Below are 115099 nucleotides of genomic sequence, written 5' to 3'. Positions count from 1 at the left end.
CGATCACGAACGGGATGCCGCGAGACAGGAGCTTCTCGCGGTGCCGCTCCTCGATGTCGCTGAAGACGAGGATGACCCCGACCGGCCGTCGACGCAGCACACCGTCGATCCAGTCCGCGGAGGGCGCGTGACGGTCCCCGCTGACGGTGAGGACGACCGAGAGCCCGGCGCCGTGCGCGACGTCCTCGACCCCCTCGATGACCTCCATCGACCAGCTCGGCTCCAGCTCGTGGAACACCAGCTCGACGAACTCCCGGCGCTGCTTCGCACTGCGCCGGGTGTAGCCGTGGCGGGCCAGGTGCTCCTCCAGCCGCGCGCGTGTCTCGGGCGAGACATCCGTCCGTCCGTTGAGCACTTTCGACATCGTCGCGAGTGACACGCCGGCCTCGGCGGCGATCGCCGCGAGCGTGACACGAGGCTGGTCCGTCATGACTCGATGCTAGCCCTCGAAAGTATCGCGCGGTTGGTGCGGAACTTGCGAGGCTCCGATGCCGATCGGCTGGACGGAGCATCCCTCGTGGTATAGGTTGTCGTAGACAACAATTGGTTCATCGTCGAACAGGAGCGTCATGCCCACCCCCACCCGCGCCGACAAGTTCTCGTTCGGCCTCTGGACCATCGGCTACAACGGCACCGACCCGTTCGGCGGCCCCACCCGTCCCGCGCTCGACGTCGTCCACGCCGTCGAGAAGCTGACCGAGCTCGGCGCCTACGGCCTGACGTTCCACGATGACGACCTGTTCGCGTTCGGATCGACCGACGCCGAGCGTCAGACGCAGATCGACCGTCTCAAGGGGGCGCTCGAGGCCACGGGCCTGGTGGTGCCGATGGTGACCACGAACCTCTTCTCGGCACCGGTCTTCAAAGACGGCGGCTTCACCTCGAACGACCGTCAGGTCCGCCGCTTCGCGCTGCGCAAGGTGTTCCGGCAGCTCGACCTCGGTGCCGAGCTGGGGGCGAAGACCTTCGTGATGTGGGGTGGGCGCGAGGGCGCCGAGTACGACGCGGCCAAGGACGTCCGGGCGGCGCTGGAGCGGTACCGCGAGGCGGTGAACCTGCTGGCGCAGTACGTGATCGACAAGGGCTACGACATCCGCTTCGCGATCGAGCCGAAGCCCAACGAGCCCCGCGGCGACATCCTGCTCCCCACGCTCGGCCACGCGATCGCGTTCATCGACTCCCTCGAGCACCCGGAGCTCGTGGGCCTGAACCCCGAGGTCGGCCACGAGCAGATGGCGGGCCTGAACTTCGCCGCCGGCATCGCGCAGGCGCTGTACCACGGCAAGCTCTTCCACATCGACCTCAACGGTCAGCGCGGCATCAAGTACGACCAGGACCTGGTGTTCGGCCACGGCGACCTGCACAACGCCTTCGCCCTGGTCGACCTGCTCGAGAACGGCGGCCCCGGCGGCGTCCCGGCGTACGACGGCCCCCGCCACTTCGACTACAAGCCCTCACGCACCGAGGACGAGACCGGCGTCTGGGAGTCGGCGGCGGCCAACATGCGCACCTACCTCCTGCTCAAGGAGCGCGCCGCGGCCTTCCGTGCCGATCCCGAGGTGCAGGAGGCGCTCGCCGCCGCGAAGGTGGACGAGCTGTCGACGCCGACGCTGAACCCGGGCGAGACGTACGAGGACTTCCTCGCCGATCGCTCGGCGTACGAGGAGTTCGACGCCGGGGCGTACCTCGGCGGCAAGGGCTTCGGCTTCGTCCGGCTGCAGCAGCTGGCGACCGAGCACCTGCTCGGCGCGCGCGGCTGACCCCACGTCCGGCTGGCGGCACAGCCCCGGTTCCGACCGCGAGACAGCATCGGGGCGCCGAGACAGCACCCTCGCGAACGCGGTCTCGGCGCTCCACTGCAGTCTCGCGAGAATCGACGGTGGCGGAGGGACATGGGGAGAGGCAGATCGAAAGGGGTGGGGATGGTGCTGGTGATGGGGGTCGACTCGTCGACCCAGTCGTGCAAGGTCGTGGTCACGGATGCTTCGACCGGGGCGGTCGTCCGCGAGGGGCGGGCGCCGCACCCCGAGGGCACCGCCGTGGATCCCGAGGCCTGGTGGACGGCCCTTGAGGGCGCGATCGCCGACGCCGGCGGGCTGAGCGGCGTCGAGGCCTGGGCGATCGGCGGGCAGCAGCACGGCATGGTCGTGCTCGACGGGGAGGGGCGCGTGATCCGCGACGCCCTGCTGTGGAACGACACCCGATCCGCCGACGCCGCCGCCGACCTCATCCGCGAGTTCGGCGCGGATGCGCTCGCACAGCGCACCGGACTGGTCCCCGTGGCATCCTTCACCATCACCAAGCTGCGCTGGCTGCGCGACCACGAGCCCGACAACGCCGCTCGCGTCGCAGCCGTCGCCCTGCCGCACGACTGGCTGACCTGGCGCCTGCGCGGTTTCGGCCCGGCGGGGAAGTCCTCCCGGGGACCCGTGCTCGAGGAGCTGGTGACGGACCGATCGGATGCCTCCGGCACGGGCTACTGGAGCCCCGAGACGGGCGATTACGACCGCGAGCTGCTCGTGGCCGCGCTCGGGCGGGATGCGATCCTGCCCCGGGTGCTGGGACCCGCCGACTGGGTGACGGATGCCGACGGCCGGCGTGTCGGCGGCGGCGCGGGCGACAACGCCGGCGCGGCGCTGGGCCTGGGCGCGGGGCCCGGGGACGTCGTGGTCTCGATCGGCACGAGCGGCACGGTGTTCGCGGTGAGCGAGGAGCGCACGATCGACCCGACCGGGACGGTGGCGGGTTTCGCGGACTGCACGGGGCGGTTCCTCCCCCTGGTCGCGACCCTCAACGCGGCGCGGGTCCTGGATGCCGTCGCCCGCGTGCTGGGCGTCGACCATGCCGAGCTGAGCCGGCTCGCCCTCGCCGCTCAGCCCGGTGCGGGCGGGCTGAGGCTGGTGCCGTACTTCGAGGGGGAGCGCACACCGAACCTGCCCGACGCGACCGCGTCGCTGACGGGCATGACGCTGGCCTCCACGACGCGCGAGAACCTCGCGCGCGCCGCGGTGGAGGGCATGCTGTCGGGGCTCGCCGCGGGTCTGGAGGCCCTGCGGGGACTGGGCGTCCCACTCGATCGTGCGCTGCTGGTGGGCGGCGGTGCGCAGTCCGAGGCGGTGCGGACCATCGCGCCGCTGGTGCTCGGCCTTCCCGTCGAGGTGCCTGCGCCGGGGGAGTACGTGGCGCTCGGGGCCGCTCGGCAGGCGGCATCCGTCCTCGCCGCCTGACGACACGCTGCGTCGGCGGCCCGTCGACTCGGCGGATGGTGCGCCCCACGTTCATATCTCAGGCTGTGCGGCCCGAGCCGGCCGGTTCCGGCCGCGACAGCGGCTTTCTGCCTGAGTCATGCGCACTCGCACCGGCCGGGCGCGCTTCGGCCGTGTGACGCGCAAGAATGGGCCCGATGCCGAAGTCCGACTCCGCCGAGCTCGACGCCGTCGCCGCCGAGCTGTACGTGCTGCCGCCGGACCAGTTCACCAAGGCCCGGAACGCCCGCGCCGGCATGGCAGACCGGGCGATCGCTGCGCACATCAAGGCGCTGCGCAAACCGTCCGTCGCCGCGTGGGCGGTCAACCTGCTGGCGCGCGAGGGCCAGCTGGGCGAGGCCCTCGAGCTCTCTGCGGCGCTGCGCGAGGCGCAGGAGGACCTCGACGCGGCGGAGATGTCACGCCTCGGCCGGCAGCGCCGCCAGCTCGTCGCGGCGCTCGCCAAGCAGGCCGTGGACCTGGCCGAGGATGCCGGCGTCACCGTCAGCGCTGCCGCGCGCGAGGACGTGGAGAAGACGATCAATGCGGCGGTGATGGATGCCACCGCCGCGGCGGCCGTGATGACGGGACGGCTCGTGAAGCCGCTGGAGGCCGGCGCGTTCGACGACTCGGACCTGGCCGACGCCGTGGGCGGGTCGCTGCCCGGCGCGACGGTTCTGCCGCCGCGTGACGACCTCGCCCAGCGCCGCGCGCGCAAGGCGGCCGAGAAAGCCGCCCGCGAGGCCGAGCGGCTCGCGAGCGAAGCCGAGCGGGAAGCGGCGCGCATCGACGCCCGGCGGGCGAAGGCGCAGGAGCGCGCTGACCACCTGGCCGAGCGGATGGACGACCTCCGGCGCGATCTCGCCCAGCTCGAGCAGGAGGCGCGGGCCCAGGCCGAGACGCTCGAGGCGATCGAGCAGGACCACGCCGAGGCGCGCCGGCGCGCGAAGGCGGCGGCGAAGGAGGTCGAGCGCGCGCAGCGCGCGCTCGAGGAGATCTGATGCCGAGCCGGTACGGATCGACAGTCGGTGCGCGAGCTGTCGTCGCCGTGTCGATCCATCCACTTCTCACAGGACTCTCGTAGCAGGCATCCCTAGCGTGAGGACATGGCGACCCCCGGGCCCCTTGTGCACTCGACGGCCTCCCAAGACACCGAGATCACGGTCTCCGCGGCAGAGCTGCGCGAGATGCGGGACGGCCTGCAGCGGTTCCTCATGGAGTACCGCTTCGGTCTGCAGGAGGTGGAGACCAAGATCGGCATCCTGCGGGACGAGTTCCTGCTGACGCACGACTACAACCCCATCGAGCACGTCTCCAGCCGGGTCAAGTCGCCCGACAGCCTGGTCGAGAAGGTGCAGCGCAAGGGCGTCGAGGCGGACTTCGCCTCGATCCGCCGGGAGATCACCGACATCGCCGGCATTCGTGTCACGTGCAGCTTCGTCACGGACGTGTACCGCCTGTTCGACCTGCTGACCGCGCAGGACGACGTCCGCCTGATCCAGGTGAAGGACTACATCGCCTCGCCCAAGCCCAACGGCTACAAGAGCCTGCACGCCATCGTGGAGGTGCCGGTGTTCCTGTCGACCGGACGCATCGAGGTTCCCGTCGAGGTGCAGTTCCGCACGATCGCGATGGACTTCTGGGCGAGCCTCGAGCACAAGATCTACTACAAGTACGCCACGCAGGTTCCCGACGATCTCCTGGAGAGCCTGAAGGATGCCGCCCAGACGGCGTCCGAGCTCGACGAGCGCATGGAGCGGCTGCACCGCGAGATCCGCGGGAACGGCAGCGCACGCGCCGTCGTGGGTCGGAGCGTCCACGGCGACATGCGTCCGTACCTCACGATCGCACCGGCGGCGTCCGTGCTGCCGGTCCCGACCGCGACCGCCGACCCGGCGGACGCCTCCGACGCCTCAGGGACGAGCCCGTCGGTGCAGCCGGCGACCACGACCGTGACCGACCAGCCGCTCGAGCCGGCGCCGACGACCGTCACGGAGACGCCCGTCGAGCCGACTTCCACCACCGTGACCGGCCCTCCTGCCGGGCCGGTGACCTCGGTCTGAGCCGCCGCCCGCCGATCCAGCCTGAGTTGTGCGCACCCATCGTCGCGAGGCCCGCGGCCGCCGGAACGGCCGCATCGCTAGGGTGAAGCCGTGGACCTCGAGCCGACGCTGCTGGTGCTTCCGCTGCTCGCGGTGCTCGCTCCGCTGCTCGCACGGGCCCTCGGCCGGTGGGTGCGCATACCGGTGGTCGTCTTCGAGCTCGCTCTCGGCATCCTCGTCGGGCCGGCGGTGCTCGGCTGGGCCGTGCCCAGCGCCTTCGCACAGACCCTGGCCGACTTCGGGCTGGCGATGCTCTTCTTCGTCGCCGGCACGGAGATCGAATTCGCCTCGTTCCGGGGTCGGCTGGGCCGCCGCGCGACGCTGGGGTGGGTCATCAGCCTCGCGGCGGGTGTCGCGGCGGGATTCCTGCTGGCGCCCACCGAGGCCGCGGTCGTCATCGGCGTCGCCCTGTGCTCCACGGCGCTCGGGGCGCTGCTGCCGATCCTGCGGGATGCCGGCGAGCTGCGCACGCCGTTCGGGCAGGCCGTCGCCGCCGTCGGCGCCGTCGGGGAGTTCGGCCCGCTGGTCGCCATCTCGATCTTCCTCGGCGGGCGCGAGCCCGGGATCTCGACCGTCGTGCTGGTCGTGTTCGCGCTCGTCGCGGCCCTGGCCATCTGGCTGGCGTTCCGGGTGCCGCGCGGGGCCATGCACACCGTCGTGAGCGCCACGCTCCACACCTCCGGCCAGTTCGCGATCCGGGTGGTCTTCCTCATCCTCGCCGCCCTCGTGTCGCTGAGCATCGTGCTCGACCTCGACATGCTGCTGGGAGCCTTCACCGCCGGGATCATCTGGCGCCTCCTGATGCGGGATGCCTCGCCGCACGACCGCCATGCCGTCGACAGCAAGATCGAGGGCGTGGCGTTCGGCTTCCTCGTGCCGGTGTTCTTCCTCTACACCGGTGTCACGTTCGACCTGCAGGCGCTGCTGGACCAGCCGATCCTCTTCGCGCTCGTGCCGCTCGGGGCGGTCGCGCTCCTGATCATCCGGGGTCTGCCGTCGGTGCTCGCCGCGCCCGCAGGGGCGACGATGCGCGACCGGCTGGGCATCGCGCTCCTCGGCGCGACCGGGCTGCCCATCATCGTCGCCGTCACTGCGATCGGGGTCGACGAGGGCATCCTGACGAGCGGACAGCAGTCGGTGCTCGTCGCGGCCGGCATGCTGTCGGTGCTGCTGTTCCCATTCCTCGGCATGGCGCTGCGGGGCGAACGCGTCCCGGCGGCTCGCGACGGGACGGGCGACGGATGAGCACGACCGCCGAGATCCTCGAGGCCGCGCGCACCCGGCTGCATCCGGCTCCCCGTGAGGCGCTCGGGGTGTACCGGGAACCGCGCCGGCTGCTCGGCATCGCGCGCGCCCCGCGGATCGAGCGCTCCGGCGCGGCCTGGCATCTGGGCGTCCTGCTTCTCGGCGACAGCGAGGTCTTCGCCACCGGTGACATCATCCGGGCACGCCTGGAGGCGCGACGCGGGTTCACCGCCGAGTCGCAGCGGCGGCGGGCCGAACTCGCCGCGGCGGCCCGACGCGGCGGGTTCGATGAAGGCGAGATCGTCCACATCGGCTGGAGCGCGCTCGATGTGCGAGCGGTCGACGGGGGCGAGGCATCCGGTCCGCTCGCCGTCGTCGAAGGAGTGCCCAGCGTGCGCTGGAGCGCGATGGGCGGGTTCGTCCCCCTGGCGGGCTACCTCGACGAGCGGATCGCGCTGCTGCTGGACCCTCCCGCCGGCGCCTGATCGTCGCGGCCGGAACGGTTGCGCGTGCGGTGTCAAGGCGCTGGCTCGACCGGCCCCCGCGCCTAGCGTGGGGTGATGACATCGAGAGACCTCGTCCGTCAGATCGCGGTGATCAGCGCCTTCTGCTTCATGATCATCGCCGCGATGGTCGGCACGGGACTCGGGGGCGGCACGCCCGTGCAGGACCTCCAGGAGGGCGCCCTCGATGCGGACGCGTCGTACCTCGCGCCCGCACGCCCGGCATTCTCGATCTGGACCGTCATCTACGTCGGCCTCTTCGCCTACACCGTGTGGCAGGCGCTGCCAGCCCAGCGCGGATCGGACCGCCAGCGGGCGCTGGGATGGCTCATCGCGGCGACGATGGTGCTCAACGGGCTCTGGCTCGTCACGGCGCAGTTCCTGACCCTCGGCCTCACCGTCGTCGCGATCGTGCTGCTCCTCGCGGCGCTCGCCGTGACCTTCCGTCAGGCGGTCGTCCTGCCGGGCCGCGGCATCGTCAGCGCGCTCCTGATCGACGGTGTGACCGGTCTGCACCTGGGATGGGTGACGCTCGCGACCGTCGCCGACACGGCGGTCTGGCTGACGCGCACGGCGCCGGCGTCGTGGGCGGATGCGGCCACGACGTGGGGGATCGCGGTCCTCGTCCTCGTCGGACTCCTCGGCCTGGGCATCGCCCTCGCGAGCGGCTGGCGCCTCGCCCCCGTCCTCGCGATGGCGTGGGGAGCGACGTGGATCGCGGTCGGCCGTCTTTCCGGCGATCCCGCGAGCGCCGGCATCGGCGTCACCGCGATCGTGGTCGCGGCGATCCTGGTCCTCGTCCCGGTCGTCGGGCGGGCGTTCCGCCAGCTCGAGGAGTTCCGGAACGCTGATTGATCACGCCGTCCCGGCGAACCGCTGCGCGAAGGCCCGGAGCAGGCGCACAGGCTCGGTGACCGATGCGGCGAGCACCCGGGCGGCGATCTCGTCGTAGGCGGCCGCCTCGAAGTACCCGTCGTCGCGGTACACGGCCATCCGCTCGGTGAAAGCGCGCGTGGTCGGCTCGGGGTGGAACTGCGTCGTGTAGAGCCGGTCCCCGACGCGGTACGCCTGCACGGGGCAGGCGTCGTTGACGGCGAGGAGGACCGCGCCGGGTGGCGCGGCCTCGGTCCCCTCCTTGTGGGCGGTGAGCGCCGTGAACCGGTTCGCGAGGCCGCCGAAGAGCGGATCGGATGCCGTGGCCTCGGTCAGCTCGATCGTCACCGGTCCGGTGTCCTCCGGGAACGCCCGGCTCACGGTGCCGCCGAGCATCCGGGTCACGACGCCGATGCCGAAGCAGGTGAACAGCGCCGCGGGACCGTCCCCGCCCGCCGTGCGCTCGGCGATCCGTCCGAGCTCGGCCTCGACGCGGCGCTGCGCGTCGGTCTTGGTGGACTCGGGGTCGGCGACGTTGAAGGGACTGCCGCCGACGACGAAGCCGCGGAAGCGGTCGAACACATCGTCGGGCAGCGGCTGCCGCACGAGGTCGTGCTGCGCGAGCTGCCCGGGATCGACACGCATCGCCGAGCGGAACGACTCGTACTCGGCCGCCGCGGCGCCCTGCTGCGGGCGCACGCACACATAGAGCAGCGGACCGGTCGTCATGCCGGAATTCTAAGTCGGGCACCTCCCGCGCACCTTCGCGCGGGATGTGTGCGGGGCATGTATCACACGCGCACTACCGGACTCTGTAGCGGTGTGGACACAATAAGCGTCATGACGCATGCCGACGCCGAGCCGTCCGTCGACTCCGTGGAGCCGGCGCGATGGGAGCGCGCCGCGTCGCTGTTCGTGCGCTGGCGGGAGGGAGACAGGCGCGCGATGGACGATCTGGTGCGGCTGATGACGCCGCCGCTGTGGCAGATCGCCCGTGCCTACGGTCTCGACCACGCGCTCGCACAGGACGTGGTGCAGACCACCTGGCTGACGCTGGTGCGCCGCCACGACACGATCGAGGACCCTCGTGCGGTGTCGGGCTGGCTCACGATCTGCGCGCGCCGGGAAGCGTGGCGCGTCGGACGCCAGCAGCGCCGCACCGCCGCCACCGAGGCGGAGACGCTCGAGCCGCACCTGCCGGTCGTGGAGTCGGCCGAGCAGAGGGCGGCCGACGATGACGAGACGATGCGCCTGTGGCGCGCCGTGGCGACGCTCGACGAGCGCTGTCAGCGGCTGCTGCGCGTCGTCGCCTTCGACGACCGTCCCGATTACGCCCGCATCGCGAAGGATCTTTCGATGCCGGTGGGATCGATCGGGCCGACACGCCAGCGGTGTCTCGGGAAGCTCCGCGGAGCGCTCGAGCGTGAGGGGGGACGATGACCGACGTGGGAGGCGAGGACTTCGCCGCGGATGCCGCGCTGTTCGCACGCATGCGCAGCATGTGGGAGCGGGTGGATCCCATGCCGGCCGAGCTGGTCGACCGCATGGTCGCCGCCGTCGCCGTCGAGGACCTGTCTCGCGAGTACGCGCTGCTGACTCTCGTCGAAGGGTCGCTCGCCGCGGTGCGAGGGGAGTCCGACACCGCGACGCTGCAGTTCAGCGACGGCACCACGAGCGTCCTGCTGCACGTGACGGCCACCGAGGGCGGCCGGCGCAGGGTCGACGGCTGGGTGGATGCCTCGGCCCTGGCGATCCGCCTTGTGGAGGGGGAGCGTGAGCGGCAGACGGAGGTCGGCGAGCACGGCCGCTTCGCTTTCGAGGACGTGCCGCCAGGGGTCGTGCGGATCCGGATGGTCGTGCGCGACGCCGCCGGCGAGCTGCGCGACTTCCAGACGCCCCAGTTCGAAGTGTGATCCTACGGACGCCACGGGCGCCACGGCCGCGAGGCCGCGATGTCCGCCGTGCGACCACTCGTTGACCCGTCGTGTGACAAGGAGAAGGAATGGCCGACGTGCCTGAGGACAACGACGCGCCGGAAGGCGAAGCTCGGCCGCTCGACTGGCGTGCGCGCTATGACGCCGCGCGTGCACGCGGCGTGCCCTTGGATCCGCGCAGCGAGCCGGTCACCGGGGTCAACGCGTATCCGACGGCGTACGACCCGGAGCATCTCATCGTCACCGCGACCGACCGGCTGGAGGATGTGCTCCAGCAGCTGCGGGTGGCTGCGGGCGACTTCGGATGGGACATCGACCTCGAGCGCGTCAGCGGCGAGAGCGAGACGATCGAGGCGGCGGTGAACCGCGCCCGCGCCGGTCGCGACCGGTTCGATCTGCCCACGCTCTACCGGGTGCGGATCTTCCGGCAGCCCCGCCCGAATCGCGACGATGAGCCGGTGCCCCCGATCGATGCCTGGCGGCTGCTGCAGCGCGCGCGAGCCCGCTTCGGGCGGGACTTCCCGGGGGCGGCGCTCGACCACGTGCTGACGGTCGACCCCCTCCAGGTGAACCCGTTCGGCAAGACCAATCCGTTCGGGAAGACCAACCCGTTCGGCAAGACCAACCCGTTCGGCAAGACGAACGCGCCGGGCGTCGAGAGCTACGCCGATCCCGGCAGCGGGGGCCGCCAGGTCGTCGGGTATGTCGGTCCGGCGCCGTTGCGGACGGATCTTCCCGCCGGTGGCCGGCGTCCTGTCGTCGCCGTCCTCGACACCGGATGCGGCGCGCACCCGTGGCTGCCCGACGACATCGTCGACCGGCATCCCGTCGTGGAGGGCACACCGATCGGAGTGACCGATGCGGCGACGGACCCCGAGATCCACGGCGACGTCAGCGGTCCCTTCGACGGCGGCATCGACGAGGCCGCCGGTCACGGCACGTTCATCGCGGGCATCGTGCGTCAGGTGTGTCCCGACGCCGACATCATCTCGGTGCGCGTCGCCGACAGTCAGGGGACGGTCCTCGAGAGCGCCTTCATGGTGGCGGTGCGCAGCCTGGTGAAGTGGATGTCGCTGAGTCCGGACGAAGGTGGCCGGGCGATCGATGTGATCAACCTCTCGCTGAGCTACTACCACGAGACTCCCGAGGACGAGCTGTTCGACCGCACGCTCAGCGAGCTGCTCGTCGCGGCGCGACGCCTCGGCTGCGTCGTCGTCTGCTCGGCCGGCAACGAGGCGACCGACCGGCCGACCTTCCCGGCGTCGCTGTGGGCATGGCCGCACGCGGACTTCGTCGTCGAGGATCCCGACGACGCCGCACCGCACGTCTCCGTCGGTGCGCTCAACCCCAACGGCACCATGGCGCTCTTCAGCAACCTCGGGCCCTGGGTGCGCACGTGCGCCCCCGGGGTCGCCGTGCTGAGCACGTCGCCGCCGTTCGAGGGCGGCGTCGAGCCCGGCGCGCGCGACGATCGCTGGGGAATCCGCCGCGAGACGATCGACCCCGACGACTTCAGCGGCGGCTTCGCCCTGTGGAGCGGCACCTCCTTCGCCGCCCCGTACGTCGCGGCGCTGTTCGCCCGCGCCCTCGCCGGGCCGCTGGCGCAGTCGGCGCTGCCCGATGCCGGGGCCCGGGTCGCGGCGGCCAAGGACGCCGAGGGAGCGATCCTCGCCGAGCTCGCCCGGCGCGGTCCCCGCCGGATATCCGCTTCGCGCTGACGCACCCTCGCGCGCGGCGACCTGTGCCGCCAGGATGGGACCGTGCCGCCGTCCGCCGAGAGCCTCCACCGCCGCGCGGTGGAGCTGTCCAATCGCGGGCGCTTCGCCGAAGCCCGACGCCTCCTCGCCCAGGCATCCGAGCTGACCGACGACCCGGATCTGCGCGCACGCATCACGGGGACGCTCGCGTATGCGCTCGCACGCGCCGGCGAGCATGCCGAGGCCACCCGTCTGTGTCGCCAAGCGCTGGAGGACCCGCGCCTGGCGGCGCACACCGTCGCGATCCTCGCCGGCCAGTTGGGAGCCCTCGCCGAGATGGCCGGAGAGCTCGACGAAGCCGAGCGCTGGCTCACGCGCGGAATCGACGGCCTCTCCGACGATCCGCAGGCACGCGCGAATCTTCTGATGAACCGCAGCCTCATCAACATGCGACGGCGGGACCTCGCCGCCGCCGGACGGGACGCCTCCGCAGCGACCCGCACGTTCGCCGCGCTCGGCATGGACGTCGACGAGGCGCAGGCCCGCCACAACGAGGGCTACATCGCGCTGCTGGAGGGCGACCTCGTACGCGCGCATCAGTCGATGCTCGCGGCACGCAGGACGCTGGCGCCGCTGTCGCCGGTCACCGCGGCGATCTCGGATCTCGACCGGGCGGAAGTGCTGCGGGATGCCGGCCTCACGTCCGAGGCCGAGGAGATCCTCCGCCGCATCGCACGGGTCTTCGGCGCCCATCGCATGCCCCAGGCGCGTGCGGAGGCCGAGTTCCAGCTCGCCGCCTCTCTGCTCACGCACGATCCCGCGCAGGCACGCGCGGTCGCCGCGTCGTCGGCCAAGCGCTTCCGCGCCCTCGGGAACGAGACGTGGGCCAGCCGGGCCGACGGTGTGCGGCTGCGCGCCCAGCTCGCCGGAGGACGCGTCACGCGCCGTGGGGACCGCCTGCGGGCGCGCTGGCGTCCGCCCGCGCCCGGAGAGGTCACCGCGACGGCATCCGCGCTGCACGCCCGCGGATTCCGCAGTGAGGCCGCGGCCCTGCGCATGTCGGATGTCCTGGCTCGGGCGCGGCACGCCGGCGCCGGTGACGGCGCCGCCATCCGCGTCCCGCCTCGGGCATCGATGGAGGTGCGCCTGCTCGCCCACGAGGCCCGGGCCGCGCGCGCCGCCGGCGCGGGACGGCACGCCGAGGCGCGCGCCCACGCAGCGGCGGGCCTGGACCTGCTCGCCCGATGGCAGGAGTCGTTCGGCAGCCTGGACCTGCAGACCGCGGTCGCGATGCACGGCAGCGGGCTGATCTTCGCGGGACTCGATTCCGCCGTGCGATCACAGCGGCCCGAGCACGTCTTCGAGTGGTCGGAGCGGGCGCGTCACCTGAGTCAGCAGGTGGTGCCGCTGCGGCCCCCGCCTGATGCGCGCCTGGCCGCCGAGCTCGCGGAGATCCGGATGCTGCGCGCCGACGACCCCGCGTGGACATCCAATGACCGCGTCGCCGAACTGCGCGACCGTGCGCGCGAACGGCAGTGGTCGGCCACGGGTGCCGCCGCGATCGAGCGACGGGCGACGCTCGGTCAGGTGCAGGAGGCGCTGGACGACGAGACCGCCCTCCTGTCCTATGTCTTCTCCGGCGACGCCCTCCACGCGCTGGTGGTCACGCGCGAAGCGACGCACCTGCGGAACCTCGAGCAGTGGCCGCTGGTCCGCCGGTCCTTCGCGGGACTTCGTGCGGACCTCGACATGGCGGCCACCGTGCGCGACCGCATGGGCGACATCGTCCGACGCTCCCTCGGCGAGAGACTCCGCGTGCTCTCCGACGCGCTCCTGGAGGAGCCGCTGGCGCCGGTCGGCGCGCGACGGCTGGTGATCACCGTGCCGGGTGTGCTCAGCGGGATGCCGTGGGCGATGCTTCCCGCCATGACCGGTCGGGTCTTCACGCTGGCGCCATCGGCGACGCGATGGCTGCGGCACCGGGATGAGCCTGCCGCCGGCGGAGCAGCCACCGCGGCCTTCGCGGCCGGCCCGCGGGTCGCGCGCGCGGACGAGGAGATCGACGCCGCCGCGGCGGCGTGGTCGGACGCACACACGCTGCGCGGCACGGAGGCGACGGTGGCGGCGGTGACGGCGCTGGCGGGGCGGGCGGACGTGCTGCATGTCGCCGCTCACGGCCGCCACGCGGCCGACAACCCGCTGTTCTCAGGGCTCGAGCTCGCCGACGGCACGCTCTTCGGCTACGACGTGGACCTCATCCCGGATGTCCCCCGCACCGTGGTCCTCTCGGCCTGCGAGGTCGGTCGCTCGTCCGTCCGGTGGGGCGAAGAGGCGATCGGCATGGCCCGCGTGTGGCTGCACGCGGGAGCGCGCTCGGTCATCGCCGCGCCGGTGGTGGTCGCCGACGACGACGCCTGCGAGCTGCTCAGCGCCATGCACGAGAGTCTGGCCGCCGGCGCGGCTCCGTCCGAGGCGCTGACGGCTGCAGGCGAGCGCACCGGGATCGTCGCACCCTTCCAGGTGCACGGGGCGGGTTTCTGACGGATCGGGCGGATCCGATGTATCACCGGGCGGGGCGGGCGCTCATCACTTCGAACGGCCCATCGCCGTCCGACGTGGGGGCGTCGGACGCGGAGGGGGGCAAAGACCGACTGGGGCGCGTGCGGGGGACGCGGCGGTCATCCGGGGCCGCTTCCCGGGGGATGTCGTGGAGAGCTCATCTCCATGACATCCCCCTCCTTCTGCCTGCTGGCGGATGCGACCGCGAGGGTCAGCCGCGGGACGAGTTGGCGGTGCGTCCCCGGACGATGCCGACGAACACCTCCACGGCGGGCGTCGTCCGCTCGGCCACCCACGCGAGAGCGACGCTCGAGGACGGCCCGTCCCGCAGGGGACGGTGGTCGACGTCCCGTCGGTGGTGCGCGCGCGCGAGCGACATGGGCACGATGACGACGCCCACGCCGGCGGCGACCGTCGCGATCGCGTCGGCGGTGTCGGCGGGTGCCGGGAACACCGGCGCGACGGCACCCGGCACGTCGACGTCGAGCACGGCGTCTGCGGGAACGATCAGCACTTCACCCGCCAGATCGCCGAGCTCGAGCTCGTCGGCCGCGGTCAGGTGGGACTCTCGACTGCAGACGACCACCGGCACCTCGTCGTACAGCGGTACGACGTGCAGACCGTCCCTGTCGATCGGAAGACGCACGATCGCGGCGTCGGCCTCCCCGTCGAGCAGGGCGCGGCGCTGGTCGGCGACGGCCACCGGCACGAGGTCCAGCCGCGTGAGCGGCATCCGCTCGTTCCAGATGTCGATCCACCTGCCCGGGGTCGCTCCCGGGATCGCGCCGAGCCGGAACACGCTCGGCGGAGCCGGCACGGGGGACGGCCCGGGCGATGGCTGAGGACGCCGTGGTCGCGGCTTCGGCGTGGAACGGGACGGACGCCGAGCGGAGGCATCCCGCCCGGAACCGCCTTTGCGCGCTCTGCCGCCGGCCATACGGATCAGCGTATCGGCAGCGCTCCGTGCCGCCCGGGCAGCGTCACGCCGCGAGCCGGAGGCCTCGGCGGTCGGTGGCCACCTTCTCGCCGTCGGCGATGGTCTCGTCGTCACCGATGAGCGAGCCGCCGGCGACACGGGCATCCGTGCCGACCTGCGTGCGGACGCCGATCTTGGCGCGTGCGCCGATCGCTGCCCGCGGTCCGATGTGAGCGTGCGGCGCGATCTCGGCATCTGCACCGATCACGGCGTCGCTCTCCACCCACACGCCACGGCCGACGTGTGCGCCCGCGGCGATCTGCACGCCCGGCTCGACGTACGCACCGGCTTCCACGATGGCGCTCGGGTGCACCTTGGCGCCGTGCGCGATCAATCCCCGACCGTTCGCGTGCTTGCGGTAGCGCAGCGTCTCGCCGTGGTCGTTCTCGATGTCGACGTAGTTCTTACCCACTGTCCCCTCCTGCAGCACCGTTCGGTGCCGAGTACAGGAATAACCTCGAATTGCAGGGTTTCATTCCCTCGCATCGGTCCGGATTCACGAAGCGGGTTGCTTCTGGAACGCGGCTGGAGTATGGGATGTTCCGCGAGGGATGCCCCGAGCGCCCGGACGCCGTGCGCGCGACGGGCAGCCGTCGAACGCGTCAGCCTGCCGGACAGAACGACCGGGGTTGTCCTAGGCTGAGGGAGACCTCTCCCGACTCAGCAGAAGGGGCGGCCCCGTTGCCCGACCGCCGCGCGGGTCGCACGATCCAGACGGATCGTCCGACCGACCGATCCGCCTACGAGACGCTTCCCACCGTCCGCGAGGTGATCGCCCTCGACGCCGTCGCCAACGGCGTGCCGGAGGTGCTCGTCGGCGACGAGGCGCTCGACGCCCGCGTGCGGTGGCTGCACGTCTCGGACAGCGCCGGCGTCGCACGCCTCCTCGACGGCGGCGAGCTGCTCCTGTCGACCGGCTCGTCGTGGCCGTCCGACCCTTCCGACCTGCGTCGCTTCGTCGATGAGCTGGCCGACGCGGGGCTTGCCGGTCTCGTCCTCGAACTCGGCACCCAGTATCGCCAGGCGCCCGCCGCCGTGGTCTCGGCCGCCGCCGCACGCGGGCTGGCGGTGGTGGTCCTTCACCGTGAAGTGAAGTTCGTCACGCTCACCGAAGCGGTGCACAGCCGGATCATCGCGGGGCAGACCGACGCCCTGCGTGCGCGGGACGAGGTGCGCGAGCGCTTCACAGCGCTGGTGCTGCGCGGGTCTCCGGCGGACTTCATCGTGCAGCAGGTGGCCCAGACCCTGGGCGCACCCGTGGTGCTGGAGAATCTCGCGCACGAGGTCGTCGCCACCGAGGTGCCGCTGGCGATGGAAGAGGAGCTCTTCACCGACTGGGAGCTGCGCTCGCGGTCGGCGCACCGCCGGGCGGAGCAGCGGCGCGAACGCGACGCCGCAGCGAGCGCAGACGACTGGCTCATCGTGCCCGTGGAGGCGCGAGGCATCCGCTGGGGGAATCTGCTGGCGCTCCCGGGACCCGAGCACCCCGCGGGGCGCACCGCGGTGCTCGAGCAGGGCGCCATCGCGCTCGCGGTGGGACGGCTGGCAGACGGGGACAGCGACGAGTGGGCGCGGGTCGCGCGCCGCCGGCTCGTCGACGGGCTGCTCGCCGGACGCTTCGCCGGTGCCGGCGGCGCCGCCGCCCGGCTCGAGGCCGCCGGCCTTCCGGTGCGAGGCGCCAAGCTGTACGGGATGGTGCTCTCCGGCGCGGCCGTGGCGTCGGAGCGGGCGGACGCGGCGGTCCGCGGCATCCGCGGGCGGGCGCTGGCCGGATCGGCCCCCGACGGCGTCGCGGCACCGGCGGCCGCCCTGCTGGTCTCGCTGCCCGCGGACGCGCGCTTCGACGACGATGCGGTGCTGTCGTTCGCGCGGGCGGTCGTCGACCCGGGGGACGTCGATCGCATCACGGTGTCGGTGGGCCGTGTCGCCGGCGACATCGAGACGGCCCTCGCCTCACTGCACGAGGCGGTCGATCTCGCGCGCAGTCGTCGTCGGCGCAACGACCGGGGACCGCAGCTGCGGCGCGCCGAGAACCGGCCCCTCGTTCAGCTGGTCACCGCGCTGCGGGACGACCACCGCGTGCTCGAGCACGGTGAGCGGATGCTCGCCCCGCTGATCGCCTACGACCTGAACCGCTCGGGCGACCTGCTGGACGTGCTGGAGGCGATGCTCGCGCATCCGGGCAACCGCACGGCGGCGGCATCCGCGTCGCACCTGTCGCGCTCGGTGTTCTACCAGCGGATCGCCCTCATCGAGGAGCTGCTGGGCGTGGACCTCGACGACGGCGAGACCCAGACGGCGCTGCACCTGGCGCTGCTGGTGCGGCGCAGCGCCGGCCGCTGAGACGTCTCGCCCCGCGCGGCTCGCTCGACGATCACCGAGCGAGGAGTCCGGCGGCGAGACGAAGCGTCAAGGCGCGAGATAGACCTTCCGCAGCGTCTCGTGCACGGTCCACACCGTCCGCATCCCGGCGGTGAGGCGCACGATCGAGCCGGGACGCAGTTCGATCCCCGGGAGCGGCGGCTCCTCGAACGCCACGGTCGCCCGGCCGGCGATCACGACGAAGACCTCGTCCGCTTCGACGTCGCGCATCGCGCCCGGCGTCATCTCCCACACGCCGACCTGCACCGCGGTCTCGGGGGTCACCGCGCCGAGCTCGACGACGCCGGTCGCCGGGGTTCCTGCGACGATCTGATCCGGCGGCACCGGCGTCGGCGGAAGGGCGAGGGCGGCGGCATCCGTCACGGTGCCCGCCGGCAGGTCGGAAGGGCGCCCGGTCACGAGTCGAACCCCAAGCCCAGGGCGTCGAGCGTCTTCAGCAGCAGGTTGCGCCGGCCGCGATTGTGGTCGGCGCGGTCGAGCGACCAGCGCGTGGCGTTGATGCCGATCGCGGCGGCCGGCTCGGGCGGGAACGGCAGCGGGCGCCGCCGCACCATCTCCAGCTGCGTGCGTTCGGTGTCGGCGCCATCGAGCAGGTCCAGCATGACCTCGCCCGCGAAGCGGGTCGACCCGACGCCCAGTCCGGTGAAGCCCGCTGCGTAGGCGACACGGCGGTCCCGTGCGGTGCCGAAGAACGCGGTGAACTGCGTGGAGGTGTCGATCGCGCCCGCCCACTGATGACTGAAGCGCAATCCCTCCAGCTGTGGGAATGTCGTGAAGAAGTGACTCGCGAGCCTCTCCCACGTGGCGGGGCGATGCTCGTACTCGGGGCGCACCTTGCGGCCATAGTGGTAGATCGCGTCGTAACCGCCGAAGAGGATGCGGTCGTCGCGGGTGAGCCGGTAGTAGTGGAACTGGTTCGCCAGATCGCCGATCCCCTGCCGGTCGTGCCATCCGATCGACGCGCGCTGCTCGGGCGACAGCGGCTCGGTCATGAGGACGTAGTCGTACACCGGCACCGTCATGAGCCGGTTGCGTGCCAGCAGCGACGGGAACACGTTCGTCGCGAGAACGGCGCGCGATGCCTGCACGCGTCCCTGATCGGTGACGACCACGACGCCCGCCCCCGCGGTATCCAGCCCGGTCGCCCGTGACCGCTCGTAGATGCGCACGCCGCGCTCCTCGCACACGCGTGCGAGCTCCGCTGCCATGCGGGCGGGGTGCACCAGCGCGCACGTGCGCTGCTCCCACACCGCGGCGAGGTAGGTGGGGGAGGCGACGGCCGCCTGCACCTGATCCTGATCGAGGAAGACGACCCCCTCTTCGCCTTCGGTCGCCCACTCCCTGAGCCACTCGACCTGGTGCGGCTCGACCGCGGGGGCGAGCTGTCCGGTGCGCTCGAACTGGAAGTCGACGCCATAGCGGGCCTCGGCCCGTTCGATGGCGTCGAGGTTCGCCATGCCGAGCCGCTCGAGAGTGGGCATCTCGTCGGGCCAGCGCGCCATCCCGTTCTCGGTGCCGTGCGTGAGGCTCGCCTCGCAGAAACCGCCGTTGCGGCTCGAGGCCGCCCAGCCCACCCGCTGTGCATCCAACACGACGATGCTCGCGCCGGGGTGGCGCTCGGTCGCGAGCAGCGCCGTCCACAGCCCGGTGTAGCCCGCCCCGACGATCACGAGGTCGGCGCGCTGCGTGCCGACGAGCGGTGGCCGGTCGGGCAGCAGGTGATCGGGGAGGTCCTCACGCCAGAACACCGCGTGCCGGGTGCCCTCGAGGGCGTGCCGGACGACGGATGCTGCCGGCCGCTGCCGTTCGAAGACGGTCGTGCCCACGGATATCAGCCCTCTCGGATGGTGCGTTCGCGCTCAGGCGTCGCCGGCGGCATAGACCCGCTCGCCCTCGACGAACGTCTGCAGCACGCGCGTGGCGCCGATCTCGTCGGTCGGACCGGCGAACGGGTCGCGGTCGAGCACGACCAGGTCGGCGAGCTTGCCGACCTCGATGGTGCCGGTGCTCTCATCGAGGTGGTTCACCCACGCCGAGCCGGCGGTGTAGGCGGTGAGCGAGGTCGCGAGGTCGATCGCCTGTTCGGGCAGGAAGGCGTCGTACTCGCCCTCTTCGTGACCGGGCGCCGCCGTGCGGTTCACCGCGACATGGATCGCGGCCATGGGGTCGGGGGTCGACACACTCCAGTCGCTGCCCGCGGCCAGCACCGCGCCGGCGCGCAACAGGTCGCCGAACGGGTACTGCCAGGCGCTGCGGGGTTCGCCGAGGAAGGGCAGCGTCAGCTCGACCATCTGCGGCTCGAACGTCGCCCACAGCGACTGCATGTTGGCCGCGACGCCGAGCTCGCGGAAGCGCGGGATGTCCTCGGGATGCACGACCTGGATGTGCGCGATGTGGTGCCGGTTGTCGCCGCGCCCGTTGCGGGCGATGGCCCGCGCCACGGCATCCAGGCACTCGCGCACCGCGCGGTCGCCGATCGCGTGGAAATGCACCTGGAAGCCCTCGGCATCCAGGAGCGGCACCGCCTCGTTGAGGATCTCGGGCGGGACGAACGAGATGCCGGAGTTGTCGGTGAAGTGGCCGTGTCCGTCGCAGTACGGCTCGAGCATCGACGCGGTGAAGTTCTCGGCGACGCCGTCCTGCATGACCTTGACCGATGTCGCCGCGAAGCGCCCGCCGCGGTAGCGCCGACGTCGCTCCAGGATCGACGGGATCTGTTCGAGGCCGGCCGTGCGGTCCCACCAGATCGCCCCGACCACGCGCGCGGTGAGGGTGCCGTCCGCCGCCGCGCGGAGGTAGGCGGGCCCGGGGTCGCCCGCGTCGCCGTAGGACCCGACGATCGCGTCCTGCCACGCGGTGACGCCGAACGAGTGGAGGTAGCGCTGGCCCACGAGCAGCGCCTCGGTCAGCCGCTCGAGCGGCTCCTCGGGGAGGAGCCGGTTGACCAGTGACATCGCGCCCTCGTGCAGCGTGCCCGACGGCTCACCGGCGCCGTCGCGCTCGATGCGGCCGTCCGCAGGATCGGCGGTCCCGCGGTCGATGCCGGCGCGCCGCAGCGCCGCGGAGTTCACCCAGGCGCCGTGCCCGTCCCGGTTGGGGAAGAAGGCGGGCCGGTCGCCCGTCACGGCATCGAGCGCCTCCGCGGTCGGGGTGCCGCCGGGGAAGGCGGACATCTGCCAGCCGCCGCCGAGGATCCACTCGTCGTCCGGGCGGGCGGCGACGTAGCGGGAGATCGCGTCGAGGTACTCCTCGGCGGTGTCGTACTCCGAGAGGTCGCAGCGCAGCATGTCGAGCCCGCCCCACACGGGGTGCACGTGGGCGTCCTGGAAGCCGGGCAGCAGCATCCGGCCCCTCAGGTCCACGATCTCGGTCGAGGGCCCGACGAGCTCGCGCAGGTCGCCGGGCGAGACGGCGATGATGCGCCCATCCCGGACGGCGACCGACCCGGCGCGTGAGCGCACCGTGTTCGCCGTGAAGACCGGTCCTCCGGTGAACACGAGGTCGGCGTAGGTCATGCGCTCCTGCTCCTTTCGCGAGACAGCATCGGGGCGCCGAGACAGCGGTCGCGCGACTGCCGTCTCGGCGCTCGGTTGCAGTCTCGCGGGAAGGGGGGTGGTAAGGGGACGGGGTCAGCCGCCGGTCATCGTGCGGGCGATCTGCGTCGCCGAGTCGCCCGCGCGCTTGAGGACGAGGGCGACCAGAGCGAGAGCGACGAGCGTGAGCAGCAGCATGACCGTCGACACCGCGGCGACCTCGGGGCGCAGGCCCGAGCGCACGGCGCTCAGGACGTACACGGGCCACGGTGTCGTGCCCGACACCTGCACGAACGCCGCGACGATCGTGTTGTCGAGGCTCAGTGTGAACGCCAGCAGGAACCCGGCGAGCACCGCCGGCATCGCCAGGGCGAGGGTCACGCGGCGGAACGTCGTGAACGGGGTGGCGTAGAGATCGCTGGATGCCTCCTCGAGGTTGGCGTCCTGGCCGACGAGGCGTGCGCGCACGATGTACGACACCACGGCGGTGGCGAACAGGGACGAGCCGACCGACAGGCGCACGATGCCGTCGTTGAACATCCCGATGCCGAGGTCCTGACCGAGCACGACCATCCACGGCAGCAGCGCGATCGCGTCGACGATCTCGGGCGTCACCGAGACCAGCAGCAGAAGACTCAGGAACCACCACACCCACTTGCCCGGGTAGCGGGCCATCGCGATGCCGGCGAGCGTTCCGAGCACGGTGGAGATCACCGCCGAGATCAGCGCGGTGATGAGCGACACGCGGACCGCGTTCTGGATGGCGGGCTTGTCGAGGATCGTGCGGAAGGCGTCCAGTCCGAAGCCCTCCCACGACACCAGCAGCCGGCCGGTGTTGAACGAGTAGATGACGATCACGATGATCGGCAGGAACAGGAACAGCAGCACCAGCGCGCCCCAGACGCCGAACGCGACGTCCGACCAGGAGCGTCGTGCACGGCGCACGGGCCGTCGGGTGGCGCCGGAGGGGGAGCCGTCTGTTTCCCGAGCGCGCAGGATGGTCTCGGTCTGGGTCTGCGTCATGTCGTCACCTCCACGCGGGCCGGCGCGACGGCATCCGTGTGCCTGTCGTCACCGTCGCCTCCGAGCACGAGTCGATTGCGCATCCGGAACGGCAGCGAGACGAGCCAGATGCCCACGGCCGCGACGCCGATGGTCAGCATGATGACGAGCATCAGGAGCACCGCCATCGCCGATCCGAGCGCCCAGTTCTGCGCGGTCTGGAACTGGCTGGCCACCAGCTGGCCCACCATGTTGCCGCGCGCCCCGCCGAGCACGGTGGCGGTGATGTAGTCGCCCATCAGGGGGATGAACACCAGCAGGACGCCCGCGACGATGCCGGGGCGCGACAGCGGCAGCGTGACGCGGAAGAACGTCGCGAGCTTGCCGGCGCCGAGATCCTTCGACGCTTCCCGCAGCGCCGGGCCGACGCGATCGAAGGCGACGAACAGCGGCAGGATCATCAGCGGCAGGTAGTTGTACACGACGCCGAGGACCACCGCCGCGCGCGTGTACAGCAGGGAGAGGGGGCCGTCGAGCACGCCGATCGCCTGCAGCAGCGTGGACAGCCACCCTTCCGGCGCAATGATGACCTGCCAGCCGATGGTCCGCACGAGGAAGTTCGTCCAGAACGGCACGAGCACGAGAGCCAACAGCAGGCCTCGCCGCTGCGGCTTGACTTTGAACGCCATCCAGTACGCCACCGGAGCACCGATCAGGAAGCACAGGACGGTACCGACGACGCCGACCCCGAGGGTGTTCTGGAACGTCGAGAAGAATGTCGGCGACATCGCCTCGACGTAGCGGTCGAACGACAGGATGTCGTTGGCGTGGGTGCCGAAGATGCCGGGTTTGTACCCGAAGCTGAACCACACCACCATCGCGACCGGTGCGACGAAGAACAGGAGAAGCCACGCCCAGGCGGGGACCGCCAGCGCGGCTCCGGCCGAGCGACTACGCACCAGCGGCGGCCTTCATCTCGTTCCAGATCTCCACACGCACGGTCTGGGAGTCATTCAGCGTCTGCTCGTGCATCGTCTCGAGCTGCTCGGGGGTGAAGAAGATGAGCTCGGTCAGCTCCAGGCCCGCGTCGACGGCCTCCTGCTCCATGTCCTTGCCGCCGACGTGGTAGCCGATGTAGTCGAGGTTGAGGAAGAGGTTCTCCGGAGTCATGGAGAAGTCGATGAACGCATGGGCCGCCTCGGGATGCGGCGCCCCCTCGGCGATCGCCCAGTTGTCCATCCACAGCTCGGTCTGCGGCCCGGGCAGCACCCACTGCCAGCGGTCGGGATCCCCGGACTCCATGATCCCCAGTCGCGCGTCGCCGTTCCACGCCTGCATGAGCACCTGCGTGCCCTGCGGGATGGCGTTGGTCCCCGGGTAGGAGTCGAAGGCGGAGATGTGCGGCGCGATCGTCTCGACGAGGAACTGACGGCACGCCTCGAGCTCGGCCTCGTCCTCGGTGTTCCAGTCCATGTCGTTGGCCCAGAAGTACGCGCCGATGATCCCGGCCGGGTCGTCGGACATGGAGGTCCGCCCGCTCGCCTCGTTCTGCGCGGCGTCGAAGAAGTCGCCCCAGGTCGTCAGCTCCCGGGTGATGGCGGTCTTGTCGTACACGAAGCCGGTGGTGCCCCAGGCCTTGCACACGGAGTAGTCGTTGTTCGGGTCCCACGCGCGACCCAGGTAGGCCGGGTTCATGTTGGACAGGTTCGGCAGCAGGTCCTTGTTGAGCTTGGTCAGCAGGCCGTTCTCGATCATCTGCGGGATGAACACGCCGGTGGGGACGACGATGTCGTAGCCGGAGGTGCCCTTGGCTGCGATCAGCTTGGCGATGAGCTCCTCGTTCGACGAGTACGAATCCAGGGTCACCTTGGGTCCGAGGTCCGCGGTGAAGCCCGACACCACGTCCGGGGAGTCGTAGTCGCCCCACGTGTACACCGACAGGCTGCCCTCGAGGTCGCCGCCGGTCGCCTGCGGGGCGGGTGCCCCGCCTCCGCCGGGCGAGCACGCGGCGAGCATCGTCGCTCCGCCGGCCAGGGCCGCCAGGCTCAGGAAGCGGCGACGCGAGATCTCGCGGGCGATGACCGCCGTCGAGGCGGTCGGGGCGAGGATGCGGAGGGGGGTGCGGGACTCGGTCATCGGTGTCTCCTGGTTCGGGTCGGGGAGCCGGTGAGGCGGATGCTGTGCGTGCGGCCTCGGCTGCAAGGGGTCGGGGCTGTCACTCGGTGGGCGGTGCGATGTAGCCGCCCTCCTGCGCGGCGTCGTCGGCGGGGAAGAGCAGGACGTGACGCGCCGCCCACGAGCACACGACGGCGTCGCCGACGGCGAGCGTCGGTGCGTCGGGCGTCGGGCGGCGGACGATGAGGCTCTGGTCGTCGCCGAGGCGCACCAGGTACTGCATCGTGTCGCCGAGGTGGGAGATGCCGATCAGCTCTCCTCGGGCGACGTTGGCGTCCGCGACCGGCTCCGACAGCCTGTCCTGCTGGATGCGGATGTGCTCGGGCCGCACGGCCGCCTCGCCCTGGTGGGTGGAGCCGAGCACCGCGGTCTCGGCGCGCACGAGCGCGTGGGGCGACGTGACGGCGGTGCCTGCCTCGCCGACGGGGCCGCGGAAGAAGTTCTGTTGCCCCACGAACGCGGCGACGTAGGCCGACGCCGGCCGCGCGTAGACGGTGTCGGCGTCTGCGAGCTGCTCGATGCGTCCGGCCCGCATGATCGCGATGCGGTCGCTCATCGACAGCGCCTCTCCCTGGTCGTGCGTGACGAAGACGAACGTGATGCCCAGGCGCGACTGCAGCAGCTTCAGCTCGAGCTGCATCTCCTCGCGCAGCTGCCGGTCCAGCGCCCCCAGCGGCTCGTCGAGCAGCAGCACGGCAGGGCGGTTGACGAGCGCGCGTGCCAGGGCGACGCGCTGCTGCTGACCGCCGGACAGCTGCGTGGGCCTGCGGTCTCCGAACCGGCGCATCTGCACCATGTCGAGGGCCTGCGTGACGCGCTCCCGCACTTCGGCCTTCGGCGTGCGCCGCTGCTGCAGCCCGTATGCGACGTTCTCGGCGACCGAGAGGTGCGGGAACAGGGCATACGCCTGGAAGACGGTGTTGACGTCGCGCCGGTAGGGCGGCACACCCCGGACGGACCTGCCCGAGATGAGGATGTCGCCGGCATCCGGGCTCTCGAATCCGGCGATCATGCGCAGTGTCGTGGTCTTGCCGCAGCCGGACGGGCCGAGCAGCGACAGGAACTCGCCGGGTTGGATGGTCAGTGACAGGTCGTCGACCGCGACCTGCTCTCCGTAGAGCTTGCTCACGCCGGAGAGCACCACGGCTCCGCGACGATCGTCTGCCTCGCTCGCGGGGCGCGGTGTCGCCGAAGTCGTGTCCGCGTCGGTTGCTGTGGTCACCTCGTGGGGTCCTCCTGATCGCGGGCCGCGCGGCGGTGCGCGGTCGGGTCGAATTGTGTCAGGTATTCAATAGCGCCGCGTGCCCGCCCGCAATGCGCGGGGATTCGAACCGGACGATCCGCGGTGTCGGTCCGTCCGCCCCGACAGATCGTCCGGCGCTGTGTAACGGTCAGGAAACCGCGCGGTTTCGGTTGCGGCACGCGGCAGAGGCAACGGATGCCTGCTTCGAAGCGACAGATCGTCCGTCGGGGTGTCGTCAGGTCTGACAGACGGGGCACCAGAAGACGATGCGCTCCCGAGTGGGATCGGCGCCCAGCGATCCGCCCCGGATGACGGCGCCGCAGCGGCGGCACTCGCGGCCCTCCCGGCGGTACACCCACGTGCTGCGACCGGGACGACTGTCGCCGGTGAAGGTCCGTCCGCTGCGGTCGCGGTTCGCGCGGATCATGCGGGCTCCCACGTCGATGACCGCAGCGGCATCCGTCTCGGTCGCCGGGCGCGTGGGGAGGATGCCGCGCACGAAGAGGATCTCGTTCGCGTACTCGTTGCCGAAGCCGGCGACGTTGCGCTGGTCCTGGATCGCGACGTGGGCGGCGCGCGGGTCGGAGCCGAACCGCCGCGCCGCCTCCTCCGGGTCCCAGTCCTCAGACAGCGGGTCGGGTCCCAGGTAGCCGACGAGTCGGTCCTCGTCGGCGGTGGGCACCACGGTGATGTCGGCGAGGTCGAAGCCGACGGTCTCCCACTCCGTGCCGTCGGGCGCCGTCGCGCCGATGACCGCTCGCGCCCGGAAACCGGCGGCGCGCCACCGGTCACCGCGCCGGTAGACGTGCCATTCGCCCTCCATCTTCAGGTGCGTGTGCACGGTCCACTCCCCGATGCGGTGCAGCAGGTGCTTGCCGCGGGCGACGACATCGTGCACGACGAGGCCGCGGAGGTCGACGGTGGCCGCCTGCGGTACTCGCAGCTCGAACCGTGTGACCGTGGCGCCTGCGAGGACGGCGTTCAGCTTCCGGGCGGCGCGGAAGACGGTGTCGCCCTCAGGCACGCCCGCTCCCCGGGCCCGCCGCCGGTCGTGCGTGGCGGTCGGGCGCCTCCCGGAGCGTGTCCCCCGCGGTGAGCCGTCGGAGCGTCAGTCCGCGCGGCGACTCGACGAAGCCCGCATCGCGCAGCGCCTGCCCCACGGCGGTCCCATACACGAACACGCCGTTGACCTGTTCGATGGTGAGGGTGTCCAGACGCCGCGAGCGGGCGGTCGTGACGAGGTCGGCCGCGGCTGCAGCGAGCGTCGCGGCGTCCTCGGTGAACGCGAGAGCCGATTTGCCACCCCGCTCGAGGTAGAGCGCGAGCGCTCCGTCGACGAGCACGACCAGTGCGCCGGCCTTGCGCCCGGGCCGGTGCCCGACCCCTTCCAGCGCCGGCCACGCCAGTGCGGCGCCGTAGGGGTTCGCCGGATCGGTCGCCGCGAGGGTGACCGCCCGCCGCGGTGGCGGATCGGGCATGGCCGCGAACTCGCGGATACGGTCGACCGTCGTCGAGGCTGCGAATTGGGCGGCGCCGAGCTTCTCGATGACATAGCCGCGGCGGCAGTGCCCTGCTTCTTCGAAGCCGGCCAGCACCCGGTAGGCCTGCGCGAAACCTCCGGGCAACCCCTCGGACTGCACTGCGCCGCGCGTGACCACCCCGTACCGGTCCAGCAGCAGGCTCGCCGTCGCCGTCGCGCGTAGCGTCGGGTCGGGCTCGGGCGCCGGCAGAAGGGACCAGCGACCGCCGACGGCTGCCGGTCGCGGCGGAACCGAGGAGGCGACCGCGCGCACCGCGGCGCCGCGGTACATCCGCGCTCGCGGTGCCCGGCGCGCGACGCGGTGGGTCTGCGAGCCGCCCGCCACGAGGGCGCGCACGGGAGCGAAGGTGTCGTTCGTGACCCGGCCCGCCCAGGTGAGCCGCCACAGCGCCTCCACGACGGACTGCTCGTTCTCGGCCTCCGTCGCCTGGCGCAGCTGCGCGGCGAAGTACGCACCGCCGGACTCCAGCGCCGCCAGGAGCCGCGCGTCCAGCGAGTCGGCCGGCGGATCCTCAGCCTCGTCCGGCGGCGCGAGCGTCAGCGGCACGGCATCCGACGGATGCAGCGCGATCCAGCCGTCCCGTCCGGGGAGGCTGCCGTGCCCGGACCACACGACCTCGCCGGTCGCCGTCAGCTCGTCGAGCATCGCCGGGGTGTAGTCGCGGACGCGAGCGGGCAGGATCAGCGATTCCCACGCGCTCGCCGGGATGGGCACGCCGGCGAGCTGCTCGACGACCGCGGCCACACCGTCGATGCCCTCGAGCGGGCGGGTGACGTGCTGCCACACCGGCAGGAACCTGGCGTAGGCGTCCTGCGGAACCGGCTCGACGCTTCCCCGGATCGCCGCGAGCGAGCGCATCCGCAGACGCCGGAGCACCTCGGCGTCGCACCACTCGGTATCGTCCGACGCGGCGGCCTGACCGGCGGCGCCGGGGTCGGGGAGGAAGAAGCCGCTCGCGATCCGGCCTTGGGATTCCAGGCGCTGGAGGGTGTGGCGGGCCACGGCGACACCGACGCCGAGGCGCTCGGCGAGGGCATCCGCGGTGAACGGCGCGTGCGTGCGGGCGTATCGCGCCACCAGATCGCCGAGCGGGTCGGCGACCGGTTCGAGGAAGGCGTTCGGGATGCCGACCGGCAGCGCGACCCCGAGCGCGTCCCGCAGGCGTCCGGCGTCCTCGATCGCCGCGACGCGCGGTGTGCCGGCGATGGTGACGGGGATCGCGCGACGCGCGGCGATCAGCTCGTCGAGGAACCGCGAGGCCTCCGCCTCGGTCGCGTGGTCGGTGCCGTTGCGACTCGGATCGGGCGCCGCCGGGGCGGGCGGCTCGAGTCGCACGGCGACCTCGCCGGCGTCGAGGGGTCCGAGCAGTCGCAGCAGGTCGGCGACCCCCTCGAGACCGCGGGCGCGGCGCTCGGGATCGAGCCGCTGCGCCTCCCGCTCGAACTGCGCGATGATCTCGGGGTCGAGCAGCTCCCGCATCTCGACCTTGCCCAGAAGCTCCGACAGCAGCGCCGGATCCACCGACAGCGCCGCGGCGCGGCGCTCGGCGAGGGGCGAGTCGCCCTCGTACATGAAGGCGCCGACGTAGCCGAAGAGCAGGTCGCGCGCGAAGGGCGACGGCTGGGCGGGCTCGGTCTCGATGAGGCGGATGCGGCGCTCGCCGATGCCGCGCATGATGCGCAGGAGCGAGGGCACGTCGTAGACGTCCTGCAGCACCTCGCGCAGCGTCTCGAGGATGATCGGGAAGGTGGGGTAGCGCCGCGCGACCTCGAGCAGCTGCGCCGATCGCTGCCGCTGCTGCCACAGCGGCGTGCGTCGTCCGGGGTTGCGGCGCGGCATGAGCAGGGCGCGGGCGGCGCACTCGCGGAACCGCGAGGCGAACAGCGCCGACCCGCCGACCTCCTCCGTCACCATCTGCTCGAGCTCGTCGGGATCGAACACGAACAGCTCGGCCCCCGGGGGCTCGGCCGTGGCATCCGGGATCCGGGCGATGATGCCGTCGTCGCTCGCCACGGCCGATCCCTCGACGCCCAGACGCTCCCGGATGCGCGCGTTGACCGCGAGCGCCCACGGTGCATGCACCTGCATGCCGTACGGGGAATGAAGGATGACCCGCCAGTCGCCGACCTCGTCGCGTCCGCGCTCCACGGTCAGCTGACGGTCGGTGGGAAGCGTGCCGGTCGCCTCGCGCTGCTCGGCGAGGTAGGCGAGGAGGTTGTCGCGTGCGAACTCGTCGAGCCCCGCCTCGCGCAGCCGCTCCTCGGTCTTCTCCGGCGAGCCCGCCGACACCTCGCGCGAGAATCGACCGAGCGCCTCGCCGAGCTCGGCGGGCCTGCCGATGCCGTCGCCATGCCAGAACGGGACCTTGCCCGGCTGACCGAACGCGGGGACGACGTTCACCCGGTCGTGCGTGATCTCGACGATGCGCCAGCTCGTCGTGCCGAGGGTGAACACGTCGTTGACGCGGGACTCGTAGACCATCTCCTCGTCGAGCTCGCCGACGCGCGCGTTCTGGGACTCACCGGCGATGAAGACGCCGAAGAGCCCCCGGTCGGGGATCGTTCCGCCGCTCGTGACGGCGATGCGCTGGGCGCCGGGACGACCGGTGAGCACACCGAGGTCGCGGTCCCACACGACCCGCGGCCGCAGCTCGGCGAACTCGTCGGACGGGAAGCGCCCGGCGATGAGGTCGAGCGTCGCCTCGTACGCCGAGCGCGGCAGCGATCGGAACGGCGCGCTGCGCTTGAGGGTCTCGTACCAGCCCTCGACGTCGAGCGGTCCGGTGGCCGCGGCCGCGACGGTCTGCTGCGCGAGGATGTCGAGCGGGTTCTGCGGGATCGCGATCGCTTCGATCTGACCGGCGAGCATCCGTTCGGTCACGATCGCGGTGTGGAGCACGTCGCCGCGGTGCTTCGGGAACAGCGCCGCCCGGCTCACCTCGCCGACCTGGTGGCCGGCGCGGCCGATGCGCTGCAGACCGGATGCCGCGCTCGGCGGCGCCTCGACCTGGATGACGAGGTCGACGGCGCCCATGTCGATGCCCAGCTCGAGACTGCTCGTGGCCACGACGCACCGCAGCGCGCCGGATTTCAGCTCGTCCTCGACCTGCGCCCGCTGCTCCTTGGACACCGACCCGTGATGCGCCTTGGCGAGCACCGGGTCCGCGCCCGTCGTGGCTCCGGCCTGTGCCGCCCCGATCGCCTCTCCACGCGTCGCATTCGCGCCGCGCGGAGCCTCTGATCCGTGGGCACTCAGCGCGGCGGGCACGGTCGGATCCGGAAGATCCCGTCCCAGCCGCTCGGAGTAGATCTCGTTGAGGCGTGCGGTGAGCCGCTCGGCGAGGCGCCGGGAGTTGCAGAACACGATCGTCGAGCGGTGCTGCAGGATGCGGTCGACGATCGCCTCTTCGACGTGCGGCCAGACCGAGCCGGTGATCTCGGTCTCGCCTGCGCCGGAGGCGCGCGGGCGGGACGACCCGTCGAGGAACCAGTCCTCATCGATCGACTCGTCCGCGGCATCCGTCGGCTCCGAAGCCCCGGAGGGCGGAGAGGCGCCGGCCGCGGGCGGCGGGTTGAGCATGTCGCCGATCGGAACGACGACCTGCATGTCGAACGCCTTCGTCGCCTTCGGGGCGACGATCTCGACCGGCGCCGCGCCGCCGAGGAAGCGGGCGACCTCGTCGATCGGCCGCACCGTCGCCGACAGGCCGATGCGCTGCGCCGGCGGGACCTCGGGCCGGAACGACTGGCGCAGCATGTCGAGGCGCTCCAGGCTCACGGCCAGATGCGCGCCGCGCTTGGTGGCGGCGACCGCGTGGACCTCGTCGACGATCACCGTGTCGACATCCTTCAGCGTCTGTCCCGCCTGGCTCGTCAGCATCAGGTAGAGCGACTCCGGCGTCGTGATGAGGATGTCGGGCGGGTCGGCCACGAGCTTGCGTCGATCGCTCGAGGTGGTGTCACCGGAGCGGACGCCGACCGTGACGTCGGGGACCGACAGGCCCAGGCGCCGCGCCGACTGGCCGATGCCCACGAGCGGCGAGCGCAGGTTGCGCTCCACGTCGACGCCGAGCGCCTTGAGCGGCGAGATGTACAGCACGCGCGTCGCCGTCGCCGAGGCATCCCGCCCCCTGCGCCCGCGTGCGGGAGCATGCTCCGGTTCGGCGGCCTTCTCGTGGAAGACCCGGTCGATCGCCCACAGGAACGCCGACAGCGTCTTGCCCGATCCTGTCGGCGCGACCACGAGGGCGTGCTTGCCGGCTGAGATCGCCGCCCACGCGCCCACCTGCGCGTTCGTCGGCTTCGCGAACGCGCCACGGAACCAGTCCCGCGTGGCGGGACCGAACCGTTCGAGCACGTCGCGCGCGGAGCCGGCCGAGGTGTCGCCCATCCCTCCATCTTCGTGCGTGTCACCGACATGAGGGCGGGCTTGCGATTCACCGCTCGGTCGGAATCACGATCCACAGCAGGATGTACGCCCACAGCGACAGGCCGAAGAAGACGACCGCGACGATCGCCAGAATGCGCACCGCCGCGACGCTCCAGCCGAACCGGCTTGCGACGGCGAGGCATACGCCGGCGAGCCAGCGTCCGCGTCGCGGTCTCACGAGTGTGTCCATGCCGCCATCCTCTGCGACCGCGCACGCGACCGCCATGGGGCCAGCCCCCATACCCTGACCCGGGCTTCCCGGCATCCGGCCGCCGTCGGCGACCGGATGCCGGGAGCGACGGGTCACCGCTCGGTGAGGACGCCGTCTCTGAGTTCGAGGACGAGATCGACGCCGATGCGGTCCAGGAACGCATCGTCGTGGCTCACGACCAGCACCGCACCGCGGTACGCGGCGAGGCCGTCGACCAGCTGATCCACCGTGTCCAGGTCGAGATTGTTCGTCGGCTCGTCGAAGACCAGCAGCTGGGGCGGCGGGTCGGCCAGGAGCAGCCGCGCGAGCGCCACACGGAACCGCTCCCCGCCCGACAGCGTCGCGACCGGCCGCTCGACGGCGGCGCCGCGGATGAGGAATCGCGCCAGCCGGTTCCGCAGCTCGACGGTTCCCACACCCGGTGCCGACGCCGCGACGTTCTCGAGGACGGAGGCGCTCTCATCGAGCCCGTCGACCCGCTGCGGAAGGTAGCCCACGCGGTCGGTGTGCAGCGCGAGATGCCCGCGGTCCGACGCTGAGGTGTGCGCCGTCCCGCCCAGCAGTCGCTCCAACAGCGTGGTCTTGCCGGCACCGTTGGGACCGATCAGCGCCACCCGCTCGGGCCCCTGGACGATCCAGGAGCGTGCGCCGTCACCGAGGGTCGCGATGCGGCGACCCGCGGGCACGCCCGGGTCGGGCAGGTCGATCCGCACGCCGTCATCGTCGCGGACGCGGCGCTCGGCGGCGTCGAGGGCCTCGCGCGCCGCCGCTTCCCGGTCGGCCTTCTCGCCGCGAAGTCTGCCGGCCGAGACCTGGGCGGCCATCTTGCGGCCTCCCGCGACGATCTTCGGGACCCGCTTCTCGATCTGCGCCTTGCGGCCCATCTGCTGCCGGCGGGCGATGGTCGTCTCGGCCTCGATGCGCTGGCGCTTCTCGCGGCTGACCGCCTGCCGTGCCGCGCGCTCGGCGTCGCGGGCGGCATCCTGTTCGGCATCCAGCCACGCGCGCCACTGCGAGTACGGGCCGCCGAACACCGACAGCACGCTGCCGTACAGCTCGGCGGTGTCGTCCATGAGCTCCAGCAGCGCGACGTCGTGACTGACCACGACGAGCGCGCCCCGCCACGAGCGCACCATGTCGTACAGGCGCTCCCGCGCGTCACGGTCCAGGTTGTTGGTGGGCTCGTCCAGCAGCGCGATGGGCGCACCGCGGAGGCGGATGCCGGCGATCGCGGTGAGCACCGCCTCGCCACCGGAGAGCTGCCCCACGCTGCGGTCCAGCATGTCGGGCGCGAGGCCGGCTTCCGCCAGCGCCGCATGCGAGCGCGCCTCGACGTCCCAGTCGTCTCCGACGGCGTCGAAGTGCCGCGGATCCGGGTCGCCCGCTTCGATGGCGCGCAGCGCGCGCAGGGCGTCGCCCACGCCGAGCAGGTCGGCGACGGGCCGGTCGACGTCGAGCGTCAGGCGCTGCGGCAGGTACGCGGCATCGGATGTCCGCGTGATGTGACCGGACGTCGGTGCGAGCTCAGCGGCGATCAGGCGCAGCAGCGTCGACTTGCCGGCGCCGTTGCGACCGACCAGCCCCGTGCGGCCGGCGCCGAACGAACCCGAGAGGTCAGCGAGGGCGACCGTGCCGTCGGGCCACGCGAACGAGACGCGATCGAGGATGATCGTCGGAGTGAGGGTGTGTACAGCCATGGAGGCCTCCTGTGTCAGTCATGCGCTGACACCGGGGCCGCGGATGCCCGGACGTCCTGCCCTGCGAGGGGCTCGGGAACCAGGAGGAGCGGCGGTTCGACGGTCAGCGCGGATGCGGATGCGCTGGCGTCGGGACGACGGTCAGCGCGAGAACAGCGCGGTCGCGTCGATCAGCTCCACTGGTCTTCCTCACGTCGGGGACAAGGCCGTCAGACACCATAGTGCATGGGCCGGCCCGCGTGAAGGGCTCCGGCGGCTACCGGCCCCGGCTTCTACCGAGCGATGGCGTCCTCGAGACGCTTGCGCAGGAAGGCGTCGACGTCGGCGAGCTCCTGCTCGGAGACGCTGTGCGTGAGCCCGGGATAGACCCGGCCGCTGAGCTCGACCCGGCCGGGCAGCCACTGCGTGGTGTGCTCGATGAGGAACGGCGGGATGACGTCGTCATGCGTGCCCCGGCCCCAGAACACCGGCGGCTTGATCTCGGCCAGGTCGCCGTCGCGGGGCAGCTCGCCGGGTGTGGCATAGCCGGAGAGGTTCACCGCGAACGCGAAGCGCTCCGGATCCAGGCGGAGCGCCTGGATCGCCACGGCGCCGCCCTGCGAGAAGCCGAGGAGCCCCACGGATGCCGCCGCCTCGGCGTGCGCGCCGGTCCAGGCGACGACCGCCTCGGCGGCCCGGGTCACGTGCGCGGCATCCCGGCTCTCGAGGCCCTCGATCGGGTACCAGGAGCGGCCTGGCGCCGGCCACGGCGGTGCGAGCGGTGCCGCGAGGCTCGCGACCGCGAACTGGTCGGGGAGGAACGGACGCAGCGCATACAGATCGTGCTCGTCGGCGCCATAGCCGTGCAGGAGCAGCAGCAGCGGGCGTCCGGCGATCGCGGCACGGTCGACGGACCACAGGACGGCGTCGGCATCGAGGATCAGCGGCTCCGACATGCCCTCATCCTCCCACCGGCCGGTGACGTGCCGGGGGCCGGCGTACCCGGCGTCGCGCAGGCCGAAGGGGTATACAGGAGTCATGTCCGTGCGCACTCCTGACCCCGAACCGGCGGGCGACGAGCCGTTCGGCCCACCGACGGGGAACGTCTCCAACCCCGCGTGGCTGAGCGACATCGAGCTGGAGGAGGCCCGACGGCGCCTGCCGATGCTCTATGTCGAGGGCGTGCCCGTCCGCACCGACGGCCTGGGGCAGGTGACAGAGGTCGGCATCCTGCTGCGGGCGACGCCCGTCGGCGAGATCACCCGGACCATCGTGTCCGGACGCGTGCGGTACGGCGAGACGGTGCGCGACGCGCTGTTCCGCCATCTCGAGAACGACCTCGGCCCGATGGCGTTCCCGCTGCTGCCGCCGCAGCCGGTGCCCTTCACGGTCGCCGAGTACTTCCCCCTCCCGGGCGTCAGCGCCTTCCACGACGACCGGCAGCACGCCGTCTCGCTGGCGTTCGTGGTGCCCGTCACCGGCACATGCGAGCCGCGGCAGGATGCGCTCGAGGTGACGTGGCTGACGCCGCAGGAGGCGTCCTCCGATGCCCTCGCGGCCGAGATGGAGGGCGGGCGCGGCACGCTCATCCGACTCGCGCTGGCCAGCGTCGGCGCCCTGCGCTGAGACGCGTCACGGTCGTCCGGCCCGTGCGCTGGGAGCGGGCCCGGCAATAGGCTCGCAGGGTGACCGAGCCCATCGCCTTCCCCACCGACGCCGCGGGCTGGACCGCGTTCGCGACCGAGCGTCCCGCCGAGCGCATCGCCGCGGTGCACGCCATCGACGCACGGCTGCGATCGGAGCCGGCGCTGACGACGGCGGAGCGACTGGAGCTGTGGAACGACGCCGACATCGCGCTGCGGGAGGCGCTGAGCGAGGCGTACGTCGTCAGCGAGGCGCATCCCGACCCGGCGGTGCGGAAGCTCGCCGAGAACCAGGTGCAGTCCCTGGAGTCGCTCTCGACGGCGCGCCTGCTCGACCGTGACCTGTGGCACGCGTTCGCCGGCGCCGGCACGGACGGTCTCGCCGAGGATGAGACGCGCCTGCTGGACCACCTGCTGCGCGACTTCCGTCGCGGGGGCGTGGAGCTGGAGGACGCGGCGCGCGAGCGCGTGCGATCGCTGACCGAACGCGACACCGAGCTGTCGCTGACGTTCTCGCGCAACATCCGCGAGGGGCGGCGCCAGGTGACCGTCCCGCTGGCCGGACTCGCCGGCCTGCCGCAGGACTTCCTCGACGCGCACCCGGCGGACGAGCAGGGTTTCGTGACCCTGTCGACGGACTACCCCGATCTCATGCCGGTCCGCGAATACGCCACCGACCGTGCGACGCGCGTCGCGCTCGTGAGCGCGTACAACGACCTGGCGTGGCCCGACAACGAGGAGGTGCTCCGAGAGCTCCTCGAGGTGCGAGCCGAGCGAGCTCGCCTGCTGGGCTACTCCGACTGGGCCGACTACGAGACCGAGACGCGCATGATCGGCGCCGGAGCGGAGATCCCGTCGTTCCTCGCGCGATTGGACGAGGCATCCCGCGAGGCGGCCGAGGCCGAGTACGCCGAGCTGCTCGAACGCCTGCGCCGCGACATCCCGGGTATCGACGCGGTGACGATCGCCGACTTCTGGTACCTGCTGAGCGCGCTCAAGCGGGAACAGCACGACGTCGACGCGCAGCTCGTGCGGTCGTACTTCCCGTTCGAGCGGGTGCTCGACGGCGTGCTCGATGTGACCGCGCGGCTGCTGGACGTGCGGTACGTCGCGGCCGACGACCCCGCATGGCACGAGGACGTGCGCACCTACGACGTGCTCCGCGGCGGCGAGCGGATCGGCCGCATCCACCTCGACCTCCACCCACGGGAGGGCAAGTACAGCCACGCGGCGTGCTTCCCCCTCGCCCCCGGCATCCCGGGGCGGGTCCTCGCCGAGGCGACGCTGCTGTGCAACTTCTCGCGCGGCCTGCTCGAGCACGACGAGGTCGTGACGTTCTTCCACGAGTTCGGCCACCTCGTGCATGAGATCCTCGGCGGTCGCCAGCGGTTCGCGCGGTTCACCGGCTTCGAGACCGAATGGGACTTCGTCGAGGCGCCCAGCCAGCTGCTGGAGGAATGGGCGTGGGATGCCGACGTCCTCGCGTCGTTCAGCGCCGATGCCGAGGGCGCCCCGATCCCGGCGGACCTGGTCGCCCGCATGCGCACCGCGGACGCGTTCGGGCGCGCCCTCGAAGTGCGTCGTCAGCTCGGGCACGCGAACGTGTCGTATCACCTGCACGTCGACCGTCCCGAGGACCTGCAGGCCGAGACGGAGCGCATCTACGCGTCCACCAGTCCCGTGCAGCCGCTCCCGGGTATGCACCCCTACGCCGGATTCGGGCACCTCACCGGCTACGGGGCCTGCTACTACACGTACCAGTGGAGCCTCGTGATCGCGCGCGACCTGCTCACCGGCTTCTCCGCCGGGCTGATGGATCCGGATGCCGCACTGCGGTACCGCACCGCGATCCTCGAGCGCGGCGGGTCGCGCAATGCCGGCGACCTCGTCGAGGCTTTCCTCGGGCGCCCGTTCACCTTCGACGCGTACCGGGAATGGCTGTCCGGGGCGTGAGTCCGAGCTCCCGGCCCGCTTCGACGGCATCCGCGGGCTTCCCCGCCTTCAGCAGGCCTTCAGCAGGAGATGCGGCCCTGCGCAGGAGATCTCCGGGCGGAAGCTCCTGCGGAAGCGGGGAAGTCCCTGCAGTCGGTGCGGTCGCGGGGGTCTAGCCCGCGGTGGTCTCGCGGGCGATCGCGGCGATGAACGCGTCGATGTCGTTCTCGGCCGTGTCGAAGCTGCACATCCAGCGGACTTCGTTCTTCGCGGCATCCCAGTCGTAGAACCGGAACGAGGCCCGCAGCCGGTCGGCGACGCCGACGGGGAGCGTGGCGAAGACGCCGTTGGCCTGCGTCGGCTGCGTGAAGCTCACACCCCGGATCGAGCCGTCCGCCAGCCCCGCCTCGATGCCGGCGCGCAGGCGCTGGGCCATCGCGTTCGAGTGCGACGCGTTGCGCAGCCACAGGTCGCCTTCGAGCAGCGCCAGCAGCTGCGCCGACACGAACCGCATCTTCGAGGCGAGCTGCATGTCGAGCTTGCGCAGGAACTTCATGCCGCGCGACGCCTCGGGGTTGAGGACGACGACCGCCTCGCCCAGCATCGCGCCGTTCTTGGTGCCGCCGAAGCTGAGGACGTCCACACCGGCATCGCGGGTGAACTCGCGGAAGGGCACGCCGAGCGCCGCGGCGGCGTTGGAGATGCGGGAGCCGTCCATGTGCACGTTCATCCCGAGGCCGTGGGCATGCTCCGCGATGGCCCGCACCTCGTCCACCGTGTAGAGCGTGCCCAGCTCCGTCGACTGCGTGATCGAGACCGCGAGCGGCTGCGCCCTGTGCTCGTCGCCCCAGCCCCACGCCTCGCGGTCGATGAGCTCGGGAGTGAGCTTGCCGTCGTCGGTCGGCACGGTGAGCAGCTTGATGCCCGCGACGCGCTCGGGCGCGCCTCCCTCGTCGACGTTGATGTGCGCGGTGCCCGCCGTGATGACGGCGCCCCAGCGCGGCAGCATCGACTGCAGCCCCACGACGTTCGCGCCCGTGCCGTTGAAGACCGGGAACGCCTCGACGCCCTCGCCGAAGTGCCGGACGAACACCTCCTGCAGGCGCTCGGTGTACACGTCGTCGCCGTACGACACCTGATGCCCGTCGTTCGCCGCGGCGATGGCCGCGAGCACCTCCGGGTGGATGCCGGAGTAGTTGTCCGATGCGAAGCCGCGGAGGTTCGGGTCGTGGATCGTGGTCACGAGCATCCAATCTATGTCGTCGTGCGAGGGCGAGCGGACGCTGCGCCCCCGCTGTGGTGCGCACAATTCAGGCGAAACGGCTGCGACGCGGAGTCAGGCGCCCGCCGGGGGCGGATCTGCCTGAGTTGCGAACGAAGAGGCGGGCGTACGCTCCGGTGAGTGGGTGGACCCGCCGGGGCTCGGCGGGCCCTCGGCCGCCCGACGGTCAGAGCGACGGGTCGGTCAGCTCGACGATGGTGTCGTTGAGTTCGCCGGCCTCGCTCATCCACAGGTCGGCGAACCGCTGCGCGAGCGCCTCCTCGAGGCCCGACAAGCTCTTGACCCGGAAGATGACGGATGCCGCCGCCAGCGGGCGGCCCGAATCCCGGGCCGCCTTCGCGAACCCCTGTGCGACGGCGCGCGCCCACGCCTCGCTCGCGGCCTTGACCGCCGCGTAGTTCGCGCCGCCGGCGAGGGGGCGGGCGACGGCCGTGGACGACACGATCGCGGTGCGGGCGGCCTCAGAGGCGCGCAGGTCGTCGTCGAACGCGCGGCTGACGTGCCGCAGGGCGGTCAGCGACCCTTCCAGGATGCGGTAGTCGGCGTCCGTCTGCCCCGCGAGCCCGCCGCCGCCGCGCCAGCCGCCGACGAGATGCAGGACGCCGTCCACGGCGCCCTCCTTCTCGTGGACGCGGTCGGCGAGCTCCGCGACCGCGTCCTCGTCGGTGAGGTCGCACACCTCGACCCCCGCGCCCGGCACCTCCGCGCCCAGGGCGTCGAGCCGGTTCCGATTCCGGCCGACCGCGACCACGCGCGCCCCGGCCCCGCTCAGAGCCCGGGCGGCGGCGAGGCCGGAGGCGCTGGTGGCACCGGCGATCAGGACAACTCGCTCAGCGACGCTCATGCCTCGATACTCCCACCTCGTCGAGACCGTGCGGTCTCGCCGAGACACCACGCTGTCGACGCGCGCAGCGTGCGTCCTCGGCGAGGATGTGCGGTCTCGACGGATGCCTGAAGCCAGGCGAGCCCGGGATCAGGCACTGGCGCCGGTGATGCCCGCCGTCGATGCGATGACCGGGCGCATCTTCTTCTCGAGCGCCTCGTAGAACATCGACAGCGGGAACTCATCGTCCAGGACCGCGTCGGTGTAGCCCTTCGGGGCTCCGGCGAGGATCTCATCGGGCAGGCCGCGTGCCCACTGCGAGGCCGGGTTCGGCGTCAGCGTGCCGCGCACCAGCTCGTAGGCCGCGAGCCAGTGCGCCGTCTTCGGCCGATCGATCGACCGCCAGTACAGCTCGTCGATGGCCTCGCCGAGCGCCACGACGGCTGCGGGCACCTCGTCCCAGTCGAACGCGAGAGCCGTGTCGGTCCAGTGTAGCACGCCGCGCTGATGCAGCCACGCGAACAGCAGCTGGCCCCCGAGGCCGTCGTAGTTGCGCACCCGCGTGCCGGTGATCGCGAACCGGAAGATGCGGTCGAAGATCACGGCGTACTGCACGAGCCGCGCGTGCTCGAGCATCTCCGCCTCGGCGGCGTCGAGGCTCTCACCGGATTCCACCCGCGCGGTCAGCCGCTTCTGGATCGCGACGCACTCGCGGAATGCCGTCAGGTCGCACCGCAGCTCCTCGAGCGAGTACAGGAAGTACGGCATCCGCTGCTTGATCATGAACGGGTCGAAAGGCAGGTCGCCGCGCATGTGCGTGCGGTCGTGGATGATGTCCCACATCACGAAGGTCTTCTCCGTGAGCGTCTGGTCATCCAGCATGCGCGCCGCGTCGTGCGGGAGGTCCAGCTTCGTGATCTCGGCGGCGGCACGCACCACCCGGCGGTACCGCGCCGCTTCGCGGTCCTGGAAGATCGCGCCCCACATGAACGCGGGGATCTCGCGCATGGCAACGGTCTCGGGGAAGAGCACGGCGGAGTTGGTGTCGTAGCCGGGTGTGAAGTCGATGAACCGCAGCGACACGAAGAGCGCGTTCGAGTAGTCGCCGGCCTCCAGCCGCGCGATGAACTCAGGCCAGATCACCTCGACGAGCACCGCCTCGACGTGACGATCCGGCGACCCGTTCTGGGTGTACATCGGGAAGACGACCAGGTGACGGATGCCGTCGACCCGGTGCCGCTGGGGCTGGAAGGCGACGAGCGAGTCGAGGAAGTCCGGCACGCCGAACCCCGCGTCCGCCCACCGGCGGAAGTCGGCGATCGACGCGGCCAGGTACTCGTCGTCGTGCGGGAACCGGGGGCGCAGCTCCTCGATGGCCTCGGTGATCGCGTCGACGTGGCGCCGTGCAGCAGCGTGGGCGTCGGGTGCGGCATCCGCGGGGATGGACCCGTCCTTCACCTGCAGGGCCTGCAATGCCGTCGCGGCGTCCTTGAGCGCGAGCCATGCGGACGTGCGCTCCACCGGGAGCTCACCGTCGCCGATGACGGCCTTCGTGCGGGCAAGGCTGGTGGACACGTCGAACCTCCGATCTTCAAGCAAGCGATACTGCTCGCGGAACAGTGTACGGGATCTGTTCCGGTAAACTGTAGTCGGCACCGTAAATCTTCCTGCCGGCGCCGGTGTGACGGTACTCTTGACGCATGCCCACCCCCGAGGACGCGGCCGTCCCCGGACGACTCGACGATGACATCGACGCGAGCATCGTCCGCGAGGTGTCGCACAACGCGCGGGCGACCCTCGCCGAGCTCTCGGCGGCCGCGGGCCTGTCGGTCTCGGCGGTGCAGTCGCGGCTGCGCAAGCTCGAAGCGCGCGGTGTCATCACCGGGTATCGCGCGAGCGTGGACCCCGAGGCGGTGGGCAAGCCGCTCTCGGCGTTCATCGAGATCACGCCGCTGGACCCCGCGCAGCCCGACAACGCGCCCGAACTGCTCGAGCACCTGGCCGAGATCGAGGCGTGTCACTCCATCGCGGGGGAGGCGAGCTACATGCTGTTCGTCCGGGTCGCCAGCCCTCGCCACCTCGAGTCTCTGATCCGCGACATCCGTTCGGCCGCCTCGGTCAACACGCGCACGACCGTCGTGCTGCAGACCTTCTACGAGAACCGGCCCATCCTGCCGGCCTGATGCCCGGTAGCCTCATGGCATGACCGACGCGCCGCACCCGACCGACGCGGCTCCCGGCCACGGCGTCCTCATCGTCCGCAACGCGCAGTCGGGGTCGGCGGTGATCCGGTCGGATCCGGCTCAGATCCTCGCCGATCGGCTCCCCGCGGCGGTCGTGCGCGAGCTGACCGAGGGTGAGGACATCGAGACGGTCGTCGCCGAGGCGATGACCTCGGATGCGCCGCCGCGCATCCTCGGCGTCTACGGCGGGGACGGCTCCGTCTCGCGCATGGCCGATCTCGCCCGGCGCTACGACCGGCCGCTGCTCGTCCTGCCCGGCGGCACGTTCAACCACTTCGCGCGGTCGGCCGGTCTCACGGTCGATTCGGCGATCGACGCGCTCGAGGCGGGCCTCACCCGCCAGGCCAGCGCGATCGCGTTCTCGGCGGACGAGGGTCCGGAGCACCTCGCGCTCAACGCCGTCTCGGTCGGCACGTATCCCGAGCTCATCGAGGAGCGCGACCGCCGCCGCGAAAGCCTCGGCAAGTGGCTGGGCGGCGTCGTCGCCGCGTGGCGAACGATGCGCGGCGCGGAGCCGATCACGATCCTGCGGAACGGCCGGCGCGCCCGCGTGTGGTCCGTGTTCGTCGGCGTGGGCCGCAACGACCCGGACAGGGTCGCCACGATGCAGCGCTCCGAGCTCGAGGATCCGGTGCTCGACGTGCGCATCCACCACGCGCGCGGCACACGCCTGCGCGCGGTGGCCTCCCTCGCCTTCGGCCGACGGACCGCCGCGGTGCTGCGTGCGCTCGGACTCATGCCCTCGCGCACCGACGTCGAGCGCCTGGTCGTCCGAGAGTTCGAGATGACCGTGCGACCGGGGCCCGGGCGTCCGTCGGTGTTCGTCCACGACGGCGAGCTCGAGGAGCAGCCGGAGAACGGCTTCGCCCTCCGGTGCGTCGCCGTCGCGGACGCCGTGACGGTCTTCGCGCCGCAGCCCAGCTCCTGAGCGCGCCTCGTCTCGCTTCGCTCGCTCAGCGACCGAGGGCGCCGCAGCCCAGCCCGTGAGTGCGTTCCGTCTCGTCGTCGAGCGGGGTAGCGCGGCGACGAGACGGAACGCGGCGTCAGCTGTGCTGCGGGAAGCCAAGGTTGAGCCCGCCGTGCGACGGGTCGAGCCAGCGGGAGGTGACCGCCTTCTCGGCCGTGAAGAACTCGAATCCGTGCGGTCCGTAAGCCTTCGCGTCGCCGAACAGCGACGCCTTCCATCCGCCGAACGAGTGGTACGCGACGGGCACGGGAATCGGCACGTTGATGCCGATCATGCCGACGTTGACCTCGTGCTGGAAGCGCCGGGCGGCGCCGCCGTCGTTGGTGAAGATCGCGGTGCCGTTGCCGAAGTCGCTCGCGTTGATGAGCCCCAGGCCCTCCTCGTAGCCGGTCACGCGCACGACCGACAGCACGGGTCCGAAGATCTCGTCTCGATAGGCCGCCGACGACGTCGGGACGTTGTCGAGCAGGGTCGGCCCCACCCAGAACCCGTTGGGGTCGCCGTCGACCTCGATGCCGCGTCCGTCGACCACGACCTCGGCACCGTCCCCGGCGGCGATGTCGACGTACGAGGCGACCTTGTCTCGGTGGGCGCCGGTGATGAGCGGGCCCATGTCGCAGCCGCGGGTGCCGTCGCCGGTGCGCAGCCGGCCCATGCGCTCGGCGATCTTCTCGACGAGCTCGTCCGCGACGGTGTCGACGGCGAGGACGACCGAGATGGCCATGCACCTCTCGCCGGCCGAGCCGAACCCGGCGTTGACGGCCGCGTCCGCGGCGAGGTCGAGGTCGGCATCCGGCAGAACCAGCATGTGGTTCTTGGCGCCGCCGAGCGCCTGCACGCGCTTGCCGTTGCGGGTGCCGGTCTCGTAGACGTACCGCGCGATCGGCGTCGAGCCGACGAAGGAGATCGCCGCGACGTCCGGATGCCCGAGCAGCGTGTCGACGGCGACCTTGTCGCCGTGCACCACGTTGAAGACGCCGTCGGGCAGTCCCGCCTCGGTGAGTGCCGCGGCCATCCAGTTCGCCGCGCTCGGGTCCTTCTCCGACGGCTTCAGCACGACGGCGTTGCCGGCCGCGAGCGCGACCGAGAAGAACCACATCGGCACCATCGCGGGGAAGTTGAACGGGCTGATGATGCCCACGACGCCGAGAGGCTGCCGGAGCGTGTAGACGTCGATGCCGGACGAGGCGTTCTCGCTGTAGGCGCCCTTGGTGAGGTGGCCCAGGCCGCACGCGAACTCCACGACCTCCAGGCCGCGGGCGATCTCGCCCAGCGCGTCGGAGAGGACCTTGCCGTGCTCGGCGGTGAGGATGCGGGCGAGCTCGTCCTTGCGCGCATTGACGATCTCGCGGAACGCGAACATGATCTGCTGCCGCTTGGCGATGCTCACGTTGCGCCATGACGCGGCCGCCTCGGCGGCGACCGAGATCGCGTGGGCGGTGTCCTCGGCGGTCGCGAAGCGCACTTCGCGCTGCACGGTTCCCAGCGCAGGGTTGTAGACCTCGCCGGTGCGGTCGGATTCGCCCTGCCACGGGCGTCCGCCCACCCAGTGATCGACGATCGTCGTCGCGGAGGGGGTGGTCCGCTCGAGTGTCGTGGTGTCGGTCATCGTGTTCCTCTCCTTCGAGTGCCCCTTCTGAGAGCTTGTTCCCAGTCTGCGCCGCGAGCGGGCCTGCGCAACCCTCCGTGGTCCGCGGCGTCCACGCGACGGCTCACCTCGTCACGGCGGCGACGGCCGCCAGCGCGCCGTCGTACGCCTCCACGGCCCGCGCCACCTCGTCGGCGGTCACGACGCACGGCGGCACGACATGGATGCGGTTGTCGGCCAGAAGGGGCAGCACGCCGCGGTCGACGATCTCCTTCTTCACCGCGCCGACGACGGCAGCCGGCAGCGGCTCGCGCGTGTCCCGGTCGGCGACCAGCTCTATGGCCCAGAACACCCCTTCGCCGCGCACCTCGCCGATGAGCAGATGCCTCTCGGCGAGTTCGCGAAGAGCGGGGCCGATCGCCTCTTCGCCGATGCGGCGGGCGTGCTCGACGATCCCTTCGCCGTCCATCGCGTCGATCGCGGCGACGATCGATGCGGCCGCGAGAGGATGCCCCGAGTAGGTCAGTCCTCCGGGGAACACCCGGTCGTCGAAGGTCCGGGCGATGGCCTCGGAGATGATGACGCCGCCCACCGGCACGTAGCCGGAGTTGACGCCCTTGGCGAAGGTGATCAGATCCGGGACGACGTCGTAGCCCTGGAAGGCGAACCAGCGGCCCGTCCGGCCGAACCCGGCCATCACCTCGTCGAGGATCAGCACGATGCCGTACTCGTCCGCGAGAGCGCGCACGCCGGCGAGGTATCCGGGAGGCGGAACGAGGATGCCGGCGGTGCCCGGCACGGATTCGAGCAGGATGGCGGCGATGGTGTCCGGGCCCTCGGCCTGGATGACGCGGCGGAGATGCTGCAGCGCGCGCTCCGACTCCTGTTCGGGCGTGGTGGCCCAGAACTCGCTGCGGTACAGGTACGGCCCGAAGAAGTGGACGTGGCCGCGGGCGTACTGGTTGGGCATCCGTCGCCAGTCGCCGGTCGCCACGATCGCCGCGCCGGTGTTGCCGTGATAGGACCGGTACGTCGAGAGCACGGTGTCACGTCCGGTGTGGAGCCGGGCCATGCGGATGGCGTTCTCGACCGCGTCGGCCCCGCCGTTGGTGAAGAAGACCCGCGAGAACCCGTCCGGCGCCTTGGCGAGGATGCGGGCGGCCGCCTCGCCGCGCTGCAGGTTCGCCGTGGCGGGACCCACGGTCGCCAGGCGCGCCGCCTGCTCCTGGATGGCGGCGACGACGGCCGGATGCTGATGCCCGATGTTGACGTTGACCAGCTGGCTGGCGAAGTCCAGCATCTGATTGCCCGCGTGGTCCCACACGGTCGTGCCGGAGCCTCCCGCGATGACGGGCAGGTCGAGCGCCGCCTGCGCCGACCACGAGTGGAACACGTGCGCGCGGTCCAGCTGCTTGGCGCGGGCGTCGAGGTTCTCGGGCATCCGGGGGCTCCTGGAGATCGGGGCGGTTCGCCCTCGGGCGATTCGTCTGTGGCTACGCTCGTCGCTCGACGAGCGGGCGTCAACCGACGATCCCGGTCGTTGAGCGAGGCGGTCAGACGAATCGTCCGGAGCGCCGATGTACATCTCGGGACGGATGCCGTGGCATCCGGCCTCGCGTACCGTGAAACGGTGTTCCGCCGCCTGAAGCCCTACCAAATCGTGGTCGACGTCGTGCTGGCGGGAGTGTTCTTCGTGGTGGCCGCTCCCGTCGAGCTGGCGATGACCGCGTCGACGCCGTCGGAGCTGATCCTGGGGAACGGCCCGGCGCTGCTGTTCGGCGTGGTCGTCGCGATGATCTTCAGCGGGGCACTCGCGATCGCGCGGCTCGCGCCGGGCCTGGCCCTCGCCTCGGCCTGGGCGGGCGCGCTGCTGCAGGTGGGACTCGGACGACCGCCGAGCTTCTCGGATCTCGCGATCTTCGTCGTCCTCTACGCCACCGCGGCGCACGGCACGCCGCGGGTGTACCGCGCCGGGCTGGTCTCCGCCCTGGTCGGCGCGCTGGTGATCGCGGTGTATCTGACCGCGAGTCCGCTGTACGCCGGTGGCGGGCTCACCTGGGGCACGCTGCCGCTGGCGCTGATGATGCTCGTGGCGGCCGCGTTCGCGCTGGGGCTGTCGTGGACCGTCGGCGCGCTCGTGCGCAGCGCTGTCCGCGCCCGGCGCACTCGCGAAGCGCAGCAGCGCGCGGAGGCCGATGCGATCGCCGAGCAGGAGCGGGTCCGCATCGCCCGCGACATGCACGATGTCGTCGCGCACTCGCTCGCGGTGGTCATCGCGCAGGCTGACGGCGCGCGCTACGCGGCCGCAGCGGATCCGGCGGCGGCGGCCACCGCGCTCGGCACGATCTCGGGCACGGCGCGCGCGGCTCTCGCCGACGTCCGGCTCCTGCTGACGCAGCTGCGCCACAGCCAGGCGGACGGCCCCCAGCCGACGCTCGCCGACCTCGAGACCCTGTACGCCCAGGTGCGAGCGGCCGGCGTCGCGCTGCGGGTCGATGTCGACCCGGCGCCGCCGGGCACCCCACCGGCATCGGTCCAGCTCGCGGTGTACCGCATCCTGCAGGAGGCGCTCACCAACGCGCTGCGTCACGGTGCACCCGGTGGGCCGGTGGATGTGCGGCTGTCCTGGCTGCCCGACCGGGTCGAGCTGCTCGTGCGCAATCCCCTCACGCCGGCGCCGGTGCCGGCCGTCGCCGCGCCGGGGCCGGAATCGCCGATCGGACACGGCATGATCGGCATGCGGGAACGGGCCCAGCTCGTGGGCGGCCGGCTCGATGCAGGAGCGGAGGACGACTCCTTCGTCGTGCGCGCCGAGATCCCGATCGGCGGTGCGGCGTGAGCGTGTCCCACAAACGCGGTCCAGCAGCGCCAGGGAGCCGGAATTCTGGGACATGCGCCCGAGCAACCGGGACACGAAGAGCAGGGAGCGGGGACCGATGACGCCGATCAGGGTCGTGCTCGTGGACGACCAGGCGCTCTTCCGCGCCGGCATCCGCATGCTGGTGGGCTCGCAGCCCGACCTCGAGGTCGTGGGGGAGGCAGCCGATGGGCGCGAGGCGCTCGATGTCGTGCGGCAGACCCGGCCCGATGTGGTCCTGATGGACATCCGCATGCCCGTGATGGACGGGCTCGCTGCGACGGCCGAGCTGCTGCGCGATCCCGACGCGCCGCGGATCGTGATGCTCACCACCTTCGACCTGGACGAGGCGGCCGCGCGCGCCATCCGGCAGGGGGCGAGCGGCTTCCTGCTCAAGGATGCCGATCCGGAGTTCCTGCTCGCCGCGATCAGGACCGTGCACGCCGGGTCGGCCGTGATCGCGGCATCGGCCACCCGCGACCTCTTCGCCCACCTGACAGCGGACGCCGCGCCGGCGCCGGTGCCGCCGTCCTACGCCGAGCTGACCGAGCGGGAGCGGGAGATCTTCGCGCTCGCCGCGCGTGGTCTGTCCAACGCCGAGATCGCCGCACGGGAGTTCCTGTCCGAGGCGACGGTGAAGACGCACATCAGCCGCATCCTCACCAAGCTCGGCCTCCGCGACCGTGTGCAGCTCGTGGTCTTCGCGTTCGAGCACGGGCTGGCCTGAACCGCGGCGGGATCATCCTTCCGATGTAGGCGGATGCCCCTTCCGGCCGACGCGCGCGACCGGGGTCCGTTCCTAGCGTCGTAGGCATGGAGATCACATCGACCGACCTCGGCCTGGCTGCCCGGGTCCAGCAGCTCACGAAGACCTACGGCGCCGGCGAGAGCACCGTGCGCGCCCTCGACGGCGTGAGCGTCGGCATCCGTCGCGGCGAGTTCACCGCGATCATGGGCCCCTCGGGCTCGGGCAAGTCCACCCTCATGCACATCATGGCGGGACTGGACGCGCCCACGGCGGGTCGGGCATGGATCGGCGACACCGACATCACGGGCCTGTCCGACCTCGAGCTGACGATCCTGCGCCGCCGTCGCGTCGGCTTCGTCTTCCAGTCCTTCAACCTCGTGCCGACGCTCGACGCGATCGGGAACATCCTGCTGCCGTTCGACCTCGACGGCCGCCGCCCCACCGCGCTCGAGAAGGCGCGCATCGACGGCCTCGTCGAGACGCTCGGGCTGACGACGCGCCTGGGCCACCGCCCGCATCAGCTGTCGGGCGGACAGCAGCAGCGCGTCGCGATCGCCCGGGCGCTCGCGACCGCGCCGGACCTGGTCTTCGCCGACGAGCCGACGGGAAACCTGGACTCGCGCAGCGGTCGCGAGGTGCTCGCCCTCCTCGCGGCGGCCAGCCGCGAGCACGGCCAGTCGATCGCGATGGTCACCCACGACCCGGTCGCCGCCTCGCACGCCGACCGCGTGCTGTTCCTCGGCGACGGCCGGATCGTCGCCGACAAGCCGCGGCAGAGCCCCGAGGAGATCTCGGCGTACATGCTCGCGTCCGAGCTCGGCGCGACGCACGCGGGCGCCGCCACGCCGGCGGTGACCCGATGACCGCGCTCGCCGACAGCACCCGGGAGCGGACGCCCCGACCGGTCGCTTCCGGCCCGCGCGCCACCGGCACCTCGTCGCGGATCGCGTGGCTGCGCGAACGAGGGATGGGCGCGAGCGTCCTCGTCGCGGGCATCTCCAGCGCGTTCGGCGTCGTGCTGCTCTCGGCCACCGGCTACATCGCCGAGGTGCTGCGCGCGGACCCGTACATCGGCGACAGCGGAACCCTCGCGGTCGTCCTGGCGATCCTCACCGTGCTGCTGGTCGGCGTCGCCGTGTACGTGGCATCCATCGTGACGGCCAACACCTTCGCCACCGTGATCGCCGGTCGCACCCGCCGCATCGCGCTGCTGCGGCTCATCGGCGCGTCGGCGCGGTCGCAGCGCACCGAGGTCGCCCGGCAGGGTCTGGCGGTCGGCATCATCGGCGCCGTCGCGGGCCTCCTCGGCGGCACACTGGTGTCGGCGGGAGGCATCCTGCTCGCGGAGCGGCTCCTGGGAGTCGAGGGCGTGGACTATCTCGTCGTCCAGCCGATGCTCCTCATCCCCGCCGCCGTCGTCGCGCTCACGACGTGGGCCGCCGCATGGGTCGGGTCACGTCGCGTGCTGACGGTGACACCGCTGCAGGCGCTCGGGGGCTCGGTCGAGGCATCCCACGATGCGTATCGTCGCCGCGCGGGGCGCAACGGTGCCGCCGCCGCCCTGTTCGCGATCGGCGGGGCGCTGCTCGCAGGCGGCATCGCGCTGGGCCTGATCACGCCGCTCGGGGTCGTGGTCGCCTTCCTGGGAGGCATCCTCTCGTTCACCGGGCTCGCCCTGGGCGCGGGCGTCGTCATGCCGCCCGTGCTGCGGCTGGTCGGCCGGCTGTTCGGGGGATCGGCGACCGCGCGGCTGGCGGCCGAGAACGCGCTGCGCTATCCGGAGCGCTCCAGCCGCATGGCGATCGGCGTGGTGATGGGTGTGACGCTCGTGACGATGTTCGCCGTCGCCCTCGAGACGGTGAAGGTGGTGATCCGCACCTCCGCGGGCGGCGAGGTCGACGACGCCTTCGAGGCCGTGATCGACACGTTCTCGGGGATCATGATGGGTCTGGTCGCCGTCTCGGCCGTCATCGCGGCCGTGGGCCTGGTCAACCTTCTGACGATCGGCGTCGTGCAGCGGCGACGCGAGCTGGGGCTGCTGCGGGCGCTCGGGGTCTCGAACGACCAGGTGCGCCGCATGGTGCTGCTGGAGGCCGCGCACATCACGATCGCGGCGACGGTCACCGGGCTCGCGCTCGGCGTCGCGTACGGCTGGGCGGGAGCGCAGTCGCTGCTCGGCTCGGTTCCGATGCCGCCCGCCTTCTCCGCCCCGAACCTCGTCGCCCCGGCGGTGCCGTGGGCGCCGGTCGCCGTGATCGTGGCGGCGACCGCGGTGCTCACCCTCGTCGCGGCCGTCGTTCCCACGCGGCTGGCCACGCGCGTCGCGCCGGTGGAGGCGCTGGCCGACTGACGCGAGGAAGGCATGCCCCGGCGCAGGCTTCGCGCCGGGGCATCCGCATCGTCGCCCGGGGGGTCCTACAACGGTGCGGCGGCCGTGTCCAGGGGGCTGTCGGAGCGCCGTCGCGACCGCACCCTGGGCGCATGGACATCCAGATCATCGAACACGAGCCGCCGTACCGCGTGGGGGTCATCGTCGGGAGCCTGTCCCGGGAATCCATCAACCGGCGGCTGGCCATGGCGCTGCAGCGGGTCGCGCCGCGGGAGCTCGAGTTCTTCGAGATCCCGTACGGCGACCTTCCGCTGTACAACCGGGACCTCGACGCGGACTACCCGCAGGTGGCGCTGGACTTCAAAGAAGCGGTGCGCTCCGCGGACGCGGTGCTGTTCGTGACGCCGGAGTACAACCGCTCCCTGCCGGGCGCGCTCAAGAACGCGATCGACTGGGGGAGCAGGCCGTGGGGCCAGAACGCCTGGTCCGACAAGCCGACCGGGGTCATCGGCGCTTCCGCCGGGCAGATCGGCACCGCCGTCGGCCAGCAGTCCCTTCGTGCCACCTTGAGCTTCCTCAACGCGCGGCAGATGACCACGCCCGAGGCGTACATCCACTTCACGCCGGGGCTGATCGAAGCGGACGGCGAGGTGACGGTGCCCGAGACCGAGGAGTTCCTCCGCATGTTCATGGAGAAGTTCCTCGAGTACGTCGCGCGCGTCCTCACCGTCATCCCGCGATCCTGACGACCGGCCGGCTCAGCGCTCGCCGCGCACCATCCGGATCTCGCGCGCACCGCCGAGCCGGTCGTCGTCCTTGCACGTCCCGTCGGCGACGAAGCCGTTGCGCTCGTAGAAGCGGCGGGCCCGCGGGTTGTCCTCCAGCATCCACAGCGACGCGTCGGCCGAGCCGATCGCCGCTTCCAGCAGTCCTTGCCCCGCGCCCGTGCCCTGGTGCGCCCTCAGCACGTAGATCGTGAACAGCTCGAGCCGGCCGGCCCGGTCGGCATCCCGCGACGGACCGGCCCAGGCGAAGCCCACGACGTCCCCGGTGATCTCGGCCACCCACACCGGCTGGATGCCTCGGGACGTCTCACCGGCGATCAGCCGTCGCAGCGCTGCGGCCCGGGCGGCGAGTGGGCGGCCGCGGACGACGGCATCCGGAAGCTTCCCGGTGTAGGTCTCGCGCCAGGACTGCCGTTGCACTCTCGCGATGGCGCGGGCGTCGTCGACGGTCGCGCGCCGGATGACCAGCTCACCCACCGGAGTGCTCGGGCGGGGCGGCATCGACGGGATCTCCCGCCGTCGTGTCGGGTGCCGTCGGCTCGGGGTCGTGCGCCCAGGTCGGGGCGAGGGCCCGGATGCGCGCGCCTCGCCACTGCCACACCGCCCACAGCCCCGGCCACAGCGCGAGCGCCGTCGGGCCGCCGATGACGAGGCGGTCGCGCCACAGTGTCTTCTCCGGCGCACCCGGCGCCGGCGAGATCGCCATCTGGTGATCCCACACGTCGAGGCTCGCGAGCGGGCCCGTGAGCGGGATGCCGCTGTCGCGGAATGTGCTCCTGAAGCAGGCGCATCCAGTGCTCGGTCATGGGTCTCCTCGTCGAGTCAGGCGGGTCGGCTTGCGGAGGCGTCAGGGAAGGCGCTGGAACGTGCCCGCCGCAAGCTCCGCCGAGCGCGCCTGGCCATCCGGCATCACGACGGACACGGACCGCGGGACGCGGTCGAGGTTCGCGGCCAGCACGATGTCGCCGTCGTCGGTGCGGGCGCCGACGGCCCACACCAGGCCGTCCGGCGAGCCGCCGCGGAGCCCCGGCTTGCCGCTCAGTTCGGCCACAGCCGCGACCGCCTCGCGCACCGGGTACGCCTCGCCCGCGGCATCCACCAGTCCGCGCGCACCCCACTCCTCGAACATCGTGAGCGTCGCCACGCCGGGGACCGCGAGGGCTGCCGCGCTCGCGACCGCCCACGCCGCCAGCTGCGGTGCCGTCTGGCGGGCGTCGGCGGTGTCGATCAGAGCCGACCCGTAGCCCTCGCGCAGATCGTCGTGTGCGGGCATCGGCGGCGGCGTGGTCGCGACGTCGTTGAAATGCGGTCGCAGCGACACCGGCCCGATATGCACGGGACGGCCCCCGGCGATCTCGGTCGCCTGCGTGGCGACCAGGCGCTGCATCGCAACGGACTCCACCAGCTGCGCCGTGCCAAGGCTGTGGAACAGCGGCGTGACGCTGAACACGATCCCGTCGAGGTCCGCCGGCAGCCGATGGTGCTCCCGGTTCAGCTCCGTGAAATGCGACCGGGCGCCGCCGACCACGGGTGCGTGGACACCGGCGTCCGTCAGCGCGGTGCGCAGCAGTGCCGTCGCCGCGACGTCGGAGACATGTCGGGCGGGACCGGTGGGCCAGTACGCGCTCACCCGCGCGACCGGCCGGTCCCGAAGGGCGACCACCCCGTCGTAGATCGCGCCGGGCTCGCTGTCGGACAGGACGAACCGCACATCCAGCGGCAGACCGGATGCCGCGGCGCGGTCGAGTGCGGCTCGCCAGTTGCGGGTCGCCAGATCCAGCTCGACGAGGACGGCGGCCCCGACCGGCTGAAGGGGCGGCGCCGGGTCAGGCGCCGTAGCCGCGCTCACCGCGATCGCCGGCAGCGGCTCGCCGAGTCCCAGACGGATCGTCGACCCGTCCGACGCGTCCTTCTCGGCGGGTTCGCCGCTCACGGTCAGCTCGATCGACTGCACCACGCGGTCACCCGCGGCGAGCCGGTAGGGGAAGGGAAGCGCGAGGGGACGGCTGTACGTCTTGTACGAGGCATCCGTCCAGTTGCGCTGGTCCTCCATCTCGAACACGTCGCCCGAGAACCGCAGCTCCACGTCGAGTCCCGCCGCGGTCCAGGCGAGACCGGCGATGTCGAAGGCGGGCTGGTGCGGGCTGATCGCCGTGGGGAAGGCGGTCTCCTCGACCGCGCCGTCGCCGTGGGTGATCCGCAGCGCGGCGCCGGCGAGTACGGGCGGGTGGAGGACCACGAGCCCGGTCCGGTTGGTCCAGAACTCGTTCTGCGACTCCAGGTCGGTGAGCACGACGAGCCGGTCCCCCCGCACTTCGGCGCGCACGACGCCGCGCAGGTCGGAGCCGCGCCCCTCGGACCGCACGTGCAGCGTGATCGCCAGCTCGCTCTCATCGATGCGGTCGACCACGAGCGGCGGGGTGTCCCAGTTGCGGTCACGCACCACCGCCCGCACCGATCGCAGCACGACCTGCCCGTGGAACGCGAGGTCGGCGAGCTCATCGTCGCGCACCTCGAGCGACCACGGGCCGCCGCGCCAGATCCGCGGCTCGTCGCCGACCCACACGTCCGTCATCAGAGCGTCGTCATCCCTCCGTCGACCGAGAACAGCGCGCCGGTCGCGAACGCGCCGTCGTCGCTGGCCAGGTACACCATGATGCCCGCCACGTCGTCGGGCGTGCCCGCCCGGCCGAGCGGGATCCGGCCGATGATCGCGGCGCGCGACTCGGGGTCCTCCGTGATGGCGCTGACGAGCGGCGTCTCGGTGTACGCCGGCTGCACCGTGTTGACGCGGATGCCCTTCGCCGCGTACGCCGCTGCCACCGTGCGGCCGAGACCGTGGATGCCGGCCTTCGAGGCGCTGTACGCCGTGAAGTCCTTGCCCTCGCCGTTGACCCCCGTCGGGCTTCCGGTCAGGATGATCGACCCGCCGCCTCGCGGCAGCATCGACCGCACGGCGTGCTTGACGGTCAGGAACGTCCCGGTCAGGTTGATGTCGATCGTCCGCCGCCAGACGTCCAGCTCGAGATCCGCCGCCGGCGCGTCCTGCCCGAACAGCTGCACGCCCGCGTTGGCGACCACCACATCAGGTGCCCAGCCGGCCGCTTCGACCTCGGCGAAGCCCCCGGCCACCGCGTCCTCGTCCGAGATGTCCATCGTCACCGCGCGGGCGCTCTCGCCGATCTCGGCCGCGGCGCGCGCGGCACCCTCGCCGTTGCGATCGGCCAGCACGACGCGCGCGCCCTCGCGGGCGAAGCGGTTCGCGACCGCCAGCCCGATGCCCAGCGCCGCACCGGTGATCAGCGCGGTCTTGCCCTCCAGCTGCCCCATGTCAGCGCTCGATCTTGTCGAGGTGCAGCATCCGGGCGAGGTTCTTGTCGAGCTCGTCGTCGCGGAAGATCTTCTTCCAGTCCTCCTTGATGATGCTCTCGCGGCCGTAGTCCATCGCGATGAGGCATGCGTCCGAGAAGGGGTTGTCGCCGCGGAGGCCGTTGGCGAGCGCGACCTGCGTGTGGCCGTACAGGATGCTGCGGGCCGCCGCCTCGGGCACGCCCATGGTGTGGATCGCCTCGTCGAGGGCTTCGTTCAGGAGCGCCCCGATCATGCAGGCGACGGTCTCGACCAGCGTCGGCTCCAGCTGCGCGAGCTGCTTGATCGTCACCCAGTGCACGTCGATGACCGGCGCGTAGATCGCGCGGACGGTCGCCTCGACGATCGCCTTCTTAGCCGGGTCGTCGGACTCGATCGCGGCGATGGCATCCTGCGGCGCGGCGATGCCGCCGAACGTGTCGGCCCACTCCTCCTTCGTGGTGCGCTCGAGGAAGACCGACGGGTGGCAGGGGTGGGCGACGGCCTGGATGACGTCCTCACGCGTGGTGAGCAGGCCGGCATACGCGGCGGCGGGGTCCAGGGTGAGGACGATCGCGCCCGACTTCAGCTGCGGCACGAGCTCGGCCGTGACCGATGCGAGGGCGAGGTCGGGCACCGCGAGGACGACGATGTCGGCGTCGGCGACGGCGGTCGGCGCGTCGGTGATCTCACGGCCGGCCTCGATGGTGCGCTGCTGACCGGCGGGGGAGTTCTCGACGTACCAGACCGTGTGGTCGGTCTTGACGAGGTTGTTCGAGACCCGCATCCCCATCTTGCCGCCCGCTCCGATGACGGCGATCTTGTGCGTGTTCGTGGTGGTGGTCATGTCGTGCTCCTCAGATACTCGACGGTGGTGCGGGTCCACTCCCGCTCGATTCGAATGGTGGTCTGTGCGTCTTCCTGCCACGGCAGCCAGTGCTCGACGATCTCGTTGATCCCGCGCTCGCGTGGGCGGACGGTGCGCAGCAGGTGCGGATAGTCGTGGAGGCCTGAACCCATGGGGGCGCCGCTGTAGGTGAAGCCCACCCACCCGGGCTGCCGGGCGAAGGCGAAGTCCTTCACGTGGACGTTCTTCACCAGCGGCGCGGTCAGTTCGACGCAGTCGCGCGGGCGCTCCAGACGTGCCACGACGTTGCCCGGGTCCAGGCAGATGCCGAGGTGCTCGCTCCCGACGCGCTCGACCAGCCCCACGAGGTCGCTCGTCGCCAGCTGCTCGTACGTCTCCAGCGCCAGGGTCACACCGGATGCCTCGTACGCGGGCAGGGCGGCGCGCAGCCACGCCTCGGCCTCGTCGAGGGTGGGTCGGCTCTCGGGGGAGTAGAGCATGCTGCGCACCAGTCGCGCGTCGAAGATGCCCGCGATCTCCAGGAAGCGGGCCAGCCGCTCCGGCTCGAGGCCCTTGGTGCCGAGCTCGATGGTGAGCCCCAGATCGCGCGCCGCGGCGGCGGCATCCGTCAGCTCTGCGTCGGGCATCCGCACCAGCGGGTCGTAGTCGCAGATCTGGAAGAGGTCGACGCCGAGCTCCCGTGTCGCCTCGAAGGCGCCGGTGAGCGACAGCGGCTGGGGCGCACGCTCGGAGTGCTGCCAGAAGAACGCGTAGGTCCCGAGCCCGATCATGCCGCCTCCCGCCTCGTGCAGAGACCGGATGCCTCGTCGAGGACGGCGACGAAGGCGTCCGGATCGTGCGCGAACCGGCCGAGGAAGAGCCCGTCGACGTCGTCTCCGAGCTGGGTGAGCAGACCCGGTCCCGCCGATCCACCGTAGATGACGACGCTGCCGGTGCGGGCGGTCGACGCCGTCAGCGCCGTGCGCAGCGCGCGGGTCACCGTGGCGATGTGCGCGGCAGGTGCGGGTTCCGGGGCGCCGATGGCCCAGATGGGCTCGTAAGCGACCACCACCCGACCCTCGGGCGCGCCGTGGAGGTTCGCGCGCAGCTGGGCCACGGTCGCCTCGGCGGCGGCCGAGGCGACCATCCGCTCGGTCTCGCCGACGCAGATGACGGGGGTGACGCCGGCGGCGAGGCTGGCGGTCACCTTGGCGGCGACGTCCTCATCGGTCTCCCCGAAGAGGCGTCGTCGTTCGGCGTGGCCCACCTCGGCATACGTCACGCCGGTCTGGGCGAGCTCGGACGCCGTGACCTCGCCGGTGTACGCGCCTGCGGGGTAGGCCGAGACGTCCTGCGCCCCGATGGCGACGCCCGTGCCGGCGAAACCGGCGACCGCGTCGTCGATCTGCAGGTAGGTGGGGATGACGAACACGTCCACGCGCGCACCGCTCAGTGCCTCGTGGTCGCGCACGCGGTCGGCCACCTGGCGGAACCAGGCCCGCGCCTGCTCGCGCCCGAAGTAGGCCTTCAGGCTCATCCCCACCGTGACCCGGGTCATCGCTGCGCGTCCTCCCCGGCGCCCACCCGCTGCGCCTCCACGTGCGCGTCGTCGTCGCGGCGCGCCTCGTCGCCGCGCTGACGGCGGGCGATGAGCACCATGAGCACCGCCGACAGCAGCATGAAGAAGCCGACGATGAACATCGGGATCTCGTAGCCGCCGGTCCAGTCGCGCACGGCGCCGGTGATGTACGGCGCCGAGAAGCCGGCGAGGTTGCCGATGGTGTTGATGAGGGCGACACCGGCCGCCGCGGCGGCTCCGGTGAGGAAGCGCGTGGGCAGCGTCCAGAAGTTCGGCAGCGCCGCGAAGATCGCGCACGCCGTGACCGTGATCACCGCGATGGTCGCGGCCGGGGAGCCGGCGAAGAGCGCCAGCGGGATGCTGATCGCGCCGGCGATCGCCGGGATCGCGATGTGCCACGTCTTCAAGCCCCGCCGGGAGGCATCCCGCGACCAGAAGTACATGGCGATGGCCGCCGGCAGGTACGGGATCGCCGTGATGAGGCCCTTCTGCAGCACGTCGAACGTGACGCCCGCCTGCTCCTGGAAGCCCTCGATGATCGTGGGCAGGAAGAACGCCAGCGCGTACAGACCGTAGATGAAGCCGAAGTAGATGAACGACAGCACCCACACGCGCCCGCTCTTGAAGGCGAAGCGCGCCGAGACGTGCCCTTCCTCGTTCTGCGTGGCCGACGTCTCCTTCTCGAGCGCGTCGGTGAGCCACGCCTGCTCCTCACGGGTGAGCCATGTCGCGTCGGCGGGCTTGTCCTTGAGGTAGAACCACGCGATGACCCCGACGACGATCGCGGGGATCGCGACGCCGAAGAACATGAAGCGCCAGCCCTCGAGGCCGAAGAAGACCTCGTGCTGCTGGATGAGCCAGCCGGCCAGCGGGGCGCCGATCACGGTGGTGAGGGGCTGCGCCAGGTAGAAGAGCATGAGGATCCGGCCCCGGTACTGCGCGGGCACCCAGAGGCTCAGGAAGAGGATCGCGCCCGGGAAGAAGCCGGCCTCGGCAACACCGAGGAGGAACCGCAGCACGACCAGCTGCTCGAAGTTCTGCACCCACGTGAACAGCAGCGCCACGATGCCCCAGGTGACCATGATGCGGGCCAGCCATCGACGTGCGCCGAACCTGTGCAGCGCCAGGTTCGAAGGCACCTCGAGAAGGATGTAGCCGATGAAGAACACGCCGGATGCGAAACCGAACTGCGCGGCGCTGAGGGCGAGGTCCTCGTTCATGCCGTTCGGGGCGGCGAAGCCGATCGCGGTGCGGTCGAGGTAGTTGATGAAGAACATCAGCGCCACGAACGGCACGAGGCGGATGGACACCTTGCGGATCGCTGATCGGGCGACGGGCGCTTCGGTGGGGGTTCGCGTGTTGTCCACGATGACTCCTGCTCATCGACGGTGATTCGAGCGCCGCACGAGCGGCCGTCTCAGTGTGTCAAACCGGTTGACCAATTGCAAGATCGGTCAGCCCGGCGTACCGCCCTTCGCCGGCGCATCGACGATCTCGAAGAACAGCCGCTGTCCGTCGGCGCTCGCCGGATGGATGCGGATCTCGACGTCGCCGAACCGCTGCGTCCAGCGGTCGGCGGGCCCGAGGTGCGGCTCGATCGCCTCCTGCACGTGCGGCTCGTCGAAGCGGTCGAAGACGATCCAGCGGCCGTCGCCCACGCGGCCGCTCACGCGCTGGCCGGTGCCGGTCAGCCACGACGCGATGAGCACCGTGGCGCCCGCATCCGCTCGTCGACGCAGGCGCTCGTGCGTCTGCCGGGGGAGGCGGCTGCCCACCACGACGATGAGGCGTGCGCCGGCGAGGTGCCGCTCGGTGACGTGCTCGTCGAAGGCCAGGACGTTGGGCATCGGCTGGAAGAGCCCGTGCAGCGCCGTTGCCTCGGATGCCGCCGTCTCGAGGGGGAACCGTCCGCGGGGGACCGGGTTCAGGCGGTGGCGGGGGAAGTCGTAGCCGGGGATGTGCAGGCAGCTGCCGTGGGCGGGGATCGCTCCTCGACTGAGGTGATGCCACGCCTCGAACACGCTCCGCGAGGTCTCGGGCGCCGTCGCCTGCCGATTGCCGAACGGCCGATGTCCACGACCGAAGTCGCTGTCGTCGGCGTGGACCACGGCGATGTCGGGCGTGGCATCCGAGTGGCGCCACCGCAGGGGATGCGCAGGGACGAACTCCCGGAGGAACTCCTGCCACACCTCGCCATACGCCGTGGCGGCGAAGCCCCTGTCGCCGGTGTGGCGCACCAGCACGTCGATGGTCTCGACGAACAGGTGCGTCGGCGAGAACAGATACGCCATCCGGAGAGCGGAGCCGAACTCCTCCGGCGGGTGGCCGGGGAAGCCCGGCGCGCGCGTGAGCCAGGGGCCGATGTCGGGCCCCCACAGGTCCGCGCAGATCCAGAGGTCGCGGTCGTACTGCACCGCAGCGCCCAGCGCCGTCGCGAGCTGGAGCGGCTGGAACGACTCCTTCATGACCTTCGGGCACGGCGTCATGCCGGCACGCGCGAGCGTGTGGAACATCACGGGGAACACCTGCTCCGCGAGGACGGGCACGTCCCGCGTCGCGGCGCCCGTCGCGGCGGCGACCTCGGCGACGACGTTCCGCACCGTCGCGTCGATCGTGGCGATCGCGGCATCCGTCGTCAGTCCGTCGGTCCGGCCGAAATGCGGCAGATGGTCGTCTCGACGGTACTGATCCGCGTGGATCTGCAGGTGCTCCGGTTCGTCGTAGAGCACCCCGGCCAGCCGGCCCGACGCGGCCGCTTCGGCGAGCAGCTGCGGCGGGAGATCGAAGCGGTTGGTGCCGTCGACGTACGGTCCGTTGATGTTGCCGTACTCGTTGCCGAGCACGACGTCGATGTCGGCGGCGTCGAGGTCCCGCAGCAGGTCGCCATGATCCTGCACCGTCGGCACCACATGATGCACGTAGAAGTCGGCGCCGAGCTCGCTGAGCTGCGCCACGAAGGCGGCAGGTGCCGGTGCCGGGTCCTGTGCCGGGATCGGGACGCCGGTGCCGGTTCTCATGATCGCGTCGGACTCCTCCGCGGCCCACGGGTCCCAGAAGGCGACGACGGGGCCCTGGATGCCGAACTTCGGACGACGATGCCCGCCGGTGCTGGTCACAGATGCTCCTGGGTCGGGCCCGGAGGCCGCGGGCGCCCGGTCGTGGACCAGGCGCCCGCGGCGCTTCGGGACGTTCGGCGGCTACTGGGCGAGGACGACGTCCATCTCGGCGAAGAACTCGTCCACGGCCTGGTCCACCGTCATGGTCCCGTAGTTGAGCTCCTCTCCGAGCTGGCGGAACTTCTCGTGCAGCGAGCCGTACCCGACGATCGGCACAGGCGGAGCGTCGCCCAGACGGTCGGCGATCGACGCCTCGTAGTCGGCGATCTGCTGGCTCATCTCGTCCAGGTCCGCGGCCTCGCGCGCGGTCTCCGAGGCGGGCAGGCCTCGGTTGGTGCCGAAGATCTCGCCCGATTCCGGCGAGTTGATCAGGAAGTCGATCAGCGTCGCTGCGGCTGCCGGCTGCTTGGAGTTGGACGCGATGGAGTACATCTGCGACGCCTTGAGATAGAGGTCCTTGCCGCCGTCGACGGACAGGGGCGGTGCCAGCAGCTCGATCTCGTAGCCTTCCCCGAGGTTGCCGAGGAATCCCGACCCGGAGTTGTCCCAGGTCGTGTCGCTCGCACTGATCGCGCTGTCGAAGGCCGTGAGCGGCTGCACCTCGGCGATCCGCTGCTGAGGCACGAGCGCGCCGGCCTCGCGCAGGTGGGCGTTGGACTCCCAGAACTCCGCAAGGCGCTCCTTGTCGAAGCCCGGCTCCCCGTCCTCGTCGAAGAGATCCTTCCCTTCCGCTCGCAGCTGCAGCTCGAAGTTCGTGAAGCGAGTGTTGGGGTCCACCCCGCCCCACACCTCCACGCCGGCCGCCTTCGCGGCCTCGCTCACCTCGGCGATCCAGTCGTAGTAGTCGTCCCAGGATCCGTCCTCGAAGGGCTCCACGCCCAACTGCTCGAGCAGCGTCGTGTTGAGGAACATGCCCCAGGAGTTGGTCGAGATCGGCACCGCGGTGGTCACGCCGTCGACCACGCCCGCCTGCAGGACCTGGTCGTCGATCGGATCGGTCTGGATGATCGAGCCCAGGTACGGCTCCAGGTCCATGAGCGTTCCGCTCTGGGAGTACTGGCGCAGGTATGCCAGGTCCATCGTCACGACGTCGGGCAGCCCGCCTCCGGATGCCTCGACCTGCCGCTTCTCCCAGTACTCCGTGGGCGCGAGGAACAGCACGTCGACGTCGATGTGGGGATGCTGCTCCTCGAACTCCGCGATCGCCTCGTCGTAGAGCTCTGCGCGGACGTCGTTGCCCCAGAAAGAGAACGTGATCGAGACGTCCTCGTTCGGGTCCACCGTCGCCTGCGGTCCGTCGGGCGCCGCGGAGCCGCACCCTGTCAGTCCGGCCGCGGCAAGGCCTGCGGCAAGTCCCAGTGCAACCGCCCGCCGATTCTTCACGGTCATCGTTGATCCTCTTCGTCGAGTCAGGAAACGTTTCCTCGCATCGCCGCGAGAAAGGCGACCTGCGTCGCCTTGGCTCAGTGTGGCAAACCGGTTGACCGAATGCAATACCCCTGCGCGCGGCACTGCCGTATGTTGTTCGCATGCCCGCCTACCCCGATGACCGGTCCGCCGAGATCGCGGCCGCGCTGGGCGCGCTGCCGACGGGCACGCCGGTGTCGGAGGTGGCCCGGCGCCTGATGGATCTGTTCACGGGCGGCTCGCTCGCGCCGGGCACCCGGCTGCCTCCCGAGCGGCAGCTCGCCGCGACGCTGGGCGTCGGCCGATCCGCGGTCCGCGAGGCGCTCGCGGCGCTCGAGATCCTGGGCATCGTGGACGTGCGCCCCGGCTCGGGGACCTATCTGCGCGGCACCGCCAGCGAGCTGCTCCCGCAGACGCTGCGCTGGGGGCTCCTCATCGGCGAGCGCAACACCGCCCAGCTGCTCGAACTGCGCTCGGGTCTGGAGATCTACGTCGCTCGGCTCGCCGCCGCACGCGGCCACGAGACGTCCATCGCCGAGCTCGGCGCGCAGCTCGATCGCATGCGGGGGTCGATCGACGACCTGGCGGTCTTCGCGCGGGCGGACCTGGAGTTCCATCACGCGCTTGCCGCCGCGGCCGGCAACGACATGCTGGTCGACCTTCTGCACGTGGCACGGTCGCTGCTGCAGGTGTACGCGGACCGCGCCGTCCAGGATGCCGAAGAGGCCCAGCGCGCCATCGTCGAGCACGATGCGGTCTATCGCGCGGTGCGCGCCGGCGACGAGGACGGCGCGGCCTCGGCGATGGCGGTGCACATGGCGACGGCATCCGCACGCCTCGCGGCCGATGCCGCCGAGCGGACGCCCGCGACGTCGCACTGAACCCTCTCAGCGTGGATCGGCAGGCGCCACCTCGAAGAGGGCGTCGGCGTCGTGCGCGGCGATCGCGTACTCGACGCCGGTCCATCGGGTCGGCGAGGGGGTGAACCAGCCGCCGACAGGCTGACCGTCGACGTGGAAGCGGGCTGCGGCACCGTCCGTCTCGAACCCCAGCCGCACCGGCGCAGCGGCGCGGACCAGCACCTCGTGCCCGTCCTCGGGGGTGATCGGCTCGCGGCCCTCGCCCGGCACGACGCGCACCCGGTGCTGCTCCTCGCCGACCACGGCGAGCGACCCGCTGCCCTCCAGCAGCGTCACCTGTGCGCCGCGGGAGCGATCGAGCGGGCGCGCCAGCACGCCGTCCGCCCGCAGCCGGATGCACCGCTCGTCCGCGGCCACGATGACATCCCTCGGCGCCGAGCCGCGGCCGTGCCACCCGTCGGCGGCGGATGCGGCGGCCACGGGCGCGGCCGCGGGCCGCGGCGTCGGCCACGGCCACTCCGCGACCGGCTCGGGCGGGCCGCCCGCCACCGCGGCGCCGACGCGAGGCCAGCCGTCATCGCCCCACGCGAGGGGCTGGAGGTGGAGGATGCGCCCGTGCTGAGGCGTGTGCTGGAAGTGGAGGAACCACTCCTCGCCGCCGGCGCCGACGACCCATGCGCCCTGGTGGGGTCCGTTGACGGCGGTGGACCCCTGCTCCAGCACGATGCGCGCCTCCCAGGGCCCGGCGAGATCGCGTGAGCGGAAGACGTACTGCCAGCCGGTCTCGACGCCCCCGGCGGGGGCGAAGATGAGGTAGTCGTCGCCCCGTCGGTGGAGCTTCGGTCCCTCCAGGACCGAGCAGCCCTCGATCGCGTCGCCGTCGATCGCCGTGCGCGCAGGGCCGACAGCACGCGTGAGGGTGGGGTCGACCTCGACGATGTCGAGCCGGTTGGCGAACCCTGCCCGCGAGCGCGCCCAGCCGTGGATGAGCCAGGCACGGCCGTCGTCGTCCCAGAAGGGACACGGATCGATCGGGCCGGGGCCCGGGAGAACCAGCCGGGGCGCGGACCACGGACCCTCCAGCTGCGGTGCGTCGACGACGAACACCCCGCGATCCGGGTCGGCCCAGGTGATGAACAATCGCCCGTCGTGCTCGCGGATGGCCGGCGCCCACACGCCGCCGCTGGGCTGCACGAGGGGCATATGACCGCCGGCGAACCCCGCCGGATGCCACCTCACGAGGTCGTCCGAGCGCCACAGTGGCAGCCCGGGCTGCCGATCGAAGCTCGACGCCACCAGCGCGTAGCCGCCTCCGGTGAGGGCGATCGCATCGGGATCCGGCACGTCGGACGACACGATCGGATTGCTGTACCGGGCTGGTTGGTTCACGCTCGCTCCGCACTGAGAAGGCCGGCTTGGGTAACCGGTTGACCTCTGCTACTGTACCGGGGAACCGGTTTCTGAGCGAGTCCTCCGACGCGCCGAGGCCGCGGCACCAAGGGACATCACCCGACTCAAAGAGGAGCAAGACATGGCACAGGCAGCAAGGCGACCCGGGCGACGGGCGCTGGGCGCGGGTCTGATCGCCGCGGGACTCGTGGTCTCGGCCACGGCGTGCGCCGCGGGCGACGACGCCGGAGGCGGGGAAGCCTCCGACGGTCCCGTGACGATCTCATTCCAGTGGTGGGGCAACGACGAGCGAGCCGTCGTCACCGAGGAGGCGCTGGACCTGTTCGAGGAGCAGAACCCCGGCGTCACGGTCGAGACCTCGTTCTCGGCGATCGACGCGTACATCCCCAAGCTCGCCACCCAGATCGCCAGCGGCTCGCAGCCGGACCTCTTCCTCATCCCGATGGAGTCGGTCAAGGAGTACACCGAGAAGGGCGCGACGACCGACCTCAGCGAGTACATCGGCGAGGTGATCTCGGTCGAGGACATCCCCGAGGCGACGCAGAAGATCGGCCAGATCGACGGCACGTTCTACGGCTTCACCTTGGGCACCGCGACCTACGCCTGGGCGTACGACCCGATCGCGTTCGAGGAGGCCGGCGTCGAGGCCCCCGGCCCCGGGTTCACCTGGGACGACCTGATCGAGGCGGGCGAGAAGATCCGCGCCGCCAGCGGCGGCGCGAAGGCCGCCATCAGCGACCCGGGCGGGTACATCGCCCACTTCGCCACGTGGCTGCTCCAGAGCGACAAGCTGCTGTTCACCGAGGAGGGTGAGCTGGGCTTCGAGGAGAGCGACCTCGAGGAGTGGTTCGACCTGATGGAGCGGCTGCGTGAGTCGGGAGCGTCGACCGATCCGCAGACCACCTCGACGCTGGATCAGAGCATGCAGAACTCCGGCTTCGCGCTGGGCAAGTCCGCCGGCGAGTTCATCGCGGCCTCCATCACCGGCGCCTTCGTCGACACGATCGGCGAGGAGCACGTGGCGCTGGCGCCCCTGCCGTCCGACACCGGAACGCTCGGCATCAACATGGCCGGCACCAACGTCGCGGCCGTCTCGCCCAAGTCGGAGCACCCCGAGATCGCGGCCAAGCTGCTCGACTTCCTCATCAACGACCCCGAGGCGGCTGAGATCCTGGGCCTCACGCGCGGCATCCCGTTGAACACGGAGAACTACGAGGCGCTCGCACCGACGCTGTCGGGCGGCGACAAGATCGTGAACGACTTCGTCCTGGAGCACCAGTCCGAGTTCAGCGACCCGTCGCCCCTCGCGCCTCCCGGGGTCAGCACCCTTCCCGCGGACTTCACACTGGCCTACGAGAACATCATCTTCGGGCAGCAGTCCAATGCGGATGCCGCGAAGGCGCTGTACGCGACGTTCGAGGCAGCCATCTCCTGACGGCTCCGGCCGGGCCGTCGCCTTCGGCGGCCCGGCCGACCGTTCCCGCATCACCAGCCACAACGAGGAGTGCCGATGACGGTCACACTTCCCGAGGCGGCGGCTCCGGCATCTGCTCCGCCCGCCGCCGCGCCGCGCGCCAAGCGCCGCCGGTCACGCCAGGACGGCGCCGCGTGGGTGTTCCTCTCTCCGTGGCTGATCGGCGCGGCCCTGCTCACGGTGGGCCCGATGGTCGCGTCGCTCGTGCTGTCGTTCACCGACTACGACCTGTTCACCGATCCGCAGTTCGTCGGGACGGCGAACTACGAGCGCATGTTCTTCGAGGACCCGCGCTTCTGGAAGGCCGTCGGGGTCACCCTGAACTACGTCCTCGTCGCGGTGCCGCTCAAACTGGCGGCAGCGCTGGGCATCGCCCTGCTGCTCAACCGGCCCCGCAAGGGGCAGGGCTTCTACCGCTCGGCGTTCTACGCGCCCTCGCTTCTCGGCACGAGCGTGGCGGTCGCGATCGTGTGGCGCACGCTGTACGCGCAGGAGGGAGTCGTCGACAACACGCTCGGGGCAGTCGGCCTGGATCTCGGCGGCTGGATCTCGAACCCGGCGCTGGCCCTCTACGTGCTCGTGACCCTCGCCGTATGGCAGTTCGGCGCGCCGATGGTCATCTTCCTCGCCGGCCTCAAGCAGGTGCCCGCAGAGCTCTACGACGCCGCGGCGGTCGATGGCGCGGGACGGTGGCGCACCTTCTGGTCCGTGACCTGGCCGCTGCTGTCACCGGTGCTGTTCTTCAACCTCGTCCTCGAGATGATCGGCGCCTTCCAGTCCTTCACCTCTGCCTACGTCGTCAGCGGCGGCCGCGGGGGCCCGATCGACTCGACCCTCTTCTACACGCTGTACCTCTACGACCGCGCCTTCACCGCCTTCGACATGGGATACGCCTCCGCGATGGCGTGGTTCCTCCTCGTCGTGATCGCGATCGTGACCGCCCTGATCTTCCGCAGCTCGCGCAGCTGGGTGCACTACGCCGGAGACGACCGATGACCTCCACCTCCGCCGACGCGACGGCGACGCTCATCACAGGACGTCCCACCGAGCGCCGCCGCCGCCCCCGCCGCTCGCTCGTCGGGTCCATCGTGTGGCACGCGTTCTGCCTCGCTCTGCTGCTGCTCCTGCTGTACCCGGTCGCCTGGCTTCTCGGGTCCTCGTTCAAGCCCGGCACCGAGATCCTCACGAACGCCACGCCGTTCCCGCACGCGTTCACGATCGAGAACTACGAGATCGCCGTCCAGGGTGTGGCGGGCCTGAGCCTGTGGCAGCTGCTCGGGAACTCGCTGACGATCTCGGTGCTCACGGTCGTCGGCAACGTCCTCAGCTGCGCGTTGGCCGCCTACGCGTTCGCGCGCCTGCGGTTCCGATTCCGAACCGTGCTGTTCGCCTTCATGATCTCGACGATCATGCTGCCGATGCACGTGGTGCTCATCCCGCAGTTCATCATCTTCAACGAGCTGGGGATGGTCGGCACCTTCCTGCCTCTGGTGCTGCCGAAGTTCCTCGCCACCGAGGCGTTCTTCGTCTTCCTCATGGTCCAATTCATCCGCGGCATCCCTCGCGACCTCGACGAGGCGGCGCTCATCGACGGGGCAGGCTCCTACCGCACGTTCTGGTCGATCATCCTGCCGCTCATGCGTCCGGCGCTCATCACCACGACGATCTTCTCGTTCATCTGGAGCTGGGACGACTTCTTCCCGCAGCTGATCTACCTGAACGACCCCAAGAACTTCACGCTGCAGCTGGGGCTGCGTCTCTTCGTGGATCAGACCAGCGCCTCGGCGTTCGGTCCCATGTTCGCGATGAGCGTCCTGGCGATCCTCCCGGTGATCATCTTCTTCGCCGTCTTCCAGCGGTATCTCGTCGACGGGGTCGCGACATCGGGGCTGAAGGGATGACCGCCGTGCCGGCACGCCGCGGCGCACGGCGGCGCGGACCGAGCGTCCTCGACCCGCATTCGTCGACCTTCGCGGCGTTCTCCGACATGCTGTACGTCGGAGTGCTGGTGTTCGGCCTGTGCGTCCTCGCCGTGACGTGGTTCGCCGCTCTCAGCGCCGGTGTGGAGGAGCTGCGCACCGCGCGCGCCGAGGATCGTCACGTGCGCGCTCGCGGCGTGTGGTCCGCGTTCGTCGACCGGGTGGTGCGGCATCCGCTGTCCCACCTCGTCGTGCCGACGGCCGTCACCGCGCTGCTCGTCGTCGACGTGGTGCTCCTGCCGTACGTCGCTCGGGACGACCTGTGGGCGACGATGCTGCCCATCGTCCTGGCCGCCGGTCTCGGTGCCATCGCGCTGCGCATCGCCGGCACGTGGCGACGCGGGGTCGCGCCCCGCCGCATCCTGCTGATCGCGTGGCGACGGATGTCGGAGGATGCCCCCGGCTCGGCGCTGCTCGTGCTCGCGGTGGTCGCGGCCGGCGCCATCGTGACGGTCGCGCCGATGCTCGCGATCGTCATGCCCGGACCCCTCGTCCTCGCCGCGGTCGCCATGGACCGGGATCACCCTCAGGAGCGCGCATGATCATCGACGACCCGCGTACGCGCCGCGTCATCATCGACTCGGACGTCAAGAACGAGGCCGACGACCAGTTCGCCGTCGTGCATGCGCTCCTGTCGCCGTCGCTCGACATCCGCGGCATCATCCCCGCGCACTTCGGCTCCGAGCGCTCGGACCGGTCGATGCTCGACTCGCGGGACGAGCTCGACAGGCTTCTCGGGCTCCTCGGCGACCCGGATGCGGTGCGCATCGAGAACGGCGCGCCGCGCCGTCTTGCCGACGAGCAGACGCCCGTCGACAGTGCCGGCGCGCGGCTGATCATCGAGGAGGCGCGGCGGGCGGACGCCGGGCCGCTGTTCATCGGGTTCCTCGGGCCGCTGACCGACATGGCCAGCGCGCTGCTCCTGGCGCCCGAGATCGCCGACACCGATACGACGGTGATCTGGATCGGCGGACCCCCGTACGGCGATCGCGAGTGGCGCGGCACGTGGCCGGAGTTCAACCTCCGCAACGACATCCACGCCGCCAATGTCGTCTTCGGCTCCGGCATCGACATCTGGCAGGTGCCCTCGAACGTCTACCGGCTCGCGAGCGTCGGCTACGCCGAGCTGCGGCGTCGCGTCGAACCGTGCGGGGAGCTCGGCCGGTACCTGGCGCAGACCGTCGTCGACTTCAACACGCGCCATCATCGCGTGCCGGTCGAGTCGCGCTCGCTCGGCGACTCGCCCGCCATCGCGCTCATGCTGGATCCGTGGTGCGCCTCGTTCCGGCGCCAGTCGCCGGTGCGCTTCACCGAGACAGGCCACTGCATGCCGTCCGATCGCGGTGGCGACGTGCTCGTGGTCGACCAGATCGACGTGCGCTTCTTCCTCGAGGACATGTTCGCCAAGCTGGCCGACTTCGGCGAGACCGGCGTGCTCCCGCGTCAGGCCGGCGCCGGTCCCGTGCTCTGACGCTCGATCAGCGTTCCCTGGATCCACGCCGGCTCGCCCGCCGGCTGTCCCGCCATGGCGTCCTTCAGCTGCGCCCAGGCCATCTCGCCGAGGGAGTCCTGCGGCACCGAGACGGTCGTCAGGCGTGGCCGGCTGTACCGCGCGAAGGGGATGTCGTCGACGCCCACGACCGAGAGCCGGCCCGGGACGGGAACGCCGAGCTCGTCCAGGCGCGACAGCAGGCCGATCGCGACGAGGTCGTTGAACGCGATGACCGCCGTCGCATCGCAGCGGAGCACCGCATCGGCGACCTCCCATCCGGCATCGAGGGAGGCTCCGACCTCGCGCCGCTCCACCACCAGGCCGGGATGCCGCCGCTCGGCGTCGGCGATGCCCTCGAGGCGCAGCCGGTTCGACGCGCTCGAGAGCGGTCCGCCGAGGTAGAGCAGCCGTCGATGGCCGAGCCCGGCGAGATGGTCGGCCACGAGTCCGATCGCGTGGCGGTAGTCCATGGCGAGCTGCGGCACGGCGTCCTTCACCGTCCGGTTGATGAGGGCGACCGGCTGGGCCTGCGCGAGCACGGCGGCGAGGTCGTCGTCCGACATGCGCGGCGCGCACAGCAGCAGCGCGTCGCAGCGCCGGCGGGCATCCAGCGCGGCACGGCGCTCGAGCTCGGGGCGCTCCTGCGTGTCGCCCACGAGGACCTGGAACCCGTCCTCGGCGGCGCGCAGCGTCGCCCCGTGCAGGATCGCCTGGAACATGGGGTTGCCGAGGTCCGGAACCAGCAGCGCGATGGTGTTGGTGCGGCCGAGCGAGAGGTTGCGCGCGGTCTCGCTCGGGCGGTAGTCGAGCTCGGCGATCGCGGCCTCGACCCGGTCCACGAGCGAGCGGTCGACGGTCGCGCGGCCGTTGAGCACGCGCGAGACCGTCGCACGCGAGACCCCGGCTCTCCGCGCCACGTCGCCGATCGTCGCAGCGCGTCCGCCGTGCGTGCGCGTCATCTCGTCCACTCCCGTAGCCCGGCGTCGGGCCCGTGCCGATCGCTCACACGATCATACGAAGGGGACCGGTTTCCCCGCACGGCCATCACCAAAGCATCCGCCCGTTCCCCCTGGGATGCGAGCCGGCACGCGTCGAGCCGTGTGCGCCGCTTCGAGCGCCGTGCGCCGGATCTCGTCGGCGTCGCTCCGGTCAGCCGGCGCGGCGCTCCCGCGGGTCCTTCTCGGACGGCACGCGGATGGGCGTCGTGCCGGCGATCTGATCGCTGAACTCCTCCGGCGGCACGACGACCGTGAGCGGTCGCGTCTCGTCGATGGTGAGACGGAAGCGCTTCTGCTCGTGGCGATGGAGCCGGCCCGAGACGATGAGCCAGGTGGCGCCGATCGCGAAGGCGACGAGGGCCGCGATCGCCCCGAGCATGATCGCGGTGCGGGGGCCGTACTCCGCGGCCACCCACCCGACGATCGGCGCGCCGACCGGCGTGCCGCCCATGAGGATCGCCATGTAGAGCGCGAGCACGCGGCCGCGCAGGGCGGGGTCGGTGGTCGTCTGGACGTACCCGTTGGCCGTGGTGAGCATCGTGACCACGGCGAACCCGGTGAACATGAGGGTGAGGGCGTACAGCCAGTACGTCGGCATGAAGGCCGAGACGGCGCTCGCTGCGACGAACAGCGCCGTGCCGCCGATGACGACGCGCAGGCGGGCGCGGTCGCGCCGTGCCGCCAGCAGGGCTCCGGCGAGCGAGCCGATCGCGAGGATCGAGCTGAGCAGCCCGTAGCCGTCTGCCTCCTGGCCGAACTCGAGGGCCATCGTCGACGCGAAGATCGGGAAGTTCATGCCGAACGCGCCGATGAGGAACACCATCGCGAACGTGACCAGCAGGTCCGGTCGCTTGGCGACGTAGCGGAAGCCGTCCGCCAGACGCGACGCCCCGGATGCCCGCACGCGGGGGATCAGCTGGTCGGTGCGGATGAGCATCAGCGCGACGATCATGGCGAGGAAGGTCACGCCGTTGACGAGGAACACCCACCCGGTGCCGATCGCCACGATCATCACACCGGCGATGGCCGGTCCGATCATGCGGGCGCCGTTGAAGGATGCCGCGTTGAGGGCGACGGCGTTGGACGCGATCTCCCGCGAGACCAGGTCGGAGACGAACGCCTGGCGTGCGGGGTTGTCGAACGCGGCCACGAGCCCGAGCCCGAGAGCGAACGCGTACATGATCGGCAGCGTCATCACGCCCATCAGCAGCAGGATGCCGATGGCGACGCCGAGCAGCAGCAGCAGGCCCTGGGTCACCACGAGCAGCCGGCGGCGCTCGAACCTGTCGGCGACCCAGCCCGTGATGCCGACCAGAAGGAGAGGAGGCGCGAACTGGAGGGCCATCGTGACGCCCATGGCGCCGGCGTCGTTGTCGGTGAGCTCGGTGAGCACGACCCAGCTGAGCGCGGTGGCCTGCATCCAGGCGCCGACATTGGACACCAGGGCGCCGATGAACCAGACGCGGTAGTTGAAGACCGAGAACGAGCGGAACATGGCCGTGCTCCCGCGCCCGGATGCCTTGCCGGACGTGCCGGCCGAGATCGACGGCGTGCGGCTCATCGGGCGACCATCCGTTCCATCAGCTCGGCGGCCCTGGCGATCGTCTCGCGCTCCTCGGGCGTGAGGTCCGCGAGCGCGGCCTCCACCCAGGCATCCCGCCGGCGTGCCGTCTCGTCGACGACCGCGCGACCCTCGTCGGTGAGGGAGATGACGACCTTGCGGCCGTCGGTCTCGTCGGCCGAGCGGACGATGTAGCCCGACTCCTGCAGGCAGTTGACCGTGCGGTTCATGGACGGCGCCGAGACGCGCTCGCGGTCGGCGAGCTCGCCGAGGGTATGAGGCCCGTGCGTCCACAGCGCCGCGAGCACGGCGAACTGCCCGTCGCTCATGGAGTCGATGGCGCGCTGGGTGCGCATCCGGCGGGCGAGCCGGAAGGTGGCGATCCGCAACTGGGAGGCGGCCGCCGAGAGGTCGTGATCGGGTGTGGTTTCGATGTCTGTCGTCGAGGTTCCGTATGTGCTCATGCGAATACTTAGCATAGCTCATTAGTTTGGCTAAGCAAAGTCCTGCGCCGGCCGGCAGGGGTGGATGGATGCTCCCGCATAGACTGCTCCGCATGCCCGAGTACACCGACGCGCACGGCATCACGATCGTCTACGACGTCCATCCCGCCAAGACGCGGCCCCGGGCGGTGGTGCAGCTGCTGCACGGCGTGGGGGAACACGCCGGCCGGTACGGGGCACTGATCGACGCGCTCACCGCCGACGGCTACACGGTGTACGCCGACGATCACCGCGGGCACGGCCGCACCGGCATGCGCCAGTACGACGGCGACGCCACCAAGCTGGGCAGGCTCGGACCCGGCGGCCTTCGGGCGGCGATCGCGGCGGTGTGGGATCTGACGCAGCGCATCCGCTCCGAGAATCCCGACCTGCCGCTCGTGCTCCTGGGCCACTCGTGGGGGTCCTTCCTCGCGCAGGTCCTCGTGAACGACCACCCCGACGCCTACGACGCGCTCGTGCTGAGCGGTTCCGCACTCCGATGGCCCGGGTCCCTGAACGCCGGCGATCTGAACGGGCCGTGGAAGACCACCGGGGCCCAGGGCATCGAGTGGCTCTCGTCCGACCCGGCGGTCGGGCAGTCGTTCCTCGACGACCCGCTCACCACGACCGTGCCGCTGCTGAAGCTGTTCGGTCCCGTCGACGCGCTGCGGCTGTACGGGAAGCCGCGCAAGAGCCTCGGTCGCGACATCCCGACGCTGCTCATGGTCGGTCGCGACGACACCGTCGGAGGACCTCGCAGCGTGCACCGGCTCGCGGATGCCTACCGCGCGCGCTCCGGCTTCACCGATGTGACGACCCTCGTCTACCCCGGCGCCCGCCACGAGATCTTCAACGAGGTCATGCAGGAGGACGTCCGGGGCGATCTCCTCGCCTGGCTCGGCCGCCGCTTCGCGATCCGCGACTGACCCGCAGCATCCCGTTCCCGCGGACGCGAGCTCCGACCGCGAGACAGCATCCGGACGGCGAGACAGCGCCCCCGCGACTGCAGTCTCGGCGCCCCGCTGCTGTCTCGCGGGCCAGGCGGTCCGGCCGCGCACGAGGCCGGCTCGCGCGGTCGTAGGCTGAAGTCCATGCACGGCGAATACAAGGTGCCCGGCGGGAAGCTCGTCGTCGTCGACCTGGAGGAGCGGGACGGCCGCATCGCGGACTTCCACCTCGCGGGCGACTTCTTCCTCGAGCCCGACGATGCCCTGGCCGACATCGACGCAGCCGTGAACGGTCTGCCCGTCGAGGCGGATGTCGCCACCATCGCCGCCGCCGTGCGCGCAGCTCTTCCCGAGGGGGCGCAGCTTCTCGGCTTCACGCCCGAGGCCGTGGGCACCGCGGTCCGTCGCGCCCTCGTGACCGCGCCCGGCTGGCGCGACTTCGACTGGGAGATCGTCCACGAGCCGCCGGTCTCGCCGCGGATGAACCTCGCTCTCGACGAGGTCCTCACCGGTCGCGTCGGCGACGGGCGCCGGCGCCCCACCCTGCGGCTGTGGGAGTGGAACGAGAGCGCCGTGGTCATCGGCTCGTTCCAGTCGCTGCGCAACGAGGTCGATCCCGAGGGGGCCGCCAGGCACGGTTTCGACGTGGTGCGCCGGATCTCCGGCGGCGGCGCGATGCTCATGGGCGCGAACTCGATCGTCACGTACTCGCTGTACGTGCCGGCATCCCTCGTGGCGGGACTGACGTTCGCGGACTCGTACGCGTTCCTCGACGACTGGGTGCTGCAGGCGCTGCGCGCGCTCGGCGTCGAGGCGACCTACCAGCCGCTCAACGACATCTCCTCGCCGCAGGGCAAGATCGGCGGCGCGGCGCAGAAGCGCCTGGCCAACGGGGGTGTGCTGCACCATGCGACCCTCAGCTACGACATGGACGGTCAGGTCATGACGGAGGTCCTTCGGATCGGACGCGAGAAGCTGAGCGACAAGGGCACCACCTCCGCCGCGAAGCGCGTCGATCCTCTGCGCCGCCAGACGGGGCTGCCGCGCGAGGCGATCATCGAGAAGCTCAAGGAGACGTTCGCCAACCTGTACGGCGCTGTGCCGGGTCGCATCACCGAGGACGAGTACGCCGAGGCCGAGGCGCTCGTGGCGTCTAAATTCGCCACCGATGCGTGGCTGCGGCGCGTGCCGTGACCGTCGCGGAGGCCGGGAAGGCCGAACCGGGCACGGTCGAGATCCACCACGGCGACAACCTCGAGGTGATCCGGACCTTCCCGGACGCCTCGTTCACGCTGATCTACCTCGATCCCCCCTTCAACACCGGCCGGGTGCAGGAGCGGGCGCTCGAGACCGCCCGCTCGTGGCATCCCACCGACCCTTCGGCGGCGAAACTGCATGCGGACGCCGAGACGGCAGTCGGCGACGGCGGTCTCGGCGCCCCGTTGCCGTCTCGCGATGGAAGGGGGACCGGCGGCGTCGTGCGGCGCGGGTTCCACGGGCGCGAGTACGAGCGCATCCGGGGGGACCTCCGCGCGTACGACGACAGCTTCGACGACTACTGGGGCTTCCTCGAGCCGCGCCTGCTCGAGGCATGGCGCCTGCTCGCCGACGACGGGACGCTGTACCTGCACCTGGACTATCGCGAGGCGCACTACGCCAAGGTGCTCCTGGACGCACTGGTGGGGCGCGAGCGGTTCCTCAACGAACTCATCTGGGCCTACGACTACGGCGCCAAGACCCGCAGGCGCTGGCCCACCAAGCACGACACGATCCTCGTCTACGTCAAGGATCCGCAGCGGTACTGGTTCGACTCGGATGCCGTGGACCGGGAGCCGTACATGGCGCCCGGCCTTGTCACGCCCGAGAAGGCCGAGCGGGGCAAGCTCCCCACCGATGTGTGGTGGCACACGATCGTGCCGACCACGGGACGCGAGAAGACCGGCTACCCGACGCAGAAGCCCGAAGGCATCCTGCGGCGCATCGTCCAAGCATCCAGCCGCCCGGGCGACCGCGTGCTCGACTTCTTCGCCGGCAGCGGCACCACGGGGGCGGTGGCATCGGCCCTCGGCCGCCACGCCGTCCTGGTGGACCACAGCCCCGACGCGATCGCGGTGATGCGAGGACGGATGCCGCACGCGGCCGTCTCCGAGATGGAGTCGGAGCAAGCGCTTCCCTAGGCTGGTCCCATGCGCTTCGGAACCTTCATCCCCCAGGGCTGGCGATTCGACCTCGTGGACATCGACCCGGCCGATCACTGGCGGGTGATGGCGACGCTCGCTCAGCGCGCCGATGAGGGTCCGTGGGAGTCGCTGTGGGTGTACGACCACTTCCACACCACGCCGGTGCACAGCGACGAGGCCACGCACGAGGCGTGGACGCTGATGGCGGCCTTCGCGGCTGCGACCTCCCGGATCCGGCTCGGGCAGATGTGCACCTGCATGGGCTACCGCAACCCCGCCTACCTCGCGAAGGTCGCCGCGACGGTCGACATCGTCTCGGGCGGACGCACCGAGATGGGCATCGGCGGCGGCTGGTACGAGCACGAGTGGCGCGCCTACGGCTACGGGTTCCCGGAGGTGCCGCAGCGCCTCGCGATGCTGCGCGAAGGCGTCGAGATCATGCGGCAGGCGTGGACCACCGGGTCGGCGACGCTCGCGGGCAAGCACTACCAGGTCGATGGCGCGATCGTGCGTCCCCTCCCGCTGCAGGACGGCGGCATCCCGATGTGGGTCGCCGGCGGCGGTGAGAAGGTCACGCTGAAGATCGCGGCGAAGTACGCCGCGTACACGAACTACAGCGGGTCGCTGGAGGTCATCGACCACAAGAGCGAGGTGCTGCGCGGCCACTGCGAGGCGATCGGCCGCGACTTCGATTCGATCACGCGCACCTCGAACTTCAACACGATCGTCGGCGCCACCGAGGCGGAGGCCCGCGACCGGCTCGCGGCCGTCAAGGCACGCCTGCTCCCGCATGTCGGCCAGGAGCGCGCCGACCACATCGAGAACGACTACCTGGCCTCGCCGGCGTTCGGCTCGGTCGCGCAGGTCGCCGAGCGCCTCGCCGAGCGGGAGCGTCACGGCATCGCCTACGCGATCCACTACTTCCCCGAGGCCGCCTACGACCGCTCCGGCGTCGAGCTGTTCGAGCGAGAGGTGATCCCCGCGCTCAGCTGAGCCGGTCGCCGTCCGGCGGCGGCTGCTCGGGTGCCGGCCCCCCGGGAGCCGCGAGCAGCTCGAACACCGCATCCATCGTCGCGGCCATGTCGAAGTCGCGCTCCATCAGCCACTGCAGCTGGAGCCCGTCGCTGACCGCCTGCAGGATGCGAGCGAGGGTCTCCGGCGGTAGGCGATCGGTGATCCCGCCCGCTGCCTGCTGCTTCTCCAGCAGCCTGGCGAACAGCGTCCGCACCGCCCAGCCGCGCTCGAGGAAGAAGGGGCGCGCCGGATGCTGCGGGTCGGTCGCGGCGACCGCCAGCCGGACGAAGAGCTCGACGAGCCCCGGAACCTCGGCGTTGTGCTGCGCGACCGTGATGCAGGCGCCGCGCAGATCCTCGATCGGAGCGAGATCCGCACCCAGTGCGGCGAGGGCGAGCTCGTCGCGTTTTCGCAGAATCTGGGCGAAGAGCTCTTCCTTCGTCTCGAAGTAGTGCAGCAGCCCCGCCTGGCTGAGGCCGACGGCCTCGGCCAGCTCCTTCACGGATGCCTTGCGATATCCCTCGCGCGCGATCACGTCCAGCGCGCGCTCCAGGATCTCCTCCCGCTTCGCGATCCCCTTCGCGTACGGGCCCCGTGGCTTGGACGCCCCATGTCCCATATCGAAGGATAAGCCCGTACGAGAAGGAGCGGAACCGTCCGCGCGGATCTCGCCGGTGCGGGTCCGTGGGCCCGGACGAGGGGACGCGCGTCGCCGTCAGTCGGCGAGCCTGCCGCCTCCCTCGCCCGCGGCGCCCTCGGTGGCACCGGAGGCCCGGTCGGCCTCGGCCTCGTTCTCGCTCAGCTCCTCGGTGAACTCTCCGCCGGCGAGCACGTCGCCGTCTTCGGGATCCGAGCTGTTCCCCGTCTGGTCCGTCTCGCGGTCCATCGCATTCCTTCCGTTCAGCGGCGCAGGAACGCAAGCAGCGCCTCGTTGACCTCGTCGCCGTGCGTCCACAGCAGCCCGTGCGGTGCGCCCTCCAGCTCGACGTAGGTGGCGTCCGGCAGCAGCTCCTTGAACCGGCGCGCCGTGGCGTCGATGGGCAGGATGTTGTCGGCCGTGCCGTGGAGGATCATCGCCGGCACGTCGACGGCCGGGATGTCGGCGCGGAAGTCCGTCGGCCAGGTCAGCGGTGCTGCCGCGATCGCGGTGTTGCCGGCATGGTTGGCCGTCTGGATGCTCGCGTCGACGGCCTCCTGCGAGATGCGCGTGCCGAGGTTGTCGTCGAGGTTGTAGAAGTCCTGGAAGAACCCGGTGACGAAGGCGAAGCGATCCTGACGCACGGACTGCGCGATGCCGTCGAAGAACTCCTGCGGGCCGGCGCCGTCGGGGTTGTCGTCGCTCTGCAGCAGGAACGGCTCGAGCGACCCGAGGAACGCCGCCTTCGCCACTCGACCGCTGCCGTATCGCGACAGGTAGCGGGCGATCTCCCCGGTGCCCATGGAGAAGCCCACCAGCACCGCGTCGTGGAGGTCGAGGTCCTCCATGAGCGCGTGCAGGTCGGCCGCGAACGTGTCGTAGTCGTACCCCGAGCCGGCTTTGGTCGACGAACCGAAGCCGCGCCGGTCGTACGCGATCACCCGGAAGCCGGCATCCAGCAGAGCGGCCTGCTGCTTGCCCCACGATTCGCCGTCGAGCGGGAAGCCGTGGATCAGCACGACCGGCTGGCCGGAGCCCTGATCGGTGTAGTAGAGGTCGACGTCGACCGAGTTCTCGGTCCCCACGGTGATGTACGCCACGATCGCTCCTTCCGGCCGGGGACGGATGCCACGGCCACGGGTTCGACGCTAGGCAAAGGCGCCCGTCCCCGCCAGGGGTTGCGCCCCCGCCTCGGAGCCCTTCCCGAGGTCAGGTGTCGCGGCCGGCGCCGGCGGACGGGACGACCGTGAAGATCGTCGGCGCGGCGAAACCGGATGCCGCGAACGCGGCGAGCGTGGCATCCGTCACCTGCTGCACGCGATCGTGCGCGACGAGGGCGATCGCCGCGCCACCGAACCCGCCGCCGGTCATGCGGGCGCCGACGGCGCCTGCGCCGAGCGCCGCCTCGACGGCGGTGTCGAGCTCGGGGACGGAGATCTCGAAGTCGTCCCGCATCGAGGCGTGCGAGGCGACGAGGAGCTCGCCGATCGCGGTGGGGCCCTGCTCACGAAGTGTGCGCACGGTGTCGAGCACGCGCTGGTTCTCGGTGACGACGTGCCGCACCCGCCGGAACGTCACGTCGTCGACGCGGTCGCGCACCTGCTCGAGGTCGTCGATCCCGACGTCACGAAGCGCCGGCACGCCCATCGCGGCCGCGCCCCGCTCGCACGCCGCGCGGCGCTCGCCGTAGCCGCCCGTCGCGTGCGAGTGCTTCACCCCGGTGTCGATCACCACGAGCTCGAGCCCGGCGCGCGCGAATCCGAGGTCGACGACGTTCGCATCCAGCGTGCGGCAGTCGAGGAAGATCGCGGCATCCGGCTGTCCGAGCATCGCCGCCATCTGGTCCATGATCCCCGTGGGAGCGCCGACGGCGTCGTTCTCCGCCGTCCGTCCCGCTCGCGCGAGCGCGATCCGGTCGAGGTCGAGCGCCCACAGGTCGGCGAGGGCGGTCGCCGTCGCGCCCTCGATGGCCGCTGACGACGACAGGCCGGCGCCCACCGGGACGTCCGAGGCGAAGGCCAGGTCCACCCCGGTGACTCCGCCGCGCACGTCCTGCCCCGACCCCGACGGCGAGAACGCATCCGAGGGCCGAGACTCCGGATGCACCCCAGCGTCTCGGCCGTCCAGTGGATCCTCGCGGTCATCGCCCGCCGCGAGGAGCGCCCAGGCGACACCGAGCGGATACCGGGCCCACTCCACGATCTCGTCGCGGCGGCCGGGGAAGAGGTCGTCGAGGTCGTCGAGGGCGACCTCGACGGTGGCGCCGTCGAACGTCGACGCCACCCGGATGCGCCCGTCGTCGCGCGTCCGGGCCGCGACGTGCGTGCGGTGCTGGATCGCGAAAGGCAGCACGAAGCCGTCGTTGTAGTCGGTGTGCTCGCCGATGAGGTTCACGCGGCCGGGGGCGGACCACGTGTCGACCGGCTCACCGCCGAAGCGCTCGGCGAACAGGCGGCGGGCGTTCTCGGCCGTGGTCGTCTCGGCGGTCACAGGGTCTCCTCGGGGATGGAAGCGACGGCGGCGCGCAGGCGCTCGGCGGCGGCCTCGGGCGGGATGTCGCCGATCCAGGCGCCCATGGCGGCCTCGGATCCGGCGAGGTACTTGAGCTTGTCGGCGGCGCGCCGCGGGGACGTCAGCTGCAGGTGCAGGCGCACGGTGTCGCGTCCCCGGTGCACCGGCGCCTGGTGCCACGCGGCGATGTACGGCGTCGGGGTGTCGTACAGCGCGTCGACGCCGCGCAGGAGCCGCAGGTACAGCGGCGCGAGCTCGTCGCGCTCGGCATCCGTGGTGTGTGCGAAGTCGGGGACGTGGCGGTGAGGCAGCAGGTGCACCTCGATGGGCCAGCGGGCGGCGAACGGGACGAAGGCCGTCCAGTGCTCCCCGGCGAGGATGACGCGCTCGCCGGCGCGCTCGAACTCGAGGATCCGCTCGAACAGGTCCGGCCCCTCGCGATCGATCGAGGCGAGCAGGCTCGTCGTGCGGGGAGTGATGTAGGGGTATGCGTAGATCTGACCGTGCGGGTGAGGGAGGGTCACCCCGATCGCCTCGCCCCGGTTCTCGAAGGGGAACACCTGCTCGATCCCCGGGAGTGCCGACAGCTCGGCGGTGCGATCCGCCCACGCTTCGATGACCGTCCGGGCGCGCGTCGCCGTCTGCGTGCCGAAGGATCCGGAGTGCTCGTGGCTGAAGCACACGACCTCGCAGCGGCCGACGCTGGTCCGGGTGCGGCCCAGGCCCGGGGCATCCAGGTCGTCGAGCCCGTGAGGAGCGTCGGCGCCGGCCGGCGCGTCGCCGTGCGCCTGGGCGAGGGCCGGTCCGAACGACGGCGACTTGTTCTCGAAGACGGCGACGTCGTACAGCGACGGGATCTCAGACGGGTTCGTCGGCGTCTGCGGCGCGAGCGGGTCGAGCTCGGCCGGCGGCAGGAACGCGCGGTTCTGCCGGGCCGCCGCGATGGAGACCCAGTCGCCGGTGAGCACATCCCGCCGCATCGTCGCCGTCTCGGGGCGCACGACCGGCTCACGCCTGTCGAGCGCGCGGTCGGGATCGAGCGTCGTGCCGGGGTCGTCGTAGTAGATCAGCTCGCGCCCGTCGGCCAGCCGCGTGGACCGCTTGACGACGCCGGCGCCGAGGGTGACGGCATCCGTCGCCGTGCGGAACTCAGGAGTGTTCACCTCAACACGGTACGTGCACGAGCGTGTTATCGTCAACACAACGGCGACAGCCTGGATTGTGGACGGCGGGCACGCGGAGGACGCATGGGAACCGGCTTCGACGAGCTGGCGGAGCTCGACGCCCTCCTCCAGCCTCGCGCTCGCACCCGTCGCGTTCCGCGCGAGGCCGACACGGCTCGCCGGGTGTCGATGGCGGACGTCGCCGCACGGGCCGGCGTGTCGGGGCAGACGGTCTCGCGTGTGGTCAACGCCAGTCCCCGCGTGGACCCCGAGACGCGCGCGCGGGTCGAGGCCGCGATGGCCGCGCTCGGGTACCGCCCGCACCGCGCCGCCCGCGCGCTGCGGACCGGCCGCACCCACACGATCGGCCTGGTGGTCTCCACGCTCGCCACGGTCGGCAACTCCCGCATGCTGCAGGCGGTGGCGGATGCCGCGGCCGGGCGCGGCTACGCGCTCACGGTCGTCACCCTTGCAGGTGCGGGCGGGGTGCCGGAGGCCTTCGAGCGGCTGCGCGACCAGGGCGTCGACGGCGTCATCGTGCTCAACGAGGCGACCGCTCTCGCCCTCGACGTCCCGGCCCCCGCGGGGCTGTCCCTGGTCGTCGTGGATGCCGCGCGCACGGACCGAGGAGGAGCGGCGCCGGCCGCGCCGCCTCCGCGGGGCGACCGGCACGAGCCGGACGGCGACGCGCGGGCGCAGGACGAGCACGGGCCCGATTCGCCGGCGGGCGCGCCGCGTGCCGGCGGTCGCAGCGCCGTGCAGTCCGACCATGCGGGCGGCGCCCGTGCGGCTGTGACCCACCTGCTGGAGCTCGGGCACCGGACGGTCCACCACCTCGCCGGCCCGGCCGACTCGTTCGCGGCCGCCGAACGCGAGCGAGGCTGGCGCTCGGCCCTGCAGCACGCCGGTCGGCCGGTGCCCGAGCCCGCCCGGGGCGACTGGACGGCGGCATCCGGTCATCGCGAAGGCGGCGTGCTCGCGCGGGATCCGGCTGTCACCGCCGTGTTCGCGGCCAACGACCAGATGGCGCTCGGACTCATCCGCGCGCTGAAGGGCGCGGGGCGCGAGGTCCCGGGTGACGTGAGCGTCGTGGGCTTCGACGACATCGCGGATGCCGCCGACTATCTGCCGCCGCTGACCACGGTCCGACAGGACTTCGACCGGCTCGGAGAGCTGGCTGTCGCCCATCTCGTCGCGGGCATCGAGGGCGGCGCGCCCGGGATCGACGTGCTGCCGACGCGGCTCGTCGTGCGCGAGAGCACCGCGGCGCCGCGCTGAGCCTCGACCGCGCCCGCGCGTCATGCGTGGGGGTGGCGGGCTTCAGTCGTCCAGTCGAGCGGCCCAGCGCGCGGCGCGGACGAGGAGCGTCCGGTGCCCGTCGGACGCGTAGGAGCGCGCGTCGTGCCCGAGCGAGCTCGCGACGGCGCGAGTGCCGCCGCCCTCGCTGGTCCAGACCGCGGGGTGGGACACCCCGTCTACGTCGTGCACGGCCAGCACCCGGACGCCGTCGTCCACCTCCAGGTCGGCGTACCGCTCGTCGAACACCTCGAGGTCGCCGGGCACGATGCCGTGGGCGCCGTCGACGGACCGCAGCGTCGTGGCGCCGATCTCGGGATGCCACGATGCGCCTGCGACCCACTCCCCGCCGATCGCGCGACGCCAGAGGGGATAGTCGCGGAGGCTCGACAGGCCGCTGTGCGTCGCGATGACGCCGATCCCGCGCTCGACCGCGGCCGTCAGTCCCGCGTCGGCGGCCGGGTCGGCGCCGCGAGCCGCGTCTTCGCCGCGCCATGGATCGCCGGCGTTCACGACCAGCAGGGCGGCGTCGCCCAGGGCGGCGAGTGCGCGGTCCGCGTCCTCGATCACCTCGACCCGCCACCCCGCACCGCGCAGGATCTCCGCGATCGCGGCCGAGGTCTCGGGGTACGGATGCCAGGGATCGGCGTAGCGTCCGGCGCCGCTGGCCACGATGGCGAGCGGGGTGGTCTCGTCGGAGCCGGGCGTGGGAGGAGCGGTCGGTACCATGGGCTCAAGATAGCGCTTTCCCGCGGAGCGGGGCACGGAAGAATGGCTGACATGGTGCACACCGTCGTGATCGCTCCCGACTCCTTCAAAGGCACGATCGGAGCAGCCGCGGCCGCGGCGGCGCTCGCGGACGGCTGGCGCCGCATCCGCGCGCACGACGCGGTGCGCCTGCTCCCGATGGCCGACGGCGGCGAGGGCACGGTGGACGCCTTCGGGGCGGCGGTGCCCGGTGCACGTCGCGTGCCGGTGACCGTGACCGGTCCCGAGGGCACGCCGGTCGAGGCATCCTGGGTGCTGCTGCCGGGTGACGGCGAGGCGCCGCACGGCACTGGCGTCGTGGAGCTGGCCAACACGAGCGGCATCGAGCTCCTCGGCGCGCCGCCGCGGCTTCGCCCGCTGGATGCGCACACCCGGGGCTTCGGCGAGGCGATCCGAGCCGCGCTCGCGCACGGGGTGTCGCGTCTGGTGCTGGGCATCGGGTCGAGCGCGTCGACGGACGGCGGCACCGGCATGCTGGCCGCTCTGGGCGCCTCCTTCACGGATGCCGCCGGGCACCCCATCCCGGACGGGGGAGGGGGCCTGGCCGAGCTCGCAGCCGCCGATCTGACCGGTCTGCCCGCGCTTCCCCCGGGAGGCGTGACGGTGCTCTCGGACGTGACGAATCCGCTGCTCGGGGAGCGCGGCGCCGCCGCGGTGTTCGGTCCTCAGAAGGGCGCGACACCCGCCGATGTCGCCGCCCTCGACGCCGGCCTGGCACGGCTGGCCCGACTGCTGCCCGCCGATCCGCATGCCGCCGGCGCCGGCGCTGCGGGCGGGACGGGCTTCGCGCTGCTGGCGTGGGGCGCCCGTCTGGTCCCCGGCTCTCGAGCCGTGGCGGAACTGGTGGGGCTCCCGCAGGCGGTCGCCGAGGCGTCCGTCATCGTCACCGGCGAGGGGGCGTTCGACGGGCAGTCCGCCGCCGGCAAGGTGCCCGCGCACGTGGCTGCCCTCGCCGAAGGCGCGGGCGTCCCGGTCGCGCTCGTCGCGGGCCGGATCGCCGGCGACGCCGACGTGTCGGACTTCGCCGCCAGCGCCTCGCTGACCGAACTGGCCGGCTCACCTGCGGCGGCGATGTCGCATCCGGCGCACTGGCTCACGGAGGCAGGCGCCGCCCTGGCCCGCGCGCTGGGCTGATCCACGTCGCCGGGCGGCGGTGGCGAGCCCAGACACGCCGGCCGAGCCGACGCAGGTCCGTCCGACCGACACGCGGATCGGGCGCGGACGTGCCCGTCCGCGCGCCGCGCGTCGACCCGCAGCCGGTCGCGTCGGCTCAGGGAACCCGCAGCACGCCGTTGCGGCGGTGGGGCAGCGACGCGAGGGCGTCGTCGCGCAGCACCGCGGGCAGCAGCTCGGCCGGTGCATCCTGGAACACGACCGGCCGCAGGAACCGGCGGATGGCCGTCGCGCCGACCGAGGTGTGCAGCGACGTGGTCGCCGGCCACGGGCCGCCGTGGTGCTGCGACCATGTCACGGCCACGCCCGTCGGCCACCCCGCGAACAGCACGCGGCCCACCCGGCGCTCCAGCACCTCGAGCACGTCGGCGACGTCGTCGCCGGGCTCGGAGTGCAGCGTCCCCGTCAGCGACCCCGGGACGGCGCGCAGCGCCGCCAGCAGCTGATCGGGCGAGGCGTACCGCACGAGCACGGTCACCGGGCCGAAGCACTCCTCGAGGAGCGTGTCCGGGCGGTCGACCACGGCCGCGGCATCCGTCGCCAGCACCACCGGCTGAGCGCCGTCGGTGGGACGGCCCTCGGCGACGACCGCGACCGACGGGTCGGCCTCGAGGTGGGCGACGCCGAGGGGGAACGCGTCGGTGATCCGCTCGGTCAGCAGCGGACCGCCCTCAGCGTCCACGGCGAATCGCGCGACCAGGTCCTCGAAGCCGACGCCCTCGGGCACGAACACGACACCGGGCTTCGTGCAGAACTGGCCGACGCCGAGCGTGAAGGACCCGACGAGCCCCTTCGCGAGCTCCTCGCCGCGCGCGCCGGCGGCCGCAGGAGTGATCACGACGGGGTTCACCGAGCCCAGCTCGCCGTAGAAGGGGATGGGGTCCGGGCGCCCGGACGCCAGGTCGAACAGCGCGCGCCCGCCGCTGACGGAGCCCGTGAAGCCCGCGGCCTGGATCACCGGATGCTGCACGAGGGCGTTGCCGGCCTCGCGGCCTTCGATGAGCGCGAGCGACCCGCGCGGGGCGCCGGCGCCCTCCAGCGCCTGCGCCATGATCTCCGCGGTACGCCGGGACAGGCGCGGGTGCCCGGAGTGCGCCTTGACGATGACCGGGTTGCCGGCGGCGAGGGCGGATGCGGTGTCACCGCCTGCGACCGAGAACGCGAAGGGGAAGTTCGATGCCGAGAACACCGCGACCGGGCCCACGCCGGTGAGCATGCGCCGCAGCTCGGGCCGGGGCGGCGTCGCCGAGGCGTCGGCGTCGTCGACGGTCAGCTCGAGGTAGGAGCCCTCCTCGAGGGCCGACGCGAAAAGGCGCAGCTGCCCGGTGGTGCGGCCGACTTCGCCGGTCAGGCGCGCCTCGGCGAGGCGGGTCTCCTCGTGCGCGATCGCGACGAGCTCCTCGCCGTGCGCGTCGAGCGCATCGGCGGCGGCGCGGAGCCAGCTCGCCCGTGTCGCGGCATCCGATCGGCGCCACACCGGCGCGGCGGCGGCTGCCGCCTGGGTCAGCTGCTCGAGCTGTTCTGTCGTCGTGGTCATCGGGAAGTCCTTTCGTCGGGGCATCCGCCGTCGGATCGGTGACGAGAACGCCCGGACCCGCCGGAATCATCCGGACGGGCGGGGCGGGCTGGGTTCTCGCGGCAGGGCATGGAAGGAGTCGGGGTCAGGTGAAGCGGAGGCCGAGGCCCAGGTGAGGCACCTCGGTGAGCGTGCCGTCGGCGATCCGCACGGGCGAGTCGTCCAGGAGCGCCCCGAGGCTGCCGAAACCGGCGTCCTCGACGTCCTCGGCCATCGGCTCGGGCGCGCCGGGCGTCGCCCGCAGCGCGAGCGCCAGCTGGCCCGACAGCTCGGGCAGCAGGTGCGGGTGGAGAGCGGCGCCGTACTCCGCGGCGATCGCGGCGACGCCGAGGAACGGCGTGATCCCGCCGACCCGAACGATGTTCGGCTGCACGATCTGGGCCGCGCCCAGCCGCAGGAAGTCGTCGAAGCGGTAGACGTTGTGCAGGTTCTCGCCCACCGCGACCGGGATGCCGCTGGACGATGCCAGTCGACGGGACAGCTCGATGTGCCCGTACAGGTCGTCGGCGCGCAGCGGCTCCTCGATCCACGCCGGCGAGACCTCCGCGAGCAGCTCGAGCGCATCGGTGGCGCGGGCGAGGTCCCAGCGCTGGTTGGCGTCGATCATGAGCTGCCGGTCCGGGCCGAGCACCTCGCGGACGGCGCGCATCCGGTCGAGGTCCTCCGCGGCATCGGGCTTGCCGACCTTCACCTTGACCGCATCGAACCCGGCGTCGACCCACCGCCGCACCTGGGCGACGAGCTCGTCGAGGGGGTAGTGCAGGTTCACGCCGCTGCCGTAGGTGCGGACCCGGTCACGCTGCCTGCCGAGGAAGCCGGAGACCGAGGTTCCGGCGGCGCGGGCCGCGGCATCCCACAGGGCGAGATCGAGTCCCGCGAGCGCGATCGTGGTGATGCCGCCGCCTCCCGCCTCGTGCAGGTGCTGCCACAGCGCGCGCCACTGCTCTCCCGGCTCGCCCGAGCCGCCCACCGCGGCAGGCGCGATGTCGTGCTGCAGCAGGGCGAGCACCGCCTCCGCCCCGATCTGCGGCGTCCACGAGAATCCCCAGCCCTCACTGCCGTCCGAGCGCATCACGTGCGTCGCGACGACGCCGACCGAGGTGACGTCGGCCGCCCACGGGCGCGTGAGCGGCACGCGCACGAGGCGCGCGTCGAGCCCGGTGAGGGCCGTGAGGGTGTGCGCGCCGGACGAGGCCGAGGTCGCCGTGGGCAGTGTCACAGCAGCGCCCGTCCCGCGGCGAGGATCTCGGCCAGGCGCTCCTCCTGCGCGGGGGTCGGGTCCACCAGCGGCGGTCGCACCGAACCGACGGGCAGGCCCGACAGGCGCAGGCCGGTCTTGATGAGCGAGACGCCGAAGCCCGGGGTCTCATCGCGCAGCCGCACCAGAGGCGCGTAGAACCCGTCGAGCAGTTCCGCCCGGCGCGCCTCGTCGCCCTCGGCGTAGGCGCGGTAATAGGCGTTGGCCACCTCCGGGATCATTGCGAACGCGGCCGACGAGTACAGCGGGATGCCGATGCCGCGGTACGCGCCCTGCGTGAGCTCGGCGGTGAGGAGGCCGTTGAAGAACGCGAAGTCCTCGCGGCCCTCGGCCGCGACCGCACGCACGATCTGCTGGGCGAGGCCGACGTCGCCGACGCCGTCCTTGAACCCGACGATCTTGGGATTTCGCGCGAGGCGTCGCATCGTGTCGACGGAGTACTGGGCGTTCGCCCGGTGGTAGATGACCACCGGAAGGTCGGATGCGGCCGCCACGGCCTCGACGTACGCGGCCAGACCCGCCTGCGGGCCGCCCACGAGGTAGGGCGGGAGCACGAGGAGGGCATCGGCTCCCGCATCCGCCGCCGCGCGCGCGAGGGCGACCGCGTGGCCGAGAGGCCCGCCGGTCCCCGCGACCACGGGCACGCGGCCGGCGACCGTCTCGGTCGTGACCTGCACGACGCGGACGACCTCTTCGGTCGAGAGGGCGTGGAACTCGCCGGTGCCGCATGCGGGGAAGACGCCGCCGGGGGAGTGCTCGAGCGTCGTGGCGACGTGGCGGCGGAGGAGATCCTCGTCGACACGGCCGTCCGGATCGAACGGGGTGACGGGGAAGAAGAGGATGCCGTCGAACTTCACGCCAGCACGTCCTTTCGTGAGATGTCGGGGAGGGCGGCGTCCTGGCGGTCTGTCTCACCGAGCTCGACCCGCCAGGAGTGGGTCGGGCGCCAGCCGAGGACTTCGCGGGCCTTGGCATTCGAGAACGCCGGCGCCGTGCCGGTGAGACCGGCCGCCAGCCGCTCGCTGCCCGGCACGAATCGCGGCAGCAGCTCGGCCAGCGGGCGCCGTGCCAGGGCGTCGTCTGCGCCGACGAAGAAGACCTCGGCGTTCGGGATGTCCGGCAGCGCGGCCAGGAGCACGTCGACGAAGCCGGCGACATCCCGTGCGTCGACGTAGTTGAACAGGGCGGGCGCGGAGAGGGCCGGATCGTCCAGGCGGTCGCGGACCGTGTGGCCCTGCTGCGTCGGCGCGCCGGCCCACTCCTCGGGCGCGATCACGAAGCACGGCCGGAACGCGGCGAACCGGGTGGCGTCGCCGGTCTGCCGCGCGAGCATCTGGATCGTCTGCTCGGCGAGGAGCTTGGACAGCCCGTAGGCGTTCCACGGCTTCGGCGGCGTGGTCTCATCGAGCGGGAACCGCTCGGGCAGCCAGCCCGCGGGGGCGTGGTAGCCGAGCACCGTCGGGCTCGACGCGGTGACCATCTTCGACACGCCCGCCGCGACGCCCGCCGACAGCACGTTGAGGGCGAGCGTCGCGTTCGTGCGGAGGATGACGTCTTCCGGTGCGCTGAACGGCACGGCGATCGCGGCGAGATGGACGAGGGCGTCGGCCCGGGACTCCACGACGGCACGGGCTGCGGCATCCGCGTCGGTCAGGTCGACGGCGATCTGCGTGACGCCGGCGAGCTCGGCGGCGTCCGAGACGGCGCGGTCGAGCGACACGAGCTCGTGGCCGGCCGCGGCGAGACCGGCGACGAGGGAGCGGCCCAGCCGCCCGGCGCCACCCGTGACGACGATGCGACTCACGAGTGCGCTCCCGCCCGGGCGTCGGCGGCGAGGAACCGGATGCCGAGATCGGCGACGCGCACCGGCAGGCCGGTCTCCAGCGACTGGTTCCCGGCGATGCCGACCGCGATCGAGCGGACGCCGTCGCGCCAGTCGGCGGGCCGCGCCAGCGGGTCGTCGCCGGGCCCCTCGAAGACGTCGGCGAGCAGGAGCGCGTCGCCGCCGCCGTGTCCGCCGTCGCCGCTGATGATCGGCACCTCGTAGGCCGCCTCCCAGTGCTTCTGCACGAGAAGGCGCTCGCCCTCGGGACGCAGTGAGGCCGAGGCGCCCGCGTCGGTGGCCGAGGGGTCGAGCACCGGGTGGAGGCCCTCGTCGACGAGCACCGCGCCGCGCTCGACGACCTCGAGCTCGGCGCGCCCGCGCGTGCCGTTCACCGCGACGCGGTAGCCCTCCCACGGGGAGTGCGCGTTGAGGGAGTAGCTCAGTGTCGCGCCGGAGTCGTAGTCGACCACGAGGGCGAGGTTGTCCTCGATCGTGATGCCCTCGTCGAACACGTCGCGGTCGCGGATGTACCCGTCGTGCTGCTCGGCGTCGAGGTACAGCGCCTTCAGCCGCTCGTCCTGCCGCAGGTCCAGCTCGAACGCGTCCGCGCCGTCGTGCGTGCCGCGCGCGGGACGGTTGCGGATGCCGCGCGCCGCGGCGTTCTCGGCGCCGTAGAAGCGCAGCCCGCCCGAGGCGAACACACGCGTGGGCGAGGAGCGGATCCACCAGTTCACCAGGTCGAAGTGGTGACTGGCCTTGTGCACCAGGAGTCCGCCGGAGTGCACCTTCTCGCGGTGCCAGCGGCGGAAGTAGTCGGCCCCGTGCTTGGTGTCGAGCACCCACGAGAAGTCGATGCTCGTGACCTCGCCGATGGTGCCGTTCTGGATCACCTGGCGCAGCGCGCTGTTGCGCGGCGAATAGCGGTAGTTGAAGGTGATCACGACCTCGCGCCCGGTCCGGTCGATGGCATCCTCGATGGCCGCCGCGCTGGCCGCATCGATGGTGAGCGGCTTCTCGACGACGACATCGGCGCCGGCATCCAGGGCGCGCACGATCAGCGGCGCATGCAGGTCGTCGCGGGCGCACACGATGACGCGGTCGATCCTCTCGGTGCGGATCATGTCCTCGAGATCATCCGGCCCGTACACCGCGGGGGCGGGATGCCCGGCGGCCACCACGCGGTCGACGTAGTACCGGGCCCGGACGGGGTTGGGCTCGCAGATCGCGACCAGCGAGGCGTCGTCGGCGTACGTGGTCGTGATCGCGTCGACGTACATCTGCGAACGGTGGCCCGCTCCGACGACGGCGTACCGGCGGTGGCTCATCTCACTCCTTCAGGAAACGTTTTCTCAGGCTACCATGCCGGCTCGCGGCGCGGGCCGGCTGCGGCATCCCCTGAAGCGGCAGGGGCGGTCAGGCGGGTGCGGGGCCCGTCGTGCCCCGCACGGTGAGCTCCGGCTGCAGCGTGAGCGGATCCCCCGGCTCGGCGCCGTGCAGCAGATCCCGCATCCGCGACCACGCGTGGGTCCCCAGCTCCTCGGCCGGGACGGCCGCCGTCGTCAGCGGCGGAGTCGTGTAGCGCGCGAAGGGGATGTCGTCGAACCCGACGATCGAGAGGTCGTCGGGCACCCGGCGCCCCTGCGCCTGGACGGCGCTCAGCAGCCCCATCGCGACGAGATCGTTGAAGGCGAGCGCAGCGGTCGCTCCCGAGGCGAGCACCGCCTGGGCGGCGCCGGCGCCCGCCTCGAAGTCGACGCCGCAGGGGATCTCGGCGACCTCGGTGCCCGGGTGTGCGTCCACGAACTCCGCGATCGCCTCGAGTCGGGCGGCGTTGGCCACACTGAGCTCCACGCCTGCGAGGTACACGATGCGCCGGTGGCCCAGCTCGTGGAGATGGGCCAGCTCCGCGCCGAGCGCGCGACGGTAGTCGGCGCCGACGGCCGGCACGGCGCCGGAGGTGCGGTTGACGAGCACCACCGGGCGCAGGCCCCCGACGAGGCTGTCGAGCTCCGCCTGCGGCAGGCGCGGCGCACACAGGATGACCCCGTCGGTGCGCCGGCGCGTGGCGCCCGCCAGCACGCGCTCCTCGTCCACCGATTCCGCGGAGTCGGCGACGAGCACGTGATAGTCGTCGGCCGCCGCCGCGCGGCTGAGACCCCGCAGGATCGCCTGGAAGGTGGGGTTGCCGAGGTCCGGCACGATCACCGCGACCGTCTGCGTGCGGCCGAGCACCAGACTGCGCGCGACGGGACTGGCGGTGTAGTCGAGGGCGGCGGCGGCATCCCGCACCCGCTCGACGAGCGCGGGATCCACCGTCGGATTGCCGTTGAGCGCGCGCGAGACCGTCGAGAGCGAGACACCTGCGCGCGCGGCGACATCGGCGATCGTGACGCCTTTCGGTGAGCGTGGCATCCCAGGGCCTCCTTCCCGCCCAGCTTAGCGGTCCCAGAAAACGCTTCCTCGCGGTTCCGTCGCGGGGCGTCGGAGCCGCGACCTCTCCGCCCGCAGTCGTCGTCAGACGCGGGGCGGGGTGCTGCCGCGCACGATGACCTCGAGCGGCAGCGGAGGCTCGGAGTCGTCCCACTCCAGGTCGATCGCGGCGTGCAGCGCCCGATAACCCAGGTCCTCGAGGGGCACGCGCACCGTCGTCAGCCCCGGACGGATGTCGCGGCCGGTCGCGATGTCGTCGAAGCCGGCGACGGCGATGTCGGGTCCGACCCGGCGTCCGGCGTCGCGTACCGCGGACATGACGCCGATCGCGACGACGTCGCTGACGCCGAAGATGAGGGTCCCCTCCGGCACGTCGCCCTCGAGCAGCTCCTGTGCGGCGGCGTACCCGGCGTCGCGGGTGAAGCCGGCGCGGCGCACGTCGCGGACCGCGCCGCCGCCGCTTGCGAAGCCCTCGGTGAATCCGGCCACGCGATCGTCGGACGTGCGGATGCCTCCCTCGGCGGCGATGACGATGGCGTCGCGATACCCCAGCTGCGCCAGCTCGCGGCCGAGCGCCGCGGCGCCGTTGCGGTTGTCGACGGCCACGGAGCGGGTGTCGCCGGTTCCCGGTCCGAGCATGACGACGCGGCCGCCCATCGAGACGAAACCGTCCAGCTCGGTCTGCAGTCCCGCGGCATCGGGGCCTTCGGTGCGCGACGCCGCCAGGATCAGCCCGCGCGGGCGCTGTCCGCGCAGAGCGCGCACCAGCCGCACCTCGCGCTGCGGGTCGCGCTCGGTGATCGCGATGGTCACGACGAGACCGGCTTCATCGGCGCCGCGCGCGACACCGGCTGCGAGCTGCCCGAAGTACGGGTCGGCGATGTCGGCGACCAGGAGCGCGACGATCGCGGCGGTGCCTCGGGCCGTGGCCTGGGCGGAGAGATTCGCGGTGTAGCCGAGCTTGATCGCGGCCGCCTCGACGCGCTCGCGGTAGCTCTCGGCCACCTTGCGGGTCGAGCCGTTGAGCACGCGGGATGCCGTGGCCAGGGATACGCCGGCCTCCCGTGCCACATCGTGCAGGGTGGCGGCGGTTCGGATCGGGGCGTGCGTCGTGCTCACGAGGCCGAGTCTAGGCCGTGTGCCACGCCCGCCGCAGGGAGGGGGAAGCGGTTTCCACGCGCCGAGCCCAGGGCCTCGTCGAGGAAAGCCTGTGCCTCGTCCTGCATCGCCGCGCTGAACTCGTGAGCGGCGTCGTGGAACGACCCGCGGTAGGCATCCGAATCGTGCATCGCGCGCAGGGCCGCGTCGGCATCCCTCATGCCGGCCGCGGGGAACAGCGGGTCGCGCTCGCCGTACTGCACGAGCGTCCGCCGTGCCGCGCCGACCGCCGTGATCGCCGGCCAGTCGAACCGCCGCGCCAGGCCGGGACTGTGCAGCAGCCACGAGTGCGTGTCCAGATGATCCGGGATCAGAGAGGCGGAGGTCGCCATCATGCAGGCGATCACCGTGGCGCGCACGCGGTCGTCCAGTGCCGCGGTGAGCAGCGCGCGCCCGCCGCCGCCCGACATCCCGATCGTCGCGAGCCGCGTCCCGTCGACACCCGGCCAGGTCGCGAGCACCTCCAGCGCAGCGAGGTCGTCGGTGACCACCGCGCCGGCGAAGGTCGTGCCGAGGACCCCGGCCGCCTTCGCGAGCGTCTCCTCGTGCCACGCCGAGACCTCGTCGAAGCGCGCGTCGGCGTCGAGGTCCTCGCCGCGGACGGCGTGCAGCGCGTCGAGCGCCTCGGCGATCCGAGCCAGCTTCGGCGTCGGCGACGACAGGTCGAAGGCGCGACTGCCCCACGAGAACGTATCGTGTGCGAGCACCGCGAAGCCCGCGCGGGCGAGATCGCTCGCGAGCGCGCGACCCGCGTAGACCGAGGCTCGCAGGCGTGCAGCGGAGGGGTGCGGTGGCTCCGCCGACGGATCGCCGATGTCCACGAGCTGGTCGGCGCCGGTGGAGCGCACGCCGCCATGGCAGTGGAGGGCCAGAACGCCCGGCAGGTCGCCGTCCTCCCCTTCGGGGCGCAGCAGGAACGCGCGGGTGCGCGGCCCGAAGCCGACCCACCAGGACAGTTCGCGGCCATGGACGCCGCCGGCGACCCACTCCCGCTCGACCGTGATGTCGACGGCTCTCGCGCGGTGCACGCCGAGCACGTCGGCAAGAGCGCGCTGATCGGGGGCGTCCGGGGTGAGCGCCGGCGCGCTCGCGAGGAAGGCCGGCCAGTCGGCGTACCCCGCGAGCGCTCCGGTCGTCACGCGCGCGCGGCTCCCGCGGCGATGCCGCTGCGCAGGTGCGGAGAGACGGATGCCGCGAATCCGGCCGCCGTCCGGCGCACCGCCTCGAAGGGATCGGTCGCCCAGATGTCCTCGTTGAAGATCTCGACCTCGATGTCGCGAGCGTACCCGGTGGCCTCGACGGCTGCGGTCAGTGACGCGAAGTCGATGACCCCGTCGCCCGGGTAGTGGCGGCTCAGCAGCACGTCCGCGGCCAGCGGGGTCTTCCAGTCGCACACCTGGTACGTCGCGATCCTGCCTTCGTCGCCCGCGCGCGCGATGGATGCCAGCACGTCGGGATCCCACCAGATGTGGAAGGTGTCCACGGTGACGCCCACGACGGCCGGATCGAAGTCCGCGGCGATGTCGAGTGCCTGGCCGAGGGTCGAGATCACGCAGCGGTCCGACGCGTACATCGGGTGCAGCGGCTCGATGGCCAGCGTCACGCCGGCGGCGGAGGCATCCGGAACGAGCTCGCCGATCGCGTCGCGCACGCGCTCGCGGGCGCCGATCAGGTCGCGCGATCCCTCCGGCAGTCCGCCCGCGACGAGCACGAGCACGGCGGTCGATCCCGGCGCGCCGGCTGCGGCCAGCGTCGCCGCCTCCTCGATCGCGACGCGGTTGTCATCGATCGAGGCGCGGCGGGCGGGTCCCTCGGGCATCGTGAAGAAGCCCGACCGGCAGTGCGTCGTGAAGCGGAGCCCCGAGTCGGCCAGCATGCTCGCCGCCGTGGCGAGGCCCACCTCCTGCACGGGTTCGCGCCACAGGCCGATCGCCTGCACCCCGGCGTCGGCTGTCACGCGCAGTGCGGTGGCGAGGTCGGCGTGCTTGATGGTCGCCTGGTTGATCGACAGGCGCGCATCCACGGTCGTCACGGGCATCCTCCTTCGAGCGTGTCCCACAATCCCGGCCCGGAAGCAGCATCCAGTCGAGGTTTCGGGACACGGAGCCGCAGAACCGGGACACGGATGCCGGAGGCCGCGGTCATGCGATCACCCCGGGGACGTCGATGCCGTTGTGGCGCAGCATGCCGTGCCAGCGGATCGCCGCCAGCTCGGGATGCTCCAGCGCGAGCGATGCGTTCGCGAGCTCGATGATGCGCGAGAGATGGGGAAGGCTGCGCGCGGAGTGCAGGCCCCCGACCATCTGGAACGCCGACTGGTGGCCGTTCAGCCACGACAGGAAGGCGACACCGGTCTTGTAGTAGAACGTCGGCGCGGCGAACACCTGGCGGCTCAGCTCCTCGGTGGGGCCGAGGATCTCCAGGTAGCGGGCCGGATCGCCGGCGTCGAGCGCCTGGATCGCGGCGGAGGCGACCGGAGTGATCGCGGCGAACGCGCCGAGCAGCGCGTCGGAGTAGCCCTTCCCGGTGGTCGAGCCTGCCGAAACGTCGGCGTCGCGGTCGGGCTGCCGGGCATCGGGCACGTCCTGGCCGCCGATGAGGCCGACGTAGTTGAAGTCGTCGCCGGTGAACATGCGCACGCCCTCGGGGAGTCGCTCGCGCACCGACACCTCGGACGCGGCATCCAGCAGGCTCATCTTGACGCCCGCGACCTTGCCGGGGTTCTCGCCGATGATCTCCAGGAGCACGTCGGATGCCTCGCGCCAGTCGCTCGAGCCGAAGTAGCCCTCGAGCACCGGGTCGAACGCCGTGCCGAGCCAGTGCAGCACGACCGGTGTCGTGGCGGCGGCGAGCACCTCGCGGTACACGCGACGGTAGTCCTCGGCCGATTCGGCGACGCGGGCCAGGTGGCGGGAGGCCATGAGCACCGGCCCGGCGCCCTGCTCCTCGGTGAAGTGCAGCTGCTCCTTGTAGGCGTCGATCACCTGATCGATCGAGATCCGCTCCTGGTCGACATGGTCGGTGTTGACCCCGACGACGACCGAGCCGCCCTCTTCCCGTGCCACCGCCGCCGAGCGGGCGATGAGCTCGCGCGTCGCGGCGGCATCCAGCCCCATGTTCCGCTGGGCGGTGTCCATGGCGTCGGCCACGCCCAGGCCCCACGAGTACACCGCGCGGCGGAAGTCCAGCGTGGCGTCCCAGTCCACATCGGCGGGCTGTCCGGGGGTGTTGTCCGCCCAGGCCTTGGGCACCACGTGCGCCGCCGCGTACGCGACGCGGCTGCGCAGGGCGCTTTCGGGTCTGCGGTGACCGGGTGACTCGTTGAGGTCGACCGACGACACGTCGCCGGCGTCGGAGAGGAGGGTGAGCTGCGGCATCCGGGTCACTCCAGCGTCAGCGTGGGCAGCTCGACCTTGCGGCCCTCGCGGCTGGACTGCAGGCCGGCCTCGGCCAGCAGCACGCCGCGGGCGCCCGAGAGCAGGTCGAACTCGTAGTCGGTGCCCTCGGCGTACGAGACGAGGAACTCCTCCCACTGCTGACGGAAGCCGTTCTGGAACACGTCGTTCGTCGGCACCTGGGCCCAGTCGGCGCTGTAGTCGTGGTCGTCGGCGAGGTCGGGGTTCCAGACGGGCTTCGGCGTGGCGTTGCGGTGCTGGATCTTCGCGCCGAACAGGCCCACTACGGCCGAGCCGTGCGTGCCGTCGACGTGGAACTCCACCAGCTCGTCGCGGTTCACGCGCACGGTCCACGAGGAGTTGATCTGCGCGACGATGTCGCCCTCGAGCTCGAAGATGCCGTAGGCGGCGTCCTCGGCGGTGGCGGTGTAGTGCTCGCCCTTCTCGTCCCAGCGGTCCTGGATGTGCACGGCGGCCTGCGCGTACACCGACTTCACCTCGCCGAACAGGTTCTCCAGCACGTAGTTCCAGTGCGGGAACATGTCGACGATGATCCCGCCGCCGTCCTCGGCGCGGTAGTTCCAGCTGGGGCGCTGGGCCGGCTGCCAGTCGCCCTCGAACACCCAGTAGCCGAACTCGCCGCGCACCGAGAGGATGCGCCCGAAGAAGCCGGAGTCGATGAGGCGCTTGAGCTTCTGCATGCCGGGCAGGTACAGCTTGTCGTGCACGACGCCGGTCTTCACGCCGGCCTCCTTGGCCAGCTGCGCGAGCTCGACCGCTTCGGCGACCGTCTCGGCCGTGGGCTTCTCGGTGTAGATGGTCTTCCCGGCGGCGATGGCCTTGCGCAGCGCGGCGGCACGGGCCTTCGTCACGAGGAAGTCGGCGTAGATCTCCCAGCGGGGGTCGGCGAGCGCCTCGTCGAGATCGGTCGTGTAGTCCTCGATGCCGTGCTGCGCGGCGATCTCGGCGAGCTTCGCCTCGCTGCGGCCGACGAGCAGGGGCTTGACGGTGAGCTTCGTGCCGTCGGCCAGCTCGATGCCGCCCTGATCGCGGATGGCGAGGATCGAGCGCACGAGGTGCTGGCGGTATCCCATGCGGCCCGAGACGCCGTTCATGATGATGCCGACCTCGCGCACCTGCGGGCGAGCGTCGGATGCCTCGGCAGCGGCCGGGGCGAATGTGGTGTCCGTCACGGTGATCCTTCTTCCTTCTGAACCGGTCGACGTCGCGGTCGATCCGGGAGTCGTGGGAGCCACCCGCCTAGCGGGTAAACGCTTTCCGATAGTGTGCCACGCGGCGCGGTGACGCGCAAGCGCACGTTCCGTTCCTCACCGCGGCGCCTCCTGCCAGAGCGAGCGCTGGCCCACGCTCACCGCGTCGATCGCGCACAGCGCCTCGGTCGATGAGGACAGACGGGCCGCGGCGCCGGCGGGGAGATGCACGGCGCTGTCCGTGCGCAGCGGAAGGATGCGAACCTCCACTTCGGCGCCCGGCGCGGCTCCCAGATCGCGAAGGTTCACCACGAGGTCGGAGCCGTCCCAGAACCGGTCGGTCACGGTGACGCCGTCGACTCGCACCTGTGCGACGTCGCCGCCCCACGCCATCTGGAACACCGCATCCTCGTCGCACCAGTCCGGCACGCCCACCCGGTACACGGCCGCGTGATCGTCCAGCACGGCGTCGCCGGGCGCCGACTGCCGGCCGTCGACCGTCCCGTAGTCGCCCGGCGGGATCGACCAGGCGCGAACCGGCTGCGGGGTGACGGATGCCGCGGCCGACGTCCCGGACACGTGCGTCCATGCCGGGGCGCGCCATGATCCGTCCACGTACTCCCGCACAGCCGGCACGTCGCCACGCGCCCGCGCCGACACGAGACCCGCCCGGTCCCAGGTGATCTCGTCCTCCGTCACGAAGAGGCGCCGCCCGGCCCTCGTCTCGGAGACCCACACGCGCTCGGCGTCGGGCGCGGACAGCACGAGCACGTCGAGGGTCGAGCCGTCGGCATCCGCGAGATGCAGGTGAGGGTGGTCGTCCACGTCGATCCGGTGGACGGCGTCACCGTGTGCGACCTCGACGGGGATGCCGGCATCCTCCAGGAGGACGAGCGTCGGCACCGGACCGGGGAGCACGGTCAGCGCGGAGGCGGTCGCCCACGCGATGCGCACCCCTCCCACCCGGAGCCCGACGGGCCAGCGCGCGAGGGTTCCCGGCGCGATGTCCACCGGCGCGCTCGGCATGACGACGGGCCCCGCCGGCGACTCGATCCGGAAGCGCGCACCTCGGCAGGCGGCGACGGGCACGTGGGGCTGGTGCCAGCCGATGAAGAGAAAGCCCTGGTCCCCGTCGCCGCGCACCGCCCAGCGCAGGGTCGAGGAGTCGTCGACTCCCGCCGGCTGGATCTCGGGCAGATGAGCGGGCTGCGGCGCGATGAGATCCCCGAACGCCTCGATGAAAGCGTGCTGCCGCCGCAGAGCCGCGTGCGCGGGCGCCGCACGACCCGCCTCGCCGATCGGCGCGTGGAAGTCGTAGCTGAGTCGCGTCATGTCGTTCGGATACCCGGTCGCGTGCGACTCCGCGAGGTCGGCGCCGGGATTCGTGCCGCCCGCGTACATGTAGTACCCCTGCCAGGCCGACCCGCTGCCGAGCTTCGCGTGCGCGATCGCAGCGATGTCGAGCGCCTCCGGCCGGGGCCGACGATGATAGGCCGTCGCCATGCCGCCGCCCAGTTCGCACGTGGCTGGTGGGAACCACACCGACAGGTCGGAGCGCCCAGTCGCGTCGTCGCCGCGGACGTCCGCGCCGATGCCGGGGTCGTCCCACGTGTCGGAGAAGAAGTAGTGCGCACGGAACGTGGGGTCCCACGGAGCGTCGGCATCCACCCAGAAGCCGTCGCCGTACCCGCCCCACAGGGGCAGCACGTCGGGGTCGGGCAGCTGGGCGCCGCCCCAGGCCGTCGCCGTCCACAGCGGGGCCGACATCCCGGCCTCGCGCGCAAGGCGCTTCAAGGTGACGAGATGCCCGGGCTGGTCGTACAGCTCGTTGTCGAGCTGGATCGCGAGCACCCTGTCGGGAGCGGCGCGGCCGTCGAGGGCGCGCGCGACCTCGCCGAACCAGCCGCGCACGAGAGCGAGGTAGGCCGGGTCGTCGGTGCGGTGGCGCACCGGTGCCTCCTGCACCCAGTCGGGGAAGCCGCCGTTGCGGACCTCGCCGTGGATCCACGGCCCGATCCGCAGCACGACCTCGAGCCCTTCCGCCCGCGCGGCATCGATGAAGGCCCCGACGTCGAAGCGCCCGTCGAAGCGCGCGCTGCCGCGCACCGGCTCATGATGGATCCACGGCACGTAGGTGGAGACGACGGAGATCCCGCCGGCCCGCATGAGCCTCAGGCGGTGCGTCCACCGCTCGCGCGGAGTACGGGTGTAATGCATCTCGCCCGAGACCGGCAGCCACGGACGGCCGTCGCGCATCAGGGCGCGGCTGGTGAGCTCGAGACCCGGGCGCCGATCCTCGATGTTGGCCATGCGCGGCCGGCGCTCGTTCCGGGCGCGCGAAGCGCTGATCCGCACGCGCAGCGGTTCGGCCATGGCGTTCCTTCGTGAGGTGGGAAAGGCGGGACGCCGCGGCCGAGGAAGGCCGCGGCGTCCCTGGTCGCGTTCAGCCGAGGATGACGTCGGCTTCGGCGAAGAACTGCGTCACGGCGTCGTCGACCGAGATCGCCCCGAGGCCCAGCGACTTGCCGAGGTCCCAGAAGGTCTGCTCGAGCGAGCCGTAGCCCACGACGGGCACGGGCGGCGCATCGCCGATGCGGTCCGCGGCCGACTCGATGTAGTCGGCCACCTGCTTGTCCGGGCCCTCCAGCGTCGCGCCTTCGAGCTTCGACGAGGACGCCGGGAACCCGAGCGTGGTGCCGAAGATCTCACCGGCCTCCTGGCTGTTCACCACGAAGTCGAGGAACAGGGCGGCGGCTTCAGGGTGCTCGGTGTTCGCGGCGATCGCCATCTGCAGACCGGCCTGCCGGTAGAGGTCCTTCGAGCCCTCCTTCGCGGTGGGCGGTGCGATGAGCGAGATCGACGATGCGCCGGAGTCGGCGAGGTAGCCGCCGAGGAAGTTGCTCCAGCTCGTCTCGCTGGCCGTCAGCGACGAACCGAAGCCGGACTTCGGGGTGAGCTCCTCGAGCTTCTGCTGCGGGATGGTGATGCCGTCGCGCAGTGCAGCACCCGACTCCCAGAACTCGCGCAGCTCATCCTCGGTGAACCCGAGTTCGCCGTCCTCGGTGAACAGGTTCCCGCCGTCGGCGCGCAGCGCGAGCTCGAACGTCTGGATGCGCTGCGTGTAGTCGGTGCCGCCGAAGACGGCGCCGCCCGTGGCCTCGGTGACCTCGGCCATCCAGTCCGCGAACTCGTCGAAGGTCGTGCCTCCCTCCGGTGCCGCGAGGCCGTGCTGCTGGAGCAGGTCGTCGTTGACGAAGTTCGCCCACAGGCTGTAGCCGGTCGGCAGCGAGTACTGGGTGCCGTTCAGCGCTCCGGTGCCCAGCAGCGACTCCTCGAAGGTGTCGAAGTCGATGTGGTCCGAGACCTCGGCGAGGTCGAGCAGGTGACCGGCTTCGCCGTACTGGCGCAGGTAGCTGTCGGAGAACTGGAACACGTCGGGCAGTCCGCCGCCGGCGGCCTCGGTCTGTCGCTTCTCCCAGAAGCTGGGGAAGTCCGAGAAGGAGGCGTTGACGGTGATGTTGGGGTGCTCCTCGTTGAATGCCTCGATCAGCCGGTTGTAGCGGTCGGCGCGGTCGTCGTTGCCCCAGAACGCGAAGTCGAGGGTGACCTTCTCGTCGGGGTCGTAGGCGTTGTCGGAGCCGGCTCCTGAGCCGGCGCAGCCGGCCAGCAGGAGGGCCGCGGCCGCCGTGGCCGCGATGGCGAGGGGTGTGCGTCGTGTCATGTGCTTCCTTCGTCGGGTGTGGGAGGGAGGGTCAGAGGGCGCTCGCGTCGACCCGGGCGCTCACGCGGCGCGAGGCGGGGCCGGCCGGAGCGAGGATGAAGCGGACTTCCTGCGAAGCGAGGGACAGTCGGTCGACGGCGCGGCCGGACTCGGCATCCGTGCCCTCGATGCTCACCTCGGCGTCGACGTCGCCGTGATTGATGAGCGTGACGAGGTCGCCGCGCCGGGCGACTTCGACGTCCGCCGGGAGGTCGTCCACGACGGGGCGCACACCGGATGCCTCGATGACGGCTGCGACGACGGCGTCGAGGCCGTCCGCCACCGGCTGCGTCGCGACGTACCAGGCCTCGCCCTCGCCGTACGGATGACGTGTGAGGGCGGGTCGGCCCACCGCGAGGCCGTCGGCGAAGGCGGCGACGACCTCCGCCCCCATCGGGTGCACCGTCTCGGCGACGAGCCTGCCCGAGAACGACGAGCCCTCGAGGGTGAAGGCCACGGCCCCCGCCGACGCGGAGGCGGCGATGTGGGCGCCTTGCGCGCCGACGCCCGTGCCGCCGGTCGTCGCGCCGGCGAGCGCCCCGAAGTCCTCGAAGCGCAGGCCGAGCACGGGGCCGAGCTGCGTGAGGAAGCCGCCGTCGCGGAACTGGTCGTGCTCGTCGACGATGTCTGAGAACGGGCCGGTCAGCAGCGTTCCGCCCGCTGCCACGAAGCGGGTCAGCGCCGCCGCGCCGGCGTCGCGGAGCAGGTACAGCGCGGGGGCGAGAACGAGGTCGTAGCCGTCGTCGACGTCTTCCGGAGCGACGATGTCCACCAGGAGTCCCCGCGCGTGCAGGGCGCCGTACCACTCGAGCGACAGCGCGAGGTAGTCCACGCGCGTGGGATGATCGCGCTCTTCGACCGCCCACCAGCTCTCCCAGTCGAACACCAGCGCGACGCGCGCATCGCGGCCGGGCGCCGGCAGCTCGGGCAGGGCCGCGAGGCGCGCGCCCAGCTCGGTGACCGCGTTCCACACACGCGTGCCGGTGCCGGCGTGAGGAAGCATCGCGGAGTGGAACTTCTCGCTGCCCGCGCGGGACTGCCGCCACTGGAAGAACATGATGCCGTCGGCCCCGCGGGCGATGGACTGGGCGGACTCGGCCATGAGGGCGCCCGGGCGCTTGCCGGGATTGGACGGGCGCCAGTTGACGGCATCGGTCGCCTGCTCCCACAGCAGCCAGGGCACGCCGGGCTTGAGCGAGCGGATCAGGTCTCGCTGGAACGCGGCGTCACGCACGCGATGCGGGTTGGCCGGGTCGGGGTAGCAGTCGTCGGCGATGACGTCCATGAACGGCGCCCAGCGACGGTAGTCGGCCGGCTTGAAGGGGCCCATGAAGTTGGTCGTGATGGGCTGGGTGGCACCGGCTTCGAGCAGGATCTCGCGCTCCAGCAGGTAGCACTCGAGCAGCATGTCCGAGGTGAAGCGGCGGTAGTCCAGCATGGACGACGGGTTGTGGCTGTACGGGGCCAGACGAGGCGGGAAGACCTCCTCGAACGACCCGTAGCGCTGCGACCAAAAGCTTGTGCCCCACGCATCGTTGAGCGCCGCGATGTCGTCGTCGTACTTGCGGCGCAGCCACACGCGGTACGCGTCGCGGGCGGCGTCGGAGAAGTCCATCGGGAGGTGGCATCCGAACTCGTTGCCCACGTGCCACATCACCACTGCCGGGTGGCGGGCGTACCGCTCGGCGATGCGCCGCACCAGCTCGCCCGCGAGCCGCCGGTACACGGGGGAGGACGGCGCGAAGTGCTGACGGCTGCCCGGCCAGTACGAGGCGCCGTTCTCGTCGGTCGGTAGCGTCTCGGGGTAGCGGGCGCTCACCCAGGGCGGCGGGGACGCCGTGGCCGTCGCGAGGTTCACGGCGATGCCGCCGGCATGGAGCTTCTCGATGACCGTGTCGAGCCAGGCGAAGTCCCACACGTCCTCGGCCGGCTGGATCCGCGACCAGGCGAAGATGCCGAGGCTCACGATGTTGACGCCGGCCTCCTGCATAAGGCGGACGTCCTCGTCCCAGACCTCTTCGGGCCATTGATCGGGGTTGTAGTCGGCGCCGTACAGCACGTCGAGCAGCTCCTGTTCGGGGTGGTGGGCGAGGGTGAGCGGAGGCTGGTCAGCGCCGGCGGCGCCGGGCGGGGATCGCGACGGCGGCCAGCGCCGCGCAGCCGAGCGCCGGGATGACGACGGGGACGAGCATCCACGTCGCGACGCCGACGAAGACGGCGGTGGCGGCGAGGTAGAGGGCGCCGGCGATGTCCGCCGTGAGCGTCGACGGGATGCCGCGGACCGCGGGGCGCCAGCCTCGCTCAGGCTTCCACGCGGCGGCGGCGGCCAGCAGCGCCACCGCGAGGGCCACGAGGCCTGCCCAGCCGATGAGCCCGACGACCGTTCCGCCGGGCAGTGCGCCGGACGCCGCCAGGTCGATGTCGAGCGCGAGCACAGCTGCGACGACGACGCCGACGACACCGACGACGAGGCCGCCCGGCAGGGCGCGGCGATAGTCGTCCCAGACCATGCGCGGGTGCGAGGCCTCGGCATTCAGGTACCGACGCAGGTGCCGGATGCCGGCGGCCAGTGCGGCGGGCAGGGTCACCAGCGCGATTCCTCCCAGCACGATGACGAGACCCGTCAGGAGCACCTCGCCGAACAGGGCGAAGGCTCCGGCCGCCCCGGGATACCGGGCCGGCGGGCGCTCCTGGAGCGTGGGCCCGCTGCCGGAGGCATCCGCGCGCCGGGCCTCGCGCAGTGCGCGCCGGTGGCTGGTCATCCCTTGAGTCCCTGCGTGGCGACGCCGTCGACGAGGAAGCGCTGGAAGACGAGGAAGAACAGCAGGACCGGGACCAGCGCGATGAAGCTGGCGGTGACGGTGGCGCCGTAGTCGCTGGTGGAGGTCTGGTCGTTGTACAGACGCAGGGCAATGGGGAGGGGGTAGTTCTCGGGGCTGGTGAGGTACAGCAGCGGTCCGAGGAAGTCGTTCCATGCCCAGATGAAGGCGAAGATCGCGCAGGTGATCAGGGCGGGCTTGATCAGCGGCAGGATGATCGACCAGAAGATGCGAACGTGCCCGGCGCCGTCGATCCGGGCGGCCTCATCCATGTCGCGGGGCATCTGGCGGATGAACTGGACGAGCAGGAACACGAAGAACGCCTCGGTGGCGAGGAACTTCGGCAGCAGCAGCGGCCAGAAGGTGTCGACCATGTCGAGCCGGTTGAAGATGATGTACTGCGGGATGATCACGACGTGGAACGGCAGCAGCAGGGTGCCGATCATCGCGGCGAAGAAGACGCCGAGGCCCTTGAACTGGATGCGGGCGAACGCGTACGCGGCGAGGGCCGAGCTGAGCACGGTGCCGATGACGGACCCGGCCGCGATGAGCAGGCTGTTGGCGAAGAATCGCCACATCGGCACCCCGGCGATGCCTTCCATCACCTTGGCGTAGTTGTCCAGGGTGGGCGCGTTCGGAATGAGCGACTGGTTCTGACCGAACTCGGCGTTCGGCTTGAAGGTGGACATCAGCAGCCACACCAGCGGGTACAGCACGACCGCGGTCAGCGCCAGCAGCACCACGAACCAGATGACGGTCTGCCAGGTCTTGCGCTTGACGCGGCGGCGCGGGCCGGTCTTGGCGTCGGGGTCGACCTGGTTCTCGGTGTGCTGGAGCGCGTTGGTGGTGGTCGCGGTGGTGGTGCTCATCGGTTGTCTCCGGCGTAGTGGACCCAGGAGCGCTGGGTGCGGAACAGGATGAAGGCGATGATGGCGACGACGACCAGCAGCACCCACGCGATCGCGGCGGCGTAGCCCATCTGCCCGTCGGCGAAGCCGCGCTTGTACAGGTAGACGGTGATGAAGTTCGTCATCCCGGCGGGCCCGCCGGTGCCGTTGGAGATGATGTACGCGGACGCGAACACCTGGAACGCGCCGATCAGGCCCAGCAGCAGGTTGAAGAAGATCACCGGCGACAGCATGGGCAGGGTCACCGCGCGGAAACGGTGCCAGGCGCCGGCGCCGTCCATCTCAGCCGCCTCGTAGAGCTCCTTGGGGATCTGCTTGAGGCCTGCCAGGAAGATCACCATCGTGGCGCCGAACTGCCACACGGCCAGCAGGATCATCATCGGGAGCACCAGCGCCGGCTCGCCGACCCAGCCGCCGATGTCGATGCCGAACAGGGTGAGGCCGGAGTCGACCGGGCCGTCGGTGGAGAACATCGCCCGCCACACGATCGCCACGCTGACCGAGCCGCCGATCAGCGACGGGGCGTAGAACGCGGACCGGAAGAACCCTGCGCCCTTGTCGCGGTAGTTCAGCAGCATCGCCACGCCCAGCGCCGCGGCGAGTGTGATCGGGGTTCCCACCAGCACGTAGATCAGCGTGATCTGGGCCGACTGCATGAACTGCGGGTCGGTGGTGAACATCCGGATGTAGTTGTCCAGCCCGATCCAGCGCGGCGGGGAGAAGATGTTGTAGCTCGTGAACGACAGGTACAGCGAGTACACCATCGGCACGATCGTCAATCCGAAGAAGCCGATCAGCCACGGCACCAGGAAGCCGTAGCCGGCGAGGGTCTCACGCCGCGCCCGGGCCCGCTGACCCGGCCGGTCCAGGTGCTCCGGCTTGGGGCGGCGGACGAGGGGCCTGCGTCGTTTCTGATCGCCGGTCACGATCACTCTTGTCGCAGTGGTGCTCACGGGACTCTCCGATGACGATGATGGGGTGGGCCCGGGTCCGGGAGCCGCGGCTCCCGGACCCGGGGATGATCACTGACCGAGGACGACGTCCATCTCGGCGAAGAACTGCGATACCGCATCCTCCACGGTGATGGAGCCGAACGCCAGTTCGGTGCCGAGCTGGCGGAACTTCTCCTCGAGCGTGCCGTAGCCGATGATCGGCACCGGGGGAGCGTCGCCCAGGCGGTCCTCGATCGAGGCCTCGTAGTCGGCGATCTGCTGGCTCAGCGGGTCGAGCTCGGCCGCTTCGAGCGCCGTCTCCGATGCGGGCAGGCCGCGGTTCGTGCCGAAGATCTCACCCGACGCGGGGGAGTTGATGAGGAAGTTCACCAGCGTCGCAGCGGCTTCCGGGTGATCGGTGTTCGCGGCGATCGCGTGCAGCATCGACGGCTTCAGGTACAGGTCCTTCGCGCCCTCCTCGGTGATGGGAGGTGCCACGAGGCCCAGCTCGGTGTAGCCCTCGCCGAGGTTGCCGAGGTAGCCGGCGCCGAAGTTGTCCCACGTCAGCTCGCTGGCCGTCAGCGCGGTGTCGAAGCCCGACAGCGGGTTGACCTCCTCCAGGCGCTGCTGGGGGACGACGACGCCATTGCGGATGTCGCTGCCCTGCTCCCAGAACTCGGTGAGGCGCTCCTCGTCGAAGCCCGGCTCGCCGTTGTCGTCGAACAGGTTCTTCCCTTCGGCGCGCAGCTGCAGCTCGAAGTTCTGGATGCGTCCGGTCCAGTCCGTGCCGCCGTAGAACTGGCCGCCGCTGGCCTCGGTCACCTGGGCCATCCAGTCGTTGTAGTCCTCCCACGTGCCGCCGGGGAAGTCCTCGACGCCGGCCTGCTCCAGCAGGACCGGGTTGGTGTACATGCCCCAGGCGTTGGTCGAGGTCGGGATGGCGAAGGTGGTGTCGTTGACCACGCCGATGTCGAGGATGTTCTGCGGCAGCGGGTCGGTCTCGATGATGCCGCCGAGGTACGGCTCGAGGTCGAGCAGCAGGCCGTTCTCGGAGTACTGGCGGAGGTACGAGTAATCGAACTGCATGACGTCCGGCAGGTTGCCGCCGGCCGCCTCGGTCTGGCGCTTCTCCCAGAACTCGGGGAACGCCAGGAAGGTGGAGTTCACCGTGATGTTCGGGTACTCCTCGTTGAACGCCGCGATGACCTGGTCATAGAGTTCGGCGCGCACATCGTTGCCCCAGAACGCCAGATCGAGCGTGACTTCCTCGTCGGGGTTGAACGTCGCTTCGCCTTCGGGGGTCGCGCCGCCGCCGGCGCAGCCGGCCAGCGCGAGGGCCGCGCCGGTCGCGAGGGCGACACCGGCCAGAGCCCGCTTCTTGCTGAACATCCTTGTCCTTCCTTGAACGTCTGCGTTCGTTCCTCCGCGCGAGACGTCCGTCGTCTGTGTGGTGCGGTGTCGCGCTTCCAGGAGGGTGCTCGAAGCTGTGCTGGAAAGCGCTTGCCCGCTACGGTACCTCACGAAAAAACGTTTCGCAAGAGGCGCCCGACCGGCTGACCGTGGTCAGCGCTCGCACACGAGGGCGCCATCCGCCACGCGCAGGCGGGCGACGTGGACGGCGGTGCGGCGATGCGCGTGAGCAGCCACATCAACCAGCTCCTCGCCGTCCCACCACGGGTGCGTGAAGTAGTACAGCCTGGCGTCGGCCCCGGTGACGACGACCGAGCCGTGCCGCCCCGCCCGGATGCCGGGCGCGCAGGGCCCGGCGTCGCCGAGGATCACGGCGTCCGGTCCGCCCTGCCGCGTCCACGTGACGGCGTCGTCGCTGCGGTGGACCGCCATGCCGCGCCACTCATCGGTGAGGAGCCACCAGTGGCCGCCGAGCGCGAACGCGAACGGGCCCTCGTGCGGCCGGCCGCGGACGGCGATGCCGTCCTGCCGCCATGTGGCGAGGTCGTCCGAGACGGCCACGCGCGTGACCGAGCCCGCGGCCTCGTCTTTGTACCAGAGGCGCCAGCGTCCGTCCGGGCACTGCGCGACGGCGGCGTCGATGGCCCGGTCGCTCGCCAGCGGAACGACCCCGCGCCGGGTCCAGGAGCGAAGGTCGTTCGACCGGTACTCGACGATGTGACGGGCGTGGCCCTCCCATCGCGATGGGATGCCATCGATCTCGGTCAGGTACATGCGCCAGCGCGTGCCGTCGTGGATCACGTCGGGCGCCCAGTGCGTTCGGGTGACGGCCAGCGGAGGCCGACCGGCGTGGAGGGTCAAGCCGGTGTCGACGGGCTCGAGCGTTCCGGCGTACTCCCACCGCAGTCCGTCAGCGCTGCGCGCGACGCCGACGCGGCTGCCGTGCACCCAGGCGACGCCGGGACCCGGATCGGGATGCGTCGCACGCCGCTGGGTGTAGAACATCCACCAGCCGCCGGCGCTGTCGCGCACCACCGTGGGATCGCTCGCGCCGTCGTAGACGGGATCGCGGTAAAGCTGCCCCCGCTCGGGGTCGGTCGGCTGCGGCGGCTCGCGGACGTCCAGCGTGTCCGTCGTCATTCCGCCGCGCGCAGATCGATGACCGGGCTGGCGAACCCGCGACGGTGCGTCGGGTGGGTGGCCAGATCGGCGGGGGTCACGGCGGCGCCGTCGGCGGCGGCCGAGGCGTAGATCGCGGCGACCAGCTCGAAGGTCCGAGCCGGCGCATCAGCGGTGATCGGCAGCGCCCGGCCCGCGAGGAGCGCATCGAAGACGTCTCGAAGCAGGGGCGCGTGACCGCTCCGCTCCTCAACCTCGGGAAGCGCCCACGAGGCCGCCTCGTCGGCGCTCACGTGCGGCGCCGGCGTGATCCGCCAGTTCTCGTGCCCGTGCCCGTACAGGTGGTCGACGGTGACGGTCGCCTTCTGCGTGTCGATGCGGATGGAGCTGGTCTCCCGTGGCGAGACGGTGCTCGAGACGACCTGCGCGACCGTGCCGCTCGCGAACACGACGGTTCCGGTGGAGACGTCCTCGGTCGCCGTCTCGCGGTCGAGCCGCCACAGGCGGGCTTCGACGCGCTCCCAGTCGCCGAGCAGGAAGGCCAGCAGATCGAGCTGGTGGATGCCGTGGCCCAGCGTCGTCCCGCCACCCTCGGTCTCCCACTTCCCGCGCCACGGCACGGCGAAGTAGTCGGCATCGCGGAACCACAGCGTCTGGCACTGCGCCAGCAGCGGCCGGCCCAGGGCTCCGGAGTCGAGCAGGCGCTTGACGTGCGCGGCGGCCGTCCCGGTGCGCTGCTGGAACACCACGGCGAGCTGTCGGTCCGCCGCGGCGGCGGCATCCGTCATCGCGTCGAGCTCGTCCAGGGAGGGGGCCGGGGGCTTCTCGACCACGACGTGGGCTCCCGCGGCGAACGCGGCGAGCGCCTGCGCCGGATGCGCCGACGGCGGCGTGCAGATGTGCACGACGTCCGGCCGGGCCTCCTCGAGCAGCGCGTCGAGATCGTCGTACACGGCCGGCTCGCCGTGCCGAGCGGCGAAGGCCGCCGCGGCGTCGCGCGACAGGTCGGTCACGGCGACCAGCTCGGCTCGCGGGTACTCGGCGATCGCGGCGGCGTGCGCGTTCGCGATCGCACCGGTGCCCACGATGGCGCAGCGCAGGGTGTTCGTCATCGGGCTCCTCCGTCGGGGCTCGGGTGTACGTCGTCCCAGCCTAAGGGCCGGAATCGGAAAGCGCTATCCCGGCCGCGTTCAGCGCGGGCGAAGTCCGGCCTGCGTCGCGTGCAGGTGCGCGTATCGGCCGCCGCGCCTGAGCAGCCCGTCGTGGTCGCCCTGTTCCACGATGCGGCCGTCTTCGAGCACCACGATGCGGTCGGCCTGGCGGATCGTCGAGAGCCGGTGCGCCACGACGAGGGTCGTGCGGCCACGCATCAGGCGGTTCAGGGCCTCCTTCACCAGCTCCTCGGACTCCGGATCCAGCGCGGAGGTCGCCTCGTCGAGCAGCAGGATGCGCGGGTCGCGGACGAGCGCGCGAGCGATCGCCAGGCGCTGCCGCTGGCCTCCTGAGAGCCGCGCACCGCGCTCGCCGACGACGGTGTTCCAGCCCTCGGGCAGGGATTCGACGAAATCGGCGGCGTTCGCGTCGCGCATCGCCTGCCGCAGCTGCTCGGGCGAGGCGTCGTCCAGGCCGTACGCGATGTTGTCGCGGATCGTGCCTTCGAACAGCACGGATTCCTGCGGGACCACGGAGACGAATCGGCGCACGCTGCGCAGATCCAGGGTCTGCATGTCGGCGCCGTCGAGCAGGATGCGGCCGCCCGTGGGCCGGACGAACCCGAGGACGAGATTGAGCATGGTGGACTTGCCCGAACCGGACGAGCCGACGAATGCCACCGTCTCGCCCGGCCGGATGTCCAGCGCGACCTCGCTCACGGCGTCGCGGTCCGAGCCGTCGTAGCGGTGGGTGACGCGCTCCAGCTGGATGTGGCCGTCGACGCGATGGACGGCGCGCTTGCCCTCGTTCTGCTCGAGATCCGGCTCTCGCAGGACCTCCGAGATCGAGCGCATGGACTCCAGCCCGCGGGCTCCGACCGGGATCAGCATGAGCAGCTGAGTGAGCCCCTGCGTCAGCAGTGCGAAGTACGACGACAGCAGCACCACCTCGCCGGGCGTGATGGGGAGGACGCCGGTGAGCGCGAAGACGGCCGCCAGCACGAGGCATCCGACCCCGAGCAGCTGCATCGTCACCCACGAGATCGAGGCGACGTGGCCGTTGAGCATGTCGAGGTGAAGGCCCGCCCGGCGCACCCCGTCGGCGCCCGCGGACACCCGCGAGACCGCGGTCTGCTCGAGCCCGTGCGCGCGGGTGACCGGGATGAGCGAGGCCATCTCGCCCACTCGCGCCGCGAAGCCCTCGACCTCGCGACGGAACACCTCGTTGCGCACCTGGGAGCGCCGGCCGAGCGCCCAGCGAAGACCGAGCGCGATCGGAACGGCGAGGGCGTACACCGGGAGGAATTCGGGGACCGCGATCGCGGTCATCGCGACAGCGCCGATGAGGACCATGGTCGACGACAGCAGCGGGTGGGTGACCTGCTGCAGCATGAGCTCCACGTTCTCGACGTCGCGGACCACCTTGGTCTGCACGATCGAGGAGCTCACCCGCGTGTGGTAGCCGATCGACAGGCTCTGCAGGCGCGCTGCGAGGGCATTGCGCAGATCGGCCCCGGTGTCGCGCACGACGGTCATGAAATTGCGGGTGTACACGATGTGCATCGGGTAGTTCTGCAGCAGCAGGCCCGCCGCGATGCCGAACCACATCAGCACCGTCGAGACGTCGCCGTCCGTCGCGACGAGATCGATGATCTCGGCGGTGACGACGGGGAGGAACCACAGCGGGATCTCCTTGAGCGCGAAGGCGACGATCGCCAGCGTGAGCCGCCCCGGACGCCGCGCCAGCAGGCGCAGCACAGACCGCGCGGGTCGGGGGCTCTGCACGATCCGGATCGTTCCGGTAAGCGCTTTCTGCATGATGCGAACATGCTACAGACGGATGCCGGCGGCCTGGCCCGAAGCGGCTGATTCCGTCCCGCAGCGCTCGCCCTGACCGGGCCACGCAACGCCCGAGGGGAGGACCGGCGCGGAAAGCGCCTACCATGGTGCGGACCGGACACGGGCGTGCCGGCGCCGCGCGGGAGCGGGGGACGAGAGCGGGACGAGCGTCATGAAGCGAGTCGGCATCCGAGATGTCGCGCAGCGGGCAGGCGTGTCCATCAGCACCGTCTCGAACGCCTTGAACCGGCCCCACATGGTCAGCGCTCCGCTCGTCGAGCGCGTGCGCAGCGCCGCGGACCAGCTCGGATACGTGCCGCTGCACGCCGCGCAGCAGCTGAGGGCGGGGCGCAGCGGCCTGCTCGGCATGACGGTCATCAACATCGCAAATCCGTTCTTCGCCGACATGGTCGCCGGTGCCGAGGATGCCGCTTCGGCGGCGGGGCTGCGCGTACTCGTGGGCAACTCGAGCGATGACGTCGCCAAGGAGCGCGACCATCTGGAGCTTTTCGAGCGGGTGCAGGTGGAGGGCGCCCTGGTGAGCCCGTTCGGTCCGCTCGAGCCCTGGCTGCAGCGACTGCGGGGCCGCGGCATCCCGGTCGTCCTGGTCGACGCCGTCGACGACACCGGCGAGCTTCCCTCGGTCTCGTTCGACGACGTCGGCGGAGGGCGCCTGGCCGCCGAGCATCTGCTGGCGTCCGGTCGGCGGCGTCTGGCGTTCGTGGGCGCCCGCGCGGCGGTCCGGCAGGTGCGCGAGCGCCTCCAGGGCGCCCGGGCGGCGGTCGCCGAGCACTCGGGAGCGACGCTCGAGCCGATCTGGACGGAGCGCACCACATCCGAGATCGGGCAGCGCTTCGGCGAGCAGCTGGCGCGCCGTGACCCCGGCGAGCGCCCGGACGGCCTGGTCGTCTCGAACGATCACCTCGCGATCGGCCTCGTCCACGGTCTCGTGTCATCAGGTGTCCGCGTGCCCGAGGACGTCGCCGTCGTCGGCTACGACGACATCGAGTTCGCCGCGATCGCGGCCGTTCCGCTCACCTCCGTCCGGCAGCCCGCGCGCGAGATGGGCCGCACCGCCGCGGAGATGCTGCTCGCGCGCATCAACGGCCGCGGGGAGCTCGGCGACGTCGTGTATCAGCCGGAGCTCGTCGTGCGGGCATCGACGGCCGGCGCGAGCTGACGGAGCCGCCGCGTCAGACCTCGGGCGCGGGCCACTCCCACGTCTGCAGGCGCCCGCACATGCCGAAGCGGCGAGGCTCCTCGTGCGGCGCAGCGGACGTCACCCTCGCGTCGGCCATGAGCCCCGGCATCCCGCCGGCAAGGCGCGCGAGCTGGTCGCGCGTGCGCGCCGTCTCGGCCTCGACCGTCGCCGACCACAGGCGCTGCCATCGCGCGACGCGGGGCTGCACCAGTCGGGCGGCGCGCGCATGCAGCTCGGTGAGGGCGATCGGGCCTCGTGCTTCCAGGTCGTCGAGCAGCTCGCGGTAACCGCGCAGCGCGAGGTCGCGGCGCGCCCGTGCGGCGGCGCCTCGTTCGTCCTCTAAGCCCTCGGAGGGGAGGGATGCCGCCGACGCGTACGCCTGCGGATCGTCGAGGACGTCCGCGGGGAACGTGAGCACCGCGTCGCCCGCCTCGGGCAGACCGGTGTTCTGCATCACGACCAGGATCTCGAGGTCCCCCTCGTTGACCAGCCGATGCACCGTGCCCGGCGAGAACCAGACCACCGCACCGGGTTGGAGCCGGTGCACCTCGCGGCCGGCGGCCGAGACCGTGTGCACCTCGCCGGATCCGGCCGTCACGACGTAGCCCTCGCTCGACGCCGTGTGCAGGTGCGGCGAGCCGCCGCGGTGGGCGTCGTCGCCCTCCCAGTCGTACACGCGCAGGCCGCTCACGGCGACCCCGCCCGGGAAGAGGGGAGTCATGGCGCAAGCTCCTCGGCGAGGGCGCGGGTCTCCTCCGGCGTCCAGATCCGATCGCCGAAGACATGCCGGTGCGCGAGCGAGACCTCCCCGCCCGGCGCGAGGTCGATCGCCTCGTCGAACGAGGGAGAGGGACTGAGCACCGGGAACGGCTCGCTGCGCACGAACCATCTGATCTTCGGGGAAGCACTGGACGTCCCGGCGAAGGCGAGCACCGTGCCGCCGCCGTCGACCTCGTCGTGCTCGCCCGACACCGCGACCCACGAAGCCTCCGCCCCCATGAGGGCATCGGCGCCCTCGCGATCGGCCGACAGCACGCGGCCGCCGGTCCAGGCGCGAGGCATCCGGATGACGAACCCGGTGTAGCCGGCCGCGGGACGCCCCTGCGTCGTCGGGCTGCCGAGCTCGAGCGGCCTTCCGGAGACGTTGCGCAGGTTGGTGGCGAAGTCGAGCATCCAGAGTCCGCGGCTGGTGTCGACGCCGTGGAACCGGTGCGTGCGCGTCTCTGCGAGCCAGGTCTCGCCCGCCTGCGTGATCCAGGTGAGCTCCTCGGTGAAGGAGACCTCGGTGCCGGCATCCGTCGTCGCGGCGAAGCGCTCATGGCGGATGCTGCCCACGTTGTCGAGCTGCGTGTACCCGGTGTCGCGCTGAAAGGTCGGCCCGCCCCAGAAGTTCTGCCCCGACACGTGGGTCCACGTCATCTGCAGCCCCTTGTGCCACCGGTGATCCCACGGGCGGAAGGCCGTCAGCGGTGCTCCGTCGAGGGCGCGGAGCGGGTGGAGGAAGGGCTTGGGGCCCTCGGATGCCGCACCGCCCGGGTCGAAGGCGTAGCGGGCGACGTCGACGCCCTCGGTGGTGACGACGGCGTCGATGTCTCGGATGCGCAGCGTGAGGTCCGCCATGACCTCATTCTGACGCACGCGGCCGGAAAACGCTTCCCCTCGCTGCGGTCCGCATCCCCCGCGCGTCATGGACGCCCCGGACCGGCCGGGAAGCGGCTCAGGCGCCGCTGAGCGCCGCCGACACGACCTCGCGGGCCTCGGCCTGCACTTGGCGGAGGTGCTCCTCGCCGCGCAGCGACTCGGCGTACAGCTTGTAGACGTCCTCGGTGCCCGAGGGACGTGCGGCGAACCACGCGTGCTCCGTCTGCACCTTCACCCCGCCGATCGCCGCGCCGTTGCCCGGGGCGTGCGACAGCTTCGCCGTGATCGGCTCGCCGGCGAGCTCCGTGGCCGTGACCGCGTCGGGCGAGAGCCTGCCGAGTGCTGCTTTCTGCGCCGGGGTCGCGGGCGCGTCCACGCGCTGGTAGGCCGAGGCGCCGAACTCGGCCTCGAGCTCGGCGTAGCGCTGCGAGGGCGTCTTGCCGGTCACCGCGAGGATCTCCGATGCGAGGAGGCACAGCAGGATGCCGTCCTTGTCCGTCGTCCACACCGAGCCGTCCTTGCGCAGGAAGGACGCGCCGGCCGACTCCTCGCCGCCGAACGCGACGGAGCCGTCCAGCAGCCCCGGCACGAACCACTTGAATCCGACGGGCACCTCCAGCAGCGGCCGCCCGAGCGACTGCGCGACCCGGTCGATGATCATGGAGGAGACGAGCGTCTTGCCGATCGCGGCATCCGTCGGCCATCCCTCGCGGTGCGAGAAGAGGTAGTCGATCGCGACCGCGAGGTAGTGGTTCGGGTTCATCAGGCCCGCGTCGGGGGTGACGATGCCGTGGCGGTCGGCGTCGGCATCGTTGCCGGTGAGGATGTCGTACTCCTCGCGCCGGCCGACGAGGGCCGCCATCGCCGACGGCGAGGACGGGTCCATGCGGATCTTCTCGTCCCAGTCCAGCGTCATGAACCTCCACGTCGGGTCGACGTCAGGGTTCACGACGGTGAGATCCAGGCCGTACACCTCGGCGATGAGCGCCCAGTACTCCACCGACGCCCCGCCCAGCGGGTCGGCCCCGATGCGCACGCCCGCCGCGCGGATGGCGTCCACGTCGATGATGGTCCCGAGGTCGCGCACATACGCGTCGCGGAAGTCGTAGGTGCCCAGCTGTTCGCCGTCGATGTCGCGGAACGCGGTGCGGTTCACCCCTTCCAGTCCCGCCACGATGAGCTCGTTGGCGCGGTTCGCGATCCAGCCGGTCGCGTCGGTGTCGGCGGGGCCGCCGTTCGGCGGGTTGTACTTGAAGCCGCCGTCGCGCGGCGGGTTGTGGCTGGGCGTCACGACGATGCCGTCCGCACGGCCGGGGTCGGCGGCATCCCGCCCGCGGTTGTACGTGAGGATCGCGTGGCTGAGCGCCGGCGTCGGCACCCACGAGTCGCGGGAGTCGACCCGCACGTCGATGCCGTTCGCAACCAGCACCTCGATGGCGCTGCGCTCGGCCGGAAGCGACAGGCCGTGCGTGTCGCGCCCGAGGAACAGCGGGCCCTCGATGCCCTGCGAGCGGCGGTAGTCGACGATCGCCTGGGTCGTGGCGAGGATGTGCACCTCGTTGAAGCTGCCTGACAGCGACGATCCGCGGTGGCCACTCGTGCCGAACACGACGCGCTGCTCGGCGACGGCGGGGTCGGGCTTGATGTCGTAATAGGCGGCGATCACCTCGTCGATGTCCACCAGATCGGATGCTTCGGCGGGCTGTCCTGCGCGACTCATGCGTCTAAGTCTGCCCGGTGCCGTCGAAATCCGTGCCGCCACTTGACAGCCGTGGCGCCGACCCTGACTGCGGGAGCTGCCGCGCGCGGCGGCACCCGCGTGGTTCCGGAACTTTGTCGCCCGGGCGTCAATGGCCGGCTGAGCGGTGCCAGTGCGCATGACTCAGGCAGATTCGCCGATCGGGCGCCGATCAGGCCGGTCACCGCCCGTTCTGCCTGAGTTGTGCGCACCGGGCGCCGTGCAGCGGCCGGACTAGGCTGGCACGCGTGACTTCCGAGGCCGCCGCACAGGCTCCCGCCCCCACCCGCCGGACGTACAGCTACCTGGGGCCGGCCGGAACCTTCACGGAGGCGGCGCTCGCGCAGGTGCCGGAGGCGCGGGGGCAGGAGTGGCGGCCGGTGCGCAACGTCGGCGAAGCGCTCGCCGATGTGGTCGAGGGGCGCTCGGGCGCCGCGATGATCGCGATCGAGAACTCCGTCGACGGCGGCGTCTCCACCGCGCAGGATGCCTTGGCCACCGTCCCCGGGCTCCGGATCGTCGGCGAATACCTGGTCCCGGTCGAGTTCGTCCTCGTCGGCCGGCCCGGCGCCAGGCTCCAGGACGTCTCCTTGGTCGCCGCCCACCCGGTCGCCTACGCACAGTGCCTGCAATGGCTCACCGCCACGCTCCCGGCGCACGCCCACATCCCGGCGGCGAGCAACGTCGCGAGCGCGATGAGCCTCATCGACGGATCGAGCGATGCGGATGCCGCGATCGCGCCGCCCGGAATCCTCGAGCATCACGAGCTCGAGCTGCTCGCCTCGAACATCGGAGACAACCCCAACGCCGTCACGCGCTTCGTGCTCGTGAGCCGCACCGTCGCGCCGCCGCCGCCCACCGGCGCCGACAAGACCTCGCTGATCGTGGAGCTGCCCGACGACCACCCCGGGGCGCTGCTGGAGATGCTCGAGCAGTTCGCGACCCGCGGCATCAACCTGTCGCT

Annotated in this window: 99 protein-coding genes and 1 pseudogene (2 of these 100 only partly in view); 35 read left to right on the top strand and 65 right to left on the bottom strand. The window is 71.8% G+C overall.

Annotated features, from left to right (window positions below; all coding sequences use genetic code 11):
• A protein-coding gene (locus AC5RVZ_RS11160; RefSeq protein ID WP_494065821.1) for a LacI family DNA-binding transcriptional regulator crosses the window boundary here: on the bottom strand, positions 1-430 show its beginning. Its footprint begins 578 nt before the window's first position; 430 of the gene's 1008 nt are visible here — the first part of the coding sequence; the start codon lies at positions 428-430; its stop codon lies off the left edge, out of view.
• A gap of 139 nt (positions 431-569) precedes the next feature.
• Between AC5RVZ_RS11160 and xylA the strand changes: the two genes are divergently transcribed.
• The 7 genes and pseudogenes from xylA (at position 570) to AC5RVZ_RS11125 (ending at position 7950) form a co-directional block, all read left to right on the top strand.
• On the top strand, positions 570-1760 hold the full coding sequence (gene xylA, locus AC5RVZ_RS11155) for a xylose isomerase (protein ID WP_494065820.1): 1191 nt from the start codon (positions 570-572) through the stop codon (positions 1758-1760).
• A 162-nt stretch (positions 1761-1922) separates the two neighbouring features.
• The gene (xylB, locus tag AC5RVZ_RS11150) at positions 1923-3227 is read left to right on the top strand and encodes a xylulokinase (protein ID WP_494065819.1); all 1305 of its coding nucleotides are present in this window, start codon (positions 1923-1925) and stop codon (positions 3225-3227) included.
• Between the two features lie 176 nt (positions 3228-3403).
• Entirely contained in the window at positions 3404-4246 is an 843-nt protein-coding gene (locus AC5RVZ_RS11145) for a transposase (RefSeq protein ID WP_494065818.1), read from the top strand.
• A 105-nt stretch (positions 4247-4351) separates the two neighbouring features.
• Positions 4352-5038: pseudogene (locus tag AC5RVZ_RS11140) on the top strand (GTP pyrophosphokinase); the annotation flags it as partial.
• A gap of 360 nt (positions 5039-5398) precedes the next feature.
• On the top strand, positions 5399-6592 hold the full coding sequence (locus tag AC5RVZ_RS11135) for a cation:proton antiporter (RefSeq protein WP_494065817.1): 1194 nt from the start codon (positions 5399-5401) through the stop codon (positions 6590-6592).
• Positions 6589-7077 carry a glutaminase gene (locus tag AC5RVZ_RS11130; RefSeq protein WP_494065816.1) on the top strand — a complete coding sequence of 163 codons (489 nt, stop codon included), beginning with the start codon at positions 6589-6591 and terminating at the stop codon, positions 7075-7077. The genes AC5RVZ_RS11135 and AC5RVZ_RS11130 overlap by 4 nt, the downstream gene beginning before the upstream one ends.
• A 75-nt stretch (positions 7078-7152) precedes the next feature.
• Entirely contained in the window at positions 7153-7950 is a 798-nt protein-coding gene (locus tag AC5RVZ_RS11125; RefSeq protein WP_494065815.1) for a TspO-related membrane protein, read from the top strand.
• On the opposite strand, the gene AC5RVZ_RS11120 is transcribed toward AC5RVZ_RS11125, so the two are convergent.
• On the bottom strand, positions 7951-8697 hold the full coding sequence (locus tag AC5RVZ_RS11120) for a glutamine amidotransferase-related protein (protein WP_494065814.1): 747 nt from the start codon (positions 8695-8697) through the stop codon (positions 7951-7953).
• 111 nt (positions 8698-8808) lie between these two features.
• Here AC5RVZ_RS11120 and AC5RVZ_RS11115 point away from each other — a divergent pair, with 111 nt between their 5' ends.
• From AC5RVZ_RS11115 to AC5RVZ_RS11100, 4 genes are all read left to right on the top strand, one after another.
• Entirely contained in the window at positions 8809-9408 is a 600-nt protein-coding gene (locus AC5RVZ_RS11115; protein WP_494065813.1) for an RNA polymerase sigma factor, read from the top strand.
• Complete coding sequence (locus tag AC5RVZ_RS11110; protein WP_494065812.1) at positions 9405-9881, top strand: hypothetical protein; 477 nt, start codon at positions 9405-9407, stop codon at positions 9879-9881. Before AC5RVZ_RS11115 ends, AC5RVZ_RS11110 begins: the two co-directional genes overlap by 4 nt.
• An 89-nt stretch (positions 9882-9970) precedes the next feature.
• Complete coding sequence (locus tag AC5RVZ_RS11105; protein ID WP_494065811.1) at positions 9971-11620, top strand: S8 family peptidase; 1650 nt, start codon at positions 9971-9973, stop codon at positions 11618-11620.
• A gap of 42 nt (positions 11621-11662) precedes the next feature.
• Entirely contained in the window at positions 11663-14140 is a 2478-nt protein-coding gene (locus AC5RVZ_RS11100) for a CHAT domain-containing protein (RefSeq protein ID WP_494065810.1), read from the top strand.
• A gap of 229 nt (positions 14141-14369) precedes the next feature.
• Here AC5RVZ_RS11100 and AC5RVZ_RS11095 read toward each other — a convergent pair whose 3' ends face one another.
• Both AC5RVZ_RS11095 and AC5RVZ_RS11090 read right to left on the bottom strand, forming a co-directional pair.
• Positions 14370-14975 (bottom strand): LysR substrate-binding domain-containing protein, encoded by a 606-nt coding sequence (locus AC5RVZ_RS11095; protein WP_494065809.1) that lies wholly within the window; start codon positions 14973-14975, stop codon positions 14370-14372.
• Positions 14976-15138: 163 nt separating this feature from the next.
• Positions 15139-15546 (bottom strand): transferase, encoded by a 408-nt coding sequence (locus AC5RVZ_RS11090; protein WP_494065808.1) that lies wholly within the window; start codon positions 15544-15546, stop codon positions 15139-15141.
• A gap of 269 nt (positions 15547-15815) precedes the next feature.
• Here AC5RVZ_RS11090 and AC5RVZ_RS11085 point away from each other — a divergent pair, with 269 nt between their 5' ends.
• Complete coding sequence (locus AC5RVZ_RS11085) at positions 15816-17477, top strand: PucR family transcriptional regulator (RefSeq protein ID WP_494065807.1); 1662 nt, start codon at positions 15816-15818, stop codon at positions 17475-17477.
• Positions 17478-17543: 66 nt separating this feature from the next.
• On the opposite strand, the gene AC5RVZ_RS11080 is transcribed toward AC5RVZ_RS11085, so the two are convergent.
• The 12 genes from AC5RVZ_RS11080 to AC5RVZ_RS11025 all read right to left on the bottom strand — a co-directional run bounded on the left by AC5RVZ_RS11080 (position 17544) and on the right by AC5RVZ_RS11025 (position 34281).
• Positions 17544-17915, bottom strand: coding sequence for a cupin domain-containing protein (locus AC5RVZ_RS11080; RefSeq protein WP_494065806.1), 372 nt, complete (start codon positions 17913-17915; stop codon positions 17544-17546).
• Positions 17912-19342 carry an NAD(P)/FAD-dependent oxidoreductase gene (locus AC5RVZ_RS11075; RefSeq protein ID WP_494065805.1) on the bottom strand — a complete coding sequence of 477 codons (1431 nt, stop codon included), beginning with the start codon at positions 19340-19342 and terminating at the stop codon, positions 17912-17914. Before AC5RVZ_RS11075 ends, AC5RVZ_RS11080 begins: the two co-directional genes overlap by 4 nt.
• Positions 19343-19375: 33 nt before the next feature.
• Positions 19376-21031, bottom strand: coding sequence for an amidohydrolase (locus AC5RVZ_RS11070; protein ID WP_494065804.1), 1656 nt, complete (start codon positions 21029-21031; stop codon positions 19376-19378).
• A 114-nt stretch (positions 21032-21145) separates the two neighbouring features.
• Entirely contained in the window at positions 21146-22072 is a 927-nt protein-coding gene (locus AC5RVZ_RS11065) for an ABC transporter permease (RefSeq protein ID WP_494065803.1), read from the bottom strand.
• Complete coding sequence (locus AC5RVZ_RS11060) at positions 22069-23010, bottom strand: ABC transporter permease (protein WP_494065802.1); 942 nt, start codon at positions 23008-23010, stop codon at positions 22069-22071. Before AC5RVZ_RS11060 ends, AC5RVZ_RS11065 begins: the two co-directional genes overlap by 4 nt.
• A complete protein-coding gene (locus AC5RVZ_RS11055) occupies positions 23003-24187 on the bottom strand; it encodes an ABC transporter substrate-binding protein (protein WP_494065801.1) in 1185 nt (394 codons plus the stop codon). The genes AC5RVZ_RS11060 and AC5RVZ_RS11055 overlap by 8 nt, the downstream gene beginning before the upstream one ends.
• Positions 24188-24266: 79 nt before the next feature.
• Positions 24267-25448, bottom strand: a complete 1182-nt coding sequence (locus AC5RVZ_RS11050) for an ABC transporter ATP-binding protein (RefSeq protein ID WP_494065800.1) — start codon at positions 25446-25448, stop codon at positions 24267-24269.
• Between the two features lie 256 nt (positions 25449-25704).
• Entirely contained in the window at positions 25705-26493 is a 789-nt protein-coding gene (locus AC5RVZ_RS11045; protein WP_494065799.1) for a DNA-formamidopyrimidine glycosylase family protein, read from the bottom strand.
• Entirely contained in the window at positions 26486-31399 is a 4914-nt protein-coding gene (locus AC5RVZ_RS11040; protein WP_494065798.1) for an ATP-dependent helicase, read from the bottom strand. The genes AC5RVZ_RS11045 and AC5RVZ_RS11040 overlap by 8 nt, the downstream gene beginning before the upstream one ends.
• A 46-nt stretch (positions 31400-31445) precedes the next feature.
• Positions 31446-31628, bottom strand: a complete 183-nt coding sequence (locus tag AC5RVZ_RS11035) for a PspC domain-containing protein (protein ID WP_494065797.1) — start codon at positions 31626-31628, stop codon at positions 31446-31448.
• 113 nt (positions 31629-31741) lie between these two features.
• Positions 31742-33346 carry an ABC-F family ATP-binding cassette domain-containing protein gene (locus tag AC5RVZ_RS11030; protein ID WP_494065796.1) on the bottom strand — a complete coding sequence of 535 codons (1605 nt, stop codon included), beginning with the start codon at positions 33344-33346 and terminating at the stop codon, positions 31742-31744.
• 272 nt (positions 33347-33618) lie between these two features.
• Positions 33619-34281 (bottom strand): alpha/beta hydrolase, encoded by a 663-nt coding sequence (locus AC5RVZ_RS11025; protein WP_494066275.1) that lies wholly within the window; start codon positions 34279-34281, stop codon positions 33619-33621.
• 82 nt (positions 34282-34363) lie between these two features.
• On the opposite strand from AC5RVZ_RS11025, the gene AC5RVZ_RS11020 reads away from it, so the two are divergent.
• Together AC5RVZ_RS11020 and AC5RVZ_RS11015 are read left to right on the top strand one after the other, a co-directional pair.
• On the top strand, positions 34364-34951 hold the full coding sequence (locus AC5RVZ_RS11020) for an NUDIX hydrolase family protein (protein ID WP_494065795.1): 588 nt from the start codon (positions 34364-34366) through the stop codon (positions 34949-34951).
• 59 nt (positions 34952-35010) lie between these two features.
• Positions 35011-36921 carry a M3 family metallopeptidase gene (locus AC5RVZ_RS11015; protein WP_494065794.1) on the top strand — a complete coding sequence of 637 codons (1911 nt, stop codon included), beginning with the start codon at positions 35011-35013 and terminating at the stop codon, positions 36919-36921.
• A 151-nt stretch (positions 36922-37072) separates the two neighbouring features.
• On the opposite strand, the gene AC5RVZ_RS11010 is transcribed toward AC5RVZ_RS11015, so the two are convergent.
• From AC5RVZ_RS11010 to AC5RVZ_RS11000, 3 genes are all read right to left on the bottom strand, one after another.
• Positions 37073-38143: a threonine aldolase family protein gene (locus tag AC5RVZ_RS11010; protein WP_494065793.1), complete on the bottom strand. Its 1071-nt coding sequence runs from the start codon at positions 38141-38143 to the stop codon at positions 37073-37075.
• A gap of 205 nt (positions 38144-38348) precedes the next feature.
• The gene (locus AC5RVZ_RS11005; protein WP_494065792.1) at positions 38349-39026 is read right to left on the bottom strand and encodes an SDR family NAD(P)-dependent oxidoreductase; all 678 of its coding nucleotides are present in this window, start codon (positions 39024-39026) and stop codon (positions 38349-38351) included.
• Positions 39027-39155: 129 nt separating this feature from the next.
• Positions 39156-40580, bottom strand: a complete 1425-nt coding sequence (locus AC5RVZ_RS11000) for a DUF6421 family protein (RefSeq protein ID WP_494065791.1) — start codon at positions 40578-40580, stop codon at positions 39156-39158.
• A gap of 125 nt (positions 40581-40705) precedes the next feature.
• Between AC5RVZ_RS11000 and AC5RVZ_RS10995 the strand changes: the two genes are divergently transcribed.
• Positions 40706-41188 carry an Lrp/AsnC family transcriptional regulator gene (locus AC5RVZ_RS10995; protein WP_494065790.1) on the top strand — a complete coding sequence of 161 codons (483 nt, stop codon included), beginning with the start codon at positions 40706-40708 and terminating at the stop codon, positions 41186-41188.
• 19 nt (positions 41189-41207) lie between these two features.
• On the top strand, positions 41208-42176 hold the full coding sequence (locus AC5RVZ_RS10990; protein WP_494065789.1) for a diacylglycerol/lipid kinase family protein: 969 nt from the start codon (positions 41208-41210) through the stop codon (positions 42174-42176).
• A 115-nt stretch (positions 42177-42291) separates the two neighbouring features.
• Here the strand turns inward: AC5RVZ_RS10990 and AC5RVZ_RS10985 are convergent, their stop codons facing one another.
• Both AC5RVZ_RS10985 and AC5RVZ_RS10980 read right to left on the bottom strand, forming a co-directional pair.
• Positions 42292-43824 carry a CoA-acylating methylmalonate-semialdehyde dehydrogenase gene (locus AC5RVZ_RS10985; protein ID WP_494065788.1) on the bottom strand — a complete coding sequence of 511 codons (1533 nt, stop codon included), beginning with the start codon at positions 43822-43824 and terminating at the stop codon, positions 42292-42294.
• A 103-nt stretch (positions 43825-43927) separates the two neighbouring features.
• The gene (locus AC5RVZ_RS10980; RefSeq protein WP_494065787.1) at positions 43928-45244 is read right to left on the bottom strand and encodes an aspartate aminotransferase family protein; all 1317 of its coding nucleotides are present in this window, start codon (positions 45242-45244) and stop codon (positions 43928-43930) included.
• Positions 45245-45403: 159 nt separating this feature from the next.
• Between AC5RVZ_RS10980 and AC5RVZ_RS10975 the strand changes: the two genes are divergently transcribed.
• The 5 genes from AC5RVZ_RS10975 to AC5RVZ_RS10955 all read left to right on the top strand — a co-directional run bounded on the left by AC5RVZ_RS10975 (position 45404) and on the right by AC5RVZ_RS10955 (position 50483).
• Positions 45404-46642: a sensor histidine kinase gene (locus AC5RVZ_RS10975; protein WP_494065786.1), complete on the top strand. Its 1239-nt coding sequence runs from the start codon at positions 45404-45406 to the stop codon at positions 46640-46642.
• 97 nt (positions 46643-46739) lie between these two features.
• On the top strand, positions 46740-47387 hold the full coding sequence (locus AC5RVZ_RS10970) for a response regulator (RefSeq protein ID WP_494065785.1): 648 nt from the start codon (positions 46740-46742) through the stop codon (positions 47385-47387).
• 86 nt (positions 47388-47473) lie between these two features.
• Complete coding sequence (locus AC5RVZ_RS10965; protein WP_494065784.1) at positions 47474-48271, top strand: ABC transporter ATP-binding protein; 798 nt, start codon at positions 47474-47476, stop codon at positions 48269-48271.
• Positions 48268-49758 (top strand): ABC transporter permease, encoded by a 1491-nt coding sequence (locus AC5RVZ_RS10960; RefSeq protein ID WP_494065783.1) that lies wholly within the window; start codon positions 48268-48270, stop codon positions 49756-49758. Before AC5RVZ_RS10965 ends, AC5RVZ_RS10960 begins: the two co-directional genes overlap by 4 nt.
• Before the next feature lie 131 nt (positions 49759-49889).
• Complete coding sequence (locus tag AC5RVZ_RS10955; RefSeq protein WP_494065782.1) at positions 49890-50483, top strand: NADPH-dependent FMN reductase; 594 nt, start codon at positions 49890-49892, stop codon at positions 50481-50483.
• Positions 50484-50495: 12 nt separating this feature from the next.
• Here the strand turns inward: AC5RVZ_RS10955 and AC5RVZ_RS10950 are convergent, their stop codons facing one another.
• The 10 genes from AC5RVZ_RS10950 to AC5RVZ_RS10905 all read right to left on the bottom strand — a co-directional run bounded on the left by AC5RVZ_RS10950 (position 50496) and on the right by AC5RVZ_RS10905 (position 60801).
• Entirely contained in the window at positions 50496-50999 is a 504-nt protein-coding gene (locus tag AC5RVZ_RS10950; protein WP_494065781.1) for a GNAT family N-acetyltransferase, read from the bottom strand.
• Complete coding sequence (locus tag AC5RVZ_RS10945) at positions 50992-51228, bottom strand: hypothetical protein (protein ID WP_494065780.1); 237 nt, start codon at positions 51226-51228, stop codon at positions 50992-50994. The genes AC5RVZ_RS10950 and AC5RVZ_RS10945 overlap by 8 nt, the downstream gene beginning before the upstream one ends.
• 141 nt (positions 51229-51369) lie before the next feature.
• Complete coding sequence (locus AC5RVZ_RS10940) at positions 51370-53097, bottom strand: D-apionate lactonase family protein (RefSeq protein ID WP_494065779.1); 1728 nt, start codon at positions 53095-53097, stop codon at positions 51370-51372.
• A complete protein-coding gene (locus AC5RVZ_RS10935; protein ID WP_494065778.1) occupies positions 53097-53852 on the bottom strand; it encodes an SDR family NAD(P)-dependent oxidoreductase in 756 nt (251 codons plus the stop codon). Before AC5RVZ_RS10935 ends, AC5RVZ_RS10940 begins: the two co-directional genes overlap by 1 nt.
• A 1-nt stretch (position 53853) precedes the next feature.
• Positions 53854-54717, bottom strand: coding sequence for a phosphogluconate dehydrogenase C-terminal domain-containing protein (locus tag AC5RVZ_RS10930; RefSeq protein WP_494065777.1), 864 nt, complete (start codon positions 54715-54717; stop codon positions 53854-53856).
• Positions 54714-55508: a sugar phosphate isomerase/epimerase family protein gene (locus tag AC5RVZ_RS10925; RefSeq protein WP_494065776.1), complete on the bottom strand. Its 795-nt coding sequence runs from the start codon at positions 55506-55508 to the stop codon at positions 54714-54716. Before AC5RVZ_RS10925 ends, AC5RVZ_RS10930 begins: the two co-directional genes overlap by 4 nt.
• Entirely contained in the window at positions 55505-56275 is a 771-nt protein-coding gene (locus AC5RVZ_RS10920) for a triose-phosphate isomerase family protein (protein ID WP_494065775.1), read from the bottom strand. The genes AC5RVZ_RS10925 and AC5RVZ_RS10920 overlap by 4 nt, the downstream gene beginning before the upstream one ends.
• A complete protein-coding gene (locus AC5RVZ_RS10915; protein WP_494065774.1) occupies positions 56272-57663 on the bottom strand; it encodes an MFS transporter in 1392 nt (463 codons plus the stop codon). Before AC5RVZ_RS10915 ends, AC5RVZ_RS10920 begins: the two co-directional genes overlap by 4 nt.
• Before the next feature lie 87 nt (positions 57664-57750).
• Positions 57751-59412 (bottom strand): hypothetical protein, encoded by a 1662-nt coding sequence (locus AC5RVZ_RS10910; RefSeq protein ID WP_494065773.1) that lies wholly within the window; start codon positions 59410-59412, stop codon positions 57751-57753.
• Between the two features lie 81 nt (positions 59413-59493).
• A complete protein-coding gene (locus AC5RVZ_RS10905) occupies positions 59494-60801 on the bottom strand; it encodes an ABC transporter substrate-binding protein (RefSeq protein ID WP_494065772.1) in 1308 nt (435 codons plus the stop codon).
• 140 nt (positions 60802-60941) lie between these two features.
• On the opposite strand from AC5RVZ_RS10905, the gene AC5RVZ_RS10900 reads away from it, so the two are divergent.
• A complete protein-coding gene (locus AC5RVZ_RS10900) occupies positions 60942-61700 on the top strand; it encodes a FadR/GntR family transcriptional regulator (protein ID WP_494065771.1) in 759 nt (252 codons plus the stop codon).
• Positions 61701-61706: 6 nt separating this feature from the next.
• Here AC5RVZ_RS10900 and AC5RVZ_RS10895 read toward each other — a convergent pair whose 3' ends face one another.
• Positions 61707-63068 (bottom strand): glycoside hydrolase 43 family protein, encoded by a 1362-nt coding sequence (locus AC5RVZ_RS10895; protein WP_494065770.1) that lies wholly within the window; start codon positions 63066-63068, stop codon positions 61707-61709.
• A gap of 142 nt (positions 63069-63210) precedes the next feature.
• Here AC5RVZ_RS10895 and AC5RVZ_RS10890 point away from each other — a divergent pair, with 142 nt between their 5' ends.
• The 5 genes from AC5RVZ_RS10890 to AC5RVZ_RS10870 all read left to right on the top strand — a co-directional run bounded on the left by AC5RVZ_RS10890 (position 63211) and on the right by AC5RVZ_RS10870 (position 68013).
• A complete protein-coding gene (locus AC5RVZ_RS10890; protein WP_494065769.1) occupies positions 63211-64524 on the top strand; it encodes an ABC transporter substrate-binding protein in 1314 nt (437 codons plus the stop codon).
• Positions 64525-64599: 75 nt separating this feature from the next.
• Positions 64600-65559 carry a carbohydrate ABC transporter permease gene (locus AC5RVZ_RS10885; protein ID WP_494065768.1) on the top strand — a complete coding sequence of 320 codons (960 nt, stop codon included), beginning with the start codon at positions 64600-64602 and terminating at the stop codon, positions 65557-65559.
• The gene (locus AC5RVZ_RS10880) at positions 65556-66464 is read left to right on the top strand and encodes a carbohydrate ABC transporter permease (RefSeq protein WP_494065767.1); all 909 of its coding nucleotides are present in this window, start codon (positions 65556-65558) and stop codon (positions 66462-66464) included. The genes AC5RVZ_RS10885 and AC5RVZ_RS10880 overlap by 4 nt, the downstream gene beginning before the upstream one ends.
• Positions 66461-67084: a hypothetical protein gene (locus tag AC5RVZ_RS10875; protein WP_494065766.1), complete on the top strand. Its 624-nt coding sequence runs from the start codon at positions 66461-66463 to the stop codon at positions 67082-67084. Before AC5RVZ_RS10880 ends, AC5RVZ_RS10875 begins: the two co-directional genes overlap by 4 nt.
• Positions 67081-68013, top strand: a complete 933-nt coding sequence (locus AC5RVZ_RS10870) for a nucleoside hydrolase (protein WP_494065765.1) — start codon at positions 67081-67083, stop codon at positions 68011-68013. Before AC5RVZ_RS10875 ends, AC5RVZ_RS10870 begins: the two co-directional genes overlap by 4 nt.
• Here AC5RVZ_RS10870 and AC5RVZ_RS10865 read toward each other — a convergent pair.
• From AC5RVZ_RS10865 to AC5RVZ_RS10855, 3 genes are all read right to left on the bottom strand, one after another.
• Entirely contained in the window at positions 67986-68993 is a 1008-nt protein-coding gene (locus AC5RVZ_RS10865; RefSeq protein WP_494065764.1) for a LacI family DNA-binding transcriptional regulator, read from the bottom strand. The genes AC5RVZ_RS10870 and AC5RVZ_RS10865 overlap by 28 nt on opposite strands.
• Before the next feature lie 190 nt (positions 68994-69183).
• Positions 69184-70527 carry an MFS transporter gene (locus AC5RVZ_RS10860; protein WP_494066274.1) on the bottom strand — a complete coding sequence of 448 codons (1344 nt, stop codon included), beginning with the start codon at positions 70525-70527 and terminating at the stop codon, positions 69184-69186.
• Positions 70528-70589: 62 nt separating this feature from the next.
• Positions 70590-71057, bottom strand: a complete 468-nt coding sequence (locus AC5RVZ_RS10855; protein WP_494065763.1) for a MarR family winged helix-turn-helix transcriptional regulator — start codon at positions 71055-71057, stop codon at positions 70590-70592.
• A gap of 92 nt (positions 71058-71149) precedes the next feature.
• Here AC5RVZ_RS10855 and AC5RVZ_RS10850 point away from each other — a divergent pair, with 92 nt between their 5' ends.
• The 4 genes from AC5RVZ_RS10850 (at position 71150) to AC5RVZ_RS10835 (ending at position 75195) form a co-directional block, all read left to right on the top strand.
• Positions 71150-72001 (top strand): alpha/beta hydrolase, encoded by an 852-nt coding sequence (locus AC5RVZ_RS10850; protein ID WP_494065762.1) that lies wholly within the window; start codon positions 71150-71152, stop codon positions 71999-72001.
• Positions 72002-72166: 165 nt separating this feature from the next.
• Positions 72167-73216, top strand: a complete 1050-nt coding sequence (gene lplAB / locus AC5RVZ_RS10845) for a lipoate-protein ligase LplAB (protein WP_494065761.1) — start codon at positions 72167-72169, stop codon at positions 73214-73216.
• On the top strand, positions 73195-74199 hold the full coding sequence (locus AC5RVZ_RS10840) for a DNA-methyltransferase (RefSeq protein ID WP_494065760.1): 1005 nt from the start codon (positions 73195-73197) through the stop codon (positions 74197-74199). The genes lplAB and AC5RVZ_RS10840 overlap by 22 nt, the downstream gene beginning before the upstream one ends.
• Positions 74200-74208: 9 nt before the next feature.
• Positions 74209-75195 (top strand): LLM class F420-dependent oxidoreductase, encoded by a 987-nt coding sequence (locus tag AC5RVZ_RS10835; protein WP_494065759.1) that lies wholly within the window; start codon positions 74209-74211, stop codon positions 75193-75195.
• On the opposite strand, the gene AC5RVZ_RS10830 is transcribed toward AC5RVZ_RS10835, so the two are convergent.
• The 5 genes from AC5RVZ_RS10830 to galT all read right to left on the bottom strand — a co-directional run bounded on the left by AC5RVZ_RS10830 (position 75188) and on the right by galT (position 79527).
• Positions 75188-75835 carry a TetR/AcrR family transcriptional regulator gene (locus AC5RVZ_RS10830; RefSeq protein WP_494065758.1) on the bottom strand — a complete coding sequence of 216 codons (648 nt, stop codon included), beginning with the start codon at positions 75833-75835 and terminating at the stop codon, positions 75188-75190. The genes AC5RVZ_RS10835 and AC5RVZ_RS10830 overlap by 8 nt on opposite strands.
• Before the next feature lie 96 nt (positions 75836-75931).
• On the bottom strand, positions 75932-76102 hold the full coding sequence (locus AC5RVZ_RS10825) for a hypothetical protein (RefSeq protein ID WP_494065757.1): 171 nt from the start codon (positions 76100-76102) through the stop codon (positions 75932-75934).
• 14 nt (positions 76103-76116) lie between these two features.
• The gene (locus tag AC5RVZ_RS10820) at positions 76117-76953 is read right to left on the bottom strand and encodes an alpha/beta fold hydrolase (RefSeq protein ID WP_494065756.1); all 837 of its coding nucleotides are present in this window, start codon (positions 76951-76953) and stop codon (positions 76117-76119) included.
• Positions 76954-77062: 109 nt separating this feature from the next.
• Positions 77063-78343, bottom strand: a complete 1281-nt coding sequence (galK, locus tag AC5RVZ_RS10815) for a galactokinase (RefSeq protein ID WP_494065755.1) — start codon at positions 78341-78343, stop codon at positions 77063-77065.
• Complete coding sequence (gene galT, locus AC5RVZ_RS10810) at positions 78340-79527, bottom strand: galactose-1-phosphate uridylyltransferase (RefSeq protein ID WP_494065754.1); 1188 nt, start codon at positions 79525-79527, stop codon at positions 78340-78342. Before galT ends, galK begins: the two co-directional genes overlap by 4 nt.
• 189 nt (positions 79528-79716) lie before the next feature.
• Here galT and AC5RVZ_RS10805 point away from each other — a divergent pair, with 189 nt between their 5' ends.
• On the top strand, positions 79717-80805 hold the full coding sequence (locus AC5RVZ_RS10805) for a LacI family DNA-binding transcriptional regulator (RefSeq protein WP_494066273.1): 1089 nt from the start codon (positions 79717-79719) through the stop codon (positions 80803-80805).
• Between the two features lie 42 nt (positions 80806-80847).
• Here AC5RVZ_RS10805 and AC5RVZ_RS10800 read toward each other — a convergent pair whose 3' ends face one another.
• Complete coding sequence (locus AC5RVZ_RS10800) at positions 80848-81552, bottom strand: ThuA domain-containing protein (RefSeq protein ID WP_494065753.1); 705 nt, start codon at positions 81550-81552, stop codon at positions 80848-80850.
• 51 nt (positions 81553-81603) lie between these two features.
• Here AC5RVZ_RS10800 and AC5RVZ_RS10795 point away from each other — a divergent pair, with 51 nt between their 5' ends.
• Positions 81604-82725, top strand: a complete 1122-nt coding sequence (locus AC5RVZ_RS10795; RefSeq protein WP_494065752.1) for a glycerate kinase — start codon at positions 81604-81606, stop codon at positions 82723-82725.
• A 136-nt stretch (positions 82726-82861) separates the two neighbouring features.
• Here the strand turns inward: AC5RVZ_RS10795 and AC5RVZ_RS10790 are convergent, their stop codons facing one another.
• The 21 genes from AC5RVZ_RS10790 to AC5RVZ_RS10690 all read right to left on the bottom strand — a co-directional run bounded on the left by AC5RVZ_RS10790 (position 82862) and on the right by AC5RVZ_RS10690 (position 109534).
• Entirely contained in the window at positions 82862-84301 is a 1440-nt protein-coding gene (locus AC5RVZ_RS10790; protein WP_494065751.1) for an aldehyde dehydrogenase (NADP(+)), read from the bottom strand.
• A gap of 124 nt (positions 84302-84425) precedes the next feature.
• On the bottom strand, positions 84426-85553 hold the full coding sequence (locus tag AC5RVZ_RS10785; RefSeq protein ID WP_494066272.1) for a mandelate racemase/muconate lactonizing enzyme family protein: 1128 nt from the start codon (positions 85551-85553) through the stop codon (positions 84426-84428).
• Positions 85554-85555: 2 nt separating this feature from the next.
• Positions 85556-86455, bottom strand: a complete 900-nt coding sequence (locus tag AC5RVZ_RS10780) for a 5-dehydro-4-deoxyglucarate dehydratase (RefSeq protein WP_494065750.1) — start codon at positions 86453-86455, stop codon at positions 85556-85558.
• Entirely contained in the window at positions 86452-87402 is a 951-nt protein-coding gene (locus AC5RVZ_RS10775) for an NAD-dependent epimerase/dehydratase family protein (RefSeq protein WP_494065749.1), read from the bottom strand. The genes AC5RVZ_RS10780 and AC5RVZ_RS10775 overlap by 4 nt, the downstream gene beginning before the upstream one ends.
• Positions 87399-88748: a Gfo/Idh/MocA family protein gene (locus AC5RVZ_RS10770; RefSeq protein ID WP_494065748.1), complete on the bottom strand. Its 1350-nt coding sequence runs from the start codon at positions 88746-88748 to the stop codon at positions 87399-87401. The genes AC5RVZ_RS10775 and AC5RVZ_RS10770 overlap by 4 nt, the downstream gene beginning before the upstream one ends.
• Positions 88749-88836: 88 nt before the next feature.
• Positions 88837-89835 (bottom strand): LacI family DNA-binding transcriptional regulator, encoded by a 999-nt coding sequence (locus AC5RVZ_RS10765; protein WP_494065747.1) that lies wholly within the window; start codon positions 89833-89835, stop codon positions 88837-88839.
• A 102-nt stretch (positions 89836-89937) separates the two neighbouring features.
• Complete coding sequence (locus AC5RVZ_RS10760) at positions 89938-90972, bottom strand: LacI family DNA-binding transcriptional regulator (RefSeq protein WP_494065746.1); 1035 nt, start codon at positions 90970-90972, stop codon at positions 89938-89940.
• On the bottom strand, positions 90969-92150 hold the full coding sequence (locus AC5RVZ_RS10755) for an alpha/beta hydrolase family protein (RefSeq protein ID WP_494065745.1): 1182 nt from the start codon (positions 92148-92150) through the stop codon (positions 90969-90971). Before AC5RVZ_RS10755 ends, AC5RVZ_RS10760 begins: the two co-directional genes overlap by 4 nt.
• A complete protein-coding gene (locus AC5RVZ_RS10750) occupies positions 92147-93043 on the bottom strand; it encodes a sugar phosphate isomerase/epimerase family protein (protein ID WP_494065744.1) in 897 nt (298 codons plus the stop codon). Before AC5RVZ_RS10750 ends, AC5RVZ_RS10755 begins: the two co-directional genes overlap by 4 nt.
• Positions 93044-93152: 109 nt before the next feature.
• The gene (locus AC5RVZ_RS10745) at positions 93153-94388 is read right to left on the bottom strand and encodes a dihydrodipicolinate synthase family protein (protein WP_494065743.1); all 1236 of its coding nucleotides are present in this window, start codon (positions 94386-94388) and stop codon (positions 93153-93155) included.
• A 5-nt stretch (positions 94389-94393) separates the two neighbouring features.
• Complete coding sequence (locus AC5RVZ_RS10740) at positions 94394-95521, bottom strand: Gfo/Idh/MocA family protein (protein ID WP_494066271.1); 1128 nt, start codon at positions 95519-95521, stop codon at positions 94394-94396.
• A gap of 213 nt (positions 95522-95734) precedes the next feature.
• Positions 95735-97990, bottom strand: coding sequence for a beta-galactosidase (locus tag AC5RVZ_RS10735; RefSeq protein WP_494065742.1), 2256 nt, complete (start codon positions 97988-97990; stop codon positions 95735-95737).
• A 70-nt stretch (positions 97991-98060) separates the two neighbouring features.
• Positions 98061-99338 (bottom strand): ABC transporter substrate-binding protein, encoded by a 1278-nt coding sequence (locus AC5RVZ_RS10730; RefSeq protein WP_494065741.1) that lies wholly within the window; start codon positions 99336-99338, stop codon positions 98061-98063.
• A gap of 31 nt (positions 99339-99369) precedes the next feature.
• Positions 99370-101436 carry a beta-galactosidase gene (locus AC5RVZ_RS10725; protein ID WP_494065740.1) on the bottom strand — a complete coding sequence of 689 codons (2067 nt, stop codon included), beginning with the start codon at positions 101434-101436 and terminating at the stop codon, positions 99370-99372.
• Positions 101437-101485: 49 nt separating this feature from the next.
• Complete coding sequence (locus tag AC5RVZ_RS10720; protein WP_494065739.1) at positions 101486-102139, bottom strand: hypothetical protein; 654 nt, start codon at positions 102137-102139, stop codon at positions 101486-101488.
• Positions 102136-103065, bottom strand: coding sequence for a carbohydrate ABC transporter permease (locus AC5RVZ_RS10715; protein ID WP_494065738.1), 930 nt, complete (start codon positions 103063-103065; stop codon positions 102136-102138). Before AC5RVZ_RS10715 ends, AC5RVZ_RS10720 begins: the two co-directional genes overlap by 4 nt.
• Positions 103062-104057, bottom strand: a complete 996-nt coding sequence (locus tag AC5RVZ_RS10710; RefSeq protein ID WP_494065737.1) for a carbohydrate ABC transporter permease — start codon at positions 104055-104057, stop codon at positions 103062-103064. The genes AC5RVZ_RS10715 and AC5RVZ_RS10710 overlap by 4 nt, the downstream gene beginning before the upstream one ends.
• A gap of 69 nt (positions 104058-104126) precedes the next feature.
• Positions 104127-105425, bottom strand: a complete 1299-nt coding sequence (locus tag AC5RVZ_RS10705) for an ABC transporter substrate-binding protein (RefSeq protein WP_494065736.1) — start codon at positions 105423-105425, stop codon at positions 104127-104129.
• 174 nt (positions 105426-105599) lie between these two features.
• Positions 105600-106586: a family 43 glycosylhydrolase gene (locus AC5RVZ_RS10700; RefSeq protein WP_494065735.1), complete on the bottom strand. Its 987-nt coding sequence runs from the start codon at positions 106584-106586 to the stop codon at positions 105600-105602.
• Positions 106583-107677: a Gfo/Idh/MocA family protein gene (locus tag AC5RVZ_RS10695; protein ID WP_494065734.1), complete on the bottom strand. Its 1095-nt coding sequence runs from the start codon at positions 107675-107677 to the stop codon at positions 106583-106585. The genes AC5RVZ_RS10700 and AC5RVZ_RS10695 overlap by 4 nt, the downstream gene beginning before the upstream one ends.
• Positions 107678-107755: 78 nt before the next feature.
• Complete coding sequence (locus AC5RVZ_RS10690) at positions 107756-109534, bottom strand: ABC transporter ATP-binding protein (protein WP_494065733.1); 1779 nt, start codon at positions 109532-109534, stop codon at positions 107756-107758.
• A gap of 193 nt (positions 109535-109727) precedes the next feature.
• Between AC5RVZ_RS10690 and AC5RVZ_RS10685 the strand changes: the two genes are divergently transcribed.
• Positions 109728-110735 carry a LacI family DNA-binding transcriptional regulator gene (locus tag AC5RVZ_RS10685; protein ID WP_494065732.1) on the top strand — a complete coding sequence of 336 codons (1008 nt, stop codon included), beginning with the start codon at positions 109728-109730 and terminating at the stop codon, positions 110733-110735.
• A 13-nt stretch (positions 110736-110748) separates the two neighbouring features.
• Here AC5RVZ_RS10685 and AC5RVZ_RS10680 read toward each other — a convergent pair whose 3' ends face one another.
• The 3 genes from AC5RVZ_RS10680 to pgm form a co-directional block, all read right to left on the bottom strand.
• Positions 110749-111477: a cupin domain-containing protein gene (locus AC5RVZ_RS10680; protein WP_494065731.1), complete on the bottom strand. Its 729-nt coding sequence runs from the start codon at positions 111475-111477 to the stop codon at positions 110749-110751.
• Positions 111474-112376, bottom strand: coding sequence for a DUF6807 domain-containing protein (locus AC5RVZ_RS10675; RefSeq protein ID WP_494065730.1), 903 nt, complete (start codon positions 112374-112376; stop codon positions 111474-111476). Before AC5RVZ_RS10675 ends, AC5RVZ_RS10680 begins: the two co-directional genes overlap by 4 nt.
• Before the next feature lie 97 nt (positions 112377-112473).
• Complete coding sequence (pgm, locus tag AC5RVZ_RS10670) at positions 112474-114117, bottom strand: phosphoglucomutase (alpha-D-glucose-1,6-bisphosphate-dependent) (protein WP_494065729.1); 1644 nt, start codon at positions 114115-114117, stop codon at positions 112474-112476.
• A 266-nt stretch (positions 114118-114383) separates the two neighbouring features.
• Here pgm and pheA point away from each other — a divergent pair, with 266 nt between their 5' ends.
• On the top strand, positions 114384-115099 hold the 5' portion of the coding sequence (pheA, locus tag AC5RVZ_RS10665) for a prephenate dehydratase (protein ID WP_494065728.1). It continues 262 nt past the right edge of the window; only the first 716 of its 978 coding nucleotides appear in the window; the start codon lies at positions 114384-114386; the stop codon falls past the right edge of the window.

Source organism: Arthrobacter sp. Cza30, from assembly GCF_059090765.1.
This window is presented reverse-complemented; position numbering and strand designations above follow the sequence as displayed.

Bases quoted from the DNA above. Each gene is read 5' to 3' on its own strand.
- xylA (WP_494065820.1), top strand. From the start codon at position 570: ATGCCCACCCCCACCCGCGCCGACAAGTTCTCGTTCGGCCTCTGGACC.
- xylB (WP_494065819.1), top strand. From the start codon at position 1,923: ATGGTGCTGGTGATGGGGGTCGACTCGTCGACCCAGTCGTGCAAGGTC.
- AC5RVZ_RS11145 (WP_494065818.1), top strand. From the start codon at position 3,404: ATGCCGAAGTCCGACTCCGCCGAGCTCGACGCCGTCGCCGCCGAGCTG.
- AC5RVZ_RS11130 (WP_494065816.1), top strand. From the start codon at position 6,589: ATGAGCACGACCGCCGAGATCCTCGAGGCCGCGCGCACCCGGCTGCAT.
- AC5RVZ_RS11125 (WP_494065815.1), top strand. From the start codon at position 7,153: ATGACATCGAGAGACCTCGTCCGTCAGATCGCGGTGATCAGCGCCTTC.
- AC5RVZ_RS11120 (WP_494065814.1), bottom strand. From the start codon at position 8,697: ATGACGACCGGTCCGCTGCTCTATGTGTGCGTGCGCCCGCAGCAGGGC.
- AC5RVZ_RS11115 (WP_494065813.1), top strand. From the start codon at position 8,809: ATGACGCATGCCGACGCCGAGCCGTCCGTCGACTCCGTGGAGCCGGCG.
- AC5RVZ_RS11110 (WP_494065812.1), top strand. From the start codon at position 9,405: ATGACCGACGTGGGAGGCGAGGACTTCGCCGCGGATGCCGCGCTGTTC.
- AC5RVZ_RS11105 (WP_494065811.1), top strand. From the start codon at position 9,971: ATGGCCGACGTGCCTGAGGACAACGACGCGCCGGAAGGCGAAGCTCGG.
- AC5RVZ_RS11070 (WP_494065804.1), bottom strand. From the start codon at position 21,031: ATGACCTACGCCGACCTCGTGTTCACCGGAGGACCGGTCTTCACGGCG.
- AC5RVZ_RS11065 (WP_494065803.1), bottom strand. From the start codon at position 22,072: ATGACGCAGACCCAGACCGAGACCATCCTGCGCGCTCGGGAAACAGAC.
- AC5RVZ_RS11055 (WP_494065801.1), bottom strand. From the start codon at position 24,187: ATGACCGAGTCCCGCACCCCCCTCCGCATCCTCGCCCCGACCGCCTCG.
- AC5RVZ_RS11040 (WP_494065798.1), bottom strand. From the start codon at position 31,399: ATGGGCGACACCTCGGCCGGCTCCGCGCGCGACGTGCTCGAACGGTTC.
- AC5RVZ_RS11035 (WP_494065797.1), bottom strand. From the start codon at position 31,628: ATGGACACACTCGTGAGACCGCGACGCGGACGCTGGCTCGCCGGCGTA.
- AC5RVZ_RS11030 (WP_494065796.1), bottom strand. From the start codon at position 33,346: ATGGCTGTACACACCCTCACTCCGACGATCATCCTCGATCGCGTCTCG.
- AC5RVZ_RS11025 (WP_494066275.1), bottom strand. From the start codon at position 34,281: ATGTCGGAGCCGCTGATCCTCGATGCCGACGCCGTCCTGTGGTCCGTC.
- AC5RVZ_RS11020 (WP_494065795.1), top strand. From the start codon at position 34,364: ATGTCCGTGCGCACTCCTGACCCCGAACCGGCGGGCGACGAGCCGTTC.
- AC5RVZ_RS11005 (WP_494065792.1), bottom strand. From the start codon at position 39,026: ATGAGCGTCGCTGAGCGAGTTGTCCTGATCGCCGGTGCCACCAGCGCC.
- AC5RVZ_RS10995 (WP_494065790.1), top strand. From the start codon at position 40,706: ATGCCCACCCCCGAGGACGCGGCCGTCCCCGGACGACTCGACGATGAC.
- AC5RVZ_RS10990 (WP_494065789.1), top strand. From the start codon at position 41,208: ATGACCGACGCGCCGCACCCGACCGACGCGGCTCCCGGCCACGGCGTC.
- AC5RVZ_RS10985 (WP_494065788.1), bottom strand. From the start codon at position 43,824: ATGACCGACACCACGACACTCGAGCGGACCACCCCCTCCGCGACGACG.
- AC5RVZ_RS10980 (WP_494065787.1), bottom strand. From the start codon at position 45,244: ATGCCCGAGAACCTCGACGCCCGCGCCAAGCAGCTGGACCGCGCGCAC.
- AC5RVZ_RS10970 (WP_494065785.1), top strand. From the start codon at position 46,740: ATGACGCCGATCAGGGTCGTGCTCGTGGACGACCAGGCGCTCTTCCGC.
- AC5RVZ_RS10965 (WP_494065784.1), top strand. From the start codon at position 47,474: ATGGAGATCACATCGACCGACCTCGGCCTGGCTGCCCGGGTCCAGCAG.
- AC5RVZ_RS10960 (WP_494065783.1), top strand. From the start codon at position 48,268: ATGACCGCGCTCGCCGACAGCACCCGGGAGCGGACGCCCCGACCGGTC.
- AC5RVZ_RS10955 (WP_494065782.1), top strand. From the start codon at position 49,890: ATGGACATCCAGATCATCGAACACGAGCCGCCGTACCGCGTGGGGGTC.
- AC5RVZ_RS10945 (WP_494065780.1), bottom strand. From the start codon at position 51,228: ATGGCGATCTCGCCGGCGCCGGGTGCGCCGGAGAAGACACTGTGGCGC.
- AC5RVZ_RS10940 (WP_494065779.1), bottom strand. From the start codon at position 53,097: ATGACGGACGTGTGGGTCGGCGACGAGCCGCGGATCTGGCGCGGCGGC.
- AC5RVZ_RS10935 (WP_494065778.1), bottom strand. From the start codon at position 53,852: ATGGGGCAGCTGGAGGGCAAGACCGCGCTGATCACCGGTGCGGCGCTG.
- AC5RVZ_RS10930 (WP_494065777.1), bottom strand. From the start codon at position 54,717: ATGACCACCACCACGAACACGCACAAGATCGCCGTCATCGGAGCGGGC.
- AC5RVZ_RS10925 (WP_494065776.1), bottom strand. From the start codon at position 55,508: ATGATCGGGCTCGGGACCTACGCGTTCTTCTGGCAGCACTCCGAGCGT.
- AC5RVZ_RS10920 (WP_494065775.1), bottom strand. From the start codon at position 56,275: ATGACCCGGGTCACGGTGGGGATGAGCCTGAAGGCCTACTTCGGGCGC.
- AC5RVZ_RS10905 (WP_494065772.1), bottom strand. From the start codon at position 60,801: ATGACCGTGAAGAATCGGCGGGCGGTTGCACTGGGACTTGCCGCAGGC.
- AC5RVZ_RS10900 (WP_494065771.1), top strand. From the start codon at position 60,942: ATGCCCGCCTACCCCGATGACCGGTCCGCCGAGATCGCGGCCGCGCTG.
- AC5RVZ_RS10890 (WP_494065769.1), top strand. From the start codon at position 63,211: ATGGCACAGGCAGCAAGGCGACCCGGGCGACGGGCGCTGGGCGCGGGT.
- AC5RVZ_RS10885 (WP_494065768.1), top strand. From the start codon at position 64,600: ATGACGGTCACACTTCCCGAGGCGGCGGCTCCGGCATCTGCTCCGCCC.
- AC5RVZ_RS10880 (WP_494065767.1), top strand. From the start codon at position 65,556: ATGACCTCCACCTCCGCCGACGCGACGGCGACGCTCATCACAGGACGT.
- AC5RVZ_RS10875 (WP_494065766.1), top strand. From the start codon at position 66,461: ATGACCGCCGTGCCGGCACGCCGCGGCGCACGGCGGCGCGGACCGAGC.
- AC5RVZ_RS10870 (WP_494065765.1), top strand. From the start codon at position 67,081: ATGATCATCGACGACCCGCGTACGCGCCGCGTCATCATCGACTCGGAC.
- AC5RVZ_RS10865 (WP_494065764.1), bottom strand. From the start codon at position 68,993: ATGACGCGCACGCACGGCGGACGCGCTGCGACGATCGGCGACGTGGCG.
- AC5RVZ_RS10860 (WP_494066274.1), bottom strand. From the start codon at position 70,527: ATGTTCCGCTCGTTCTCGGTCTTCAACTACCGCGTCTGGTTCATCGGC.
- AC5RVZ_RS10855 (WP_494065763.1), bottom strand. From the start codon at position 71,057: ATGAGCACATACGGAACCTCGACGACAGACATCGAAACCACACCCGAT.
- AC5RVZ_RS10850 (WP_494065762.1), top strand. From the start codon at position 71,150: ATGCCCGAGTACACCGACGCGCACGGCATCACGATCGTCTACGACGTC.
- lplAB (WP_494065761.1), top strand. From the start codon at position 72,167: ATGCACGGCGAATACAAGGTGCCCGGCGGGAAGCTCGTCGTCGTCGAC.
- AC5RVZ_RS10835 (WP_494065759.1), top strand. From the start codon at position 74,209: ATGCGCTTCGGAACCTTCATCCCCCAGGGCTGGCGATTCGACCTCGTG.
- AC5RVZ_RS10830 (WP_494065758.1), bottom strand. From the start codon at position 75,835: ATGGGACATGGGGCGTCCAAGCCACGGGGCCCGTACGCGAAGGGGATC.
- AC5RVZ_RS10825 (WP_494065757.1), bottom strand. From the start codon at position 76,102: ATGGACCGCGAGACGGACCAGACGGGGAACAGCTCGGATCCCGAAGAC.
- AC5RVZ_RS10805 (WP_494066273.1), top strand. From the start codon at position 79,717: ATGGCGGACGTCGCCGCACGGGCCGGCGTGTCGGGGCAGACGGTCTCG.
- AC5RVZ_RS10800 (WP_494065753.1), bottom strand. From the start codon at position 81,552: ATGGTACCGACCGCTCCTCCCACGCCCGGCTCCGACGAGACCACCCCG.
- AC5RVZ_RS10795 (WP_494065752.1), top strand. From the start codon at position 81,604: ATGGTGCACACCGTCGTGATCGCTCCCGACTCCTTCAAAGGCACGATC.
- AC5RVZ_RS10790 (WP_494065751.1), bottom strand. From the start codon at position 84,301: ATGACCACGACGACAGAACAGCTCGAGCAGCTGACCCAGGCGGCAGCC.
- AC5RVZ_RS10770 (WP_494065748.1), bottom strand. From the start codon at position 88,748: ATGAGCCACCGCCGGTACGCCGTCGTCGGAGCGGGCCACCGTTCGCAG.
- AC5RVZ_RS10765 (WP_494065747.1), bottom strand. From the start codon at position 89,835: ATGCCACGCTCACCGAAAGGCGTCACGATCGCCGATGTCGCCGCGCGC.
- AC5RVZ_RS10745 (WP_494065743.1), bottom strand. From the start codon at position 94,388: ATGCCGCAGCTCACCCTCCTCTCCGACGCCGGCGACGTGTCGTCGGTC.
- AC5RVZ_RS10740 (WP_494066271.1), bottom strand. From the start codon at position 95,521: ATGAACGGCGTCTCGGGCCGCATGGGATACCGCCAGCACCTCGTGCGC.
- AC5RVZ_RS10735 (WP_494065742.1), bottom strand. From the start codon at position 97,990: ATGGCCGAACCGCTGCGCGTGCGGATCAGCGCTTCGCGCGCCCGGAAC.
- AC5RVZ_RS10730 (WP_494065741.1), bottom strand. From the start codon at position 99,338: ATGACACGACGCACACCCCTCGCCATCGCGGCCACGGCGGCCGCGGCC.
- AC5RVZ_RS10720 (WP_494065739.1), bottom strand. From the start codon at position 102,139: ATGACCAGCCACCGGCGCGCACTGCGCGAGGCCCGGCGCGCGGATGCC.
- AC5RVZ_RS10715 (WP_494065738.1), bottom strand. From the start codon at position 103,065: ATGAGCACCACCACCGCGACCACCACCAACGCGCTCCAGCACACCGAG.
- AC5RVZ_RS10705 (WP_494065736.1), bottom strand. From the start codon at position 105,425: ATGTTCAGCAAGAAGCGGGCTCTGGCCGGTGTCGCCCTCGCGACCGGC.
- AC5RVZ_RS10700 (WP_494065735.1), bottom strand. From the start codon at position 106,586: ATGACGACGGACACGCTGGACGTCCGCGAGCCGCCGCAGCCGACCGAC.
- AC5RVZ_RS10695 (WP_494065734.1), bottom strand. From the start codon at position 107,677: ATGACGAACACCCTGCGCTGCGCCATCGTGGGCACCGGTGCGATCGCG.
- AC5RVZ_RS10690 (WP_494065733.1), bottom strand. From the start codon at position 109,534: ATGCAGAAAGCGCTTACCGGAACGATCCGGATCGTGCAGAGCCCCCGA.
- AC5RVZ_RS10685 (WP_494065732.1), top strand. From the start codon at position 109,728: ATGAAGCGAGTCGGCATCCGAGATGTCGCGCAGCGGGCAGGCGTGTCC.
- AC5RVZ_RS10680 (WP_494065731.1), bottom strand. From the start codon at position 111,477: ATGACTCCCCTCTTCCCGGGCGGGGTCGCCGTGAGCGGCCTGCGCGTG.
- AC5RVZ_RS10675 (WP_494065730.1), bottom strand. From the start codon at position 112,376: ATGGCGGACCTCACGCTGCGCATCCGAGACATCGACGCCGTCGTCACC.
- pgm (WP_494065729.1), bottom strand. From the start codon at position 114,117: ATGAGTCGCGCAGGACAGCCCGCCGAAGCATCCGATCTGGTGGACATC.